The 115,343-nt window shown below is 71.1% G+C and carries 101 protein-coding genes, 1 tRNA gene and 1 pseudogene (2 of these 103 running past the window's edge); 18 read left to right on the top strand and 85 right to left on the bottom strand.

What is annotated here, in order from left to right; all coding sequences use genetic code 11:
- Positions 1-1,527, bottom strand: the 5' portion of a protein-coding gene (gene uvrA / locus ACZOOI_RS22065) for an excinuclease ABC subunit UvrA (protein ID WP_465277441.1). The gene continues 1,320 nt to the left of window position 1, outside the view; 1,527 of the gene's 2,847 nt are visible here — the first part of the coding sequence; it begins with the start codon at positions 1,525-1,527; the stop codon falls past the left edge of the window.
- Positions 1,528-1,882: 355 nt separating this feature from the next.
- Between uvrA and ACZOOI_RS22060 the strand changes: the two genes are divergently transcribed.
- Together ACZOOI_RS22060 and ACZOOI_RS22055 are read left to right on the top strand one after the other, a co-directional pair.
- A complete protein-coding gene (locus ACZOOI_RS22060; RefSeq protein WP_465277440.1) occupies positions 1,883-2,617 on the top strand; it encodes a maleylpyruvate isomerase family mycothiol-dependent enzyme in 735 nt (244 codons plus the stop codon).
- Between the two features lie 70 nt (positions 2,618-2,687).
- On the top strand, positions 2,688-3,344 hold the full coding sequence (locus tag ACZOOI_RS22055) for an MBL fold metallo-hydrolase (protein ID WP_396005690.1): 657 nt from the start codon (positions 2,688-2,690) through the stop codon (positions 3,342-3,344).
- Positions 3,345-3,375: 31 nt separating this feature from the next.
- Here ACZOOI_RS22055 and ACZOOI_RS22050 read toward each other — a convergent pair whose 3' ends face one another.
- Complete coding sequence (locus ACZOOI_RS22050; protein WP_465277439.1) at positions 3,376-3,933, bottom strand: CGNR zinc finger domain-containing protein; 558 nt, start codon at positions 3,931-3,933, stop codon at positions 3,376-3,378.
- Between the two features lie 125 nt (positions 3,934-4,058).
- Here ACZOOI_RS22050 and ACZOOI_RS22045 point away from each other — a divergent pair, with 125 nt between their 5' ends.
- Entirely contained in the window at positions 4,059-4,220 is a 162-nt protein-coding gene (locus ACZOOI_RS22045; RefSeq protein WP_465277438.1) for a hypothetical protein, read from the top strand.
- On the opposite strand, the gene ACZOOI_RS22040 is transcribed toward ACZOOI_RS22045, so the two are convergent.
- The 13 genes from ACZOOI_RS22040 to rpsA all read right to left on the bottom strand — a co-directional run bounded on the left by ACZOOI_RS22040 (position 4,217) and on the right by rpsA (position 20,289).
- Positions 4,217-5,206: a TerC family protein gene (locus ACZOOI_RS22040; protein ID WP_396005688.1), complete on the bottom strand. Its 990-nt coding sequence runs from the start codon at positions 5,204-5,206 to the stop codon at positions 4,217-4,219. The two genes, ACZOOI_RS22045 and ACZOOI_RS22040, sit on opposite strands and share 4 nt — an antisense overlap.
- Before the next feature lie 176 nt (positions 5,207-5,382).
- Complete coding sequence (locus tag ACZOOI_RS22035; RefSeq protein ID WP_465277437.1) at positions 5,383-6,039, bottom strand: 3'-5' exonuclease; 657 nt, start codon at positions 6,037-6,039, stop codon at positions 5,383-5,385.
- Between the two features lie 382 nt (positions 6,040-6,421).
- Positions 6,422-8,176 carry a TerD family protein gene (locus ACZOOI_RS22030; protein ID WP_465277436.1) on the bottom strand — a complete coding sequence of 585 codons (1,755 nt, stop codon included), beginning with the start codon at positions 8,174-8,176 and terminating at the stop codon, positions 6,422-6,424.
- Positions 8,177-8,280: 104 nt separating this feature from the next.
- Complete coding sequence (locus ACZOOI_RS22025) at positions 8,281-8,853, bottom strand: TerD family protein (RefSeq protein WP_391582564.1); 573 nt, start codon at positions 8,851-8,853, stop codon at positions 8,281-8,283.
- A gap of 213 nt (positions 8,854-9,066) precedes the next feature.
- Complete coding sequence (gene uvrB, locus ACZOOI_RS22020; RefSeq protein ID WP_391582565.1) at positions 9,067-11,145, bottom strand: excinuclease ABC subunit UvrB; 2,079 nt, start codon at positions 11,143-11,145, stop codon at positions 9,067-9,069.
- A 219-nt stretch (positions 11,146-11,364) separates the two neighbouring features.
- Entirely contained in the window at positions 11,365-11,964 is a 600-nt protein-coding gene (coaE, locus tag ACZOOI_RS22015) for a dephospho-CoA kinase (protein ID WP_465277435.1), read from the bottom strand.
- 185 nt (positions 11,965-12,149) lie between these two features.
- Entirely contained in the window at positions 12,150-12,905 is a 756-nt protein-coding gene (locus ACZOOI_RS22010; protein ID WP_465277434.1) for a decaprenylphospho-beta-D-erythro-pentofuranosid-2-ulose 2-reductase, read from the bottom strand.
- A 48-nt stretch (positions 12,906-12,953) separates the two neighbouring features.
- Positions 12,954-14,339, bottom strand: coding sequence for an FAD-binding protein (locus ACZOOI_RS22005; protein ID WP_465277433.1), 1,386 nt, complete (start codon positions 14,337-14,339; stop codon positions 12,954-12,956).
- On the bottom strand, positions 14,332-15,306 hold the full coding sequence (locus ACZOOI_RS22000) for a decaprenyl-phosphate phosphoribosyltransferase (protein WP_465277432.1): 975 nt from the start codon (positions 15,304-15,306) through the stop codon (positions 14,332-14,334). The genes ACZOOI_RS22005 and ACZOOI_RS22000 overlap by 8 nt, the downstream gene beginning before the upstream one ends.
- A 3-nt stretch (positions 15,307-15,309) precedes the next feature.
- On the bottom strand, positions 15,310-15,873 hold the full coding sequence (locus ACZOOI_RS21995) for a phosphatase PAP2 family protein (protein ID WP_391582570.1): 564 nt from the start codon (positions 15,871-15,873) through the stop codon (positions 15,310-15,312).
- 376 nt (positions 15,874-16,249) lie between these two features.
- Positions 16,250-17,299: a TolB-like translocation protein gene (locus ACZOOI_RS21990; protein ID WP_465277431.1), complete on the bottom strand. Its 1,050-nt coding sequence runs from the start codon at positions 17,297-17,299 to the stop codon at positions 16,250-16,252.
- Entirely contained in the window at positions 17,289-18,569 is a 1,281-nt protein-coding gene (locus ACZOOI_RS21985) for an MFS transporter (RefSeq protein WP_465277430.1), read from the bottom strand. The genes ACZOOI_RS21990 and ACZOOI_RS21985 overlap by 11 nt, the downstream gene beginning before the upstream one ends.
- Positions 18,570-18,801: 232 nt before the next feature.
- Positions 18,802-20,289, bottom strand: a complete 1,488-nt coding sequence (rpsA, locus tag ACZOOI_RS21980; RefSeq protein WP_391582573.1) for a 30S ribosomal protein S1 — start codon at positions 20,287-20,289, stop codon at positions 18,802-18,804.
- 279 nt (positions 20,290-20,568) lie between these two features.
- On the opposite strand from rpsA, the gene ACZOOI_RS21975 reads away from it, so the two are divergent.
- Positions 20,569-21,435 (top strand): class I SAM-dependent methyltransferase, encoded by an 867-nt coding sequence (locus ACZOOI_RS21975; protein ID WP_465277429.1) that lies wholly within the window; start codon positions 20,569-20,571, stop codon positions 21,433-21,435.
- Between the two features lie 3 nt (positions 21,436-21,438).
- Here ACZOOI_RS21975 and pgfA read toward each other — a convergent pair whose 3' ends face one another.
- From pgfA to polA, 4 genes are all read right to left on the bottom strand, one after another.
- Positions 21,439-22,467, bottom strand: a complete 1,029-nt coding sequence (gene pgfA, locus ACZOOI_RS21970) for a cell envelope lipid trafficking protein PgfA (RefSeq protein ID WP_465277428.1) — start codon at positions 22,465-22,467, stop codon at positions 21,439-21,441.
- A gap of 69 nt (positions 22,468-22,536) precedes the next feature.
- Complete coding sequence (locus ACZOOI_RS21965) at positions 22,537-22,674, bottom strand: hypothetical protein (RefSeq protein WP_465277427.1); 138 nt, start codon at positions 22,672-22,674, stop codon at positions 22,537-22,539.
- Between the two features lie 126 nt (positions 22,675-22,800).
- Positions 22,801-24,003 carry a lytic transglycosylase domain-containing protein gene (locus ACZOOI_RS21960; RefSeq protein WP_465277426.1) on the bottom strand — a complete coding sequence of 401 codons (1,203 nt, stop codon included), beginning with the start codon at positions 24,001-24,003 and terminating at the stop codon, positions 22,801-22,803.
- A 119-nt stretch (positions 24,004-24,122) separates the two neighbouring features.
- Positions 24,123-26,861: a DNA polymerase I gene (gene polA, locus ACZOOI_RS21955; protein WP_465277425.1), complete on the bottom strand. Its 2,739-nt coding sequence runs from the start codon at positions 26,859-26,861 to the stop codon at positions 24,123-24,125.
- A 55-nt stretch (positions 26,862-26,916) separates the two neighbouring features.
- Between polA and ACZOOI_RS21950 the strand changes: the two genes are divergently transcribed.
- The gene (locus tag ACZOOI_RS21950) at positions 26,917-27,345 is read left to right on the top strand and encodes a hotdog fold thioesterase (protein ID WP_391582579.1); all 429 of its coding nucleotides are present in this window, start codon (positions 26,917-26,919) and stop codon (positions 27,343-27,345) included.
- 58 nt (positions 27,346-27,403) lie between these two features.
- On the opposite strand, the gene ACZOOI_RS21945 is transcribed toward ACZOOI_RS21950, so the two are convergent.
- The 6 genes from ACZOOI_RS21945 to ACZOOI_RS21920 form a co-directional block, all read right to left on the bottom strand.
- A complete protein-coding gene (locus tag ACZOOI_RS21945; protein ID WP_391583063.1) occupies positions 27,404-28,108 on the bottom strand; it encodes an ABC transporter ATP-binding protein in 705 nt (234 codons plus the stop codon).
- A gap of 77 nt (positions 28,109-28,185) precedes the next feature.
- Positions 28,186-29,106, bottom strand: a complete 921-nt coding sequence (locus ACZOOI_RS21940) for an ABC transporter ATP-binding protein (RefSeq protein ID WP_465277424.1) — start codon at positions 29,104-29,106, stop codon at positions 28,186-28,188.
- Complete coding sequence (locus ACZOOI_RS21935) at positions 29,103-30,524, bottom strand: branched-chain amino acid ABC transporter permease (protein ID WP_465277423.1); 1,422 nt, start codon at positions 30,522-30,524, stop codon at positions 29,103-29,105. Before ACZOOI_RS21935 ends, ACZOOI_RS21940 begins: the two co-directional genes overlap by 4 nt.
- Complete coding sequence (locus tag ACZOOI_RS21930; RefSeq protein ID WP_465277422.1) at positions 30,521-31,402, bottom strand: branched-chain amino acid ABC transporter permease; 882 nt, start codon at positions 31,400-31,402, stop codon at positions 30,521-30,523. The genes ACZOOI_RS21935 and ACZOOI_RS21930 overlap by 4 nt, the downstream gene beginning before the upstream one ends.
- Positions 31,403-31,545: 143 nt before the next feature.
- Positions 31,546-32,835 carry a branched-chain amino acid ABC transporter substrate-binding protein gene (locus ACZOOI_RS21925; protein WP_465277421.1) on the bottom strand — a complete coding sequence of 430 codons (1,290 nt, stop codon included), beginning with the start codon at positions 32,833-32,835 and terminating at the stop codon, positions 31,546-31,548.
- 213 nt (positions 32,836-33,048) lie between these two features.
- Positions 33,049-33,669: an ANTAR domain-containing response regulator gene (locus tag ACZOOI_RS21920; RefSeq protein ID WP_391582584.1), complete on the bottom strand. Its 621-nt coding sequence runs from the start codon at positions 33,667-33,669 to the stop codon at positions 33,049-33,051.
- Between the two features lie 112 nt (positions 33,670-33,781).
- Between ACZOOI_RS21920 and ACZOOI_RS21915 the strand changes: the two genes are divergently transcribed.
- Together ACZOOI_RS21915 and ACZOOI_RS21910 are read left to right on the top strand one after the other, a co-directional pair.
- Positions 33,782-33,859 (top strand) — tRNA-Leu (locus ACZOOI_RS21915).
- A 69-nt stretch (positions 33,860-33,928) separates the two neighbouring features.
- Positions 33,929-34,693 (top strand): helix-turn-helix domain-containing protein, encoded by a 765-nt coding sequence (locus tag ACZOOI_RS21910; protein ID WP_465277420.1) that lies wholly within the window; start codon positions 33,929-33,931, stop codon positions 34,691-34,693.
- A 51-nt stretch (positions 34,694-34,744) separates the two neighbouring features.
- Here ACZOOI_RS21910 and pyk read toward each other — a convergent pair whose 3' ends face one another.
- From pyk to ACZOOI_RS21810, 20 genes are all read right to left on the bottom strand, one after another.
- Entirely contained in the window at positions 34,745-36,169 is a 1,425-nt protein-coding gene (gene pyk, locus ACZOOI_RS21905) for a pyruvate kinase (RefSeq protein ID WP_391583064.1), read from the bottom strand.
- A 158-nt stretch (positions 36,170-36,327) separates the two neighbouring features.
- The gene (locus ACZOOI_RS21900; protein WP_391582586.1) at positions 36,328-37,788 is read right to left on the bottom strand and encodes a glutamate synthase subunit beta; all 1,461 of its coding nucleotides are present in this window, start codon (positions 37,786-37,788) and stop codon (positions 36,328-36,330) included.
- Positions 37,781-42,331 (bottom strand): glutamate synthase large subunit, encoded by a 4,551-nt coding sequence (gltB, locus tag ACZOOI_RS21895; protein ID WP_465281253.1) that lies wholly within the window; start codon positions 42,329-42,331, stop codon positions 37,781-37,783. The genes ACZOOI_RS21900 and gltB overlap by 8 nt, the downstream gene beginning before the upstream one ends.
- Positions 42,332-42,644: 313 nt before the next feature.
- Positions 42,645-43,394 (bottom strand): VIT1/CCC1 transporter family protein, encoded by a 750-nt coding sequence (locus ACZOOI_RS21890; RefSeq protein ID WP_391582587.1) that lies wholly within the window; start codon positions 43,392-43,394, stop codon positions 42,645-42,647.
- Between the two features lie 147 nt (positions 43,395-43,541).
- Positions 43,542-44,618, bottom strand: coding sequence for a prolipoprotein diacylglyceryl transferase (lgt, locus tag ACZOOI_RS21885; protein ID WP_465277419.1), 1,077 nt, complete (start codon positions 44,616-44,618; stop codon positions 43,542-43,544).
- A 114-nt stretch (positions 44,619-44,732) separates the two neighbouring features.
- Positions 44,733-45,545, bottom strand: a complete 813-nt coding sequence (locus ACZOOI_RS21880; protein WP_465277418.1) for a DsbA family protein — start codon at positions 45,543-45,545, stop codon at positions 44,733-44,735.
- On the bottom strand, positions 45,542-46,189 hold the full coding sequence (locus tag ACZOOI_RS21875; RefSeq protein ID WP_465277417.1) for a MauE/DoxX family redox-associated membrane protein: 648 nt from the start codon (positions 46,187-46,189) through the stop codon (positions 45,542-45,544). The genes ACZOOI_RS21880 and ACZOOI_RS21875 overlap by 4 nt, the downstream gene beginning before the upstream one ends.
- Before the next feature lie 117 nt (positions 46,190-46,306).
- Positions 46,307-47,119 carry a DsbA family protein gene (locus ACZOOI_RS21870; protein ID WP_465277416.1) on the bottom strand — a complete coding sequence of 271 codons (813 nt, stop codon included), beginning with the start codon at positions 47,117-47,119 and terminating at the stop codon, positions 46,307-46,309.
- Between the two features lie 150 nt (positions 47,120-47,269).
- A complete protein-coding gene (gene trpA, locus ACZOOI_RS21865) occupies positions 47,270-48,085 on the bottom strand; it encodes a tryptophan synthase subunit alpha (protein WP_465277415.1) in 816 nt (271 codons plus the stop codon).
- On the bottom strand, positions 48,082-49,302 hold the full coding sequence (gene trpB, locus ACZOOI_RS21860) for a tryptophan synthase subunit beta (RefSeq protein WP_465277414.1): 1,221 nt from the start codon (positions 49,300-49,302) through the stop codon (positions 48,082-48,084). Before trpB ends, trpA begins: the two co-directional genes overlap by 4 nt.
- A 56-nt stretch (positions 49,303-49,358) precedes the next feature.
- Positions 49,359-49,508 carry a tryptophan biosynthesis modulator TrpM gene (trpM, locus tag ACZOOI_RS21855; RefSeq protein WP_391582594.1) on the bottom strand — a complete coding sequence of 50 codons (150 nt, stop codon included), beginning with the start codon at positions 49,506-49,508 and terminating at the stop codon, positions 49,359-49,361.
- Positions 49,509-49,521: 13 nt separating this feature from the next.
- Positions 49,522-50,331, bottom strand: coding sequence for an indole-3-glycerol phosphate synthase TrpC (gene trpC / locus ACZOOI_RS21850; protein ID WP_395778767.1), 810 nt, complete (start codon positions 50,329-50,331; stop codon positions 49,522-49,524).
- Between the two features lie 177 nt (positions 50,332-50,508).
- Complete coding sequence (locus ACZOOI_RS21845; protein WP_465277413.1) at positions 50,509-50,940, bottom strand: DUF2752 domain-containing protein; 432 nt, start codon at positions 50,938-50,940, stop codon at positions 50,509-50,511.
- A gap of 28 nt (positions 50,941-50,968) precedes the next feature.
- Positions 50,969-51,370 (bottom strand): CD225/dispanin family protein, encoded by a 402-nt coding sequence (locus tag ACZOOI_RS21840; RefSeq protein ID WP_465277412.1) that lies wholly within the window; start codon positions 51,368-51,370, stop codon positions 50,969-50,971.
- A gap of 152 nt (positions 51,371-51,522) precedes the next feature.
- Positions 51,523-51,732 (bottom strand): HGxxPAAW family protein, encoded by a 210-nt coding sequence (locus tag ACZOOI_RS21835; RefSeq protein ID WP_020552884.1) that lies wholly within the window; start codon positions 51,730-51,732, stop codon positions 51,523-51,525.
- Positions 51,733-51,846: 114 nt separating this feature from the next.
- Positions 51,847-52,602: a TIGR02234 family membrane protein gene (locus tag ACZOOI_RS21830; RefSeq protein WP_465277411.1), complete on the bottom strand. Its 756-nt coding sequence runs from the start codon at positions 52,600-52,602 to the stop codon at positions 51,847-51,849.
- 53 nt (positions 52,603-52,655) lie between these two features.
- The gene (locus tag ACZOOI_RS21825) at positions 52,656-54,209 is read right to left on the bottom strand and encodes an anthranilate synthase component I (RefSeq protein ID WP_465277410.1); all 1,554 of its coding nucleotides are present in this window, start codon (positions 54,207-54,209) and stop codon (positions 52,656-52,658) included.
- 70 nt (positions 54,210-54,279) lie between these two features.
- Complete coding sequence (hisI, locus tag ACZOOI_RS21820; RefSeq protein ID WP_396005659.1) at positions 54,280-54,657, bottom strand: phosphoribosyl-AMP cyclohydrolase; 378 nt, start codon at positions 54,655-54,657, stop codon at positions 54,280-54,282.
- Between the two features lie 43 nt (positions 54,658-54,700).
- Entirely contained in the window at positions 54,701-55,351 is a 651-nt protein-coding gene (locus ACZOOI_RS21815) for a TIGR03085 family metal-binding protein (RefSeq protein ID WP_465277409.1), read from the bottom strand.
- 77 nt (positions 55,352-55,428) lie between these two features.
- Entirely contained in the window at positions 55,429-56,586 is a 1,158-nt protein-coding gene (locus ACZOOI_RS21810) for an alpha/beta hydrolase (protein ID WP_465277408.1), read from the bottom strand.
- Positions 56,587-56,888: 302 nt separating this feature from the next.
- Here ACZOOI_RS21810 and ACZOOI_RS21805 point away from each other — a divergent pair, with 302 nt between their 5' ends.
- Positions 56,889-58,706, top strand: a complete 1,818-nt coding sequence (locus ACZOOI_RS21805; protein ID WP_465277407.1) for an ABC transporter ATP-binding protein — start codon at positions 56,889-56,891, stop codon at positions 58,704-58,706.
- A complete protein-coding gene (locus ACZOOI_RS21800) occupies positions 58,703-60,556 on the top strand; it encodes an ABC transporter ATP-binding protein (RefSeq protein WP_465277406.1) in 1,854 nt (617 codons plus the stop codon). The genes ACZOOI_RS21805 and ACZOOI_RS21800 overlap by 4 nt, the downstream gene beginning before the upstream one ends.
- A gap of 99 nt (positions 60,557-60,655) precedes the next feature.
- Here the strand turns inward: ACZOOI_RS21800 and ACZOOI_RS21795 are convergent, their stop codons facing one another.
- From ACZOOI_RS21795 to hisD, 12 genes are all read right to left on the bottom strand, one after another.
- A complete protein-coding gene (locus ACZOOI_RS21795; RefSeq protein ID WP_465277405.1) occupies positions 60,656-61,543 on the bottom strand; it encodes a septum formation family protein in 888 nt (295 codons plus the stop codon).
- Positions 61,544-61,579: 36 nt separating this feature from the next.
- On the bottom strand, positions 61,580-62,458 hold the full coding sequence (locus ACZOOI_RS21790) for a septum formation family protein (protein ID WP_391582607.1): 879 nt from the start codon (positions 62,456-62,458) through the stop codon (positions 61,580-61,582).
- 63 nt (positions 62,459-62,521) lie between these two features.
- A complete protein-coding gene (locus ACZOOI_RS21785; protein ID WP_465277404.1) occupies positions 62,522-63,805 on the bottom strand; it encodes an MFS transporter in 1,284 nt (427 codons plus the stop codon).
- A gap of 110 nt (positions 63,806-63,915) precedes the next feature.
- Positions 63,916-64,482 (bottom strand): helix-turn-helix domain-containing protein, encoded by a 567-nt coding sequence (locus ACZOOI_RS21780; RefSeq protein ID WP_465277403.1) that lies wholly within the window; start codon positions 64,480-64,482, stop codon positions 63,916-63,918.
- Positions 64,483-64,612: 130 nt separating this feature from the next.
- Entirely contained in the window at positions 64,613-65,374 is a 762-nt protein-coding gene (hisF, locus tag ACZOOI_RS21775) for an imidazole glycerol phosphate synthase subunit HisF (protein ID WP_465277402.1), read from the bottom strand.
- On the bottom strand, positions 65,371-65,784 hold the full coding sequence (locus ACZOOI_RS21770; protein ID WP_465277401.1) for a RidA family protein: 414 nt from the start codon (positions 65,782-65,784) through the stop codon (positions 65,371-65,373). The genes hisF and ACZOOI_RS21770 overlap by 4 nt, the downstream gene beginning before the upstream one ends.
- Entirely contained in the window at positions 65,781-66,515 is a 735-nt protein-coding gene (priA, locus tag ACZOOI_RS21765) for a bifunctional 1-(5-phosphoribosyl)-5-((5-phosphoribosylamino)methylideneamino)imidazole-4-carboxamide isomerase/phosphoribosylanthranilate isomerase PriA (protein ID WP_391582612.1), read from the bottom strand. The genes ACZOOI_RS21770 and priA overlap by 4 nt, the downstream gene beginning before the upstream one ends.
- A 98-nt stretch (positions 66,516-66,613) precedes the next feature.
- Positions 66,614-67,252: an imidazole glycerol phosphate synthase subunit HisH gene (hisH, locus tag ACZOOI_RS21760; protein ID WP_391582613.1), complete on the bottom strand. Its 639-nt coding sequence runs from the start codon at positions 67,250-67,252 to the stop codon at positions 66,614-66,616.
- Positions 67,253-67,256: 4 nt separating this feature from the next.
- The gene (locus tag ACZOOI_RS21755; RefSeq protein WP_170222315.1) at positions 67,257-67,412 is read right to left on the bottom strand and encodes a hypothetical protein; all 156 of its coding nucleotides are present in this window, start codon (positions 67,410-67,412) and stop codon (positions 67,257-67,259) included.
- Entirely contained in the window at positions 67,409-68,005 is a 597-nt protein-coding gene (hisB, locus tag ACZOOI_RS21750) for an imidazoleglycerol-phosphate dehydratase HisB (RefSeq protein ID WP_465277400.1), read from the bottom strand. The genes ACZOOI_RS21755 and hisB overlap by 4 nt, the downstream gene beginning before the upstream one ends.
- A gap of 21 nt (positions 68,006-68,026) precedes the next feature.
- Positions 68,027-69,124, bottom strand: a complete 1,098-nt coding sequence (locus ACZOOI_RS21745; RefSeq protein WP_465277399.1) for a histidinol-phosphate transaminase — start codon at positions 69,122-69,124, stop codon at positions 68,027-68,029.
- Entirely contained in the window at positions 69,121-70,476 is a 1,356-nt protein-coding gene (hisD, locus tag ACZOOI_RS21740) for a histidinol dehydrogenase (protein ID WP_465277398.1), read from the bottom strand. The genes ACZOOI_RS21745 and hisD overlap by 4 nt, the downstream gene beginning before the upstream one ends.
- Positions 70,477-70,584: 108 nt before the next feature.
- Between hisD and ACZOOI_RS21735 the strand changes: the two genes are divergently transcribed.
- The 3 genes from ACZOOI_RS21735 to ybaK are packed head-to-tail and all read left to right on the top strand — an operon-like array spanning position 70,585 to position 73,322.
- Entirely contained in the window at positions 70,585-72,075 is a 1,491-nt protein-coding gene (locus tag ACZOOI_RS21735) for an oxidoreductase (RefSeq protein ID WP_465277397.1), read from the top strand.
- Positions 72,076-72,114: 39 nt separating this feature from the next.
- On the top strand, positions 72,115-72,801 hold the full coding sequence (locus tag ACZOOI_RS21730) for an LON peptidase substrate-binding domain-containing protein (protein WP_465277396.1): 687 nt from the start codon (positions 72,115-72,117) through the stop codon (positions 72,799-72,801).
- 23 nt (positions 72,802-72,824) lie between these two features.
- On the top strand, positions 72,825-73,322 hold the full coding sequence (ybaK, locus tag ACZOOI_RS21725; protein ID WP_465277395.1) for a Cys-tRNA(Pro) deacylase: 498 nt from the start codon (positions 72,825-72,827) through the stop codon (positions 73,320-73,322).
- Positions 73,323-73,766: 444 nt separating this feature from the next.
- Here ybaK and ACZOOI_RS21720 read toward each other — a convergent pair whose 3' ends face one another.
- The 4 genes from ACZOOI_RS21720 to ACZOOI_RS21705 all read right to left on the bottom strand — a co-directional run bounded on the left by ACZOOI_RS21720 (position 73,767) and on the right by ACZOOI_RS21705 (position 77,243).
- On the bottom strand, positions 73,767-74,456 hold the full coding sequence (locus ACZOOI_RS21720) for a hypothetical protein (protein WP_465277394.1): 690 nt from the start codon (positions 74,454-74,456) through the stop codon (positions 73,767-73,769).
- Positions 74,457-74,663: 207 nt separating this feature from the next.
- Positions 74,664-75,467, bottom strand: coding sequence for an ABC transporter permease (locus tag ACZOOI_RS21715; RefSeq protein WP_465277393.1), 804 nt, complete (start codon positions 75,465-75,467; stop codon positions 74,664-74,666).
- 13 nt (positions 75,468-75,480) lie between these two features.
- Entirely contained in the window at positions 75,481-76,509 is a 1,029-nt protein-coding gene (locus ACZOOI_RS21710) for an ABC transporter ATP-binding protein (protein WP_465277392.1), read from the bottom strand.
- A gap of 95 nt (positions 76,510-76,604) precedes the next feature.
- On the bottom strand, positions 76,605-77,243 hold the full coding sequence (locus ACZOOI_RS21705; protein ID WP_465277391.1) for a hypothetical protein: 639 nt from the start codon (positions 77,241-77,243) through the stop codon (positions 76,605-76,607).
- 153 nt (positions 77,244-77,396) lie between these two features.
- Here ACZOOI_RS21705 and ACZOOI_RS21700 point away from each other — a divergent pair, with 153 nt between their 5' ends.
- Positions 77,397-78,647 (top strand): mechanosensitive ion channel family protein, encoded by a 1,251-nt coding sequence (locus ACZOOI_RS21700; protein WP_465277390.1) that lies wholly within the window; start codon positions 77,397-77,399, stop codon positions 78,645-78,647.
- Here ACZOOI_RS21700 and ACZOOI_RS21695 read toward each other — a convergent pair.
- From ACZOOI_RS21695 to ACZOOI_RS21675, 5 genes and pseudogenes are all read right to left on the bottom strand, one after another.
- Complete coding sequence (locus ACZOOI_RS21695; RefSeq protein ID WP_396005634.1) at positions 78,551-79,150, bottom strand: dienelactone hydrolase family protein; 600 nt, start codon at positions 79,148-79,150, stop codon at positions 78,551-78,553. The genes ACZOOI_RS21700 and ACZOOI_RS21695 overlap by 97 nt on opposite strands.
- A gap of 92 nt (positions 79,151-79,242) precedes the next feature.
- Entirely contained in the window at positions 79,243-80,832 is a 1,590-nt protein-coding gene (locus ACZOOI_RS21690; RefSeq protein WP_465277389.1) for a Na+/H+ antiporter, read from the bottom strand.
- An 84-nt stretch (positions 80,833-80,916) separates the two neighbouring features.
- On the bottom strand, positions 80,917-81,861 hold the full coding sequence (locus tag ACZOOI_RS21685) for an RluA family pseudouridine synthase (protein WP_465277388.1): 945 nt from the start codon (positions 81,859-81,861) through the stop codon (positions 80,917-80,919).
- 197 nt (positions 81,862-82,058) lie between these two features.
- A pseudogene (gene lspA, locus ACZOOI_RS21680) lies at positions 82,059-82,664 on the bottom strand (signal peptidase II); the annotation flags it as partial.
- A 43-nt stretch (positions 82,665-82,707) separates the two neighbouring features.
- Positions 82,708-83,157, bottom strand: coding sequence for a TraR/DksA family transcriptional regulator (locus ACZOOI_RS21675; protein WP_391582626.1), 450 nt, complete (start codon positions 83,155-83,157; stop codon positions 82,708-82,710).
- Between the two features lie 644 nt (positions 83,158-83,801).
- On the opposite strand from ACZOOI_RS21675, the gene ileS reads away from it, so the two are divergent.
- Complete coding sequence (gene ileS, locus ACZOOI_RS21670) at positions 83,802-86,951, top strand: isoleucine--tRNA ligase (protein ID WP_465277387.1); 3,150 nt, start codon at positions 83,802-83,804, stop codon at positions 86,949-86,951.
- Between the two features lie 148 nt (positions 86,952-87,099).
- Here ileS and ACZOOI_RS21665 read toward each other — a convergent pair whose 3' ends face one another.
- From ACZOOI_RS21665 to mraZ, 17 genes are all read right to left on the bottom strand, one after another.
- Positions 87,100-88,362, bottom strand: coding sequence for a DivIVA domain-containing protein (locus ACZOOI_RS21665; protein ID WP_391582628.1), 1,263 nt, complete (start codon positions 88,360-88,362; stop codon positions 87,100-87,102).
- 45 nt (positions 88,363-88,407) lie between these two features.
- Positions 88,408-88,692 (bottom strand): YggT family protein, encoded by a 285-nt coding sequence (locus ACZOOI_RS21660; RefSeq protein WP_020552920.1) that lies wholly within the window; start codon positions 88,690-88,692, stop codon positions 88,408-88,410.
- A gap of 65 nt (positions 88,693-88,757) precedes the next feature.
- Positions 88,758-89,402 (bottom strand): cell division protein SepF, encoded by a 645-nt coding sequence (locus tag ACZOOI_RS21655; protein WP_026218733.1) that lies wholly within the window; start codon positions 89,400-89,402, stop codon positions 88,758-88,760.
- A 73-nt stretch (positions 89,403-89,475) separates the two neighbouring features.
- On the bottom strand, positions 89,476-90,201 hold the full coding sequence (locus ACZOOI_RS21650; protein WP_465277386.1) for a YggS family pyridoxal phosphate-dependent enzyme: 726 nt from the start codon (positions 90,199-90,201) through the stop codon (positions 89,476-89,478).
- A gap of 43 nt (positions 90,202-90,244) precedes the next feature.
- Positions 90,245-90,976: a peptidoglycan editing factor PgeF gene (gene pgeF / locus ACZOOI_RS21645; RefSeq protein ID WP_465277385.1), complete on the bottom strand. Its 732-nt coding sequence runs from the start codon at positions 90,974-90,976 to the stop codon at positions 90,245-90,247.
- Between the two features lie 65 nt (positions 90,977-91,041).
- Positions 91,042-92,217, bottom strand: a complete 1,176-nt coding sequence (gene ftsZ, locus ACZOOI_RS21640; protein WP_465277384.1) for a cell division protein FtsZ — start codon at positions 92,215-92,217, stop codon at positions 91,042-91,044.
- 290 nt (positions 92,218-92,507) lie between these two features.
- The gene (locus ACZOOI_RS21635) at positions 92,508-93,332 is read right to left on the bottom strand and encodes a cell division protein FtsQ/DivIB (protein ID WP_465277383.1); all 825 of its coding nucleotides are present in this window, start codon (positions 93,330-93,332) and stop codon (positions 92,508-92,510) included.
- Positions 93,333-93,353: 21 nt separating this feature from the next.
- On the bottom strand, positions 93,354-94,448 hold the full coding sequence (murG, locus tag ACZOOI_RS21630) for an undecaprenyldiphospho-muramoylpentapeptide beta-N-acetylglucosaminyltransferase (protein WP_465277382.1): 1,095 nt from the start codon (positions 94,446-94,448) through the stop codon (positions 93,354-93,356).
- A 5-nt stretch (positions 94,449-94,453) separates the two neighbouring features.
- Positions 94,454-95,773, bottom strand: coding sequence for a putative lipid II flippase FtsW (ftsW, locus tag ACZOOI_RS21625; protein WP_465277381.1), 1,320 nt, complete (start codon positions 95,771-95,773; stop codon positions 94,454-94,456).
- Positions 95,774-95,784: 11 nt separating this feature from the next.
- On the bottom strand, positions 95,785-97,284 hold the full coding sequence (gene murD / locus ACZOOI_RS21620) for a UDP-N-acetylmuramoyl-L-alanine--D-glutamate ligase (protein WP_465277380.1): 1,500 nt from the start codon (positions 97,282-97,284) through the stop codon (positions 95,785-95,787).
- Positions 97,285-97,290: 6 nt separating this feature from the next.
- Positions 97,291-98,349: a phospho-N-acetylmuramoyl-pentapeptide-transferase gene (mraY, locus tag ACZOOI_RS21615; protein WP_355537423.1), complete on the bottom strand. Its 1,059-nt coding sequence runs from the start codon at positions 98,347-98,349 to the stop codon at positions 97,291-97,293.
- Positions 98,346-99,767: a UDP-N-acetylmuramoyl-tripeptide--D-alanyl-D-alanine ligase gene (locus tag ACZOOI_RS21610; protein WP_465277379.1), complete on the bottom strand. Its 1,422-nt coding sequence runs from the start codon at positions 99,765-99,767 to the stop codon at positions 98,346-98,348. Before ACZOOI_RS21610 ends, mraY begins: the two co-directional genes overlap by 4 nt.
- Entirely contained in the window at positions 99,764-101,437 is a 1,674-nt protein-coding gene (locus tag ACZOOI_RS21605; RefSeq protein WP_465277378.1) for a UDP-N-acetylmuramoyl-L-alanyl-D-glutamate--2,6-diaminopimelate ligase, read from the bottom strand. The genes ACZOOI_RS21610 and ACZOOI_RS21605 overlap by 4 nt, the downstream gene beginning before the upstream one ends.
- A gap of 96 nt (positions 101,438-101,533) precedes the next feature.
- Entirely contained in the window at positions 101,534-103,297 is a 1,764-nt protein-coding gene (locus ACZOOI_RS21600; RefSeq protein ID WP_465277377.1) for a peptidoglycan D,D-transpeptidase FtsI family protein, read from the bottom strand.
- 1,596 nt (positions 103,298-104,893) lie between these two features.
- Entirely contained in the window at positions 104,894-105,469 is a 576-nt protein-coding gene (gene ftsL, locus ACZOOI_RS21595) for a cell division protein FtsL (protein WP_465277376.1), read from the bottom strand.
- A gap of 28 nt (positions 105,470-105,497) precedes the next feature.
- Positions 105,498-106,451 carry a 16S rRNA (cytosine(1402)-N(4))-methyltransferase RsmH gene (rsmH, locus tag ACZOOI_RS21590; RefSeq protein ID WP_396005614.1) on the bottom strand — a complete coding sequence of 318 codons (954 nt, stop codon included), beginning with the start codon at positions 106,449-106,451 and terminating at the stop codon, positions 105,498-105,500.
- Positions 106,452-106,750: 299 nt separating this feature from the next.
- Positions 106,751-107,191 carry a division/cell wall cluster transcriptional repressor MraZ gene (gene mraZ / locus ACZOOI_RS21585; protein WP_465277375.1) on the bottom strand — a complete coding sequence of 147 codons (441 nt, stop codon included), beginning with the start codon at positions 107,189-107,191 and terminating at the stop codon, positions 106,751-106,753.
- Positions 107,192-107,541: 350 nt separating this feature from the next.
- Here mraZ and ACZOOI_RS21580 point away from each other — a divergent pair, with 350 nt between their 5' ends.
- The 4 genes from ACZOOI_RS21580 to ACZOOI_RS21565 all read left to right on the top strand — a co-directional run bounded on the left by ACZOOI_RS21580 (position 107,542) and on the right by ACZOOI_RS21565 (position 113,330).
- Positions 107,542-108,066 (top strand): beta-class carbonic anhydrase, encoded by a 525-nt coding sequence (locus tag ACZOOI_RS21580; protein WP_465277374.1) that lies wholly within the window; start codon positions 107,542-107,544, stop codon positions 108,064-108,066.
- Positions 108,067-108,314: 248 nt separating this feature from the next.
- A complete protein-coding gene (locus ACZOOI_RS21575) occupies positions 108,315-109,496 on the top strand; it encodes an AAA family ATPase (RefSeq protein ID WP_465277373.1) in 1,182 nt (393 codons plus the stop codon).
- A 1-nt stretch (position 109,497) separates the two neighbouring features.
- The gene (locus ACZOOI_RS21570) at positions 109,498-110,901 is read left to right on the top strand and encodes a DUF58 domain-containing protein (protein ID WP_465277372.1); all 1,404 of its coding nucleotides are present in this window, start codon (positions 109,498-109,500) and stop codon (positions 110,899-110,901) included.
- Positions 110,898-113,330 carry a transglutaminase TgpA family protein gene (locus tag ACZOOI_RS21565; RefSeq protein WP_465277371.1) on the top strand — a complete coding sequence of 811 codons (2,433 nt, stop codon included), beginning with the start codon at positions 110,898-110,900 and terminating at the stop codon, positions 113,328-113,330. Before ACZOOI_RS21570 ends, ACZOOI_RS21565 begins: the two co-directional genes overlap by 4 nt.
- Before the next feature lie 192 nt (positions 113,331-113,522).
- On the opposite strand, the gene ACZOOI_RS21560 is transcribed toward ACZOOI_RS21565, so the two are convergent.
- Positions 113,523-113,915, bottom strand: a complete 393-nt coding sequence (locus ACZOOI_RS21560; protein WP_026218737.1) for a DUF3040 domain-containing protein — start codon at positions 113,913-113,915, stop codon at positions 113,523-113,525.
- Between the two features lie 281 nt (positions 113,916-114,196).
- Positions 114,197-115,343 carry the 3' portion of a DNA polymerase IV gene (gene dinB, locus ACZOOI_RS21555; protein ID WP_465277370.1) on the bottom strand. Its footprint extends 62 nt past the window's final position, so 1,147 of the gene's 1,209 nt are visible here — the last part of the coding sequence; its start codon lies off the right edge, out of view — the gene reads right to left on this strand; it ends in the stop codon at positions 114,197-114,199.

Raw genomic sequence — 115,343 nt, 5'->3', positions numbered from 1 at the left:
GCCGGAGCCGATCTGGGTGGCCAGCCGGATGCGCTGCGCCTCGCCGCCGGACAGGGTGCCCGCGGCGCGGCTGAGCGAGAGGTAGTCCAGGCCGACGTCGACCAGGAACTTCAGTCGCTCGTTGACCTCCTTGAGCACCCGCTCGGCGATCTTCTTCTCCCGCGCCACCAGCTTGATCCGGCCGAGGAACTCGGCGCAGTCGCTGATCGACATCGACGCGACGTCGGCGATCGACTTGTCCGCGATGGTCACCGCGAGCACGATCGGCTTGAGCCGGGCGCCGTGGCACGTGGGACACGGCACCTCGCGCATGTAGCCCTCGAAGCGCTCGCGACTGGTGTCGGTCTCCGCCTCGGAGTGCCGGCGCACGATGTACGGCAGCGCGCCCTCGAAGGAGGTGTAGTACGAGCGCTCGCGCCCGTAGCGGTTCCTGTACTTGACGTGGATCTGCGTCTTGTGGCCGTTGAGCAGCGCCTTCCTGGCCCGCTGCGGCAGACCGTCCCAGGCGATGTCGGTACGGAAGCCCATCTCGTCCGCGAGCGCGGAGACGAGCCGGCCGAAGTACTCCGAGGCGTGTCCGCTCGACCACGGCGCGAGTGCGCCCTCGTCCAGCGACTTCTGCCCGTCGGGCACGACCAGCTCCGGGTCGACCTCCATCCGGGTGCCGATGCCGGTGCAGTCGGGGCACGCGCCGAACGGCGAGTTGAAGGAGAACGAGCGCGGTTCCAGCTCCTCGAACGACAGGTCGTCGTAGGGGCAGTAGAGGTGCTCGGAGAACATCCGCTCGCGGTTGGCGTCGTCCTCGGGCAGGTCGACGAAGTCCAGGATCACCATGCCGGAGCCGAGCGAGAGCGCGGTCTCCACCGAGTCGGTCAGTCGGCGCTTGGCCGAGGCCTTGACGGTCAGGCGGTCGATGACCACCTCGATGGTGTGCTTCTCCTGCTTCTTGAGCTTGGGCGGGTCGGTGAGCTGGATCACCGCGCCGTCCACCCGGGCCCGGCTGTAGCCCTTGGACTGGAGTTCGGCGAACAGGTCGACGAACTCGCCCTTGCGCTCGCGCACGATCGGCGAGAGCACCTGGAAGCGGGTGCCCTCCTCCAGCTCCAGCACCCGGTCGACCACCTGCTGCGGGCTCTGCCGGGCGATCGGGCGGGCGCACTGCGGACAGTGCGGGTGGCCGATCCGGGCGTAGAGCAGGCGCAGGTAGTCGTAGACCTCGGTGATCGTGCCGACCGTGGAGCGCGGGTTGCGGTTCGTCGACTTCTGGTCGATCGAGACCGCGGGCGACAGGCCCTCGATGAAGTCGACGTCGGGCTTGTCCATCTGCCCGAGGAACTGGCGCGCGTAGGACGACAGCGACTCGACGTAGCGGCGCTGTCCCTCCGCGAAGATCGTGTCGAAGGCAAGCGAGGACTTGCCGGAACCGGACAGGCCGGTGAAGACGATGAGCGCGTCGCGCGGTAGGTCGAGGGAGACGTCCTTGAGGTTGTGCTCGCGCGCGCCACGGACGATGAGACGGTCGGCCACTTGAGAATCGAAACCCTTCGACGACATGCCGCTGCGGCTGAATGATGTCGAGCTGATCGGTACGCGTCGACAGTGCGGATCGAGGCAGTGCCGGCCGGGACGATGCCGGTCGGATTCGTGCCTCGCGCCATCGTAAGCAGCCCACGGCAGGTTTTTGTTCCCCTTTGAGCCGCCAGGCTATCGCACATTCATTCGAACAAAACTTCTCCGGGTCTCTCTTCACTCGATCGTGTGAAGCTTCGGCCCCGGCACTCCGGTCGGCCCGCGCCACTAAGGTGAAACCCCAAGACCTCGCCGCACCGGGACCCGTCTCGTCCCACGAATCGGCGGCGGGGGCGATCCGGGGGAGGTATGCGTGACCACGGACGGGTTCGACCCCGCCGCACTGCTCGCGGAGATCAACGACGCGACCGCGCAGGTATTGGCGACCGCGGAACGGCTGACGCCCGAGCACCTGGCCGGTCCGTCGTTGCTGCCCGGGTGGAGCAGGGGCCATGTGCTGACCCACCTCGCGCGCAACGCGGACGCCCTGACCAACCTGCTGAACTGGGCCCGCACCGGAGTCCCGACCCCGATGTACCCGCCGGGGGACGCCCGCGACCGGGCCATCGAGGAGGGCGCCGGTCGGCCGCTCCAGGAGCAGCTCACCGACCTGTACGACGCGTCCGGCCGGTTCGCCCAGGCCTTCACCGCGATGACGCCGACCGCGTGGGGCGCCAAGGTCACCGCGCGCAACGCGGGCGAGATCGCCGCCACGACGCTGCCCGGCAGACGACTGCGCGAGCTGTACATCCACCACGTCGACCTGGATGCGGGCTGGACACCGGCGCATTGGCCGACCGAGTACACCGAGCGCGAGCTGAACGAGGTCGCCGCCTCCTTCCGCGGCCGGCCGGACTGCCCGCCGCTGCTGCTGCGCGACGACATCACCCACCGCGAGCAGTTGATCGGCCCGGAGGGCGTGGCTCCCGCCGCGGTCGTCTCCGGTCGCCGTCAGTCGCTGCTCGCGTGGCTGATCGGCCGCACCAACGGCGACGGCCTGATCGTCGAGCCGTTCGGCCGCCTGCCACCGTTGCCCGCGTGGATGTAGCGGGTGGATGTGGCCGCCGCCGGCGCCGGTCGGTAGCCGGGAGGGGCCGCGGACGGGGAGGATGGCTCGTATGACGTATCACGGATCCGTGAAGGTCGGCGGCGCCCCGGCCGTGCGCGAGCTGGCCAATCTGATGATCAGCAAGGTGGCGGTCGGGCCCTACGACAACGACGCCTACCTGCTCCGCTGTCGGGCCACCGATCAACAGTTGCTGATCGACGCGGCCAACGACGCGGGCACGCTGATCACCCTGGTGGGCGACGGCGGCCTCGCGAAGGTGGTCACCACCCATCGACACCAGGACCACTGGCAGGCGCTCGCCGAGGTGGTCGCGCACACCGGCGCGACCACCCTGGCCGGGCGCGCCGACGCCGAGGCCATCCCGGTGCCCACCGACGTCCTCGTGGACGACGGCGACACGATCGCCTTCGGCGCGATCGAACTGCGGGCCATCCACCTGGTGGGCCACACCGAGGGCAGCATCGCGCTGCTGTACGACGACCCCAAGGGCCACCCGCACCTGTTCACCGGCGACTGCCTGTTCCCCGGCGGGGTGGGCAACACCTTCGGCGACCCGGCCGCCTTCGATCGGCTGATCGACGACGTCGAACACAAGCTCTTCGACCCGCTCCCGGACGAGACCTGGGTCTACCCGGGCCACGGCAACGACACGACCCTGGGCGCCGAGCGCCCCGCCCTGGCCGAGTGGCGCGAACGCCGCTGGTGATCCGAGCCCGCCGAGTGTCGGTCCGGCCCGCTCAGGCCCGACCGGCGCTCGGTGCGGCCGCCCTGCGGCGGGCCCGGTGCGCGGCCACGTTGGCGCGGTTGGCGCACGCGTCCGAGCAGTAGCGTTTGCGGCCGTTGCGGGAGGTGTCCGCGAACGCCCGGTCGCAACCGGCCGCCGCGCACACGCCGGACCGGCCCACACCGTAGTCGGCCACCAGGTTGGCCAGCCCCATCGCCGTGTTGATCCGCATGCGCTGCACGAACGGCACCCCCGAAGGCGCGTGGTGCAGGTGCAGCCCGTAGCCGTGATCCACCAGCCGCGGCCGCACCTCGACCCGCGCCAGCAGGCCGTTGACGTGCGCGACGGCCTCCTCCAGGTCGGTGATCACGAAGAACGCGCGCAACTCGCCGGCCCACTCCAGCAGGGGTTCGAGCGCCCCCTGGTCCAGGTCCTCGACCAGGAACGAGAACGCTCGCAGCACATCCCGCGCGGACTCCAGGTCCGGCGCCGAGCCGTCCGCGCCCGTCCACGCGTTGACCATCGCCACGGCAGCGCCGACGCCGTCACTACGGTAACCGTTGACTTCCATTGAACCCTTACCTAGGCTGCGAGGTATGTAAGGAGCTACACCAGAACACTCATTACCCTAGCCAATTTGGGGGCAACGCGATGGCTTCCCGGTGCGATGCCTGCGGCCGGATCGAGGATCCGCGGATGACCGTACTGTCCCGGCACTCCACATCCCAGGGCGAAATCGTCTACACCCGCTGCCTGTGCGGCAGCGTCGGCGTGCGACTGCGGCCCGGCACGACACAGCGGCCCCCGCACGAGGTGCTCCTCGCCCAGGGGCCGCCGGCCGTACCGTATCCGGGTTAGACGCTCGCGTCCCGGTCCGCCTTGGCGGCCTCCTCGGCCGCCGCGATCTCGTCCTTCTTCGTCTTGCGCAGGCTCAGCACCGTGGTCACCGCCAGGGTCACCACGATCACGCCGAGCGAGAGCGGAATGCCGATCTCCGGCACGTGCACACCCTGACCGTGCAGCGCCTCGAAGATCAGCTTGACGCCGATGAAGCCGAGGATCACCGACAGGCCGTACGACAGGTAGACGAGCTTCTTGAGCAGCCCGCCGATCAGGAAGTACAGCTGGCGCAGCCCCATCAACGCGAACGCGTTCGCGGTGAAGACGATGTACGGCTCCTTGGTGAGGCCGAAGATCGCCGGGATCGAGTCCAGCGCGAACAGCACGTCGGTGGTGCCGACGGCGATCATCACGATCAGCATCGGGGTGACGAAACGCTTGCCGTTCTCCTTCACCACGAGCTTCATGTCGCGGTAGCCGTCGGTGGTCGGCAACACCTTCTCGACCTTGCGCAGGAGGGCGTTCTCCTCGAACTCCTCCTCCTCGTCCGACCGGGCCTCCTTGATCAGCTTCCACGCGGTCCAGATCAGGAACGCGCCGAAGATGAAGAAGACCCACGAGAACGCGGCCACGACCGCGGCGCCCGCGGCGATGAAGATGCCGCGCAGCACCAGCGCGAGCAGCACGCCGACCAGCAGCACCCGCTGCTGGTACTGCGGCGGGACCGCGAACTTGCCCATGATCAGTACGAACACGAACAGGTTGTCGACGCTCAGCGACTTCTCGGTGATGAAGCCGGCGAAGAACTCGCCGGCGGGTGCCGACCCGGAGAAGACCCACAGGCCGATTCCGAACAGGACGGCGAGACCGACCCAGAAGATGCCCCAGAGGGACGCCTCCTTGAGGGTGACCTCGTGCGGTTTGCGATTGAGGAACAGATCGACTGCCACCAGCGCCAACAGCACGACGATGGTCAGGATCCAGGCAACGGGTGAAACGTCCACTGCGCCTCCGGCAGACGTGGGGGGTCGCGTCAACGCCGGAGGGGGGATGTACCCCTCCGATTGCCTCCAGGATGCCAGAAGGTAAAGGAAACACCAAGCGATCCTTTACCAAACCCTGGTGACAGGTCGTCAGAAGACCTGCGCGCATCCGCCCGCTCGGAGCACTCGGGTGCCCGTCAGCGCACCGGGGCGAACCCCCGGCGCGGCTTGAGTACGGGGGCGGCGGCCCGCTCCGGGGCCCGGGCGGGCGGCACCGGCAGCCCCAGACTGCGAGTCCCCAGGCCGGCCAGCAGCAGCGGCAGCAGGCGCGCGGTCACCCGGGCATCGGCCAGCGCCGCGTGCGCGTCGGGGAAGGTCAGCCCGAAGTGCGCACAACACGTCCCGAGCTTGTGGTCGGCCAGCGGCAGCCCGGACGCCTTCGCCAGCTTCATCGTGCACAGCGCGGGCAACGTCGGCGGCGCCAGGCCGGCCGCGACGAACTCGGCCTCCAGGAAACGCTGCTCGAAGGACGCGTTGTGGGCGACCACCACGGCGCCCGCGAGCAGTCCGGCCAACTCGACGGCGATCTGCGCGAATCGGGGCGCGCCCAGCACGTCGGCGGCGGTGATCCGATGCACGTGGCTCGCGCCCACCGAGCGGCCCGGATCCAGCAGCGTGGTCCATTCGCGCAGCACCTCGCCGGTGCCGCGGATGCGCACCACGCCCACCTCCACGATCCGATCCCCGCGGGCCGGCGAGAACCCCGTGGTCTCCAGGTCTACGACCGCGAATTCGGTCCGAGCGACCTCGGCGGGCACCCCGAGCATGCGCACGGGATCGGCATAGGCGAACAAGGCGACATCCCTCTCCCCCGGCCGCCTCGGTCACGACCGACGGGGCGAGAGTCTATGACCCCCGCCCCGCCACTTTCCCCGCATTGCCACGAACTGCCCGCTTCGAGCGACTCCCCACCCCGGCCCGGCCGGCGTTCGAGGCCACCGGGCCGGAGGCCGATGCCCCACCGAACCCCGGCACCATCACCCCGCCGAGCCAACCCACTTCGACCCGGCCGGCGTTCGAGGCCACCCGGCCGGAGGCCGACGCCCCACCGAACCCCGGCACCATCACCCCGCCAAGCCAACCCACTTCGACCCGGCCGGAGGCCAAACGAGTCACCCGGTCAAGCCCCGGCACTCGGCCGGCCCGAATCACTCCGGCCCGGCCGGAGGCCGGTGCTCAGCGCCCGTTCGTGCCGGCGACCCAGGACAACAACTGCCGTGTGGCCTCCGCGCCGCCCGAGGGCAGGTCCGCCGTGTACACCCAGGGCAGCCCGATCCACGGGTCCATGATGTGGTCCTCCGGAATCGCGGTGAGCCGCAACAACGACCGCCACAACGGATCCAGCAGCGGCCCGAACGACTCGGCGTCGCCCCGCGAACCCACCACGATCACGTGCACCCCGACCCTTGGCCCCTCCTCGACGATGTGCCGCAACTGCGCCGCACTGCGATCGTCGAAGCCGAACGGGAAGTCGTGCACGAGCAACAACTGTCGGGCCAGATCCAGGTCGCTCGGCAGCGAGTCCACCGCGTCGTTGGCCACCGCCATCCGCACCAGCTCGATCCGGTCCAGGATCCGCCCGAGCAGCGCGGACACGTCGGCCGCGTCGGTGGCCACCGGCCCCACCAGCAGCCCGGACGACGCCAGCGGCTGCAACGGCGCGGCAGCCGTGCCCTTGCCCGCCGGGTCGATCACGTGCACCTTGAACTCGCCCACCGGGAACGCCGCGAACATCCGCGCGGTCAGCGACACCGCGAGCTCGTCGGCCCGCTCCGCGCCGTTGCCCCGCTCGCCCTCCAGGCCGGTCGCACCGGTGTCGATCCACAACCCGCGATCCATCGGCAGCCGCAACACCATCGGCACGCGCAGCTCCGGCCGCTCCGGCAGATGCAGGTCGCCGAGCCGAATCGCCGGCGCCCCGTCCTCGGGAGCCTGCCAACCGGCCCACGACGTGCTGTCCCAACGCGCCATCACCGGCGGCAGGTTCGGCTCCAGCTGCTCGACCTCGCCGACCAACTGTGTGGTGTCCCTGTCGAGTACGGCCTTGGCCTGCTCGGCCAGCGCCCGGTGCCGATCACGCGCGGTGTCCTGCGCGGCGAGCCCCGCGGGCGAGAAGCGCGCGGCGGGGTCGTTCAGGACGCCTTCCAGCTCCTTGTCCAACCGACCGTCGGCGTACTCGATCGCCGATCGGTAGGCGGCGGCCGATCGCGCCGCGTCCTCGAACACGCCCCAGACCTGTTCGTACAGCTTCTCCACCTCGCGCCGCGCGGCCCGCTGCGCGGCCTCGCGCTCGACGTCCGGCGGAGCCGCGGCCCACGCCATGCCGCCGCTCTGGTCCACCCGCGGCGGGGTGCCCGGCTCGCGCGGTTCGGTGGGCGCGTTCGCGGCGCTGAACGGCGCGGCGGCGGGTCCGCCCAGCGCGGTACGCGCCCGGTCCACCACTCGCGCCCGGTTCTGCACGCCGACGTCCTTGAGCAGCGCCTCCAGGCCGGCCTCGTAGCCCTGCCCGACGGCGCGCACCTTCCAGGCGCCCTGGCGTCGATACAGCTCGACGGTCTGCAGCGCGCGCTCGTTGCCCAGATCGGTGATCCGGAACGTGGCCAGGTCCTCGCCGCCGGCCCGCACGGTGACCACCGGCGCCGCGACCACGCCGAACCGGTCCACGCCGCCGCCCTCCAGCGACGCGCCGACCAGCACCCGCTCGATCTCGGCGGGCAGCCTGCCCAGCTCGAAGGTCGCACCGGCCTGCCGGATGGTCACCCCGACGGTGTCGACACCGCCACGCTGGATCACGTCGTCGTCGCCGCGGACCCGATCGTCGGCGCCCACCAGGGTCACCACCAGCTCGACCGGGCATTGTGCCGCGATCTCGACCTCCACCCGGGTGTCGGGCAGTGCCAGGTTCTGACCCCGTACCAGTTCGGTGCTCACGTGCGTTCGTCCCCTCCCCGCCCCGCCGGGACGGACCCCGCGCGAGCGGGCCGGGAGGCGTGGTCCGCCCGTCCCGGCCCGCTCACCATGTTTGGTTGTGCGTCCTACAGGTGCGCCATCAGAGCCGGGAGCAGGTCGCGCAGGGTCTGCCCGTGCGCGGGCTCGCCGATCGCGGCCATCTTCCAGGCGGTGCCGTGCCGGTAGAGCTTGGCCATGATCTGGCCGGTGTAGTTGCCACCGCCGGAGAGCGTGTAGCGCGCCAGCTCGGTGTTCGTGGTCTCGTCCACGATCCGGCAGAACGCGTTCTCGATCTCCTGGAAGGTCTGCCCCTGGAACGAGCTGACCGTGAAGATGATCTGGTCCACGTGCACCGGCACGCGGGACAGGTCCACGAGGATCGACTCGTCGTCGCCGTCACCGTGCCCGGTCAGGTTGTCGCCAGTGTGGCGAACGGACCCGTCCTTGCTGGTGAGCTGGCCGAAGTAGCAGACGTCGACCGGCTGGTTCTCGGCGAAGAGCACACACGACGCGTCGAGGTCGACCTCCTTCTCCCGGCTGCCGAACAGGCCGCGGCGCTTGATGGCGTCCCATCCCAGGCCCATCCGGACCATGGTCAGCTCGCCACCACCCGGCTTGTCGAGTGAAATCCTCTGGCCCTTGGACATGTTGACGGCCACTGGTGACGTCTCCCCTCACAGATTTGGTCACGCGGCTCGCGAACGCCGCCCCGTGGTCGGGGCGGGCCCACACTGGCCGCAGAGTAGTCCTCGGGAGTCGCCGGTGTCCCGGCGAGCCCCCTCGGTGACATTCAGGATCACGAACCTACCGGTCAAGACGTACGGACTTCGCAGGCCGTTCCCTCATGTCCGTGATCCGTCCCGGACATCGTGCTACGCGATGCCCGCGGCCTTCATCCCGCGAAGCTCCTTCTTCAGCTCCCCGACCTCGTCGCGCAACCGCGCGGCCAGTTCGAATTGCAGTTCGGAGGCCGCGGCGTGCATCTGCTCGGTCATCACCCGGATCATGTCCGCGAGATCGGCCGCGGGCAGATTGTCCGTCGCCGCCTTCTTGCCCAGCGAGGGCACCGGCGCCTTCTGCCGACCCTTGTTGCCGGCCAGCAGATCGGCGGTGTCCGCGTCCTCGCGCGAGATCGAGTCCAGGATGTCCACGATCTTCTTGCGCAGCGGCTGCGGGTCGATGCCGCGCTCGGTGTTGTACGCGATCTGCTTGGCCCGGCGACGGTTGGTCTCGTCGATCGCCTTGGCCATCGACGGGGTGATCTTGTCCGCGTACATGTGCACCTGGCCGGACACGTTGCGCGCCGCACGGCCGATGGTCTGGATCAGCGACGTGCCCGAGCGCAGGAAGCCCTCCTTGTCCGCGTCCAGGATGGACACGAGCGAGACCTCGGGCAGGTCCAGGCCCTCGCGCAGCAGGTTGATGCCGACCAGCACGTCGTACTCGCCCAGCCGCAGCTCGCGCAGCAGCTCGACCCGGCGCAGCGTGTCGATGTCGCTGTGCAGGTAGCGCACCCGCACACCCTGCTCCAGGAAATAGTCCGTGAGGTCCTCGGACATCTTCTTGGTGAGCGTGGTGACCAGGACCCGCTCGTCCTTCTCGGCCCGGGTGCGGATCTCGTGCAGCAGGTCGTCGATCTGGCCCTCGGTCGGCTTGACCACGACCTCGGGGTCGATCAGGCCGGTCGGGCGGATGATCTGCTCGACCACCGCGTCCGCCTTGGCCAGCTCGTACTTGCCGGGGGTCGCGGACAGATACACCGTCTGGCCGACCCGCTCCAGGAACTCCTCCCACTTGAGCGGGCGGTTGTCCATCGCGGACGGCAGCCGGAAGCCGTGCTCGACCAGCGTGCGCTTGCGCGACGCGTCGCCCTCGTACATCGCGCCGATCTGCGGCACGGTCACGTGCGACTCGTCCAGTACCAGCAGGAAGTCCTCGGGGAAGTAGTCGAGGAGCGTGTTCGGCGCGGTGCCGGCCTCGCGGCCGTCCATGTGCCGCGAGTAGTTCTCGATGCCGGAGCAGGTGCCGATCTGGCGGAGCATCTCGATGTCGTACGTGGTCCGCATCCGCAGCCGCTGGGACTCCAGCACCTTGCCCTGCTTGTCCATCCGGGCGAGCGTCTCCTCCAGCTCCCGCTCGATCCCGGCGACCGCACGCTCCATGCGCTCGGGGCCGGCCACGTAGTGGGTGGCGGGGAAGACGTACAGCTCGTCGTCCTCGCTGACCACCTCGCCGGTGAGCGGGTGCAGCGTCATCAGCGACTCGATCTCGTCGCCGAACATCTCGATCCGCACGGCCAGCTCTTCGTACACCGGGAAGATCTCGATCGTGTCGCCGCGCACCCGGAAGGTGCCGCGGGTGAACGCGACGTCGTTGCGGGTGTACTGGTTGCCGACGAAGCGGCGCAGCAGCGCGTCGCGCTCGATCTCCTCGCCGACTCGCAGCCGGACCATCCGGTCGACGTACTCCTGCGGGGTGCCGAGGCCGTAGATGCAGGACACGGACGCGACCACGACCACGTCGCGGCGGGTCAGCAGCGAGTTGGTGGTCGAGTGCCGCAGCCGCTCGACCTCCTCGTTGATCGAGGAGTCCTTCTCGATGTAGGTGTCCGTGGTCGGGACGTACGCCTCGGGCTGGTAGTAGTCGTAGTACGAGACGAAGTACTCGACGGCGTTGTTGGGCAGCAGCTCACGAAACTCGTTGGCGAGCTGGGCCGCGAGGGTCTTGTTGGGCGCCATGACGAGGGTCGGCCGCTGGAGCCGCTCGATCATCCACGCGGTCGTCGCCGACTTCCCGGTGCCGGTCGCACCGAGCAACACCACATTCTTGTCGCCCGCATTGACGCGCTGTTCGAGAAGATCGATCGCCTGCGGCTGGTCACCGGACGGCCGATAGGGACTGACGACCTCGAAGGGCGCCACTTTGCGTTCGAGATCGGTAATGGGTCGCACGAGATACACGTTACGGGTCCGGACCGACAAGCGGCGTGGAAGCCGCTTGTCGGTCCGAGGTCGTAACGTGCCGGCGGCCGTCGAGCGCAGCCACGTCGCAAGGCCGCGGGGCCCGATCGGGCCGCCCCGCCGCCGGAAAACCCGCAGCCTCCGCACCCAAGGCAACGGGTGGAGCGGGTGGGTACACCAACCAAAGCCCACCAAAACGCGACCGCAGCCTCAGTCGCCCGTCAACCGCTCCCACAAAGCCAAAATCTGCGGCTCCAGCGCCGAAAGCGGCCCGTCGTTGTCGATCACCACATCCGCGATCGCCAACCGCTCGGCCCGAGTCGCCTGCGCACCCATGCGGGCGAGCGCGTCGGCCTCCGGCATGCCCCGCAGGCGGACCAGCCGGTCGAGCTGGGTCTGCGGGGAGGCGTCCACGACCACGACCAGGTCGTACAGCTTCGCCAGATCGTTCTCGGCCAGCAGCGGCACGTCGTTGACCAGCACCGCATCGTCGCCGGCCGCCGCCGTCAGCTCCGCGGCCCGGGCCCCGACCAGGGGGTGCACGATCGCGTTGAGCGCGGCCAACCGCTCCGGTGACCCGAAGACGATCCGGCCCAGGCCCGGTCGGTCCAGCGAGCCGTCCGGCAGCAGCACCGATTCGCCGAATTCCGCCACCACCGCCGCCAGCCCGGGCGTGCCCGGAGCCACTACCTCGCGGGCGATCCGGTCCGAGTCGATCACCACCGCGCCCAGCTCGGCGAGCCGCCGCGCCACCTCGCTCTTGCCCGCGCCGATGCCGCCGGTGAGCCCGACGTTGCCCCTGCTGCCCATGCCGCGCCCCTCGTACGTCTTCGGGTGGACCAGAACCGGGCCACGGTAGGCCAGGCGACCCCAGGGTAGAAGGGGCCGCCTCCCGCACACACGCGAGCCCGCCCCGCACACACGCGAGCCCGCCCCGGACACACCGGGACGGGCTCGGCCGCGACGAACCGCGGGTCGGGGGTACGGACCGCGGGTCAGATGTTCAGCTTGCGGAAGATCGGCCGCGGCACGTGCCGCAGCGCGGACATCACGAAGCGGAACTGGCCCGGGACCCAGACCACCGACGACTTGCGGCGCAGGCCCTTGACGATCGCCTCGGCGACCACCTCCGGCGTGGTGGCCAGCGGCGCGTCCGGCAGGCCCTCGGTCATCTTGGTCCGCACGAAGCCGGGCCGCACGACCATCACGTGTACGCCGGTGCCGTGCAGCTTGTCGCCCAGGCCCTGGGCGAACGCGTCCAGGCCGGCCTTGGTGGATCCGTAGATGAAGTTCGACTTGCGGGCCCGCTCGCCGGCCACCGACGAGATCACCGCGAGCGCGCCGTGGCCCTGCCGGGACAACGCGTTGGCCGCGGCCAGCCCGGCCGAGACGCCGCCCACGTAGTTGACCTGCGCGACGCGCGCGGCGGCGGCCGGGGACTTCTCGTCCGCGTCCTGGTCGCCCAGCACGCCGAAGGCGAGCAGCACGACGTCGATGTCACCGGCGGCGAAGACCTCGTCGATGGTCTTCTCGTGGTCGTCGGTCTCGGCCGCGTCGAAGCCGACCACCTCGACCGTCGCACCGAGGTCGCGCAGCTGTTCGGCGGCCGTGTCCAGCGCGGCGGAGGGGCGGCCGGCGAGCACGACCCGCCGAACCCGCTCGGCGACCATCGCGCGAGCCGTGGTCAGCGCGATCTCGGAGGTGCCGCCGAGAACGAGCAGGGACTGCGGTGCGCCCAGGGCGTCTTTCACGGTGTGTCCTTCACAAGTGGTTCACGAGAAGACGAAAGGGGGGGTGGGTCAGAGCCCGAGTCGGCGGGCCTGATCGGAGACGAAGATCCCGTCCGGGTCGACCTTGGCCCGCACCTCGCGGAACCGCTCCAGGCGCGGGTACATCCGGGCCAGGTCGGCCGGGTCCATCCGCGAGTCCTTGGCGAGGTAGAACCGGCCCTCGTTGGTCAGCACGATCTCGTCGAGCTGCTTGAGCAGCCGGGCCAGGCCGGGCGTGTTGGTCGGGAAGTCGAGGGTCAGCGTCCACCCCGGCTTGGGGAAGGACAGGAAGCCCTCGTTGCCGGGTCCGAAGCGCTTGAGCACCGTGAGCGAGGAGGGCGCGCCGTGCGCACTGATCGTCTCGACCGCCTTGACCAGCCCGTCCTCGCGCCCGAACGGCACCACGAACTGGTACTGGAGGAAGCCGGTCCGCCCGTAGACGCGGTTCCATTCCTGGACCAGGTCCAGTGGGTGGAAGAACCCGGTGATCGACTGCAGTTGGCCGACCTTGTGCTTGGGCGCCTTGCGGTACCACAGCTCGTTGAACAGGCCCATGGTGAGCTTGTTCGGCAGCCGACCCGGCACCAGGTCCGGGACGGTCAGCAGCGAGCCGGTGCGAAATCGCAGCGGGTCCCGGCGCTTCTTCGCGGGCAGGTCGTCGAGCGCGGCGAACTCGCCGCAGGTGAGCACGCAGCGGCCGAGGTTGGCGCCCTTGGCCAGGCAGTCCAGCCACGCGACGGTGTAGGTGTACTTCTCGTCCGTCTCGGCCATCAGCGCCATGGCCTCGTCGAGGTTTTTCGTCCGGTCGGTGTCCACCGACGCGAGCGAGGTCTCGATGGGCGTCATCCGGATGGTCGCGGACAGGATCAGGCCGGTCAGGCCCATGCCGCCGGCGGTGGCCCAGAACAGCTCCGGGTCGCCCTCGGGGGTGATCGTGCGCTCGGTGCCGTCGGCCATCAACATGTCGATGGACGACACGTGGTTGCAGAAGCTGCCGTCCGCGTGGTGGTTCTTCCCGTGCACGTCCGCGCCGATCGCGCCGCCCACGGTGACCTGCCGGGTGCCCGGGGTGACCGGCACGAAGAAGCCGAACGGCACGAACAGTTCGATCAGCCGGTCCAGACTCACCCCGGCCTCGCAGGTGACCAGACCGCGCTCCAGATCCACCGCGAGGATGCGGTCGAGGCCGGTCATGTCCAGGACGGTGCCGCCGGCGTTCTGTGCGGGGTCGCCGTACGAGCGGCCCAGGCCGCGGGCGATCACCCCGCGCGAGGTGCGTTGCCCCAGGGCGGTCGCTACCTGGTCGCGGGTGGTGGGGCGCACGACGTCGGCGAAGGAGGGGGCGGTGCGTCCCCAACCGTTCAGGCTTACCCGCCGAGCGGTGGGGCGTGCGTCGGCCGACGGGCCGTCAGACATGGAAAACTCCCAGAACAAAGGTGAGAAGCCAGGCGAAGCCAAGGCCGACGAGGACCTTGTCCTTGAGAAGAACGTCCTCGGGGGATCCCGCGGTTCCGGCGTCGACGTAGACGGCGTAGCGCAGGAACGCGAATCCGAACGGGATCAGCGACAACTGGTGCCAGGCCAGCGTGGAATCGCCCTCGGGGATCTGGAATGCCCACAGGGAGTAGGTGAGCAGCGTCACCGAGACCGCCATCTGCCACACGAAGCGCAGGTAGGTGATCGAGTAATTGGCCAGCGAGGCGCGCGTCTTGGCCGCCTCCTCGCCCATCAGGACCATCTCCGAGTAGCGCTTGCCCGCGACCATGAACAACGATCCGAAGCCCGCCGTCAGCAGGAACCAGCGCGACAGCGGCAGTTCGGACGCGGTACCGCCGGCCATCGCCCGGAACAGGAAGCCCGAGGCGACCATGGCCAGGTCCAGCACCACCACGTGCTTGAACGAGAAGCAGTACGCGACGTTGAGCACCACGTACAGGCCCAGCACGAGCGCGGTCCCGGGGTTGCAGAGCAACACGCCGAGGACGACCGCGGCGATGCCCAGGATCGGCCCCAGCACCCACGCCAGCTTGACCGGCACCACGCCGGAGGCGATCGGGCGGTTGCGCTTGGTGGGGTGCTCGCGGTCGGCCTCGACGTCGAACGCGTCGTTGACGTAGTAGATCGCCGAAGCCGCCAGGCAGAACAGCATGAACATGATCGCGGTGTGGCCGAGGACGTAGCCCTCGTCCAACCGCCCGGCCGCGAGCGGCGCGGCGAACACGAGCACGTTCTTGACCCACTGCTTGGGCCGGGCCAACTTCAGCAGGCCACCCGCGAGTCCACCGCGCGGAGGCCGCGTCGGTGCCTCGACCGCGGACGAGGTCGCGGTGACGACCGCGGCCTCCCGCGCATCGAGCGGCGATTCGATTTCGGATGTACTCAAGACTCAGAACCCTTTCGGACGCTGTGCGCGACGGGCCCAGGCTCGACCCAAGCCGCCGGCGGCGAGACCCATGGTCGCGCCGGCGGCCACGTCGGACGGATAGTGGACGCCCACGACGAGCCGCGAGAAACACGTCGCAGCGGCGGCCGTACCCGTGACCGCGGTGGGCAACAGGCCATGGAACGCCACGGCGGCGGCGGCGGAGGACACCGAGTGCGAGGACGGGAAGCTGTGTCGGCCCGCGGTGCGCACCGTCGGCTCCAGGCCCGGTATGGCAGGCCGCGGACGGCGCACGACGCGCTTGACCACCATGCTGGCCGCGTGCGCGCCGGCGACCGTGGCGGTGGCACGCAGCCACTCGTGCCGACGATCGCGGTCCACGGCCGCGCCGACCAGGCCGGCCGCGAGCCACACACCCGCGTGCTCGCCGGCGAACGACAGCGCCTTGCTCGTGCGCTGGACGACCGGATGACCGGTGCGTCCGCGTACTCCGCGGTACAGGGCGACGTCGGACGCGCCGACCGTCTTGACTACCTGCCCGGTGGCGAACGCCCCACCAAAGGCCATCGATACCCTCATTCCTGCTGCACGTCGAATGGGCGCCCTGCCCCGAAGTCCGGGGGCCTGCGTGCTTCGGCGGTCGTCCCGACCGCCACACGGGCCACTTCCATACGAGCCCGGCGCATGGCACCAATGAGTCAGGGTACGCGAACCGAGCATGGGCCCTTCGCCGAGCCGGCCCGGCGACCACCGCCCCCGACGCGCGGTGACCGCGCTCGCGCGATACCTCTTCGTTCCTGGTCAGACGTTGTCAAACGGGTGGCAGCGCCCGTGCGCCGGGCGGCCTTTCGTGACGGAACTGTGGCAGACCCGCAGCCTGCGCGATGCCGGGCCGATGCACAAGCGCGTCCTGGGAGCGGACTCGGCACCCACGCGGGGGCGGTCAGCGCAGCGGCGCCGGGGAGAACCCGCCCGCCACGATGCGCGCCGGCGCGCCGCTCCCGTCGGCCGGAACCGACCACACGTCGGTGGCCGCGCCCGCCCCGGTCGCCAGCGCGTAGCCGACCGTGCGCTCGTCCAGCCAGACCGCCTGGTCGTCCACGCTGCGGGTCTCCGCGAGCGGGGTCTCGCGCATCGTCGCCAGGTCGAGCACGTGCAGGCGCCACGGGTTGCGGGTGCTCTGCGAGACCTTCTTCTTGAACACCAGGCGGGTGCCGTCCGGGGACAACGAGGGGCACTCGACGTTCTCCCGCAGCACCGTCATGGTGCGGGAGCGCAGGTCGCCGCGGACCAGGTAGGTGCGGCCGGAGGTGTTGGTGGACAGCGTGGCGTAGAACGTGTTGTCGTCGGCGGTGAAGGTGACGCCCCAGAAGTTGCGATCGGGCGACTTGAGTTCCTTGCCGTCCCGGGTGGTGGTGAAGTCCTCCAGGTTCGCCGCCATGACACCGGTGTGCGTGTCCAGGATCGAGGTCCGGGTGGAGAACGTCATCGACGCGTACGAGTCGCCGTAGACGAACACCGTCCACGAGGCCATCCGCCCCGAGGCCGACACGCGCGCCCGGTTGGGCGTGCCCGCCAATTCGACCCGGCGCACCTGGCGCAGGTTCGCGTCCAGGACCAGCGCCACGTTGGTCCGGGTGATCCCGCCCTCGGTGGCCAGGCACACCGCGGTGCCGCCGGCCGCGTGGACCCGATCACAGGAGCGCTCGCCCACCGTGCGCGGCCCACCGGGATCGTCGGCCGCGACGGTGGCCAGCCGGCCGTACCCCGAGCCCGACTCGGTGCTGCGGAACAGCAGTCGCGGCGCCCCGACCAGGGTCAGCGGCGGCCCGCCCGGCGCGGTGCCCGAGCCGCCGTGCAGCCGGTCGTCCTCGCGCTTGACCGCGTAGACCGTGTATGCGATCGCGATCCCCGCGAGCAGGATCACAACCAGCCCGAAGATCAGGATCCGCGCCCTGGTCAGGGCCGGTTTCACCGGTGCGTCAACGGACATCGGGCACCTCCTCGACCCGGCGTGCCGCGCGCATCCGGCCGCCCGCGAGGGCGAGCGCGGAGCCGAGCAGGGCCACCGCGAGTGCGATGGCCAGGATCCGGATCGCGCCGGCCGGACCCCACCCGGTCCACAGCGCGCCGAAGATCATCGAGGAGGCGAACCGACCCGCGGCCTGCCCGGTCTGCACGACCGCCAGCCCGCCCGCCCGGCCCGACGCCGGTACCCGCGCACCGACCGCCGCCGAGAGCACGCCGTCGGTGGCCGCGTAGAACACCCCGTGCAGCGCGAGCACCGAGATCAGCAATCCGACCCCGCCGAGCGGACCGCCCAGCAGCAGGTACGCCGCGAGCAGCACGCCGTGCCCGGCCAGGAACACCCGCCGCCGGCCCACCCGGTCGGCGAGCCTGCCCAGCGGCAGCGCGAGCACCAGGTAGACCCCGGCGGTGCCCAGCGGGAGCAGCGGGAACCAGTGCGGCTCGATCTCCAGTCGGTGCTGGAGCAGCAGGTAGACGAAGGCGTCGCTGACCGTGACCAGACCGAGCACGGCCGCGACCGCGCACAACCGGCGATAGGGCCGATCCCGCAGCAGCCGCAGCCCGTCCCGCCATCCGGGCCGCTGCTCGATCGGATCGCGGTGGTCGCGTACGAACAGCACCAGCATCGCGACACCGACCAGGCCGACGCAGAAGCTCACCACGAACACCGCGTCGTAGGCGGTGCCCACCGCGGCCAGGATGGCGAACGCCACGAGCGGCCCGGTGAACGCGCCGACGGTGTCCAGCGCACGGTGCACGCCGAAGGCACGCCCCTGCGCCTGCGGGCTGCCGGAGAGCGAGATGAGCGCGTCCCGGGGTGCGGTGCGCAGCCCCTTGCCCGCCCGGTCGGCCGCCAGCACCGCGCCGATGCCCGGCACCGAGGCACCGACGAGCGGCAGTCCGAGCTTGGCGACCGCGGACATCCCGTAGCCGGCCACGGCAACCTGCTTGCGCGCGGCGAACCGGTCGGCGAGGTGCCCGCCGACCAGCCGCAGGAAGACCGTGACGCCGGAGTACAGGCCGTCCAGGAAGCCGAATTGCAGCATGGTCAGGCCGAGTCCGGTGACCAGGTAGACCGGCATCACGGCGGTGACCATCTCCGAGGAGACGTCGGTGACCAGGCTGACCATGCCGAGCGCGATCACGTTGCCGGTGACCACCGCGCCGGCTCCCGACGCGGGCCGCTCGCAAGCCGCCTCGCTCGTCGCTTCCGGACGACCCGACGAGAGGTACACCCCCGCACCCTCCCCCGGCTGCCGTGTAACCGCCCCCCGACCCCGGGGCCCGTCTTCGATCCCCGCCGAGTACCACGACGCGGGATCGAGAACAGACCCTAGTCCCGTTCGCGCGCTCGCACCGGGAAAGCCGAAAGGCCCCACCTCCCCGAAGGGAAGTGGGGCCTTTCCATCCGCCGGTATCGCTACCGGCGGATCACATCGAGCACTGCTTCGGCGGGGCCGACCGAGGTCAGCTCTGGCCGCCGGCCAGCTTCTCGCGGAGCGCGGCGAGCGCCTCGTCGGAAGCCAGGGCGCCACCGGTGGTGTCGGCCTCGACCTCGTCGTCACCGCCCGAGGAGTACGCGCCCGCGGCTTCGCCGGCCACGGCCTCCGCCTCGGCCTCGCGAGCCTTGACGACCTGCTGCTGGTGCGACTCGAAGCGCGCCTGGGCGTCGGCGTACTGCTTCTCCCACTCCTCGCGCTGCTTGTCGAAGCCCTCGAGCCAGTCGTTGGTCTCCGGGTCGAAGCCCTCGGGGTAGATGTAGTTGCCCGAGTCGTCGTACGTCGCGGCCATGCCGTAGAGGGTCGGGTCGAACTCGGCCGTGGCCGGGTCCGCGCCGAACGCCTCGTTGGCCTGCTTCAGCGAGAGGCTGATGCGGCGACGCTCGAGGTCGATGTCGATGACCTTGACGAAGATCTCGTCGCCGACCTGGACGACCTGCTCCGGGATCTCCACGTGGCGCTCGGCCAGCTCGGAGATGTGCACCAGACCCTCGATGCCCTCGTCCACGCGGACGAACGCACCGAACGGAACGAGCTTGGTGACCTTGCCGGGAACGACCTGACCGATCTGGTGCGTCCGGGCGAACTGCTGCCACGGGTCTTCCTGGGTCGCCTTCAGCGACAGGGAGACGCGCTCGCGGTCCATGTCCACGTCGAGGACCTCGACGGTGACTTCCTGGCCGACCTCGACAACCTCGGACGGGTGGTCGATGTGCTTCCAGGACAGCTCGGAGACGTGCACGAGACCGTCGACGCCGCCGAGGTCCACGAACGCACCGAAGTTGACGATCGAGGACACGACGCCCGTGCGGACCTGACCCTTCTGCAGGGTCGTGAGGAAGGTCTGACGCACCTCGGACTGGGTCTGCTCGAGCCAGGCACGGCGGGACAGGACCACGTTGTTGCGGTTCTTGTCCAGCTCGATGATCTTGGCTTCGAGCTCCTTGCCCACGTACGGCTGGAGGTCACGCACACGACGCATCTCGACCAGCGAGGCCGGGAGGAAGCCGCGGAGGCCGATGTCCAGGATGAGACCACCCTTGACGACCTCGATGACGGTACCGGTGACGATGCCGTCTTCTTCCTTGATCTTCTCGATGGTGCCCCAAGCGCGCTCGTACTGAGCCCGCTTCTTCGAGAGGATCAGGCGGCCTTCCTTGTCCTCCTTCTGGAGAACCAAGGCCTCGATGTGGTCACCGACAGTGACAACCTCGTGGGGGTCCACGTCGTGCTTGATGGAAAGCTCGCGGGACGGGATGACGCCTTCGGTCTTGTAACCGATGTCGAGCAGGACCTCGTCCCGGTCGACCTTGACGATCACGCCATCCACGATGTCGCCGTCGTTGAAGTACTTGATCGTCTCATCGATCGCTGCGAGGAAGTCTTCCTCGGAGCCGATGTCGTTGACCGCCACCTGCGGGGTGGTGCTGGGCGTGGCCTCGGTGCTGCTCGTCATGTGGGTAAGGGCTCCGGGTACGGACAGAAGTCGTTTTCAAACACGCTTGTGGACCCGGTTTCGCCCCCGACGCCCGCGACCATGCAAGAGGATGGCGTGGGATCGACAAAGGTGAGCGCGACCTGCTCCGTCTGAGTTCACGCAGGCCCGCGGCGCAACTTGCAGCATACGGGGCCGACCGGGTGCGGTCAACGCGCACGGGATGCATGGGGTCAACCGGGACGTCCCGAAGGGAGTACCCTACGCGCGTCCGTGCCCGCCCGCAGTGTCTGGAGCCCTGTGAACCGCCCCACTTCCCACGACCCGCATGCGTCCCTCGCGGCGCGGTACGTCGACCCGGACGAACCCGACGACGGCGACGACGCGGTGCGGCGCAAGGTAAGCCTGGTGGAGAGCGTGCGGGCGGGCCGGCAGTGGTGGGACGCGAACGCCGACGAGTACCAGGTCGAGCACGGCGACTTCCTCGGCGACGCGCGCTTCACGTGGTGTCCCGAGGGGCTGGACGAGGACCGCGCCCAGCTGCTGGGCCCGGTCGAGGGGCGCACCGTCCTGGAGGTCGGCGCGGGTGCGGCGCAGTGTTCGCGCCGGCTGCTCGCGCGCGGCGCCTTCCCGATCGCGCTGGACCTGTCCCTGCGTCAGCTCCAGCACTCGCGGCGGCTGGACGCCGAGCACGGCACCCGGGTGCCGGTGGTGCAGGCCGACGCGGCGCGACTGCCGTTCGCCGACGCGAGCTTCGACCTGGCGTTCTCCGCGTACGGGGCGCTGCCGTTCAGCCCGGACGGCGCGGGCATCATGCGCGAGGTGTTCCGGGTGTTGCGGCCGGGCGGGCGCTGGGTCTTCTCGATCACCCACCCCGTGCGCTGGGCCTTCCCCGACGAGCCGGGGCCCGAGGGGCTGACCGCGGTGACCTCGTACTTCGACACGACGCCGTACGTGGAGCAGGACCACACCGGACGGGCGACCTACGTCGAGCAGCACCGCACGCTGGGCGACCGGGTACGCGAGGTGGTCGGCGCGGGCTTTCGCCTCACCGACCTCGTGGAACCGGAATGGCCGCAGGACCTGGACTCGATCTGGGGCGGCTGGAGCCCGCTGCGCGGCCGGCTGTTGCCGGGCACGGCGATCTTCGTGTGCGACAAGGGCTGATCGCTAACGGGTGCCCTCGCCGGCCACCGGCGTGGCCGCGGCCGCTTCGGTCTCGGTGGTGTCCTCGGTCGGCCTGGCGGGGGACGGCTTCGGGCGGGATTTGTGGTCGGCGATGAATTGCAGGGCCACGGCGAGCAGGAAGAGGACGACGCCGAGCACCAGCAGCGCCAGGGGGATGGTGTCGTGGATGGCGCGGAGCTTTTCGCTGTGGCTCTTGGCGTCGGCGATCAGTTTCTCGGACCATGCCGGGCGGGGGACGAAGGTGCCCTCGAAGACCTTGGTGACCACCGGCTCGGCGTTCGGGTCGTCGGCGGGCGGGGAGGTGCGCAGTTCCTCCTTGCGGGTCTCCTCCAGGTACACCGGGATGCCGGTGACCGGCTCGACCCACATCTTGCGGGTCGCGGTGTACCAGAGCTGCATGCCCTCCTTCTCGATCGCGACCGGGTCCAGGCCGCCCGGGAGCTGCTTGGGCATCGGGATCTTCATCCACGGCACCTGCTGCTCGAAGCGGTAGGTCTGCAGCCCGCCGCGCTTCTCGGTGCCCTTGTACGAGATCACGTTCGCGCTGTGCGCCTGTGAGTCGTAGTAGTTGTAGTCGCGCTTGCCGGTGAAGAACGGCCACTTGTAGGCGAGCCCGGTGTGCGCGGCGGGGGCGCCGTCGACCGATTCGCCGCAGCAGTTCCGGGGAATCTGGCCGGCCGCCTGGAACGCGTAGCGCTCGGGGAGTTGGGCGACCACCTTGCCGGTGCTGTCCAGGACGGCCAGGTTCAGGTCCCACACCACCGTGCCGTCCTCGGCCGCCTTCGCGTCCGGTCGGATCGTCTGGATCGCGGTGACCTTGGCCTTGCCCGGGCCCTCGGGCGCGCCCAGGAGGGTGGCGTTGTTCGCGTCCAGCACCAGGACCCGGTAGGCGTCCTCGCCGGCCAGTGCCTTGGCGACCAGTTTCGGGAAGACGAACTCGCGCAGCAGCGGCGCCATGGCCACGCAGAACACCGCCGCGACCAGCAGGATCAAACCGGACTTACGACGCATCGAGGTGGACCCCTTGACGATGGAACCGGGTACGGATTCGCGCCGCCGCTCGGGAACGCCGCATCCGGGTCAGGGGTGCGCGGGCGGGCTGGTGACCTGGAGCGGCTTGTGCACCGGGGCGGGATCACCCACGGCGCACGCGTTCAGCGCGAACGCGGCTCCCACCGCCAGGAGCGCCCCGACCACGACCGCTGCGAAGGAACGCATGTGGCGGTCCCACCTTCCTGCTGCTGCCTCGGCCGTCGCACCGGACGGTCGACGATGGGGCACGGTAGCAAATAACGAGAACAGGTTCCCGTTTCCTGCCCGGTGGATTCCGACCACCGGGTATGGCTACCGCGCGGGAGCGGTTTGCGACGTCGTGGCCGACGCGTTCGCCGAATCCCCCGGGTCGGGTGTCCCGGCCGACGTCGAGGGCGCCACCGAACCGGACGCGCTCACCGACCGGCTCGTCGCCGGGCTGCTCGCCGGCTTGTTCGGCGTCGGCTTGGTGGTGGTCTGCTTCGGCGTCGGGGTCTGCTTCGCCGTGGGCTGCCGCGCGTCCGGGACGGACCGCGCGCCGGTCGCGTAGTACGTCATCCAGGACATCACGTTGCGCACGTATTCGGTCGAATGGTTGTACGAGAGGATCGCCGCGTTCAGTCCCGCGCCGGTGGACAGGTCCCGGTTGCCCGCGCACAGGTAGCGGCCCGCGGTCAAGGTCGCGTCGAAGACGTTCTGCGGGTTGATCCGGCCGTCCCGGTTGCCGTCCATGCCCCAGCTCTTCCACGTGGACGGGATGAACTGCATCGGGCCCACCGCGCGGTCGAACTCGGTGTCGAAGTCGTAGCGACCGCCGTCGGTGTCGGTGATCCGCGCCCACGGGCCGCCGTCCAGCCGCGGCCCCAGGATCGGGGTGACCGCCGTGCCGTCCACGGTCACGTTGCCGCCGTACGCGTGCTCCGACTCGACCCGGCCGATGCCCGCGAGCAGCGTCCACGGCAGCTTGCAGCCCGGGTCCATCCGGGCCAGGTTGGAGGCGGCCTGCTGATAGGCCAGCAGCACCGTCTGCGGGATGCCGCCGGTGCCGGTCGCGGTGGTGCCCCGGGTGCCCGCCGACGCGGTCGGCGTCCCGGAAGCGGGAGCGGTGGCCGGCGCGGACGTGGTCGGCGCCCCCGGCAACGCGGCCGGCACGACCGGCGGCGGCAGTTCGAAGTGGCTCGGCCCGCCGCCGTTCGCCGACGTGCCGTCGGCCGGCGCCGGATCGGACAACCGCGGCAGGTCCGACGTGGGCACCCGGTGCGCGGTGACCATGGTGAACGGGGACTGCACCGCCGCACCGCAGGCCAGCACCACCAGGATCGCCGCCGCACTGCCCAGCCACGGATTCAGGATCCGTCTGCGCCGCTCCGGCGCCTGTGCCGCGCCTGCCGTCGCCTCGGGCCCGGGCTTCGGCACGGGAGCGGCGGCGGATATCGACTCCGCCGCCGACTCGACCGCGACCTCGTCCGGCGTGCCCGGCTTCTGCGGATCGGGCCCCGACTCGGCCTCTTCCACGAAGCTCCCCCCTCTGTGCGCAAGTTCGACTCTGCCGGCCGGCGTCGTACACCGGTGACCCGTGCGAACCTATGCCGGCTTCGGCCGGCTCTCCACCCCCACGGCGCACCGGTTCACGATCAGTGACCCGCGTCCTCCCAGTTCGGCCCGAAACCGACCGAGACGTCCAGCGGAGTGCGCAGCGGATACGCGCCGGCCATCTCCCGACGCACCAGCGCCTCCAACCGCTCCCGCTCGCCCGGCGCCACCTCCAGGACCAGTTCGTCGTGGACCTGGAGCAGTATCCGCGAGGCCAGCTTCTCCTCCCGCATGGCCCGATCCACCTTGAGCATCGCGACCTTGACGATGTCCGCCGCCGAACCCTGGATCGGCGCGTTCAGCGCCATCCGCTCGGCCATCTCGCGGCGCTGCCGGTTGTCGCTGGTCAGATCCGGCAGGTAGCGCCGGCGGCCGAACACGGTCTCGGTGTAGCCGGTCTGCCGGGCCTCCTCGACCACCTTGTGCAGGTAGTCCCGCACCCCGCCGAAACGCTCGAAGTAGGTCTCCATCAGGCCGCGCGCCTCGGCCGGTTCGATGTCCAACTGCTGGGACAGGCCGAACGCGGAGAGCCCGTACGCCAATCCGTACGACATCGCCTTGATCTTGCTGCGCAGCGCGTGGTCCACCGCCTCCGGGGCCACCGAGAACACCTGCGCGGCCATCGTCGAGTGCAGGTCCTCGCCCGAGGTGAACGCCTCGATCAGCGCCGCGTCCTGGGACAGGTGGGCCATGATCCGCAGCTCGATCTGGCTGTAGTCCGCGGTCAACAGCCCCTCGAAGCCCGCCCCGACCACGAATGAGCGCCGGATCAGCCGCCCCTCCTCGGTCCGGATCGGAATGTTCTGCAGGTTCGGGTCCTGCGAGGACAACCGGCCCGTGGCCGCCACCGTCTGGTTGAACGTGGTGTGGATGCGCGCGTCGTCCGCGACCGTCTTGATCAGACCCTCGACCGTGGTGCGCAGCCGGGTCTGATCGCGGTGCCGCAGCAGGATCACCGGGAGTTCGTTGTCGGTCTGGGCGGCCAGCCAGGTCAACGCGTCCGCGTCGGTGGTGAAGCCGGTCTTGATCTTCTTCGTCTTGGGCAGGCCCAGCTCGTTGAACAGGATCTCCTGCAACTGCTTGGGCGAACCCAGGTTGAACTCGTGGCCCACCGCCGCATGCGCCTCTTCGGTCGCCTGCTTCACCGCCGCCGCGAACTGCTCCTGGAGCGACTCCAGGTAGGGCAGATCGGCCGCGATGCCGAACTGCTCCATCTGCGCGAGCACCGGCAGCAGCGGCAACTCCATGTCCTGGAGCAGTTCCAGGCCACCCTTGGCGGCCAGTTCGACGTCCAACGCCGCGGCCAGGTCCACCACGGCCCGCGCGGCCAGCATCAGCGCCGCACCCGGCTCCGCGTCCTCCTGATCCGACATGTCCAGCGCGAGCTGCCCATCCCCCGAGCCGCTCTGATCCAGCTTCAACTCACGGCCCAGGAACCGCTCGACCAGCGTCTCCAGGGCGAACGAGCGCTGACCGGGCAACACCAGATACGCGCCCAGCGCGGTGTCGCTGGTCACCCCCCACAGCGCCCAGCCGTGCGCGGCCAACGCCAGGATCGGACCCTTCGCGTCGTGCACCGCCTTGGTCCGCTGCGGATCCGCCAACCAGGCCGCCAACGCCGCGTCGTCGTTCTCGTCCATGCCCAGCGGGTCCATGAACGCCGCCGCGCCGTCCGCCGCGGCGAACGCCAGGCCCTTGACCTCGCCGGTCCCGCGCCCCCACGAACCCTCCACCGCGAGCCCGGTCCGCCCCGCACCCGCCGCGTGCTCCTCCAGCCACGCGGTCAGCCCGCCCGGCTCGACCACCGTGGTGTCCAGCTCGAAACCCGGCTCCGCCTCGATCACCTCGGGCACCAGACCCGGATCCACCGCCCACAGCCGATCGCGGAAGTTGGTGTTGCGGAACTCCAGCGTGTCCAGCACCACCTCGATCGCCGCCCGGTCGAACGGCTTGCGCTCCAGATCGGCGGGCGTCACCTCCAGCTCCACCTCGCGCACCAGCTCGGTCAGCCGCCGGTTCAGCTTGACGTTGTCCAGGTGGTCGCGCAGGTTCTGCCCGGCCTTGCCCTTGACCTCGTCCGCACGCTCCATCAGATCGGCGAACGAACCGAACTCGCGAATCCACTTCGCGGCCGTCTTCTCGCCCACCCCCGGGATACCCGGCAGGTTGTCGCTCGGGTCGCCGCGCAGCGCCGCGAAGTCGGGATACTGCGCCGGGGTCAACCCGTACTTCTCCTCGACCGCCTCCGGGGTGAACCGGTGCAGCTTGCTCACACCCATCATCGGATACAGCACCGTGACGTCCGGCGTGACCAACTGCAACGCGTCCCGGTCACCGGTGAGGATCAACACCTCGAAGCCCTCGGCCGCGGCCCGGGTCGCCAGCGTGGCGATCACGTCGTCCGCCTCGAAGCCCGCCACCCGCAAGGTGGGCACGCCCATCGCGTGCAGCTCCTCGACGATCAGCTCGACCTGGCCCTTGAACTCCTCCGGAGTCTCCGACCGGTTCGCCTTGTAGTCCGGGAACTCCTCGGTGCGAAACGACTGCCGGGACACGTCGAACGCCACGCCCAGATGGGTCGGCGCCTCGTCGCGCAGCACGTTCACCAGCATCGACGTGAACCCGTAGACCGCCTGGGTCGGCTGGCCCGTCGCGGTACTCATCGACGCTTCCTTGAGCGCATAGAACGCCCGGTATGCCAACGAATGCCCGTCGAGGAGCAGAAGTCGCGGCCGGGAACCGGCGGGAACGGAGGTCTGGGGGGTCTGAGTCGCTGCCACGACCGCGATCCTAGGCTGTCAGGCCGACACAACCATGTACCCGGAGGAGCACCCCATGCCCGACCAGACCCCGCAGCCCAACCTCGACGAGGTCCTGGCGTTCATGAACATCGGCACCCGGGAAACCCTCTCCGACCGCATGGGCATCGAATTCGTCGAAGCCTCCGCCCAGCGGCTGGTCGCCACCATGCCGGTCAAGGGCAACACCCAGCCCTACGGCCTGCTGCACGGCGGCGCGTCCTGCGTCCTGGCCGAGACCCTCGGCTCGGTGGGCTCCGCGCTGCACGCCGGCAAGGACGCGATCACCCTGGGCATCGAGATCAACGCCACCCACCACCGCTCGGCCAAGTCCGGCCTGGTCACCGGCGTGGCAACCCCCGTGCACCTGGGCCGGTCGCTGGCCACCTACGAGATCGTGATCACCGACGAGGACGACAAGCGGGTCTGCACCGCACGACTGAGCTGCATGATCAAGCGCGCCTGACCCCGCACGCGACACCGCGCGGCGAAGGGGCCGACCCCCTCCGCCGCGCGGCACCGGGCTACGCGCCCTCGCCCAGATACGCCTCGCGCACCTTCGGATCCGACAACAGCTGATCGGCCGGGCCGGACAACACCACCGAACCGGTCTCCAGCGCATAGCCGCGGTGGGCCAGGCGCAACGCCTGCGCCGCGTTCTGCTCGACCAGCAACACCGTGGTGCCCTGCTCGTTGATCTCCCGGATGATGTCGAAGATCTGCGCCACGATCAGCGGCGCCAGACCCATCGACGGCTCGTCCAGGAGCAGCAGCTTCGGCTGCCCCATCAACGCCCGCCCGATCGCCAGCATCTGCTGCTCGCCACCCGACAGCGTGCCCGCAAGCTGGGTACGCCGCTCGGCCAACCGCGGGAACAACTCGAACACCCGATCCAGCTCGGCCCTGGGCACCGACTTGAACCGGTAGGCACCCATGTTCAGGTTCTCCGTGACGGTCATCGCCGGGAACACCCGACGACCCTCCGGAGAGTGCCCGATGCCCAACCCCACCACATGGTGGGCGGGCACCCCGTCGATCCGCTCGCCCCGCCAGCGCACCTCGCCCTCGCGCGGCGTGAGCAACCCCGAGATGGTGCGCAGCGTCGTGGTCTTGCCCGCGCCGTTGGCACCGAGCAGAGCCACGATCTCGCCCTCGTTCACCTCGATGTGCACGCCCTTCAACGCCTGGATGGCGCCGTAGAACACGTGCAGATCGTCCAGCTCCAGCATCTTCTTCCGCGGCGTCGTCGCGGTCGCGGTCGGCTTGGTCAGCCCGACCGCATCCGCGCCCTCGGACTCGGCGGCGCTCATCGCTGCTCCTCCCCGTCCCGCTGCGCGGGGACCGTACCGTCCGACCCGTTCGCCGCCTCGGCGTCCGAGGCCGCGACCATCTCGGCGGCCATCTCGGCCCCCAGATAGGCCGCGACGACCTCGGGGTTGCGCTGCACCTCGGCCGGCGAGCCGGACGCGATCACCTTGCCGAAGTTGAGCACCGTGACCCGGTCCGCAACCGACATCACCAGCCGCATGTCGTGCTCGATCAGCAGCACGCTGATGCCCAGCTCGCGGTTGATCCGGCGGATCAACACCTCCAGGTCGAGCTTCTCGGTCGGGTTGGTGCCCGCCGCCGGCTCGTCCAGGAGCAGCACCTGCGGATCGGTGGCCAGCGCGCGGGCGATCTCCAGACTGCGCTGCTGGCCGTACGACAGCGACGCGGCCAACTCGTTGAGCATCCCGTCCAGGCCCACGAAGTGCAGCAGCTCCAGCGCCCGCTGGTCGCTCTCGCGATCCTCGCGACGCGCGTTCGGCAGGCCCAGCATGATCGACACCGGCCCGGCCTTCTGCCGGGTCTCCGCCGCGATCTTCACGTTCTCCAGCGCGGTGAGCGCGCCGAACAGGCGAATGTTCTGGAACGTACGGGCCACGCCCAGCCGGTTCACCAGGTGCGGCTTGCGGCCCTTGAGCGAATGCTCGCCACCCGCCCGGTCGCGCAGCACGATGCTGCCTTCCTGCGGGACGTACATCCCGGTCAACGAGTTGAACAACGACGTCTTGCCCGCACCGTTGGGGCCGATCACCGCGAGGATCTCGCCTCGGTGCAGGTCCAACGCCACGTCGGACAGACCCACCAGGCCGCCGAAGCGCAGCGTGACCCCGCGCACCCGCATGACCTGGTCCTCGGGGTCCACCCGCGGCCGGTCGTCCGCCTTCGTCGTGGTGATGCTCACGTCATCCTCCCGCCGGCCGGCTCCGACATCGCATCCGCGTCGCCGAGACCCGCCTTGGCCATGCTCAACTCGCGCTTGCGCCGAACCGAGGGAATCAGGCCCTGCGGGCGGTAGATCATCATGATGATCAACAACGCGCCCAGGTACATGAATCGGTCGTTCGGGTTGACCCAGTCCTTCATGTACTGCGGCAGCCAGGCCAGGAACGCCGTCCCGATGATGACGCCCCACAGCGAACCCATGCCGCCGAAGATGACGTACGCCACCACCAGCACCGAGAACAGCAGCAGGAAGCTCTCCGGGCTGATGAACCGGGCCTTGCTCGCGTACGCCACACCGGCGATGCCGGACGTGGACGCGCCGATCGCGAACGCCATCAACTTGAACTTCACCGTCGGCACACCGGTGGCCGACGCGGCCACCTCGTCCTCGCGGATCGCGGTCCAGGCCCGACCGACCCGGGAGTGCTCCAACCGCAGGAACGCGATGATCAGGACCGTCGCGATGCCGATCAGCAGGTACCAGTAGGGCACCGGATCCAGTTCCCAGTCGTAGTCGATCGGACCGACGTGCACCCCGAAGTTCGAGATGCCCTGGACCCCGCGCGGACCGTTGGTGAACCCGTCCGCGTTCTTGGCGATCAGGTAGATGATCTCGTGGAAGCCCAGCGTCACGATCGCCAGGTAGTCACCGCGCAGCCGCAGCGTCGGCGCGCCGAGCAACAGCCCGGCCAGCAGACACGTGGCCACCGCGACCGGGATCACCAGGAACGCGTTCAGCGTGAACGGCGGATCCACCGGCATGGCGCCGGTCCAGTACGCCGTGCTGTACGCGCCGATCGCGAAGAACGCGATGAAGCCCAGGTCCAACAGACCCGCCCAGCCGATCACCACGTTCAGACCGATCGCGAGCAGGACGTAGATCGCCACCTCGTTGACCAGAACCTGGTTCCAGAAGGTGGACAGCATGTTCGGCAGCAGGATCAGCAGGCCGATCACCACGACCGAGAAGCCGATCCGGACCCAGACGATCCGACGCAGATTCGCCGAGGTCGCCCGGGTCTGCGCGATCAGCCCCTTCACCGGACCGGTCACCGGCGCGTGGAAACGCTCCAGCGGGCCCACGCTCGTCGCCAGGTGACGGTTGTACAGCGGCTTGGCGAACTCCAGGACCGCCCACAACACCACCGCACCGAGGATCCACCACACCAGGCGCATCGACCCGAGGGTCTTGTCCAGCGAGAAGAACACGTCCTCGCGGCTGCCCTGCGGACCGCTCATCACGTCCAGCAACACGGCCGCGGCGACGGTCCCGACCAGTCGGCCGAACATCGGCTGCTGATACCAGCGCTTGCGCCGCAGCTTGGCCAGCGCCGACCCGGTCGGCGCGAGATCGCGTTCCTTCGTCGTCGTGGTCACGCCGACCTCCCCAAGCGCTCGCCCAGGATGCCGGTCGGCCGGAACATCAGCACCAGGACCAGCACCGCGAAGGCACTGACGTACCGCCACGACTCACCGAAGATGGGCGACGAGAAGCTCTCGACGATGCCGAGCAGCATGCCGCCCATCATCGCGCCGCGAATGTTGCCGACCCCGCCGACCACGGCCGCCGCGAACGCGGTGATGCCGGGCAGGAAGCCCATCGTGAACGACAGCTGCAGATGCAGGCCGAACAGGAAGCCGGCGATACCGCCCATGAACCCGCCGATGATGAACGTCCGCGAGATCACCTTGTCGATGTCCACACCCATCAGGCCCGCCGTCTCGGCGTCCTGCGCCACCGCCCGGATACCCGAGCCCAGCTTGGTGCGGTTCACCAGGTAGTCCAGGCCGACCATCATCAGCACGGCCGCACAAACGATGAGCAGCTGCAGGATGGTGACCTGGGTGCCGAAGACCGAGAAGACCTTCTTGTTCTCGAACACCGTCGGCAGTGCGCGCGAGTCGCGACCGAACAACTTCCCTGCCAGGTTCTGCAGGAAGTAGGACGCCCCGATCGCGCTGATCAGGAACGCGAGGCGAGGCGCGTTCCTGCGTCTGAGTGGTCTGTACGCGACCTTTTCCAGCGTAAAGGCCGTGGCCGCGCCGGCGGTACCGGAAACGGCCAGACCGGCCGCGACCAACAACACCGACATGAACGTCGTCGGATTGCTGCTCGGGTCGATCCAGGTCAAGGCGAGCAACGCCGAATAGGCGCCCACCATGAAGACTTCGCTGTGTGCGAAGTTGATGAGTTGCAGAACGCCATAGACCAGGGTGTAGCCGATGGCGATCACCGCGTACAACGCACCGAGCATGATCCCTGGAATAAGGTAATCCAGGATTTCATCAGGTTGCATAAGGAAAGCTTCCTCAAGAAAACCGGACGGGCCCGGGTCTTCCCGAAAACTCCGGGAAGACCCGGGCCCGATCGTCAGGTAGCGCTGCCCCGATCGACGGGTCAGCCGCCCACGAGCTGGTCGATGTCGCCCATGTAGCCGATCTTGCCGCCCTTCACCTGGTAGATGAAGGTGGTCGCGCCGTCGAATTCACCGTTCGACTTGAACTTGAAGGTCTTGGTCAGACCCTTGTACGACGCACCCTTGAGCTTGGTGAGCATCGCCTCGCGGGTGATCTTCTCCGCGCCGAACGACTTCATCTGGTCGATCACCAGGTTGGCGATGTCGAACGACTCCGCCGAGTAGGTGCTCGGGTTCGTGTTGAAGCGCTTCTTGTAGTCCTCGGTGAACTGCTTCGTGGCCGCCTCGACGTTCGCGTCGGCGCACGGGCAGGTCAGGAACCAGTCGTTCGCGGCGTCCCCGGCGAGCGAGACGAACTGCGCGTCGTTGGTGCCGTCACCGGAGAACTTGGGACCGGTGAACCCGGCCTCCTTGAGCTTCTTCGCGAACGGCGCGCCGTCCTGGTAGTAGCCCGCGTAGATCATGGCGTCCGCGCCGGAGTTCTTGATCTTCGTGGAGATCGGACCGTAGTCCGGGGTCGCCTTCGGCACGCTGTCCGAGACGACCTGGACGCCGGCCTTGGCCAGCTCGTCCTTGGCGACCTTCGACAGACCCACGCCGTACTCGGTCTTGTCGTCGACGACGAAGACCTTCTTGACCTGAAGCTTCTTCGACAGGTACTTCGCCATCCCGCCGCCCTGCGCGTTGTCGTTCGGCGCGCCGCGCAGGAACGCGGTGAAATTGTTCTCCGCGTTCGTCAGGGAAGGGTTGGTCGCCGACGGAGACACCGTGGCGAGCTTCGCCTTGGCGTAGTTCGGCGACGCGGCCTTGGTCGGGCCGGAGAAGGCGGGGCCGACAACGGCAACAACGTTGTTGTCGTCGATCAGCTTCTGCGCCGCGGAGACCGATTTGGTCTCCGACGCCTCGTCGTCCGAGGTCTTGAACTTGAGCGTGAAGGGAAGATCGCCCTTCGCGTTGGCCTGCTCGACGGCAAGCCGAGCGCCGTTCTCTTCGTTGATGCCAAGCTGGGCATTCTCCCCCGAGAGCCCCGCTTGGAAACCTATCGTCCAGGTCGGCTTGTTACCGCCGCCGCTGTTGCCGGGAGCGGTGCTGCCACCGTCCTTCTTCTTGTCGTCGTCATCGTCACTGCCGCACGCGGAAAGCACGAGTGCCGCTGCCGCGATGGGCAGCGCGATTTTGATCACGCGTCGCTTGAGCACAGCAAACCCCAACCCCTTGTAGAAAAAGTTCGGAGCCCGCATCGGGGCGCCTTCACAAACCGCGATGAACATGCGGTGCCCGGAATGTAGTCCGGCCGGAAGGGCAGCGGCAGTCCGCCGACTGAGATGTGATGCGCCCGTAACCAGATGTAATCCAAAAGAAACAGTGAACGAATTGTTACGGTCCAAAGTGATCAAATATGATCATCGGGTGCCGGAAAAACAACGAACCCGTCCGGTTTGCCAGCAACCGGACGGGTTCGTTGGGGTATGGGTACGGCTGGGTCAGTCGGCGACGTCGCCTCCGGACACCACGACCTCGGCCACGGTGCGCATCGACATCCGGCGATCCATCGAGGCCTTCTGGATCCAGCGGAACGCCTCGGGCTCGGACATTCCGTACTTCTCCTGGAGCACGCTCTTGGCCCGGTCCACCAGCTTGCGCGTCTCCAGCCGCTGGGTGAGGTCGCCGACCTCACGCTCCAGGGCGGCCAATTCGGTGTACCGCGAGACGGCCATCTCGATCGCCGGGACGAGATCGCCCTTGGTGAACGGCTTGACCAGATACGCCATCGCACCGGCGTCCCGGGCCCGCTCGACCAGCTCGCGCTGGGAGAAGGCGGTCAGCATCAACACCGGCGCCAGCCGCGCCTGGGCAATCTGCTCGGCAGCCGAAATGCCGTCCAGTATCGGCATCTTCACGTCGAGGATGACCAGGTCAGGCCGACACTCGTGGACCAACTCCACGGCGCGCTGCCCGTCCCCGGCCTCCCCGACGACGTGATACCCCTCTTCCTCCAACATCTCTTTCAGATCGAGCCGGATCAGCGCCTCGTCCTCGGCAATGACGACACGGGCGCGGCGGCTGTCCTGCGATGCGGCGGGCGGCTGCGTGGCGGCGGTCACGTCGCTCCTCGATCAGGGAAATGGTGCGGACACGAGGGTACCGAGACACGGTATGGTGTTCGTCGTGCAGGTGTTGGGTCTCACGCAAACAGGCGAAGTGCCCAGCTCAGCCGCCCCGGTAGCCCAATTGGCATGAGGCAATGGATTCAAAACCCATACAGTGTCGGTTCGAGTCCGACCCGGGGCACCAACTAGTCCGATCGAGTGAGTCGGATTCGAACACCTGAATCAGTAGATGCCTGCGGCGCATCGTGGATCCATGCATGATCCTGATCTTCGCCGCCAGGCAATCACCCTGCTGCAAGCAGGCATCTCCAACGCCGATGTGGCTCGCAGACTGCGCATCCCTCCAGGGACCGTGGGCTCGTGGCTACACGAGGAACGTTTCCGTCGCGGTGACCTCCCCGGACGACGCCGCGCCCTCTGTTTCCGTTGCCTGGGGCTGGACGTCGATCGGGAGGCATACGCCTACCTGCTCGGCCTCTATCTCGGCGACGGACATATCGTGGCACACCCCCGCGCGTACAGTCTGAGCATCTCCTGCGCCAATGCGTGGCCGGGACTGATGCGAGGATGCGCCGATGCCATCACACGCGTCCTCCCAGGCTCCGCGTCGAACTTCGTGCCCCGCCAAGGGTGTACGGACGTCAAGCGCTATTCACAACACTGGCCATGTCTGTTTCCCCAGCACGGGCCCGGCCGTAAGCACGAGCGGTCGATCGTCCTCGAATCCTGGCAACAGGACATTGTCCGGGCCGAGCCCTGGGCCCTCGTACGTGGGCTGATCCACTCCGACGGTTGTCGGATCACGAACTGGACCACCCGGATGGTCGCGGGTGAGCGCAGGCGCTACGAATACCCGCGCTACCTGTTCACCAACGAGTCCATGGACATCATGCGGATCCTCACGACCACGCTGGACGAACTCGGTGTGGAGTGGAAATTCGCCCGCCGCAACAATCTCTCCGTCGCCCGCCGGGCCTCCGTCGCTCTCATGGACCAGCACATCGGCCCCAAATACTGACGGCCCGCCGCCCTCGAAAGGGTGGCGGGCCGTCGGTGTCGCGGCCGAGTGTCACTCGGTCGGCAGATCCCCTATGTGGTGCAGGCGGATCAGGTTGGTGGAGCCGGGGACACCGGGCGGGGAGCCGGCCGTGATCACGACCAGGTCGCCCTTCTTGCAGCGGCCGATGGCCAGGAGCGCCGCGTCGACCTGACGAACCATCTCGTCGGTGTGGCTGCACAGCGGACCGAGGAAGGTCTCCAGGCCCCACGTGAGCGCCAGGCGGCTGCGCACGGCGGGTTCGGGGGTGAAGGCCAGCATCGGGATCATCGAGCGGTACCGGGACAGCCGGCGGCCCGTGTCACCGCTCTGGGTGAACGCGACCAGGTATTTGGCGTCCAGGCGCTCGGCGATCTCGATCGCGGCCTTCGCGATCACCCCGCCCTGCGTGCGCGGGCCGGCGATGCTGCGGATCTCCTCCCGCATCGCGGTGGAGTCCTCCGCCGCGACCACGATCCGTGCCATGGTCTTGACGGTCTCGATCGGGTACTTGCCGACCGAGGTCTCGCCCGACAACATGACCGCGTCCGCGCCGTCCAGGACGGCGTTGGCGACGTCGGACGCCTCCGCCCGGGTGGGGCGCGAGGCGCTGATCATCGAGTCGAGCATCTGGGTGGCGACGATGACGGGCTTGGCGTTGGCCCGGGCCAGTGTGATCGCGCGCTTCTGCACGATCGGCACGGCCTCCAGCGGCATCTCGACGCCCAGGTCGCCGCGGGCGACCATGATGGCGTCGAAGGCGTGGACGATCTCCTCGAGGTTGTCCACCGCCTGCGGCTTCTCGATCTTCGCGATCACCGGGAGTCGGACGCCGACCTCGTCCATGATCTTGTGGACGTCCTCGATGTCCTTCGCGGCGCGCACGAAGGACAGCGCGATCATGTCGGCGCCGAGGGCGAGGCCCCACTTGAGGTCCTCGATGTCCTTCTCGGACAGTGCGGGGACGCTCACGGCCACGCCGGGGAGGTTGAGCCCCTTGTGGTCGGAGACCATCCCGCCCTCGATGACGATCGTGTGCACGCGCGGGCCCTCGACGTCGACGACCTCCAGGGTGACCCGGCCGTCGTCGATGAGGATCCGCTCGCCCTTGGTGACGTCGGCGGTCAGCCCCTTGTAGGTGGTGCCGACCTCGTGCTTGTCGCCGGGGACGTCCTCGGTCGTGATCGTGAACTCGTCGCCGCGCTCCAGGAGCACGGGGCCTTCGGCGAAGGTCTCCAGGCGGATCTTGGGGCCTTGGAGGTCGACGAGGATGCCGACGCTGCGACCGGATTCGTCGGATGCCCGACGGACGCGGTGATAACGCTCCTCGTGCTCGGCGTAGGCGCCGTGGCTGAGGTTGAAGCGGGCTACATCCATGCCTGCGTCGACCAGCGTGCGGATCTGTTCATACGAATTGGTGGCAGGACCCAGGGTGCAGACAATTTTGGCTCGACGCATGGTCACAGAGCCTAGTTCCTACCGCCGGGTAAGCCGTACCCGCGTCCGGTATATGGCGCTTTTCCAGCATGCGGAAAGGGCGCCGCAACGGCGGCGCCCTTTCCCGTTCACGCGACTTTCGTCACATATTCAATCCGGTCCCGTGCGAGCACGGCGGGTCACACGGTGAGCGGTCGATCGGTGGGCCGGATCGGCGACGGCAGGTTGGTGCCGCCGGTCAACCAGGCGTCCACCGCGGCCGCGCACGAGCGGCCCTCGGCGATCGCCCAGACGATCAGGGACTGTCCGCGTCCGGCGTCGCCGGCCACGAACACGCCGTCCACGTTGGTCGCGAACGCCTCGTCCCGGGCCACGTTGCCGCGCTCGTCCAGGGCCAGTCCGAGCTGTTCGACCAGGCCGTTGGAGCGGTCGGTCCCGGTGAAGCCCATCGCCAGGAACACGAAGTCCGCCGGGATCTCCCGCTCGGTGCCGGGCACCGGCACGAAGCGGCCGTTCTCGAACACCACCTCGACCAGCTTGAGCGCCTTGACCCGGCCGTCCTCGCCGCCCACGAATTCCTGGGTGTTGACCGCGTACACGCGCTCGCCGCCCTCTTCGTGCGCGCTGGCCACCCGGTAGGTCATCGGGTAGGTCGGCCACGGCTGTGCGGCGGGCCGCTCCTCGGTGGGCCGGGGCATGATCTCCAGTTGGGTGACCGAGGCGGCGCCCTGGCGGTGTGCGGTGCCCAGGCAGTCCGCGCCGGTGTCGCCGCCGCCGATGATCACCACGTGCTTCCCGGCCACGTCGATCGGCGAGGCGACCAGGTCGCCCTCCTGCACCTTGTTGGCGAACGGCAGGTATTCCATCGCCTGGTGGATGCCGCCGAACTCGCGCCCGGGGATCGGCAGGTCGCGCGCGGCGGTGGCGCCGGCGGCGATCACCACCGAGTCGTAGCGCCGGCGCAGCTTGGCCGCGTCCAGGTCGGTGCCGATCTGCATGCCGGTATAGAACTTGGTGCCTTCCGCGCGCATCTGTTCGATGCGCCGGTTGATGTGCCGCTTCTCCATCTTGAATTCGGGGATGCCGTAGCGCAGCAGTCCGCCGATCCGGTCCGCCCGCTCGTACACGGCGACCGTGTGGCCGGCCCGGGTGAGTTGCTGGGCGACGGCGAGGCCGGCCGGGCCGGAGCCGATCACCGCGACGGTCTTGCCGGAGAGCCGGTCGGGCGGTTGGGGGGCGACGTTGTTGTCGTCCCAGGCCCGGTCGATGATCGAGACTTCGACGTTCTTGATGGTGACCGGCGGCTGGTTGATGCCGAGCACGCAGGCGGCCTCACAGGGCGCGGGGCACAGTCGGCCGGTGAACTCCGGGAAGTTGTTGGTCGCGTGCAGTCGTTCGCTCGCGGTCTGCCAGTCGTCGCGCCAGACCAGGTCGTTCCACTCGGGGATGATGTTCCCCAGCGGGCAGCCGTTGTGGCAGAACGGGATGCCGCAGTCCATGCAGCGGCCGGCCTGTTCGGTGATGATCGGGAGCAGGGTGCGCTCCTCGTACACCTCCTTCCAGTCCCGGATGCGCACGTCGACGGGGCGACGCTTGCCGAGCTCTTGGGGCGTGGTCAAAAAGCCCTTCGGGTCAGCCATGAACCGCCTCCATCATCTTCTGGACGATCTCGGTCTCGGTGAGACCGGCTCGCTCGGCGGCGTCCTTGGCGGCGAGCACTGCCTTGTAGTCCCTGGGCAGGATCTTGGTGAAGCGCCGGGAGGCGGCGTCCCAGTCGGAGAGCAGGGCCTCGGCGACGGCCGAGCCGGTCTCCTCGTGGTGCCGGCGCACAACGTCGTGCAGTTCGGCGCTGTCCGCGGCGTCGAGTTCCTCGACGCCGACGAGTTCGGTGTTGATGTTGTCCGGGTCGGCGTCGAGCAGGTAGGCGACGCCCCCGGACATGCCGGCGGCGAAGTTGCGGCCGGTACGACCGAGCACCACGGCCCGGCCGCCGGTCATGTACTCGCAGCCGTGGTCGCCGACGCCCTCGACGACGGCGGTGGCGCCGGAGTTGCGCACGCAGAAGCGTTCGCCGACGACGCCGCGCAGGTAGATCTCGCCGCTGGTGGCGCCGTAGCCGATCACGTTGCCGGCGATGATGTTGTCCTCGGCGGCGAAGGGCGCGGTGCGGTGCGGGCGCACGGTGATCCGGCCGCCGGACAGGCCCTTGCCGACGTAGTCGTTGCCGTCGCCTTCGAGCCGCAGGGTGATGCCCTTGGGCACGAATGCTCCGAAGGATTGGCCGGCGGAGCCGGTCAGGGTGATGTCGATGGTGTCGTCGGGCAGGCCCGCGCCGCGGTAGCGCTTGGTGACCTCGTGGCCGAGCATCGTGCCGACGGTGCGGTTGGTGTTTTGCACCGGGAGGTTGATGACGACCTTCTCACCGTTTTCCAGCGCGTCGGCGCTGAGTTGGATGAGCTGGTTGTCGAGCGCCTTGGCCAGCCCGTGGTCCTGCGGGCTGGTGTGGTGCAGGGCCGCGCCTTCGGCGAGGGCGGGCACGTGGAACAGCGGCGCGAGGTCGAGACCTTCGGCCTTCCAGTGCTCGATCGCGGCGCTGGTGTCCAGGAGTTCGGCGTGGCCGACGGCTTCTTCCAGGGTGCGGAAGCCGAGTTCGGCGAGCAGTTCGCGGACTTCCTCGGCGATGAATTCGAAGAAGTTGACCACGTGGTCGGCCTGACCGTTGTACCGCTCGCGCAGCACGGGGTTTTGCGTGGCAACGCCCACGGGGCAGGTGTCGAGGTGGCAGACCCGCATCATCACGCAGCCGGAGACCACTAGCGGCGCGGTGGCGAAGCCGTATTCCTCGGCGCCGAGCAGGGCCGCGACCAGGACGTCGCGGCCGGTCTTGAGCTGGCCGTCGGTCTGCACCACGATGCGGTCGCGCAGGCCGTTGAGCAGCAGTGTCTGCTGGGTCTCGGCGAGGCCGAGTTCCCAGGGGCCGCCCGCGTGCTTGAGCGAGGTGAGCGGCGAGGCGCCGGTGCCGCCGTCGTGGCCGGAGATGAGCACCACGTCGGCGTGTGCCTTGGATACGCCGGCGGCGACCGTGCCGACGCCGACCTCGGCGACCAGCTTCACGTGCACCCGAGCCGCCGGGTTGGCGTTCTTGAGGTCGTGGATGAGCTGGGCGAGGTCCTCGATCGAGTAGATGTCGTGGTGCGGCGGCGGCGAGATGAGGCCGACGCCGGGGGTGGAGTGCCGGGTGCGGGCGACCCAGGGGTAGACCTTGTGGCCGGGCAGTTGGCCGCCCTCGCCGGGCTTGGCGCCCTGGGCCATCTTGATCTGGATGTCGTCCGCGTTGACCAGGTATTCGCTGGTGACGCCGAATCGGCCGGAGGCGACCTGCTTGATCGCCGAGCGCCGCTCGGGGTCGTACAGCCGCTCGGGGTCCTCGCCGCCTTCGCCGGTGTTGGACTTGCCGCCGAGCCGGTTCATCGCGATGGCCAGCGTCTGGTGCGCCTCCATCGAGATGGAGCCGTAGGACATCGCGCCGGTGGAGAAGCGCTTGACGATCTCGGAGACCGGTTCGACCTCGTCGATCGGGATCGCGGTGCGGGCGCCGGTCTTGAACGCGAACAGGCCGCGCAGGGTCATCAGCCGCTTGGACTGCTCGTCCACGCGCGCGGTGTACTTCTTGAAGATGTCGTAGCGGCGGGTCCGGGTGGAGTGCTGGAGCCGGAAGACCGTCTCGGGGTCGAACAGGTGCGGTTCGCCTTCGCGGCGCCACTGGTACTCGCCGCCGATCTCCAGTCGGCGGTGCGAGGGGGCGATGCCGGTGGGCGGGTAGGCCTTGGCGTGCCGGCGGGCGACCTCCTCGGCGACGATGTCCAGGCCGATGCCGCCGAGCTTGCTGGTGGTGCCGGTGAAGTATTCGGCGACGAAGTCCTCGGCGAGGCCGACGGCTTCGAAGACCTGGGCGCCGCGGTAGGAGGCGACGGTGGAGATGCCCATCTTGGACATCACCTTGAGCACGCCCTTGCCCAGTGCCTTGATCAGGTTGCGGATGGCCTGTTCGGGGGCGACGTCGGTGAGGAAGACGCCCTCGCGGACCAGGTCCTCGACGGATTCCATCGCGAGGTAGGGGTTGACCGCGGCGGCGCCGTAGCCGATCAGGAGCGCGATGTGGTGCACCTCGCGCACGTCGCCGGCCTCGACGATCAGGCCGACCTGGGTGCGGGTCTTGGTCCGGATCAGGTGGTGGTGCACGGCGGAGGTGAGCAGCAGCGAGGGGATCGGCGCGTGCTCGGCGTCCGAATGGCGGTCGGACAGGACCACGATGCGGGCACCGTCGGCGATCGCGCCGGTGGTCTCGGTGCGGATCTCCTCGAGTCGCTTGGCCAGCGCGGCGCCGCCGCCGTCGACCGGGTAGAGCCCGGAGATGGTGACGGCCTTCAGGCCCGGCTGGTCGCCGTCGAGGTTGATGTGGATCAGCTTGGCGAGCTCGTCGTTGTCCAGCACCGGGAAGGGCAGGACGACGTTGCGGCAGTCGGCGGGCTGGGCGTCGAGCAGGTTGCCCTCGGGGCCGACGAAGCTGCCGAGCGAGGTGACCAGTTCTTCCCGGATCGCGTCCAGCGGCGGGTTGGTGACCTGCGCGAAGAGCTGGACGAAGTAGTCGAAGAGCAGCCGGGGCTTGGCGGAGAGTGCGGCGATCGGGCTGTCGGTGCCCATCGAGCCGAGCGGTTCGCCGCCGGCCCGGGCCATCGGCGCCAGGATGACGCGCAGCTCTTCCTCGGTGTAGCCGAAGGTCTGCTGGCGGCGCGAGACGGAGGCGTGCGTGTGCACGACGTGCTCGCGCTCGGGCAGGTCCTCCAGGTTGATCAGGCCGCCGTGCAGCCATTCCTGGTAGGGGTGCTCGGCGGCGAGCGCGGTCTTGATCTCGTCGTCCTCGACGATCCGCCGGGCATGGGTGTCCACGAGGAACATCCGGCCGGGCTGGAGCCGGCCCTTGCGCACGATCGTGGCGGGGTCGATGTCCAGGACGCCGACCTCGGAGGAGAGCACAACCAGGCCGTCGTCGGTGACCCAGTAGCGCGAGGGCCGCAGGCCGTTGCGGTCCAGGACCGCGCCGATCAGGGTGCCGTCGGTGAAGGTGACGCAGGCCGGTCCGTCCCACGGCTCCATCACGGTGGCGTGGAACTTGTAGAAGGCGCGCCGGGCGGCGTCCATCGTGGCGTGGTTCTCCCACGCCTCGGGGATCATCATCAGCACGGCGTGCGGCAGCGGCCGGCCGCCCAGGTGGAGCAGTTCCAGGACCTCGTCGAAGGACGCCGAGTCGGACGCGTCGGGCGTGCAGATCGGGTACAGCCGGCTCAGGTCGCCGGGGATCAGGTCGGTGGCGAGCATCGACTCGCGCGCGGCCATCCAGTTGCGGTTGCCCTTGACGGTGTTGATCTCGCCGTTGTGCGCGATGAAGCGGTACGGGTGGGCGAGCGGCCAGGCCGGGAAGGTGTTGGTGGAGAACCGCGAGTGCACGAGGCCGATCGCGGATGCCAGGCGCCGGTCGGACAGGTCCGGGAAGAACGGCTCCAGTTGCCCGGTGGTGAGCATGCCCTTGTAGACGAGGGTGCGCGCGGACAGCGAGGCGAAGTAGACCTCGACCTCGCGTTCGGCGCGCTTGCGCAGCGCGAAGGCGAGCCGGTCGAGGGCGATCCCGGTGAGGGTGTCGTCGACGCCGGCGACGAACAGTTGCGCGAAGCGCGGCATCGTCTCGGCGGCCATCGAGCCGACCAGGCCGGGCGTGGTGGGCACGTCGCGCCAGCCGAGCACCCGCAGGTTCTCCTCGGCGGCGATCCGCTCGATGGAGGACTTGGCGCGGCCGGCGTGCACGTCGTCGTCGGGCAGGAAGGCGATGCCGACGGCGTAGCCGCCCGCGGCGGGCAGCTCGAAGCGGACGCTCTCGCGCAGAAAGGTGTCCGGGACCTGGATCAGGATGCCCGCGCCGTCGCCGGTGTCGGGCTCGGCGCCGGTGGCGCCTCGGTGCTCCATGTTCCGCAGGACGGTCAGGGCCTGGTCGACGATGTCGTGGCTGGGCTCGCCGGTGAGCGTGGCCACGAATCCGACACCGCAGGCGTCGTGCTCGTTACGGGGGTCGTACAACCCCTGTGCCGCGGGAAGCGCGGAGAAGAGGGGGCCCGGAGTTGCGGGCATGGCAGGAGGCATGGGCGCTCCCGTCGTCGTCGTGGCGTGTGGTGCGCAACAGGGACGACGTTGGCCCTCTGCGATTTCGTGCAGGTTACACGATCAATACGGGTATCCGGAACCCGGGACAAACCCGTCTCACCATGCGGTCGCCAGGGTGGACCGGTGGCTCGCGGACGCTGCGCCGCGCCGGTCCCCTTGGCATATCAGCTGCCTCATTCCCGACCATCCCGGCACCGAAACGGGGTGTCCGACCCGTGGGAATCGATCGTTTCCGGGTGGGGGTCGCGGTGCTACAGCCGTGTTACGTATGCCTCACCCGTCACACCTGTCGGCCGATCAGCAGGCCGAGCAGGTAGGTCAGCCCGCCCGCGGCGGCGCCGAGGACCAACTGGCGGGTGCCGCCGAACCACCACGGTCGCGCGGTCACCCGCGAGACCACGGCGCCGGCACCGAACAGGCCGAGCGCGGTCAGCACCAGGGCGGGCGCCAGCGTGCCGGCGCCGAGCAAGTAGGGCAGCAGCGGGAGCAGCGCGCCGATCGCGAAGAAGGCGAACGAGGAGCCGGCGGCGAGCCACGGCGAGGGCAGGTCGTGCGGGTCGACGCCGAGTTCCTCGCGGGCGTGGATCTCCAGGGCCAGTTCGGGGTCGCGGGAGAGTTGGCGGGCCACCTCGACGGCGAGGTCCTCGTCCAGGCCGCGGGCGATGTAGAGCTCGGCGAGTTCGCGCTGCTCGGCCTCGGGGCTGCGGCACAGTTCGCGGCGCTCCACCTCGACCTCGGCGCGGGCCAGCTCGGCCTGCGAGGCGACCGAGGTGTACTCCCCCGCCGCCATCGAGAAGGCGCCGCCGGCCAGTCCGGCCAGTCCGGTGACCACGACGGTCCTGGGGGTGGCGTCGCTGCCGACGATGCCGGCGATCAGCGCGAAGTTGGAGACCAGTCCGTCCATCGCGCCGAACACGGCCGGGCGCAGCCAACCGCCGCCGATGTCGCGATGGGTGTGGTCGATGCCGTCCCGGTGCCCGAGCGTCGGGCCTGCGTCGGGGACCTCGGCGGCTGTGTCGGTGGTCTTCAAGGTCGTTCGGCCCTCTCGTCACGCTGGGACCTGGACGCTACCGTTTCGGCCCGAACCGCCGCCGGCCAGGAAAGCCTGTCCGAACCCGAAGAGGCCGCCCCGAACCCGCGGCGTGGCGGGTTCGGGGCGGCCTCCGGTGTGCCGGGGTCAGCCCTTGTCGGCGGGCTTGCGCAGGATCGAGGGGGTGCGCTCGGCGTCGGCGACCGCATCGGCGTCGGCGTCCTTGTCGGGCCCGTCCGCATCGCGGCGCGCATCCGCGGTCGCGGGCTCGGTCGCATCCGCGTCGGCGTCCGTCGCGCTCTTCGCGTCCTCCAAGTCCCACATCGGCTTGGCGTCCTTCGCGTCCTTCGCGTCCGCCCCCGCGGCCGACTCGTCGGCGTCCTCCGACTCGAAGTCGCGGCCGCGCAGCGCGGCCGGGTCCTCGCGGCCGGGGTGCTTGCGTGCCGAGATCCAGATGTAGGCGATCGCGCCGGCGAACACGAGGATCGCGGTCCAGTTGTTCAGCCGCATGCCCAGCACGTGTTCGGCGTCGTCGACGCGCATGTACTCGATCCAGAACCGGCCCACCGTGTAGCCCGCGACGTAGAGCGCGAAGGCCCGGCCGTGGCCCAGCTTGAATCGGCGGTCGGCCCAGATCACCAGCGCCGCGACGCCGACACACCACAGCGACTCGTACAGGAACGTCGGGTGGAAGGTGCCGGCCTGACCGGGGTCGATCACGTTGTGGTCGCCGTCGATCTTCACCGCCCAGGGCACGTCGCTCTCGCGGCCGTAGAGCTCCTGGTTGAACCAGTTGCCCCAGCGGCCCACGGCCTGGGCGAGCACGATGCCCGGGGCGAGCGCGTCGGCCAGCGCGGGCAGCGGGATGCCCCGGCGCCGGCAGCCGATCCAGGCGCCCACCCCGCCGAGCGCGATCGCGCCCCAGATGCTGAGGCCGCCCTTCCAGACGGCGAACGCCTGCATGGGGTCGCCGCCGTCGCCGAAGTACGGCCCCGGCGTGGTGATGACGTGGTAGAGGCGGCCTCCGACGAGGCCGAAGGGCACCATCCACACGGCGATGTCGCCGACCGTGCCGGCGCGACCGCCTCGGGCGACCCAGCGTCGCTCGCCGAGCCAGATCGCGAGGACGACACCGAGGATGATGCACAGCGCGTAGCCGCGCAGCGGGATCGGACCGAGGTCGATCCGGCCGCGGGAGGGGCTGGGAATGAATGCGAGGTCCATGGCGGGTACGACGCTACCGGGTGCGGAGGCGAACGTGTGCCGGCGGGCACATGCGAACGGGCGCGGCACCGGGGAAACGGTGCCGCGCCCGTGCGTCGGCGAAACGGAGGGTGACTACTTGATCGCAGCCAGGATCTGCGCGCGCACCTCGTCGGGGGTGGCCAGGCCGCGACCCTTGACGATCAGGTCGATGGTCTTGCCGTTGATGCCCGCGGTCGGCGTGCCGGTGACCGGGGTGTCGCCGATCTTGGCGTTCTGGAACGCGTCCTCGACCTTGTCGACCCAGCCGGCCACGCTCAGGTCGTTGACGCAGGCGTCGAAGGTGGGCGTGCGCAGGCCGTCCACCTTGCCCGCGAGGTCGAGCAGGTAGGACCGACTGGCGAACTTGTCGTCCAGCTCGTTCGGCTGGTTGGCGAAGAGCGTGTCGTGGTAAGGGGCGAACTTGCCCGCGTTCTGCGCGCAGCCGGCGGCGTTGGCCGCGTACTTGGAGCCGTTGCCGCCGAGCTTGCCGTCCAGGAACGAGGCGATGTGGTAGTCGATCTTGATGGTGCCGGCGTCGGCCATCTGCCGCAGGGTGGGGCCGAGTGCCTTCTCCACCTCATGGCAGATCGGGCAGCGGAAGTCCTCGTACATGATCAACGAGGGGGCGTTCGGGTTGCTGCCGACGGAGATGCCCAGACCGTCCGCGGACAGGTTCGCGGGGGCGCTGAACGGCTTGGCGAGCGCGTCCTTCCAGGGGCCCTTCTTCTTGTTGGTCTTGGACATGCCGACGACCACGCCGATGATGGCGACCACCGCGAGGACGGCCACCACCGCACCGGCGATGACCAGTACGCGCCGGCGCTTGTCGAGCGCCTGCTGACGGGCGCGCTCCTGGGCCATCCGCTCGCGTGCGGTGCGCTTGCCTTCGGAATTCTTCGAGCTCACGTGATCTCAGGGCCTTTCAGTTCCCGGTTTCCGGGGTTCCGGTTCGCGTCCCCGCGGTACTCGTCCGCGTCCGTGTCCCGCTCGTCCTCGTCGTCCGCGTCGTCGTCCCGGTGGCGGTCGTACGGCGGTTCCTCGGGGAACAGCCAGGCGTCCGCGGACAGACGGGTGCGCGGGAAGACGATCAGCCAGATCGCGAGCAGCATGAAGCCGCAGTCCCGCAGGATCTCCTCGAGGTACGCGGTCTTGTCCGGTTCGACCGGCCCACCGCCGCCGAAGCAGCCGCAGTCGATCGCCAGACCGCGCGCCCAGGCCTGGGCGATGCCCGCGATGAACACGAGCAGGAGCAGCGCGGACAAGGACGCGACCAGGCGGGTGCCGATCCCGACCACCAGGAGCAGGGCCAGGCCCAGTTCCAGGTAGGGCAGGGCGTAGCCGACCGGCTCGACGAGGTCGTCGGGCAGTACGTCGTAGCCCCGGACCGCGTATGCGGCCTGGTCGGGGTCGAGCGCCTTCTCCCAGCCCGCGTACGCCCAGACGAAGGCCAGGCCCAGTCGGGCGGCGAGGCCGATCCAGGGGGCGACCCTGCGCAGGCTCGCGAGCGGGCCGGCCGGTGCGGTGCCGTTGGGGGTGGCCGTCGCGGTCACCGCTCGGCCACCGGCTCGATCGTCTTGCCTTCCAAGGTCTGACCTCCGTCACGACGGGTGAGGCGCGGGGACCCCGGTCCGGTGGTCCCCCGCACCCCGGACCGGCACATGTCCTGTCTAACCGGCCGAAGGCGCCTTAGGTTCCTGTCCGAGTGCCGCCTTACCACTCCCGGGGTTCTCCAGGCGCTGGTCGAGCAGTTCACGAAGGTTGTCGGGCGAACGCATGGCCGAGTTCCCGCCGTCGAGAATTTTTCCGTCCACCGCGACGGCGGGCGTGGCGGAGACGCCGGAGCTTTCGAACGCGCTCTCGGCGGCGGCCACCCACGCGGCGTTGGCGTCGGTGTTCACGCATGCGTCGAACGCCTCACCGCGCAGGCCGGGGACCTGCCCGGCCAGGTCGAGCAGCCGGGCGGCGGTGTAGCCGTCCTCGGACTCCTCGGGCTGGTTCTCGAACAGCACCGCGTGGTAGGCGGCGAACTTGCCCGCGTCCACCGAGCAGCGTGCGGCGTTCGCCGCCTTGACCGAGCCGGTGCCGCCGAGCTTGCCGTCCAGGAAGGAGGCGATGTGGTAGTCGACCCTGATCTTTCCGGCCTCCGCGTAGTCGGCCAGGAGCGGGCCGAAGCCGGTCTCGAAGCGCTTGCAGAACGGGCAGCGGAAGTCCTCGAACACGGTGACGGTGACCGGCGCCGAGGGGTTGCCGACCCGGATGGTGCCGTCGGTCTGCACGGCGGCGGGCAGCGTGGCCGGGTCGACCTCGCGGATGGCCTCCTTGGCCGCGCTCGACCCCTTGCCGTTGCCGGAGTCGTCGTCCTTGTCGTCGTGGCCGACGGTGAAGACCACGCCCAGGACGGCGGCCAGCACCGCGACCACGAGCACGCCGACGACGGCCAGGATGACGGGTGTTCGGTTGGTCCCGGGTTTGCTGCTCAACGCTGGTTCCTCCGATGTGGATGCGGATGGGGATGGGTGCGGGATGACGCGGACATGGCAACGGCCGCCGCGGGAGTGCTGCGGCGGCCGCTGATGAGCCGATGTACCTTTCGGCGCGTTTTTACACGGACCGGTGGCTTTCCGGGGGCGTCAGCGCTTGCGGACACCCTCGGCGAGCTCCGCGGCCAGGGCGCGGACGGCGTCCAGGCCGGCCTGTTCGTTCGGCGCGTCCAGCAGGGCGCGCACGAACGCGGAGCCGACGATGACGCCGTCGGCGTAGGCCGCGACCTCGGCCGCCTGGGCGGCGGTGGAGACGCCCAGGCCGACGCAGATCGGCAGGTCGGTGGTCTTGCGGGCGCGCGCGACCAGGTCGCCGGCGAGCGAACTCACCGAGGCCCGGGCCCCGGTGACGCCCATGACCGACGCGGCGTAGACGAAACCGCCGCAGTGGCGGGTGGTGTAGGCGATGCGCTCGTCGGAGGAGGACAGGGCGACCAGGAAGATCCGGTCCAGGTGGTGCCGGTCGGTGGCGGCGATCCACTCGTGTGCCTCGTCCGGGATCAGGTCGGGGGTGATCACCCCGCTGCCGCCGGCCGCGGCCAGTTCGCTCGCGAACCGCTCGACGCCGTAGCGCTCGATCGGGTTCCAGTACGACATGACCAGCGTCGCGGCGCCGGTCTCGGCGACGGCGCGCACGTTGTCGAGCACGTGGTGGGTGTTGGTGCCGTGGGCGAGTGCGTGCTCGACGGCGCGCTGGATGACGGGGCCGTCCATCTGCGGGTCGCTGTAGGGCAGGCCGACCTCGATGATGTCGCAGCCGCCCTCGACCATCGCCCGCATCGCGGCGGCGGAGCCCTCGGCGGAGGGGTAGCCCGCCGGGAGGTAGCCGACCAGCGCGGCGCGGTTCTCGGCGCGGGCCGCGGCCAGCACCTCGGTCAGCCTGGTGGTGGTGCCGGTGCCGGTCACGACTGCTCCGCTTCCGCGTCGAGGAGATCGAAGTACTCGGCGGCGGTGTGCATGTCCTTGTCACCGCGCCCGGAGAGGTTCACCAGGATGGTCGCGTCCGGTCCGAGTTCGCGCCCGACCTCGATCGCGCCGGCCAGGGCGTGCGCCGATTCGATCGCCGGGATGATGCCCTCGGTGCGGCACAGCAGCCGGAACGCCTCCATCGCGGGGGCGTCGTCGATCGGCCGGTAGATCGCCCGGCCGGTCTGGTGCAGCCACGCGTGCTCGGGGCCGACCGCCGGGTAGTCCAGGCCGGCCGAGATCGAGTGCGATTCCCGGGTCTGCCCGTACTCGTCCTGGAGCAGGTAGGTGCGTGCGCCGTGCAGGACGCCGATCGAGCCGCCGGTGATCGAGGCGGCGTGCCGCCCGGTCTCCACGCCGTCGCCGCCCGCCTCGAAGCCGTACAGCCGCACGTCCTCGTCCGGGATGAACGCGTGGAAGGCGCCGATCGCGTTGGAGCCGCCGCCCACGCACGCGCAGACCGCGTCCGGCAGCCTGCCGGTCAGGTCGAGCACCTGCTGCCGGGCCTCCACCGAGATGACCTTGACGAAGTCGCGGACCATCGCCGGGAAGGGGTGTGCGCCGGCCGCGGTGCCGAGCAGGTAGTGGGTGTTGTCGACGTTGGCGACCCAGTCGCGCAGCGCCTCGTTGATCGCGTCCTTGAGGGTGCGCGAGCCGATCGCCACCGGGATCACCTCGGCGCCGAGCACCCGCATCCGGGCCACGTTCAGCGCCTGGCGCTGGGTGTCGAGTTCGCCCATGTAGATGACGCAGTCGAGGCCGAGCAGCGCGCACGCGGTCGCGGTGGCCACGCCGTGCTGGCCGGCGCCGGTCTCGGCGATCACCCGGGTCTTGCCCATGCGCTTGGTCAGGATGGCCTGGCCGAGCACGTTGTTGATCTTGTGCGAGCCGGTGTGGTTGAGATCCTCGCGCTTGAGGATGATCCGCGCGCCGCCGGCGTGCTCGGCGAAGCGGGGCGCCTCGGTGATGATGCTCGGGCGCCCGGCGTAGTCGCGCAGCAGGCCGGTGAACTCTGCCTGGAACTCCGGGTCGTCCTTGGCCTTCTCGTAGGCGGAGGTCAGTTCGTCGAGTGCGGCGATCAGCGCCTCGGGCAGGAAACGCCCGCCGAATACGCCGAAGTGGCCGGAGGGGTCCGGCAGTTGGGCTTTGCTGGACATGCGAGGTCCTTGTCGGTGTGGCATGCCGTGCGGACGGCACGTTGCTGACAGGTGGGTCAGGAAACGTGTCCGCGCCATCGGCTGCCCGGCACCTGGCCGGGCTCGCAGCCGATCACGTAGCGCACCCGGCGTCCACGGGCCCGACGGGCGGGCGCGCGGCAGCCTCGGGGCTTGCAGCCCCTGGCCAGTCGCGGGTCCATGCTCATGCCGCTCGCGTCCTCAGCCGCGTCCGTGCCGGATCGCCGGGTGGGCGCCCGCGGCGACCAGGTCGGCGACCGAGCTGCGCGGGTCGCGACCGGTAACCAGGGACTCGCCCACCAGGACGGCGTCGGCGCCGTTGTTGGCGTAGGCGATCAGGTCGTGCGGACCGCGCACGCCGGACTCGGCGATGCGCACGCACGAGTCCGGGATCAGCGGGGCGATCCGGGCGAAGTTGTTGCGGTCCACTTCCAGGGTCTTGAGGTTGCGCGCGTTGACGCCGATCACGGTGGCGCCGGCGTCGAGCGCGCGGGCGGTCTCCTCCTCGTCGTGGACCTCCACGATCGTGGTGAGACCGATCGAGCGGGACCGCTCGATCAGCGAGATCAGCGCGTTCTGCTCCAGGGCGGCGACGATCAGCAGGGCCACGTCCGCGCCGTGTGCGCGGGCCTCCCACAGCTGGTAGCTCGTCACCATGAAGTCCTTGCGCAGGACCGGGATGTCGACCGCGGCGCGAACGGCGTCGAGGTCGTCGAGCGAGCCGCCGAATCGGCGCTGCTCGGTGAGCACGCTGATCACCGAGGCGCCGCCGGACTCGTAGTCGGCGGCCAGACCGGCCGGGTCGGCGATCGCGGCGAGCGCGCCCTTGGAGGGGCTGGAGCGCTTGACCTCGGCGATGACGGCGATGCCGTCGCCGCGCAGGATGCTCTCCGCGTCGCGGGGCGCCGGCGCCTGGGCCGCGAGTTCCTTGATTTCGTCAAGGGAAACGCGGGCCTGTCGTTCGGCGAGGTCGGCGTTGACACCGTCGATGATCTCGTCGAGAACCGTCACGCCCTACATCCCCTCGTTTGTCCGGAGAACCTGCTCCCCCGGCTCTCCGATGGTATAGGCCGATTCGAACAGACCCGTCCACGCCGCACCGCCGAAGAGGTGGGGGCAGCATACGGCGTCGCACGGTGGGTTCGTGCGCACGGTCCGGCCGGCGGAATCACCGGCCGTCACTGTGCGTCAGGGCGCGAGCGGCGCGCCGAACGGCAGGTCCCGGACCACCCAGAAGAGCACCACGACCGCGAGCAGGCCCCACAGCGCGCGGGGATCGGCCAGCCCCCGGCGCGGCTCGCCGCGCGCGGTACGCACCGCCCAGCACAGCCACAACAGGCCGATCAGCGGGAACAGCGCGACCGCCAGCGCGTTGTAGCCCAGCGCGGCGGACAGGTCGAGATGGGTGAGCGCGTGCACACACCGCAACCCGCCGCAGCCGGGGCAGGCCAGGCCGGTGACCACCAGGTACGGGCACGGGGGATAGTGGCCGCTCTCGCGCGGATCGACCAGTCCCACATAGGCGGTCGCGGCGGTGAGCAGGGCCAGGCTCGCGGCGGGCAGACCGAGGTTGCGCAGCCGGAAGCCGGTGCCGGGCGCGGGGCGGGCCGGGGTGGTCATCGGCCCATTGTGCCGTCGGGGCCCACCGTCAGAGGTCACCCAGCGTGTCTTTCCAGCCGAGAAGGAAGACGCCGACCATCCAGGTGGTCCAGAAGATCACGCCGAGCAGGACCGTGCCGATGGTCCAGTTGCGGGCCCGCAACGAGGCGAGTCGGGCGCCGGCCACGTCGCCGCGGTGCCAACGATCGTTGACACTGGTCGCCGCGAGCAGCGCGGGCACACCCGCGAGGAAGCAACAGAAGACGGTCGCCACGACCGCCCACGCGAGGTAGTTCTCCGGTGGGCCGGGCGGCGGACCGGCGGGCGGCGGCGTGGTCGGCGGCCCGTACGGCATGGCGTGCCCGAACGGCCGGGCCGGCGCGTTCCACTCCCGCGTCCGATCCGAACGCTCCTCACCGCCACCGGGAACCCCCGGGTAGCCGTAGGCCACATTCCCCCCTCGGCGTAGCGCCGCAACGGCACGCCCACCCTAGAACAGCACCGAGCCCACCGCCGCAAACGCCGACCGGGCAAACCCCACCGGCCCGGCCGAGGCTCGAGGCCGAATCGGCCGGGCCGGGCGCTCGAGGCCGAAGCCGGACGTCAGCGACGCGCGGGTGCCGCGCCCAGACCACCCATCCGCATGCCCGCACCGGCGATGCAGCCCACCAGGACCACGGCCGCGCCGGCCCAGAACAACATCACGTTGGCCGCGATCATCGCGACGCCGGAGATCGTGCAGCCGATCAGCGCCAGTATGGTCACGGTCCAGGCGGCGGGGGTGCTGCCGTGGTTTCCGGCTTGCGACGACATCGCTTACTCCTTCGGCTTCACATTTCACACGCGTGGGCGCGGTTGCCGTGACGCCGTTCGGGGCGCCGCGATGACAACCGCGCGATTCTTATTGTCACCCGTCGGGAGCAGTGCTCAGCGCGTGGGGTCCTCGCCCCGGTCCAACGCGTTCCACAGGTCGGCGTTGGTGGCCGGGCCGCGCCTGGCGGCGACCGCCTTGCCCGCCGGGGCCTCGTAGCGGTTGGACATCCCGGGCCAGCGCCGGCCCCGAAGCACCACGAGCAGGCCCGCGAGCAGGATCAGCACGCCGCCCACGGCCGCGAACCACGGCCAGATCGTGTGGCTCACGTCCACCGCGCGGACCCCCTCGACGGCCGCCTTGCCCGCCGCCTCGGAGTTCACCGCCGACGTGTCGCCCGCGCCCCGCACGGCCAGCACCGTGACGCCGATCCCGGCCAGGGTCACCAGGGCACCGATCGCGGTCCGGCCGATCGTCCGGGTGGCGAGCACCGCGAGGGCGCCCGCGAGCCCGAGCAGGGCCAACGCGGAGGTCGCCTTGTTGATCGCGTTGCCGCTCGCATGCACCGCGATCCGCGAGCCGTGCACCGGTGCGGTGCCCTCGGCCCAGGTGCGGCCGGCCACCGAGAGCACCAGGGCCGCGCCGACCAGGGCGAGCAGGACCGTGACGGTCAACTCGCGCCGGGCGGCCCTGCGCTCGCGCAAAGCCCGGTCCTCGACCGACCCCGCCTCGTCCGACCCCGCCTCGACGGATTGTGCCTCGCCCGGCTCCGCCGCCCGCCCCGCGGCAGCACCCGCCGGTTCGCCGGCCGCTCGGTCGTGCGTCTCGGTGCCGGCACCCGCTGCGCCGGCCTCGGTCCTCGCGTCGCTCATGTCACCAGCATGACCCACGCTTCGCGGCGGCCCGACCCGGGGTTCGCGCGGGTCTACCCGGTCCGGACGTCGTGCGCCGGTTCGAGCGTCGCCGCGATGGCCACCGCGCGCAGCACCGCGGCCGCCTTGTTGCGGCATTCGACGTCCTCGGCCTCGGGCGAGGAGTCGGCGACCACGCCCGCCCCGGCCTGGACGTAGGCCACGCCGTCGCGGATCAGCGCGGTACGGATCGCGATCGCGGTGTCCAGGTCGCCGGCGAAGTCGACGTAGCCCACACAACCGCCGTACAGGCCGCGCCGGGTGGGCTCGAAGTTCTCGATGATCTCCATCGCCCGCGGTTTGGGCGCGCCGGACAGGGTGCCCGCCGGGAAGCACGCGGCGAACACGTCCAACGCGGTGCGGCCCGGGGCCAACTCGCCCACCACGGTGGACACGATGTGCATCACGTGGCTGTACCGCTCGACCGACATGAAGTCGATCACCTCGACCGTGCCGGGCGCGCAGACCCGGCCCAGGTCGTTGCGGCCCAGGTCGACGAGCATCAGGTGCTCGGCGCGTTCCTTGGGGTCGGCGAGCAACTCCTCGGCCAGGTCGGCGTCCTCGGCAGGGGTGGCGCCGCGCGGACGGGTGCCCGCGATCGGGTGCAGCATCGCGCGCCCGTCCTCGACCTTGACCAGCGCCTCGGGGCTGGAGCCGACCACGTCGAAGCCGCCCTCGGCGCCGCCGTCCGGACCGGGCAGCCGGAACAGGTACATGTACGGGCTGGGGTTGGTCGCGCGCAGGATCCGGTACACGTCCAGGGCGCCGGCCTCGGTGGGCATCTCGAAGCGCTGGGACAGCACGATCTGGAACGCCTCGCCGGCCCGGATCTCCTCCTTGGCCGCCTCCACCGCCTTGCGATAGGCGGTCGAACCCCACGGGCCGACCGCCTCGGCGACCGCGCCGCGCTCGAACGCCGCCGCGGCCAGGCCGGTCGGCCGGGCCAGGTCGGCGGTCATCGCGTCCAGCCGGGCCACCGCCGCGTGATAGGCGTCGTCGACGCCGGACTCGCGGTTGTCGTGGTTGATCGCGTTGGCGATCAGCAGCACGCTGCCGTCCACGTGGTCGAGCACCGCCAGGTCGGTGGCCAGGAACATCATCAACTCGGGCACGTGCAGGTCGTCCACGGCCGACTCCGGCAGCCGCTCCAGCCGGCGCACCACGTCGTAGCCGAGGTAGCCGACCATCCCGCCGGTCAGCGGCGGCAGTTCCAGGCCCGGAACGCCGTGCGGGGTGTGCAACGCGGCCACGGTGGCCCGGAGTACCTCCAGCGGATCGCCGTCCACCGGCACGCCCACCGGCGGGGTGCCCAGCCAGCGGGCCCGCCCGGCCGCCTCGGTGAGCACCGCCGCGCTGCGCACGCCCACGAACGAATAGCGCGACCACGAACGGCCGTTCTCGGCGGATTCGAGCAGGAACGTGCCGGGCCGCTCGGCGGCGAGCTTGCGGTACAGGCCCACGGGGGTGTCGCCGTCGGCCAGGAAGCGCCGGGTGACGGGGATGACCCGCCGGTCGCGCGCGAGCGTCCGGAAGGTGTCGAGGTCGGGGATGACGGTTCCGGTGGTCATGGCGTGCGCAATCTCCCGGGGCGGCGAGGTCGGGCGGAGCCGGGGCCACGCGGGCCCGCTCCGGCGGCGGTCAGTCGGAGACGAGCAGGACGTCCGCGTCGAAGCAGGTGCGGTCGCCGGTGTGGCACGCGGCGCCGGTCTGCTCGACCCGCACGAGCACGGCGTCGCCGTCGCAGTCGAGCGCGACCGAGCGGACCTTCTGCACGTGGCCGGAGGTGTCGCCCTTGACCCAGTACTCCTGCCGGCTGCGGCTCCAGTAGGTGCATCGGCCGGTGGTCAGCGTGCGGTGCAGCGCCTCGTCGTCCATCCAGCCGACCATCAGCACCTCGCCGGTGTCGGCGGCCTGCGCCACGGCGGCGATCAGGCCGTCGGGGTCGCGCTTGAGGCGCGCGGCGATGGTCGGGTCGAGGTCGGAGGGCCGCGCGGGCGGGTGGGGGGCGCCGGTCATGCGCGCATTGTCGCAGACCGACGCGGGCCGCCCGGTCGGGTGTTCACAGGCCGGTACGGGCCGTACGCAGGGTCTCGATCGCGGCCGCTTCGCCCTCGATCTCGACCCGGGCCTGGTCCTTGCGGCCGAACAGGTACAGGAGCAGCTCGCCGGGGTGTCCGCTCAGCGTCACCACGGGCGTGCCCTTGTGCACGGTCTGCGCGGGTTGCCCGGTCGCGGTGTCGGTGCGGCGCAGCGCCACGCCCACCGGGACGCCGCGCAGCGCCATCCGTGCGGCGCCCCTGGCCCGCTTCCACAGGATCTCGGTGAGTTGGGGGTCCAGTTCGCGTGGTTCGGCGCCGCCGGGTTGGGCCCGGCGTACGTCCTCCAGGTGGATGAAGTACTCCATCGTGTTGGCCGCCGCGTCCACGCCGGGGATGCCGAACACGGACAACTTCGGCGGGCCGTCCGCGACCTGTCGCACGCTCTGCTCGTACGGCTTGGCCGCCTGCCGCAGCCGGACCTTCTCGGTGTAGCCCGCGAGCGGCGCGAGCATGATGCCCGGCGCCGAGTCGGGGCGGTGCTCGCGGACCACCAGGTGGGCCGCGAGGTCGCGGGTGGTCCAGCCCGCGCACAGGGTCGGTGCGTCCGGGCCCAGGACGCGCAGCAGTTCGGCGAGTGCGGCGCGTTCGGTGCGAGCGTGGGATGTCGGCATGTGCCGATCCTTCGGCCCGCACCGGGCGCGGTCAAGGCAACCGGGGCACGATCCGGTCGATCGTGCCGGCGCGGGTGTCAGGGCGAGGCGGCCACCGGGGCGGAATCCTTGGGCTGATCGCTCTTCTGCTGCGCGCTCAGCCAGCGCAGCGCGTCCGGCAGCACCGCCTGCCAGGTCTTGAAGTTGTGTCCGCCGGTGGGCAGCACCAGCGTGTCCACCTTCAGCGGCGGTTTGGCCAACCGCTGGAACTCCCTGGTCTCGGGCAGGTTGGGCTCGCCGCTCTCGCTGCTGGTGAGCAGCAGGCTGACCGGCGGCATCGGCATGTTCTTCAGCCGCCACATCAGGTCGTTCTGGTTGCGGTACGCCTTGCTGCCGCCGTACAGGTCGCCGGTGTCGCCGTCCATCGGCGCGCCGTAGTCGGCGGACAGTGCGACGCCCGCGCCGATCCGGTCCGAGTTGAGCATGGCCAGCTTGGCGGCGCAGTAGCCGCCGGTGGAGTCGCCGAGCATGGCCCAGCCGCGCGCTCCGGGCGCGACCCGGTAGGCCTGGCTGATCGCCTCGGGCAGGTCCTGGCTGAAGAACATGCCCACCTGCGGTCCGCCGGGCACGTCGGTGCACTCGGTGTCGCGGTTGGCGCCGGCGCTCGGTCGCATCATCACGTAGATGGTGGGCTGGACCCGGCCCGCGGCTATCTCGTTCGCGGCGAACTTGGGCAGTTCCAGGCGGGTGACCAGGTTGCGCTCGTTGCCGGGGTAGCCGGTGAGCACGACCACGACCGGGAAGCGCCGGTCCTTGTACTGGGCCTGGAAGTACTGCGGCGGCAGGTACACCAGCGCCGGCGAGCCCATGCCGCTGCGCCGGCCGGCCACGTCGACCTGCATGATCTGTCCCGCGGCCTGCGGGTTCTTGCCCTGCGGGACGTCGATCGTCTCGGTCCCGTTCTCCTTGACCAGTTTGGGCACGTCACCGGGACCGGCGGCGCCGAAGTTCACGACGGGCTTGCCGGTGTGCCCGAGCAGGTCGTCCCAGGTCGTGTAGAAGACGAAGTAGCGGTTGCCGATCACCGCCACGGTGGCCATCAGCAGCACCTGCGTGCTCAACAGGATGCCGATCCGTCCCAGGATCGGCAGCACTCCCTGGCGGGACAACTTGGGCCAGAAGAACACGGCGGCGGCGGCTGCCGCGAACGCGACGACGCCGAGCAGGATTATCAGTTTGAGGCTGGTGAGGCCCACAGCGGCGTCCTCGGTCTGTCGATCATGGTCAGGGCACGCCCTAAAGACGCGGCCGGCCCGGGGTTCGGTTGCGTGTGCGGGGCGCACTCCGGCCCGTCCGGCGGGAGCGCCCGAAACAGGGTGACATGCGGGAAAGATCCGCTCCAAGCCGAGGCGCGCCGGTCGATCCGGATGCGATCGAGGGTCCGGACGGGAATCGGGACCGTCGCAGGCGCCTTGTACTTTCATTGGACAACCATCTGTGGACAACCCTGTCGGACAGCCCCGTTCGCGGCGGCCGGATTCCCGTGAAAGTGAGCCCCGTGGCGGACAAGGTCGTGCTGCGACAAGGACTGCGCGTACTCGGCGTGGCGATCCGCGAGGAACCCAGGATCTTCGCCGCCGCGGTGGGCGCGAGCGCGGTGTACGGCGTGATGACCGTCGGCTCGGCGCTGGTGCTCGGCCGGGTCACCGACGACGTGATCATCCCGGCCTTCCGGGACGGTCGGACCACGGCCGGCGCGCTGGTCGGAGCGTTCGCGGCGGTGTTCGGGATCGCGCTGCTCAAGGCGTTCGGGGTGATCGGCCGCCGGTTGTGGGCGGGCGTGATGCAGTACCGCCTGCAGGCCACCTACCGGCGCCGGGTCACCCGGCAATACCTGCGTCTGCCGCTCGCGTGGCACCACCGCCACCCCACCGGGACGCTGCTGTCCAACGCGAACGCCGACGTCGAGGCGGCCTGGAACCCGGTCGCGCCGCTGCCGATGGCCACCGGTGTGATGGTGATGTTGTTCGTCGCGGCGATCTCGATGGTGCTCACCGACTGGGCGCTCGCGCTGGTCGGCTTCGTGATCTTCCCGGCGATCGCCGTGCTCAACGTGATCTACCAGCGCAAGCAGGGACCGCTGGCGATGCGTGCGCAGGAGTTGCGTGCCGACGTCGCCGAGATCGCGCACGAGAGCTTCGACGGTGCGCTGGTGGTCAAGACGCTGGGCCGGGAGACCGAGGAGACCACCCGTTTCGCCGCCGCCTCGCGCGAGTTGGCCGACGCGAACATCGCGGTGGGCCGGGTCCGGGCCCTGTTCGACCCGATGCTGGAGGCGCTGCCGAGCTTCGGTGTGCTGCTGGTGCTGGTGGTCGGCACGGTGCGGGTCTCGCACGGGAACCTGGCTCCCGGCGATCTGGTGCAGGTGGCCTACCTGTTCACCCTGTTGGCCTTCCCGGTCCGGGCGATCGGCTGGCTGCTGGGCGACATGCCGCGCTCGGTGGTCGGCTTCGACCGGGTCAAGGGGGTGCTGGACGCGGAGGGCGAGCACGCCTACGGCGCGATCGAGGGCGGCGACTCCGCGGCCGGTCCGGCCCGTCTGGAGGCCCGCGCGGTGCGCTTCGGCTACACCGACGACACCGACGTGCTGCACGACGTGGCCTTCGAGGTCGAGCCCGGGCGCACCATCGCGATCGTCGGGCCGACCGGCTCCGGCAAGTCCACGCTGGTGTCGCTGCTGGTGCGCCTGGTCGATCCGCTCGACGGCGGGGTCCTGCTGGACGGCACCGACCTGCGCGACTATCGGCGCGGCGGGGTCGCGGCCACCGCCGCGCTGGTCCCGCAGCAGGCGTTCCTGTTCGACGACAGCGTGCGCGACAACATCACCCTGGGTCTGGACCTGGACGACGCGGCGGTGCACGAGGCGTTGCGGATCGCCCAGGCCGACTTCGTGACCGCGCTGCCCGAGGGCCTGGACACCCAGGTGGGCGAGCGCGGGACCACGCTCTCCGGTGGGCAGCGCCAGCGGATCGCGCTGGCCCGGGCGCTGGTGCGCCGGCCGCGCCTGCTGGTCCTGGACGACGCGACCTCGGCCGTGGACCCGCGGGTGGAGGCGGCCATCCTGCACGGGCTGCGCGACGCGGGCCCGGCGACCGTGGTCGTGGTCGCCTACCGCAAGGCCACCATCGCGCTCGCCGACGAGGTGGTCTACGTCGAGGGCGGCCGGGTGCTCGATCGCGGCCCGCACCACGAGTTGCTGGACCGCTCGGTGGGCTACCGCCGACTGGTCAACGCCTACGAGCGGGCCGCGCGCGAGGGCGTGGACGAGGACATCGACATCGACGTCAGCGGGGCCGAGGAGGCCACGGCTTCATGAGTATCGCCACCGTTGCGCGCAAGACGCCCGAACCGGACCAAAAACCCGGGTCGCGCATCGGCGCCGACCCCGACTCCACCGGCCCCGCCGAGTCCGGCCTCGCCGTGCTGCGCCGCGGCCTGCGGATGACCCCGGAGTTCACCGAGGGCCTGATCGTCACGCTGCTGCTCGCCGTGGTCGGCACGGCCGGGCGGATCGTGGTGCCGCTGGCCGTGCAGCAGACCATCGACCGCGGGCTGCGCGCCGACGCCGGTCCCGACCTGACCGTGGTGCGCACGATGGCCGCGGTCGCGGCGCTCGCGGTGGTGGTCACGGCGGTGTCCGCGTACGCGATGAACGTGCGCCTGTACCGCACCAGCGAGCGCGGCCTGTCCACCCTGCGGGTGGCCGCGTTCCGGCACATCCACGACCTGTCCACGCTGCACCAGCAGTCCGAGAAGCGCGGCTCGCTGGTCTCGCGGGTGACCGGCGACGTGGACACGATCAGCCGGTTCATCCAGTTCGGCGGTCTGCTGCTGATCGTCAGCGTCGGGCAGATCGCGCTGGTAACGGTGCTGATGTTCGTCTACTCGTGGCAGCTCACGCTGTTGGTGTGGGTGTGCTTCGCGCCGCTGTACTTCTTCATGCGCGCGGTGCAAAAGCGCATCGCCGCGGCCTACTCGCACGTACGGGTGGCCATGGGCCGGATGCTCGGCGCCATCGCGGAGCCGGTCGTGGGCGCCGCGATCGTGCGTGCGCACGGCATCGAGGAGCGCACCGCGCATCGCATCGACGAGTCGGTGAACGCGCACCGGGACGCACAGACCCGCGCCCAGTTGTTCGTCGCGCTGACCTTCCCGATGGGCGAGTTCGTGGTCGGCCTGGCCAACGGGCTCGTGGTCGTGGTGGGCGTGTGGCTGGGCATCGACGGGCAGCTCAGCGTCGGCGAGCTGGTCGCCTTCCTGTTCCTGGTCACGCTGTTCGTGGGCCCGGTACAGATGGGCGTGGAGATCCTCAACGAGGCGCAGAACGCGCTCGCGGGCTGGCGTCGGGTGTTGGAGGTGCTGGACGCGGAGCCGGACATCGCCGACCCGGGCGAGGCGGGCGAGGTGCTCCCGCGCGGCCCGGTCGAGGTCGCGTTCGACCACGTCTCGTACGGCTATCCGGGCGGGCCGCGGATCCTGCACGACGTGGACGTGACGCTCGCGCCCAGGACCCGGGTCGCGGTGGTCGGCGAGACCGGTTCGGGCAAGACCACGTTCGCCAAGCTGCTGACCCGGCTGGTCGATCCGGACGAGGGCCGGGTGCTCCTGGACGGCGTCGAACTGCCCCGGGTGCGCTTCTCGTCGTTGCGTGCCCGGGTGGTGATGGTGCCGCAGGAGGGCTTCCTGTTCGACGCCACGCTGCGCGAGAACGTGCGGTACGGCCGGCCGGACGCGGACGACGCGGCCATTCGCACCGCGTTCACCGATCTGGGCTTGGCCGACTGGCTGGCCGGGCTGGCCGCGGGCCTGGACACTCCGGTGGGTCAGCGCGGCGAGTCGTTGTCGGCGGGCGAGCGGCAGTTGGTCGCGCTGGTGCGGGCCTACATAGCCGACCCCGACCTGCTGGTCCTGGACGAGGCGACGTCGGCCGTCGACCCGGCCACCGAGGTGCGGATCGGGCGGGCCCTGGACGGGCTGACCCGGGGCCGCACCGCGGTGTTCATCGCGCACCGGATGTCCACCGCCGAATCGGCCGACGAGGTGCTCGTGTTCGACGCCGGGAAGCTGGTCGAGCGCGGCCCGCACGCCCGCCTGGTCGCGGCCGGCGGGATCTATGCGCGGCTGCATGCCTCGTGGATGGCGCAGCAGAAGACGGCACCTCGCTGAACCGGCTCACGGCCGGTTGTCCTCGAACGCCGGACGGGCCGATTTCGGCCCGTCCGGCGTTTCCCGTCCGGCGTTCGAGGACGTTTCCCGCACCGATCGCTATTTCAGCGGTGCCGTCAGCTTCTTGGTCTCGTCCGTGTAGGAGACCAGGCACTGGACCTCGCGGTCGCCGCCGCTCCAGCCGGATTCCTTCGGATAGATGTACAACCAGGTCAGCTCGTCGGCCTGCGGTTGCCGGGCGATCACCGGCTCGGCGATCGGCTTGCACACCGCGGACGCCTTCGTGTCCATCTCCGCGTCGCCGGGCCAGGTGCCGTCCGGCAGCGCGACGTTCTTGACGTGCTGGCCGTCGTGCGGGCTCGTGCACGCGACCTTGTTCACGTCCGTGCTGCCCGTGACGAATGCGATGCAGTCGCCCGGGCTGAGCGGGACCTTCTTGACCGCGACGCTGCCGTTCGAGTTGGTGGCCACCGGAGTTCCGGGAGGCTCCGTGCTCGGCGGCTCGCTGGAGGGCGGCTCCGGCGAGTCGGTGGTCGGCTGCGGACCGGTCGGCGGTGCACTGGTGGTGGACCTGGCCGTGGTGTCCGCCGGGCCCGCCTTGTCGTCCTTCTTGTCGTCCCCGCCCAGGCTCAGCACCAGGGCGATCACGCCGCCGGCGATGACCAGGGCGACGACCACCACGATCAGGACCACACGTCCGCTGCCCCGGCCGCCGGACGGACCGCCGGGGCCGCCCGAGCCGTAGGGCGGAGGGCCGCCGTAGGGGGGACCGCCACCGTAGGGGGGACCACCACCGTACGGCGGGCCGCCGCCTCCGTACGGCGGGCCGCCGATCGTCGGGCCGTCGTAGGGCGGGTTCGCCGGGGGTGACCCCGCGGGTGGTGGGCCCGCGGGCCCGCCGGGATAGCCACCAGCTCCTCCGCCGTACCCTCCCCCGCCGTAGCCGCCGCCTTGATTGCCGCCGGGATATCCGCCGGGAGTGCTCATCAGATCGATCCCTCCCCCAAGGGCCGAGCGCCCGGGTCAGCGCAGTGGCTTGGTGAGTGTCTGCCCCGACTTGTACTTCGCGATGCAGGTCACCTTGCGGCGGCCGATGTCCCACCCCGGCTGCTTGGGGTAGGTGTAGGTGAAGGTGAACTGCGAGGCGTCGGACCGGCCGCCGACCGCCGTGTTCATCGCCGGGGTGCACTTCGACTCGGTCTGATCCGTGATCGAGGCCTCACCCGGGTAGGTGCTGCCGCTCAGCTCGAAGGTCATGATGACCTCGCCGTTGTGCGTGCTGGTGCAGGACTTCTTGTCGATGGTGCCCGAGGTGGTGTCCAGGGTGACGCAGTCGCCCTTGGACAGGTCCACGTACTGCACCTCGGAGGGCAGGTCCGGGTCCGCCGTGCCGGACGCGGTGGTCCGGGGCGTGGTCGGGCGCGAGGTGGTCGGGCGCGTGGTGGGCGGCGCACTCGCACTCGCGCTGCTCGACGGCGAGGAACTCGCCGAGCCGGTCGCGCTGTTCGTGGGAGAGGCGGTCTTGTCCTTCTTGTCGTCGCCGCCCAGCACCACCACCAGCGTGGCGATGATGCCGCCGACCACGACGATCGCGGCGATCACCACGGCGATCAGCGGGCCCTTGCCGGAGCCGCCCTGGTTGGGCCCCGGCGGCATGCCGCCGCCGTAGCCTCCACCGCCGTAGTTGCCGGGATACTGCGGTCCGCCGCCGGCCCCCGGGTATTGCGGGGAGCCACCGTACGGGCTCTGCGGCGGCGGATACTGCCCACCGCCCTGCGGATACTGTTGGCCGCCCTGCGGGTACTGCTGCCCCGGGTACGGCTGATTGCTCGGATAACCCTGGCCTGGCTGCTGCCCATAGCCGGGGTAGCCACCCTGTCCGGGTGATGGCGGCGTCGTCATGTGCCTAGCCTGCCTGATCGGGTGAAGCCACCGCTCGACCGGGCCCAACTACTTGACTCCGGGTCAGATGATCGTTGTGGGACCGGAATCCTTCCGTGACCCGATTTCACCTCCGCCGGCCGGGGGCTGCCGGCGAAACGGTCTGCTCACCACGGCCACGAGCACCCCCAGGAGCATCGCGCCGGCGCCCCCGGCGAACACCGTCGAGGGTCCGTGGGCCGAGGCGACGAGGCCGCCGACGGGGTACAACAGCGGGATCAGGCCGACCCCGACCAGCATCTGGATCGCGGTGACCCGGCCCAGCGCACCGGGTGCGCAGGCGGCCTGCACAAGGGCGTTCCCGGAGCCGCCGACCACGCCGGTGGCGATGCCCAGCACCGCCGCGCAGGCCACCCCGACCCCGATCCCGGACGCGTAGCCCAGACCGACCAGGCTCGTGGCCATCACGAGCATGCCCACCGGCAGCAGGAGTCCGGGACGCGGCACCCGGCCCGCAACCGTCAGTCCCAGGGCGCCGATTGCCGCGCCGACCCCCCACGCGCCCAGCACCAGGCCCATCCCGCCCGGCCCCCAGCCCGTGTCGTCGGCGAGCAGCACGATGCCGATGTTCATCGGGAGGGCGAAGCCCGCCTCCATCAGCGCGGTGACCACCAGGAGCGACCGCAACACCGGGTGCCGAGCCACGTAGCGCAATCCCTCCCACAGGCCCGACTCGGGCTCCTCGACGCCCGTTTCGGCCTCCGGGAGGGGCCCCGGGCGAAGTCGCCACAGCAGCACGAGGGAGAGCGCGAACAGTGCCGCATCGAGCAGGAAGGCCGACTCGGCGTCGCCCCACGCCAGCACCGCACCGCCGATCGGCGCGGACACCACGGTGGCCACCCGCTGGGACACCGAGCGCATCCCCTGCACCCGGACCAGTTGGGTACGCGTGGTCAGCCGCACCGGCAATGCGCCGACGGCGGGCATGAACAACGCGTCCACGGCGCCGAACACCAGCGCGATCGCCACCAGCAGCCAGACCGCCGGACTGCTCGCCGCGACCGCGAGCGCGGCGACCAGCATCACCACGCAGCGCACCAGGTCGCTGCCGATCACCACCCGGCGCGGTCCGTACCGGTCCACGATCGCGCCGCCCGGCAACATCAGCAGGGCCCGGGGCAGCGACCCGGCGGCCAGCACCAGGCCGGCCTGCGTGGCGTCGCCGCTGCGCACCGCGGTCCACGACAGCGCGAGGAACCAGATCTGATCACCGATCAGGGACGCGGTGTAGGCGCCGAGCCAGGCCAGTACGCGCGGGTCGCGATGGGCGAGCCGCGGCGGCGCGGCGGCGGTGCTCGTGACGGCCATGGTGGTCCCCGTTCCGATGACGTGATCCGCGTGTGCCGCGCGTGCTGCGCGGCGTGCAGGCGAACCGTGCGGTCGTTGCTGCGCGGGAGGTGCCGGCGGCTCCGGGTCCCTCACAGGCGGTACGGGAAGCCGCGGTAGTAGATCTCCACGTGCTCGGCGCCGGGGCTCTCCCGATTCCGGTAGCCGTCCACGAGTTTCTCGATGGCGCCCGCCAGTTCGCGCAGTTCGACGGCGGTCAGCCGGAGCGTGGGTGCGCCGCTGAAGGCAGCGCCCGACCACTCCGCACCCCAGGACTCCATCTCGTCCAGGAAGCGCCGGTAGCGGTCCTCGGACTGCGAACCCAGCACCCGCGCGATGCTCGCGGAGAGGTCCCGACCGACCCGGTCCTCGGCGAAGTCGCCCAACGAGAAGGTGAGGTCCTCGACCACCTTCCACCAGCGCTCGCGCCCGTCCTCGGCGTGCTCGGGGTCCTCGACCACGAAGCCGTGTCCGGCCAGCGTGCGCACGTGGTAGCTGACCAGCGCCGGCGTCGCGTCGACCCGCTTGGCCAGCATCGACGCGGTGGCCGGACCGCCGGCGTGCAGCATCCGCAACACGGTGATTCGCAGCGGGTGGGTGAACACCTTGAGCGTCTGTACGTCCCTGATCATCCGGCGCGCCGGCGGCTGCTCGCTCATGACCTCAGCCTAGATCCGAAAATATGCTTTCGCAATAAGTCTTTCGCAAGAATCCCTTCGCATCTGTCCACGAAAAAGCCGACCGCGGGTGCGGTCGGCTTCCTCGGGGCGGGCGCCCGGGCGCGGGCGCTCAGCGGATCGGCTGCCCCGCCGCCCGCAACACGTCCTTGACCTGCGGAATCCGCAGCATGCCGAAGTGGAACACGCTGGCCGCGAGCACCGCGTCCGCACCCGCCTCCACCGCCGGCACGAAGTGCTCCGGTGCGCCCGCGCCGCCGGAGGCGATCACCGGGATGCCCACCTCGGCCCGGACCAGGCGGATCAGCTCCAGGTCGTAGCCGTCCTTGGTGCCGTCCGCGTCCATCGAGTTGAGCAGGATCTCGCCCGCACCCAGCTCGGCCGCCCTCGCGGCCCACTCGACCGCGTCGATGCCGGTGCCGGTGCGCCCACCGTGCGTGGTCACCTCGAAGCCCGGGGTGCCGTCCCGGCGGCGCCGCGCGTCCACCGAGAGCACCAGCACCTGCGATCCGAACCGGTCCGCGATCTCGGCGATCAGCTCGGGGCGCTGGATGGCCGCGGTGTTCACGCCCACCTTGTCCGCGCCCGCGCGCAGCAGCTTGTCCACGTCCTCGACCGCGCGCACCCCGCCGCCGACGGTGAGCGGGATGAACACCTGCTCGGCGGTGCGCCGCACCACGTCGTAGGTGGTCTCGCGGTTGCCCGAGGACGCGGTGATGTCGAGGAAGACCAGTTCGTCCGCGCCCTCGGCGTCGTACACCCGGGCCATCTCGACCGGGTCGCCCGCGTCCCGCAGGTTCTGGAAGTTGACGCCCTTGACCACCCGGCCGGCGTCCACGTCCAGACAGGGGATCACCCGTACGGCCAGGGTCACGAGGTCCTCCCCCGGTACGCGTCCACCTCGACCTCGACCAGCATCCGCGAGTCGATCAGCCCGGCCACCACGACCATCGTCGCGGCGGGCGGGGATTCGGCGAACAGCTCGCCGTGCGCGCGGCCCACGTCGTCCGCGTCGCGGGCGTGCGTGATGAACATCCGGGTGCGCACCACGTCCGCCGGGCCCAGCCCGAAGTGCTCCAGCGCGTCCAGCGCGATCCGGAACGCCGCGAGTGTCTGGTGGTGCGGGTCGCCCTCGTGCGCGAGGTTGCCCTCGACGATCGCGGTACAGCCCGACACGTGTACGTATTCGCCGACCGCGACAGCGCGCGAGTAGCCGAAGGACTCCTCCCGCCGCCCGCCCGACGAATATCGCTCGATGTTGCCCGAGTTGTCGCTTCCCGTCACCGGGACACCGCCTCCAACGCCTCTTCGAGGGTGAACGCCTGGGCGTACAGCGCCTTGCCGACGATCGAGCCTTCCACACCCAGCGGCACCAGTTCGGCGATGGCACGCAGATCCGCCAGCGAGGAGACCCCGCCCGAGGCCACCACCGGGCGGTCCGTGGCCGCGCACACGTCCCGCAGCAGCTGCAGGTTCGGGCCGGTCAGGGTGCCGTCCTTGTTCACGTCGGTGACCACGTAGCGCGCGCAGCCGTCCGCGTCCAGGCGGGCCAGCGTCTCGAACAGCTCGCCGCCCTCGCGGGTCCAGCCGCGCCCGGCCAGCGTGGTGCCGCGCACGTCCAGACCGACCGCGATCCGGTCCCCGTACCGGGCGATCGCCGAGCGCACCCAGTCCGGCGACTCCAACGCGGCGGTGCCCAGGTTGACCCGCCGGCAGCCGGTGGACAGCGCCGCCTCCAGCGAGGCGTCGTCGCGGATGCCGCCGGACAGCTCGACCCGGACGTCGAGCCGGCCGACCACGTCGGCGAGCAGTTCGCGGTTGCTGCCCTTGCCGAACGCGGCGTCCAGGTCGACCAGGTGGATCCACTCGGCGCCGGCGCTCTGCCAGGCCAGCGCGGCGGCCAACGGGTCGCCGTAGGAGGTCTCCGACCCGGCCTCGCCCTTGACCAGGCGGACGGCCTGGCCGTCGGCGACGTCGACGGCGGGCAGCAGTTCGAGGCGGTGGGTCTGCGTCATGGCGGTTGCGATCCTCAACTGTTCGTAACGGACGGTGCGTTCACGGGCGCGACGGAACGCGGCGGGTGGGGCCGGGAGGCGGGACCGCCCGGGCGCGGCTACAGGGTCGCGAGCCAGTTGCGCAGCAGTTGCGCGCCGGCCTCGCCGGACTTCTCCGGGTGGAACTGGGTGGCACTGAGTGCGCCGTTCTCGACGGCGGCCACGAACGGCGTGCCGTGCGTGCTCCAGGTGACGTCCGGCGGGATGTGCGGGCCGTCCTGGACCACCGGCATCTCCCACGTGCGCACCGCGTACGAGTGCACGAAGTAGTACCGCGTGTCGGCGTCGGCGCCCTCGAACAGCACGCTGGTCGCCGGTGCCTCGACGGTGTTCCAGCCCATGTGCGGCACCACCGGCGCGGCCAGCCGCTCGACCGTGCCGGGCCACTGCGCGCAGCCCTCGGTGGCCACGCCGTGCTCGACGCCGCGCGCGAACAGGATCTGCATCCCGACGCAGATGCCCAGCACCGGCCGGCCGCCGGCGAGCCGCTTGTCCACGATGGTGTCGCCGCGGACCGCCTTGAGGCCCTCCATGCACGCGGCGAACGCCCCGACGCCGGGCACCAGGAGTCCGTCGGCGTTCAGCGCGGCCTTGTGGTCGGCGCTGATCTCCACGTCGGCGCCGGCGTGCGCGAGCGCCCGCTCGGCCGAACGCACGTTCCCGAAGCCGTAGTCGAGGACGATGACCTTCTTGGGCACGTGCCTATCCGATCTTCAGGACGCCGGCCGCGATCGAGAAGAACGCGCCGACGGCGAGCAGGGCGATCACACTCTTGGGCAGTCCCTGCTTGACGAACGAGATGCACCCGCCGACCAGGAAGAGCCCGAACACGATCAGGACCATCGCCCCGGTGCTCACAGCGCGCCCTTGGTGGAGGGGATCACGCCGGCCCGGCGCGGGTCGAGCACGCACGCGTCGGACAGCGCCCGGGCCAGCGCCTTGAACTGGGCCTCGACGATGTGGTGCGCGTTGCGCCCGTAGGGCACGTGCACGTGCAGGCAGATCTGCGCCTGGGCGACGAACGACTCCAGGATGTGCCGGGTCATCGTGGTGTCGTAGTCCGGACCGATCATCGGCGCGATACCGGCCGGCTCCGAGTGCACCAGGTAGGGCCGACCGGACAGGTCGACAGTGACCTGCGCGAGCGCCTCGTCCAGCGGCACGGACGCGTCCGCGAACCGGCGGATGCCCTTCTTGTCGCCGAGCGCCTGGCGAAACGCGGCGCCGAGCGCGAGCGCGGTGTCCTCGATCGTGTGGTGCGCGTCGATGTGCAGGTCGCCGCGGGTCTTGACGGTCAGGTCGAACAGGCCGTGCTTGCCGAGCTGGTCGAGCATGTGGTCGAAGAAGCCGACGCCGGTCGCGACGTCGACCCTCCCCGAGCCGTCCAGGTCGATCCCGACCTCGACGGAGGTTTCCTTCGTCGCGCGTTCGACGCGACCGGTTCTTGCCATGACGGTGATTCCGACTTTCTCTCAGTCCTTCAGGACGTGACGCATCGCGTCCAGGAAGGCCGTGTTCTCGGCGTCCGTGCCGGCGGTCACGCGCAGCATGCCGGGGACCCCGTTGTCGCGGACCAGGACCCCGTGTTCGAGGATCCTCGCCCAGACCGCGTGCGGATCCTCGAACCGGCCGAACTGGACGAAGTTGGCGTCCGAGTCGGTCACCTCGCAGCCCAGCGCACGCAGTTCGGCGACCAGCCGGTCGCGCTGCCCCTTGAGCTCGCGGACGTAGCCGAGCAGGGTGTCCTCGAACTCCAGACAGGCCAGCGCGGTGGCCTGGTTGACCGCCGAGAGGTGGTACGGCAGGCGCACCAGCTGGACCGCGTCCACCACGGCCGCGTCCGCCGCCAGGTAGCCCAGCCGCAGCCCGGCCGCGCCGAACGCCTTGGACATCGTGCGGGTGATCACCAGGTGCGGCCGGCCGACGAGCAGCGGCAGCAGCGAGTCGGTGTGCGCGAACTCGACGTACGCCTCGTCCACGACCACCAGCGACGGCCGGGCGGCCTGCGCGGCGTCGTAGACCCGCTCGACCACCTCGCGGGCCAGCGCGGTGCCGGTCGGGTTGTTCGGCGAGCACAAAAAGACCACGTTGGGCCGGTGCTCGGCGATCCGCGCCAGCGCCTCGTCCACGTCGATCCGGTAGTCCCCGTCCCGCATGCCGGAGATCCACCCGGTGCCGGTGCCGCGCGCGATCAGCGCGTGCATCGAATAGGACGGGTCGAAGCCCAGCGCGGTGCGCCCCGGACCGCCGAACGCCTGGAGCAGCTGCTGGAGCACCTCGTTGGAGCCGTTGGCCGCCCACACCCGGTCCGCGGTCAACGGGTGGCCGCCGGTCCGGGACAGGTATCCGGCGAGCGCGGTGCGCAGCTCGACCGCGTCCCGGTCCGGGTAGCGGTTCAGGTCGCGCGCGGCGACGGCGACCCGCTCGGCGATCCGGGCCACCAGGGCGTCCGGGAGCGGATACGGGTTCTCGTTCGTGTTCAGCCGGACCGGGACGTCCAACTGCGGTGCGCCGTACGGCGACTGACCACGCAGTTCGTCCCGGATCGGCAGGCTGTCCAGGTCGGTCATCGGCCCTCCTCCCAGGCGGCGAGACCGGCCAGCTCGCCCGTCCCGAACCGGGCCCGCACCGCCTCGCCGTGCGCGGGCAGGTCCTCCGCGTCGGCGAGCACGCTCACGTGCTCGGCGACGTCGGCCAGCGCCGCGCGCGAGTAGTCCACGACATGGATGCCGCGCAGGAAGGACTGCACGGACAGGCCCGAGGAGTGGCATGCGCAACCGCCGGTGGGCAGCACGTGGTTGGACCCGGCGCAGTAGTCGCCGAGCGAGACCGGCGCGAACGCGCCGACGAAGATCGCGCCCGCGTTGTGCACGCGCGCGGCGACCCCGGCCGCATCCGCGGTCTGGATCTCCAGGTGCTCGGCGCCGTACGCGTCCACCACCCGCAGGCCGTCGTCCACCGAGTCGACCAGCACGATGCCGGACTGCCGGCCGGCCAGCGCCTCGGTGACCCGCTCGCGGTGCCGGGTGGCGTCCACCCGACTCTTGAGCTCCTCGACCACCGCGTCGGCCAGCGCCTCGGAGTCGGTGACCAGGATCGACGCGGCCAGCGTGTCGTGCTCGGCCTGGCTGATCAGGTCGGCCGCGACGTGCCCGGCGTCCGCGCCGGCGTCGGCGAGCACGGCGATCTCGGTCGGGCCGGCCTCGGCGTCGATCCCGATCCGGCCCTTGAGCAGCCGCTTGGCGGCGGCGACGTAGATGTTGCCGGGACCGGTGACCAGGCGCACCGGCGCACACGAGCCCGCGCCGTACGCGAACATCGCGACCGCCTGGGCGCCGCCGACCGCGTACACCTCGTCCACCCCGAGCAGCGCGCACGCGGCCAGGATGGTCGGGTGCGGCAGCCCGCCGAAGTCGGCCTGCGGCGGCGAGGCGATCGCCATCGAGGCGACGCCGGCCTCCTGGGCGGGGACCACGTTCATGATCACCGAGGACGGGTAGACGGCCTTGCCGCCCGGTACGTACAGCCCGACCCGCTCGACCGGGACCCACCGCTCGGTGACCGTGCCACCGGGCACGACCTGCACGGTGACGTCGCGCCTGCGCTGCTCGCGGTGCACGAGCCGGGCCCGGTGGATGGACTCCTCCAGGGCCGCGCGCACCTTGGGCGCGAGGGTGTCCAGCGCCGCGGCGATCGCCTCGGTGGGCACCCGGATGTCGGTCAGCCGCACACCGTCGAAGCGCTCGGTGATCTCGATCAGCGCCTCGACGCCGCGATGACGCACGTCCTCGCAGATCGGGCGGACCTTCTCCAGGGCCGCCTCGACGTCGAGTTCGGCTCGGGGCAACACGTCGCGCAGTGCGGCGGGGCTGTCCAGGACAGCCCGCGAGGCGGGACCGCGCAGGTCGATACGGGAGATCACCTGCCCCAGTGTAGAGACGGCCCGGACGAAGCCGTCCCTGTGTGTCGGACAGTGAGACACGCGATCATGGGCGGGACGCAGCAGCCTTCCAGTGTCGGGGGACCACGGATGAGCACACCGCCGGGGCATCTGACCGCGACCGAGATACGCGTGTGGCAGGCGTATCGGCGGGGCGAACGACTGGACCTGGGCACGGGCGTGCCCGCGGACGACGATCCGCGGCTGGGCGCGGCCTGGGGGCCGGACCGCACGGTCCGGGCCCAGGTGCTCGCGCAGGTGCTGCTCCAGCCACCGGAGGCCGAACCCGGGCACAGCACCGCGCTGCGGATCACCGGGGCCCGGATCGTGGGCACGCTGGAGTTGGGCGGCGCGCGCCTGGACGTCTACTTCTCGATGACCGGCTGCCGCTTCGAGGACCCGATCGTGCTGAACACGGCCTCCACCCGGACGATCAACCTGCGCGACTGCGTGCTCGCCGCGCTGCACGGACGCAACATGCGGGTGGACGGCGACCTGGTGTTGCGGCACTGCGAGGTGGCGGGCGGCGTGCGGATCCTGGACTCGCGGGTGGACAACGACCTGCGGATGGACGGCTGCGTGATCGGGCCGGACCCGCGCGGCGGGGCGTTGCACGCCAACGGTCTCCAGGTGGGCGCGGACGCGTCGCTGGACAACACCGTCTTCGCCGGGCAGGTGAGCCTGTACGGCGGCCGATTCGGCGGGCGGGTGACCCTGTACGGCTCGACGGTGGAGCGCCCGGGGCAGTTGGCCATGGATCTCGGGCGGATCACGATCGAGCACTCGCTGCACCTGAGCGTGGGATTCACCGCGACCGGCTCGATCCGGATGAACGACGCCCGCGTGGGCGGCGGCATCGTGCTCAGCCGGGCACTGGTGTGTGCGAACCCGGGCGAGCAGCTGACCATGTGGCGAGTGGTCGCGGACGGCCTGCACATGGCGCTGTCCCGGCCCCCGCGCGGGCAAATCGTGCTGGCCAACGCGACCATCGGCACGTTGACCGACGCGCGGGACACCTGGCCCGCGCCCGGTGACCTGGTGCTGGCCGGGACCCGGTACACGGTGCTGCGCTCCGAGGAGGCGGTGAGCGTGCACCGGCGGATCGACTGGGTCGAGCGCGGCACCCCGGAGTACACCCCGCAGCCCTACGACCAACTCGCCGGCGCCTATCGCGCGGCCGGCGAGGACGAGCACGCCCGCTCCGTGCTGCTCGCCAAGCAGCGGCGCCGGCGCGCCGGGCTGGGCCCGGCGGGTCGGCTGTGGGGCCACGTGCAGGACGCGGCGATCGGCTACGGCTACCGCCCGGCGCGGGCCCTGGGGTGGTTGATCGCGCTGATCGCGGTCGGCACGGCGGTGTTCGCGGCCGACCCGCCCGCACCGCTGAAGGCAGGCGAGGCGCCGCACTGGAATCCGTTCTGGTACACCCTCGACCTGTTGCTGCCGGTGGTGACGCTCGGTCAGGACGGCGCGTGGAAGCCGACCGGGGTGGGCCAGTGGCTCGCCTACACGCTGATCCTGCTCGGCTGGGTGCTCGCCGGTGCCGCCGCCGCGGGCGCCGGTCGGGTGCTCAACCGCGCTTGAGATCAATGGTCGACGCGGCCCGGCGGTCAGGCCCTACTCTTGGTCACCGTGACCGACCGGCTTCCGCTCTTCCCGCTCAACTCGGTGCTCTACCCGGGTCTGGTGCTGCCCCTGCACATCTTCGAGGAGCGATACCGCACGCTGGTCCGGGACCTGGAGGTGCTGCCCCAGGCGGAGCAACGGTTCGGCGTGGTCGCGCTGCGCACCGGGCGCGAGGTCGGCGACATCCAGGGCGATCCGCTGGAGATCCTGCATCCGGTGGGCTGCACCGCCGAGATCGCCACGATCAAGACCCACGAGGACGGCCGCTACGACCTGGTGGCCACCGGGGCGACCCGGTTCCGGCTGGTGTCCGTGGACGACTCGGGTCCCTACCTGTACGCCGAGGTGGAATACCTGGAGGACCCGCCCGGCGAGCGGGCCGACGTGCTCGGCCTGGCCGCGACCCGGGCGTTCGCCGAGTATCAGCGCCGGTTGCTCTCGGCCCAGCAGCGCACCCCGATGAGCCTGCCCGAGCTGCCCGACGACCCGGTGGTGCTGTCCTATCTGGTGGCCGCCGCGGTGGTGCTGGACCCGCACGACAAGCAGCGGCTCCTGGAGGCCGAGGACGCCACCGTGCGGCTGAGCGCGGAGGTCGAGCTGCTGCGTCGGGAGGCGGCGCTGCTGGACCATCTGCCGTCGCTGCCCGCCGTCGAACTGCTGCGGCAGAGCATCGAACCCAACTGACCAGCGATCGAGGGGCCGCCGAGATGGCGAAGAGCAAGGCCAAGGGTGGGCAGGGCACGCCGGCGACGGTCGCGCTGACCCGCGCGGGGATCACGTACACGGTGCACGCGTACACCCACGACCCGGACGCGGCGTCCTACGGCGAGGAGGCCGCCGCGGTGCTCGGCGTCCCGGCCGAGCGGGTGTTCAAGACGCTGCTGGCGGACGTGGACGGCACGCTGACGGTCGCGGTGGTCCCGGTGGCGGGCCGACTCGACCTGAAGGCCCTCGCGGCGGCGGTCGGCGGCAAACGCGCGGCAATGGCCGACCCCGCGGCGGCCGAACGGGCCACCGGCTACGTCCTGGGCGGAATCAGCCCCCTGGGCCAAAAGCGCCGGCACCCCACGGTCGTCGACGAATCCGCCCACACCCACCCGACGATCTACATCTCCGCCGGCCGCCGCGGCCTCGAAATCGAACTGACCCCCACCGACCTGATCCACCAAACCCAAGCAACCACAGCACCCCTCAGCCGCCCCTGACCCCACCGGCACTCAAGGCGACCCAGCCGAAACCCATCAGCCCGTGCGGCGCTTGAGCACACCCAGCCGGTGCGGCGCTTGAGCACACCCAGCCCCGCCGGCGCTTGAGGCGAACCCAGCCCGACCGACACCCGAGGTCAGCCGAAACCCCTCAGCCCGGCCGGCGCTTGAGGCCACTCAGCCCGCGCGGCGCTTGAGCACACCCAGCCCCGCCGGCGCTTGAGGCGAACCAGCCCGACCGACACCCGAGGTCAGCCGAAACCCCTCAGCCCGGCCGGCGCTTGAGGCCACTCAGCCCGTGCGGCGCTTGAGCACACTCAGCCCGGCCGGCGCTTGAGGCCAACCAGCCCCGCCGGCGCTTGAGGCGAACCAGCCCGTGCGGCGCCTGAGCACACTCAGCCCGGCCGGCGCTTGAGGCCAACCAGCCCCGCCGAACCGAGCGCATCAACCCTCCCCCCGCCCCCGCTTCGTCAAATCGACCGGCGGCGAAGCCGACTGCTGCGCCCACGGCAACTCTTGCCCCGGCTGCCACCCATACGGCCCCGCCGTCGACTCCTTGTCCGCCGGGGCGAACCCCGCGGACAGGCCGAGGAAGATCACCATCGACGCGATCGGCCACAACAACAGCACGCCCTTGGCCTTGAGATCGAGCGGCTGGTCGAACCGCTTGCCCAGCCCGATCCGCTTCACCTGCTCCATGATCCCGTCCGGGCCCAACCGCACGCCGATCTTGAACGCCAGGTACGACCCGGCCAGCCCGCCGACCGTCAGCGCGAGCGCCGTCGCCACACCCTGGCGGCGAAAGCGCCAGAACGCCGGAGGCGCAAGCACGATGCCCGCAACCACACCGCATACCGCGAACCAGCCGTCCAGCGCGATCGAGGTCTCGGTCTCGGGCGAGGTCTGGAAGACCCCCTCCTTCGTCGCGAGCAGCGGTACGCGCGGCGTCACCTGCTCCCAGACCACGCCCACGATCGCGCCCACGACCAGGCACGCCGCGACCACGATGGCAAAGGCCACCACGTCGGTGCGGTAGCGCTGCCACAGCGTGGGAGGCGCATCGGGCCCGGGCGCGAAGCCCACATGCGCGCCCTCGGGCGACGGGTAGGGGTCGATATCCCCGGCAGACGTCATCTGGTCAGCGTCCCATGTGCGAATCGAGCCGGCGGCGTGACCCCGCGCGGCGGTGTGTCCGGTGGTCGAGGCAAGACTTCCGGTCGTCCAGGCAAGACTTCGGTCGTCGAAGCAAGACTTCCGGTCGTCGAGGCAAGACATCCAGTGGTCGAGGCAAGGCAGGGGTCCGAGACAAGGGTCCGAGAAGGTGCGACACAAGCCGTGCGACTACGCCCGGGTGCTGCGCCGGAACGACCACGTGGCCAGCGAGAGCATCACCACGCCGACCCCCGCACAGACCGCGAGGTTGCCCCCCACCGCCGCCCAGTCGGGATCGCCGTAGCTTGCGATGAACGCGTCCACCCCGTACGAGGACGGCAGCAGGTCGCGGGCGAGCACGATCGCCTCGGGCATCCGGTCCTCGGGCAGCACGCCGAGCAACAGGGCGGCCGACATGCCCAGTTGCCCCAGCAGGGTGGCCAGTTCGGGGCGCGGCGCGAGCAGGCCGAAGACCGCGCCGATGCCCGCCAGGGCCGCGCCGGACAGCGGCACGACCAGGAGCAGCACCCACAGGTTGGCCAGCGGCAGTTGGAACATCAGCGCGCCGATCACGGCCGTGGCGACCGTGCCGGGCAGGGTGAAGGACGCGTACGCGGCGGCCATGCCCAGCACCACCGCGGCCGGGCGGACCGGCAGCGTCAGGTAGTAGTCGAGCGCGTTGGCCGCCCGCAGGTTGCCGAAGTGCTGGGCGAGCAGGTTCAGCGCGACGAAGGCGACCACGAGCACGCTGGAGCCGGCCACCACCGCCTCGCGCGCGCTGTCGCTGCCGGTGTCCACCACGCCGCGCATCAGGATCATGATCCCGACCGACTGGAACACCGCGACGAACAGCAGCGGGACCCGGGAGACCCGCACCCGGGAGAGTTGCGCGCGGTACACGGTCAGCAGCCCGGCGCCCAGCGATGTGGCCGGCGCGGGTACCACCGCCTCGACCGGGCGCGCCGGCGCGGACTCGATGCTCACTGCACTCACTGGGTCGACACCCTCATCCCTTGACCAGTCCCTGGTGGCGCCCGCCGAGCGCGAGGTAGACGTCCTCCAGGCTCGGCGTGGACAGCGTGAAGTCGTCGAGCGCCTCGAACGCGGGCCCGGAGGTGACGCCGGCGAGCAGTTCGCGGGCCACTCCCGGTTCCATCCGGGTGCTCCAGCGCCGGCCGGTGCGCACCGCGGTCTGCGCGAGCATGCTCACCGCCGGGTCGTCCATCGGCGGGTCGGCCCGCCAGACCAGGTCCAGCCGGACCTCGTCGCCGACCATGGCCTTGAGGCCACCGGGCGTGTCGCATGCGATCACCCGGCCCTCGTCGAGCACGGCGACCCGGTCCAACACGGTCTCCGCCTCGATCACGTTGTGCGTCACCAGGAGCACGGTGGCGCCCTGCTCGGCCCGCCGGCGATCCACCGCGGCCCACACCGCGCGGCGGGCGACCGGGTCCATGCCGGTGGTCGGCTCGTCCAGGACCAGCACCGGGCGGGCGCCGACCAGTGCGGTGGCCAAGCAGGCGAGCCGGCGCTGACCGCCGGAGAGCTTCTTGAGCGGTCGGTCCGCGATCGCGCCCAGTTCGAGTTCGTCGAGCACCGCGTCCCGCTCGGCCCGGGCCCGGGCGGCGTCCAACGCACGCAGCCGGGCGGTGGTCTCGATCGCCAGCGCGACGGTCAACTCGTCCAGCGCGCCGGATTCCTGCCCGAGGTAGGAGACCAGGCGGGCGGCGATCTCGGGCCGGCGCACCAGGTCGTGGCCGAGCAGGTCGATCGTGCCGGTGTCCGGCCGGAGCAGGCCGGTGAGTTGGCGGACCAGGGTGGACTTGCCCGCACCGTTGGGACCGAGCAGGCCGAAGATCTCGCCTCGGCGCACGTCCAGGTCGATCGCGTCGTTCGCGGTCACCACATGCCGATCCCGCCGACGCCCGGTGCGATACGTCCTGGTCAGTCCGCGCACCGTGAAGCACGGATCGGCCACCGTGGGCTCGCCGGGGATGGTCACGCTCCGCTCGTCCGTTCCGGGCAGCTTGTACATCCGACCCCGCGCGTCGTCCTGAAGGTGGTGGAGATGGCGTGCGACCCGCGCCTCGCGCCAAGTGGCCGAGTGGGGTGACACACGACGGGACGACTCTACGCGGTCGCGTCGCCCGGCCGGCCGCCCGCCTCCTCGGCGAGCAGGACCCGGGCCCGCTGCCACTGCTCGCGTGGGATCACCGCACGCCAGTCGATCGCCGCGAACGCGGCCTCGCGCTCCGGGTCCAACCGCCGGGTGGCCCGGGCGGCGGCCACCTTGAGCAGGGCGAGCGGCCGGGTCGGCAGGCCCACCCGGGCACTCTCCCGCTTGAGATTGGGCCACCACACGGTCGCCGCGTCGGTCAACTCGTTCTCCGCCGCACCCAGTCGGTGGAACGCGGCGAGCCGGCCGATCGCACGCGCGATCACCCACTGCACCAGTGCCGCGAGGCCGAAGAGCACGAGCAGCACGACGCCCGCCGGCGGGAACAGCAAGAGCAGCGGCACGCCCGTCACGAGCAGCAGGTACTTGAGCAGGAAGACGAACTCCAACCGGCCCAGCACCACCTTGCCCACCAGATAGCGGATCAGCAGGGCGGCCTGGCGTGGGGTCAACCGGGTGTCCACGTCCGGGTCGAAGGCGGTCGCGCCCTGGTTGGCGGAACGTTCCGCCGCCGCCCGGGACGCGCTGCGGAACCGCTGTCCGCGGCGCACCGCGCCGAATCCGGCCTTGCCGATCCTGGTCCACTTGGACATCGCGCGTCCTCCGTACCGTTCGCTGCCTGACCCGCACGTTAGCGCCCCGCGCGGGCTGCGGTGCGCGGCCGGCGCGGACCGGACGCGCGGGTGGGCTCGTCCCGCTCGGGTACGGTTACGGTTTGACCACAAGCCCCCTAGGAGGCTCTCGACGTGGATGTGTGGCACATACTTCGCCCGTTGATCGTGCTCGTCTCGGTGATCGCCTTCACGGGTCTGGTGACCTGGGGAATGGCTCGCCTGGCCCGCGAAGTACAGACCCGCAAGCCGCTGACAGGACCCCTCTGGTCGATGATGCGGCGCGGACGCGCCTCGATCGTGGCCACGCTCGGCGCATCGGTCCTGTTGCTCGCCGAACCGGCCGCCGGCCTGCCCGAACGCAGCCGCGGGATGATTCGGCACGTCCTGGTGCTCGCGGTGATCGCCGCCTGCGCGTGGCTGATCGTGCACGCGGTCACCCTGCTGGTGAACACCTCGTTCGAGCGTTACGCGGCGAACGCGACGGACACCGGCCGGGTACGCCGGATCCAGACCCAGATCGCGCTGATCCGCCGGACCGCGGTGGCCATCGTCGGAATCATCACCTTCGCCGCGATGATCATGACCTTCCCGGGCATGAAGACCATCGGCACCAGCCTGTTGGCGTCCGCCGGTCTGCTCGGCGTGGTGGCCGGTCTGGCCGCGCAGAGCGCGCTGGCCAACCTGTTCGCGGGCCTGCAGATCGCGTTCAGCGACATGGTCCGGATCGGCGACTCGGTCGTGGTCAACCAGGAGATGGGCACGATCGAGGAGATCACCCTGACCTACCTGGTGGTCAACACGTGGGACCAGCGCCGGATCGTGATGCCGGTCTCCTACTTCACCTCCCGGCCGTTCGAGAACTGGTCGCGCACCGACACCCGGATGACCGGCACCGTCTTCCTGCACCTGGACCACTCGGCGCCGGTCGGCGAGCTGCGCGACGAACTGCACCGCATCCTCAAGGACACCGGCCTGTGGGACGGCCAGGGCTGGAGCCTGTACGTCACCGACACCACCCCGACCACGATCCTGGTCCGGGCCGTGGTGACCGCGCGCGACTCCGACGACCTGTGGACGCTGCGCTGCGAGGTGCGCGAGAAGCTGCTCGACTACCTGCGCTGCGAACACCCGTACGCCCTGCCCCGGATCGCCACCGCGCCCGCGCCGCTGGGCAACGAGGCGGTGGGTCCGTACAGCGGCAACGGACGCTTCGCCAAGGCGCGCCCGGTTCCGCAGGTGCCCGTGCAGACCGGTCCGCGCAAGTACGTGGACCTGGCCAAGAAGCCTCAGTCGTTGGCCTCCGCGGCGGCCGCGGCCGAGTCGATCTCGCTGAGGAAGTCCGAGGCGATCGCCCAGGCCCGCGAGGCGGCCTCGCGGTCGTAGTCCGGCAGGTCCGGGTCGGTGAACAGGTGACCGGCGCCGTGGTAGCGGTGGATCTCCACGTCCGCCCCGGCCCGGCGCATCCCCAGGTACCACGTGCCGAGCCAGTCCTCGGTCTCGAACGGGTCCGGCTCGGCCACGTGCAACTGCACCGGCACCTCGGTCGCGGCGTCCTCGCGCAGGTCGGAGGTGCCGTGGAACATCAGCAGCCCGGCCGCGGCGGGGTCCGCGAACGCGGCGTTCTGGGCGATCGAGGCGCCGAGCGAGAAGCCCGCGTAGACCAGGCCCGGGCCGAGCCCGGCGGCGACCTTCACGGCGCGCCGGATCAGCTCGTCCGCGCCGATCTCGTCCTTGATCTCCATGCCCTCCTCGATCGACTCGGTGCCGCGCCCGTCGTACAGGTCGGGCACGGTCACCTCGTGCCCGTCCGCGCGCAGCCGCTCCGCCGCGGCGTGAACGGCGGGGCGCAGCCCGTAGGCGGAGTGGAAGAGCACGATGCGGGCCACGTGGGGGTCCTTCCGAGGACGGGATGCGACAGGGGATCGGACGGCCGAAGGATCGGACAAAGGATCAACGGTACCGTCCGCCGCCGCCCGGTTCAGCGCATGCTGCGCAGGTCCAGGCGGCGCAGGACCCGGTCGGCGGCGGCCGGGTCCACGCCGCGCCGCCCCCGGGCCGCGATCACCTCGCGGCGCGCGGCGGCGGTCATCTCCGCCTCGATCTCGTGCAGCAGCTTGATCCGCCGGGAGCGCTCGACGACCTTGTCGCCCAACTCCTCGGGCATGCCCTCCGGCTTCAGCTCGGCGAGCAGCGCCTTCTGCCGGGCCCGCAGCCGCTGCACCATCTCGTCCGGGAGATCGCGCTCCTCGTCCAACTCGCGCAGCCGGTGCAGCGCCGCCTTGGTCGCGGTGGCCGCGATCCGACGCTCCTCGCGGCTCTCCACGTCGTCCGCCTCGGAGACCCCGAGCCGGCGCACCAGCCAGGGCAGGCTGACCCCCTGGAGCAGCAGGGTCACCACGATCACGCAGAACGCGATCGCGATCAGCCGCTGCCGCTCGGGAAACGCCTCGTCGGCGTCGGTGGTCAGCGGCAGCGCCAGGGCGAGTGCGATGGTGACCACACCGCGCATCCCGGCCCACCACACCACGACGGTCTCGCGCGGGTCCGGGGTCTGCGTCTCGCCGGCGGTCGGCAGCCGGTTGTGCAATCGGCGGGCCAGCGCGGCGACCGGGAACAGCCACAGGCCGCGGACCACGATCAACACCAGGACCACCGCGCCGGCCTCCCAGAACAGCCGGACCCGGTCGCCGTGCAGGTCGTGGAAGATCTCCCACATCTCCAGACCGATCACCCCGAACGCGACGCCGGTGACCACCAGGTCCACGACCTCCCAGAACGAGCGCCCGGTGAGCCGGCCGACCACGTTGTCCGCGTCCTCGGCGACCGAGCCCAGGTAGAAGGCGGTGGTCAGCACCGCGAGCACGCCGGAGCCGTGCAGTTCGTCGGCGACCACGTAGGCCAGGAAGGGCACCAGCAGGGTGAGCAGGGTCTGCAGGGTGGGCTCGTCCAACCGGCCGAGCAGGAGCCGACCGGCCAGGCCGACCGCGAAGCCGATCCCGACCCCGACCGCGGCGGACAGCGCGAATATGCCCACCGCCCGGGCCGGCGAGAACGTCCCGCTGACCGCGGCCGCGACCGCGACCTGATAGAGCACGAGCGAGGTGACGTCGTTGAAGAGCCCCTCGCCCTCCAGGATCGACACCAGTCGCCGGGGCAGCCGCAGCGTCCCGGCCACCGCCGTGGCCGCGACCGGGTCCGGCGGCGCGACCAGCGCGCCCAGCGCGACCGCACCCGCGAGCGGCAGTCCGGGCACCATCGCGTTCGCCACCGCCGCCACCGCGGCCGTGGTGACCAGCACGAGCGCGACCGCGAGCAGCAGGATCGGCCGGGCGTTGGCGGCGAACTCGCGCCAGCTCGAACGTTGCGCCGCCGCGTACAAAAGCGGTGGCAACAGCAGCGGCAGCAGCAGGTCGGGGTCGATCCGCAGGGTCGGCACGAACGGCAACCACCCGAGCAGCACGCCGTACAGCGTCAGCAGCACCGGAAACGGCAGCCGCAACCGACTCGCCAGCGGCACGACCACGACCGTGCCGAACATCAACAGGAACAGCAGCGTGAGCTGACCCACTCCGCCCCCAGACCGATCGACCGCGATTCGATCTTGGAGCGTTCCCCGAATCTCCGCCGAATCACCGATCGGCGGAGATCGGTCTCACCTGTCGGTGACCCGCTCCAGGGTGGCGGTCAGGTCGGCCGGGTAGCCACTCTCGTACTGCACCCACGTGCCGTCGCCGGGGTGCTCGAAGGCCAGGCTCACCGCGTGCAGCCACTGCCGCTCCAGGCCCAGCCGCTTGGACAGCGTCGGGTCCGCGCCGTAGGTCAGGTCGCCCACGCACGGGTGCCGCAGGGCCGCCATGTGCACCCGGATCTGGTGGGTGCGCCCGGTCTCCAGCTTGATCGACAGCAGGCTCGCGGCGCGGAACGCCTCGATCGTGTCGTAGTGCGTGACGCTGGGCTTGCCGCCCATCACCACGGCCCACTTGTAGTCGTGGGTGGGGTGCCGGTCGATCGGCGCGTCGATGGTGCCGGTGTGCGGGTCCGGGTGGCCCTGGACCAGCGCGTGGTAGCGCTTGTCCACGGTGCGGTCCCGGAACTGCTGCTTGAGCAGCGTGTAGGCGCGCTCGGACTTGGCCACCACCATCAGCCCGGAGGTGCCCACGTCCAGGCGGTGCACCACGCCCTGGCGCTCGGCCGCGCCGGAGGTGGAGATGCGGTAGCCGGCCGCCGCGAGGCCGCCGACCACGGTGGTGCCGGTCCAGCCCGGGCTGGGATGCGCGGCGACGCCGACCGGCTTGTCGATCACCACGATGTGGTCGTCGTCGTGCACGATCCGCATGCCGGGCACGGGTTCGGCGACGAGTTGCACGGGCCTGGGCGCCCCCGGCATCTCGACCTCGATCCAGGCCCCACCGTTCACGCGGTCGGACTTCCCGGCCGCCCGGCCGTCGAGCTGCACCTTCCCGCCGGCGGCCAGCTCGGCCGCCTTGGTGCGCGAGAAGCCGAACATCCGCGAGAGCGCGGCATCGACCCGCTCGCCTTCGAGGCCATCGGGAACGGGAAGAGTACGGATTTCGGGCGAGCCGGGATTGACAGTCACGAGATACGAGTATGCCCGGCATCCGGGCCGGACTCGACGGCGTGGTCTTCGGCGGCCTGCTCCGCGGCCGGCGCGGGCTCGGTCCGGACCGGCTCGACGACGGCCTTGGTGGCACCGGCCGGCGCGGGCGAGGAGGCCCGGTCGCCCACCTTCGCGTCGTCGGCCGCGTTCTCGTCCTCGGCCGCCTCGTCGCCGTCGTCGCCCTCGCGGGTGCCGTCCGGCTGCAGGCCCAGGAAGGACAGCAGCACGATCAGACAACCACCGATCACGATGGCCGAGTCGGCCAGGTTGAAGATCGCGAAGTGCTTGGGCGCGATGAAGTCCACCACGTGGCCCTCGAACACGCTGGGCGCCCGGAAGATCCGGTCGGTGAGGTTGCCGAACGCGCCACCGAGCAGCAGGCCGAGCGCGATCGCCCAGGGCAGGCTGTTCAGCTTGCGCGCGAGCCGCAGGATCACCACGACCACGGCACCGGCGATCACGGTCAGCACGATGGTCAGTCCCTGACCCATGCCGAACGCGGCGCCCGCGTTGCGGGTGGCCCGGAACTGGAGCCAGTCGCCGAGGATGTCGATCGGCGCGTGGTACTCGAGTTTCGCCACCACGATCAGCTTGCTGATCAGGTCCAGGGCGTAGGCGAAGGCCGCGACGCCGAGCAGGACGGCGATGTATCGACGGGTGCGCGAACCGGCGGGCGCGGTCGGCTCCTCGCCGCCCGCCCCGCTCTCGGTTGCCTCGGTGTCCGGCTCCCCAGCGGGGGCCTGCGACTCCGCCTCGTCCCGTCGTTCCGCTCCGGTGCCGATGGCTCGCTCCAGTCCTTCGACGCGCCGCCGGCCGCCTCGACGGTTACCGGCGTTCCTCGCGCTGCTTGCAGGTCACACACAGGGTCGCACGCGGGAACGCCTGCAGGCGCGCCTTGCCGATGGCCGAACCACACGACTCGCAGGCCCCGTACGTGCCGTCGGCGAGACGACGCAGCGCCTTCTCCGACTGGAGCAGCATGCCACGCGCGTTGTTGGTCAGGGACATCTCGTGCTCACGCTCGAAGTTCTTGGTCCCGGTGTCCGCCTGATCGTCGCCCGCGCCCTCCCCCGAATCGCGCAGCAGATCGGCGATGCCGTTCTCGGAGACGGCGATCTCGGCCCGCAACTCGTGCGCGGTCTCGATCAGCCCCTCCCGCACCTCGCGCAATTCCGCGTCGTCCCACGGATCCTCACCCGGCCGGACGATGTAGACCGCCGGCGCATGGAACCCGTCGGGCGGCGTGGCCAGCGTCGTCGCGGTCGCGGCAGTCACGTGTGCAGGTGCCTTCACGGTGCGTCCCGTTCCTCCCCGTACCGAGGCTCGTGGCGGCGTCGTCGCGGTCGCACGTCGCGTCCGCCCGCCACTGGCCTTCTCTGTATCCGTCATGGTCACGGCCCCCTTGTTTCGCTTAGGGATGGGTCGCCCCGGACAACCGGACGCGCCGTCCCGTCACTGATTGCGCCGGGGCGGCGACGTAAATCGGTTGTGCCCAGACGCAACCACGCTTATCCCTCTTCTACGTGTCCCGTTCGTTACCGGTTCCCGAGCGGATCGTTATGCACTTGGCGGCGGACCGACTCGGCGGCGCACCGACCCGTTCGGGTCGTACAATCCGCAGAGCGAGACGGTGTCGATGGGGACGAGTAGCGACGCACGCAGCCATCAGCGATCCGGGGACGGTGTGAGCCCGGAGGTGTGCGCGCCGTGAAGATCACCCCGGAGCTGCCGGAGGAAAGGTCGATGCCATCCCGGATCGGCCCGTAGAACCGGCCCTCGCGCAAACGAGTGGGTTGTGCCCGCCCCGGCACGGTTGCCGTACCGGGCGGCGCGGCCAAGAAGGGTGGTACCGCGGGGCCGGCACACGGCGGTCTCGTCCCTTCGGTAGGCACGCATCACAGCCCGCGGAAGGAAGCCACATGTACCGCCCGGTACCGGCGCAGGTCGACCTGCCCGCCATGGAGCACGAGGTCCTCGCGTTCTGGCGGGACAACGACATCTTCGAGCGCTCCCTCGAACGCAATGCCGACGGCCCGCGCTGGGTCTTCTACGAGGGCCCACCGACCGCCAACGGCATGCCGGGCGCGCACCACATCGAAGCCCGCGTGTTCAAGGACGTGTTTCCGCGCTACCGCACCATGCGCGGGTACAACGTGCCGCGCAAGGCCGGGTGGGACTGCCACGGCCTGCCGGTCGAACTGGCCGTCGAGAAGCAGCTCGGCTTCGCCGGCAAGTCGGACATCGAGCGGTACGGGATCGCCGAGTTCAACGCCAAATGCCGCGAGTCGGTGATGACCCACGTGGGCGCCTTCGAGGACCTGACCACCCGGATGGGCTACTGGGTCGATCTGTCCAAGGCGTACCGGACGATGGACCCCGAGTACGTCGAGTCGGTGTGGTGGTCGCTCAAGCAGATCTTCGACAAGGGGCTGCTGACCCAGGACTACCGGGTCGCGCCGTGGTGTCCGCGCTGCGGCACCGGGCTGTCCGACCACGAACTCGCCCAGGGCTACGAGACGGTCGTCGACCCCTCGGTCTACGTGCGCTTCCCGCTCACCTCCGGGCCGCTGGCCGGGCAGGCCGCGCTGCTGGTGTGGACCACCACGCCGTGGACGCTGGTCTCCAACACCGCCGCCGCGGTGCACCCGGACGTGACCTACGTGGTGGCCACCGACGGCCGAGAGCGCCTGGTGGTCGCCGAGCCGCTGCTGGGCAAGGCGCTCGGCGAGGGCTGGGTGGCCACCGGCGAGCGGTTCACCGGCCGGGAGATGGAACGCTGGGCCTACCGGCGCCCGTTCGACCTGCTGCCGCTGGAGGACGCGAACTTCGTCGTGCTCGCGGACTACGTCACCACCGAGGACGGCTCGGGTGTCGTGCACCAGGCGCCCGCCTTCGGTGAGGACGACCTCAAGACCTGCCGGGCGTACGGCCTGCCGGTGGTCAACCCGGTCCGCCCGGACGGCACCTTCGAGCCGGAGCTGGCGCTGGTGGGCGGGCAGTTCTTCAAGAAGGCCGACGAGGCGCTGGTCGCGGACCTGCGCGAGCGCGGGCTGCTGTTCCGGCATCTGGAGTACGAGCACAGCTATCCGCACTGCTGGCGCTGCCACACCGCGCTGCTCTACTACGCGCAGCCGTCCTGGTACATCCGCACCACCGCGGTCAAGGACGCGCTGCTGCGCGAGAACGAGCGGACCAACTGGCACCCGGAGACGGTCAAGTGGGGCCGCTACGGCGACTGGCTGAACAACAACATCGACTGGGCGCTGTCCCGGAACCGCTACTGGGGCACGCCGCTGCCGATCTGGCGCTGCGACGAGAATCACCTCACCTGCGTCGGCTCGCTGGGCGAATTGTCCGAGCTGACCGGACGCGACCTGTCCGGGCTGGACCCGCATCGGCCGTTCATCGACGAGGTGGTCTTCGACTGCCCGGCCAAGGCCGGCGACGGCACGGCGTGCGGCGGGCGGGCCACCCGGGTGCCCGAGGTGATCGACGCCTGGTACGACTCGGGTTCGATGCCGTTCGCCCAGTTCGGCTACCCGTACCGCAACCGCGAGCTGTTCGAGCAGTCCTATCCGGCGCAGTTCATCTCCGAGGCGATCGACCAGACCCGCGGCTGGTTCTACACGCTGATGGCGATCGGCACGCTGGTCTTCGACAAGTCGTCCTACGAGAACGTGGTGTGCCTGGGGCACATCCTGGCCGAGGACGGCCGGAAGATGTCCAAGCACCTGGGCAACACCCTGGAGCCGATCCCGCTGATGGACCGGCACGGCGCGGACGCGGTGCGCTGGTTCATGGCCGCGGGCGGCTCGCCCTGGTCGGCCCGCCGGGTCGGGCACGGCACCATCCAGGAGGTGGTCCGCAAGACCCTGCTGACCTACTGGAACACGGTCAGCTTCCAGGCCCTGTACGCGCGCACCGGCGGCTGGACGCCGAGCGCGAGCGACCCGGCCCCGGCCGAGCGCCCGCTGCTCGACCGGTGGTTGTTGTCCGAGCTGAACACCCTCGTGGGCGACGTGGACGCGGCCCTGGAGGCCTACGACACGCAGCGCGCGGGCAAGGCGCTCACCGCGTTCGTGGACGACCTGTCGAACTGGTACGTGCGCCGGTCCCGGCGGCGGTTCTGGAACGCGGAGCCGGCCGCCCTGGCCACGCTGCACGAGGCGCTGGAGACGGTCACCCGGTTGATGGCACCGCTGGTGCCGTTCATCACCGAGCGGGTCTGGCAGGACGTGGTCCGCCCGGTCACCGCCGACGCGCCCGAGTCGGTGCACATGGCCGCGTGGCCGACGGCGGATCCGGCGCTGGTGCACCCGGAGTTGGGCCGGCAGATGACGCTGGTGCGGCGCCTGGTGGAGTTGGGCCGGGCCACCCGCGCCGACTCCGGGGTCAAGACCCGGCAGCCGCTGGGCCGTGCGCTGATCGGCGCGGCGGGCTGGGACGAGCTGTCCGGGGAACTGCGCGAGCAGATCGCCGAGGAGCTCAACGTGGTCTCCGTCGCGGCGCTGTCCGAGGCGGGTGGCGACCTGGTCGAGTACAGCGCGAAGGGCAACTTCCGGGCGCTGGGCAAGCGGTTCGCCAAGCGCACCCCGATCGTGGCCGCGGCGATCGCCGCCGCCGACGCATCGGCGCTGTCCGCGGCGCTGCGCGAGTCGGGCACCGCGGTGGTCGTGGTCGAGGGCGAGGAGGTCGAGGTGGCGGCCGAGGAGGTCATCGTCACCGAGACCCCGCGCGAGGGCTGGACGGTGGCCGGCCAGGACGGCGCCACCGTCGCGCTCGATCTGACCATCACACCCGAACTGCGGCTCGCGGGCCTGGCTCGCGACGTGGTCCGGCTGATCCAGGAGGCGCGCAAGAACAGCGGCCTGGAGGTGTCCGACCGGATCCTGGTGTGGTGGGCCGCGGACGAGTCGGAGGAGACCACCTCGGCGCTGCTCGCGCACGGCGTGCAGGTCGCCGACGAGGTGCTGGCGACGCAGTTCACCCAGGGCGCGCCGGAGGACGAGGAGTTGTTCGAGCACGGCGACCCGGCGCTCGGCCTGCGGTTCTGGCTGCGCAAGGTGTGAATCGGCGGGCGGGACGGTTTCGGCCGTCCCGCCCGACTCCCCCGATTCGTCCCGAACCACTCCGAATTGCCGGGAAACCCGAGAAGCGCCCGTCCCCCCGGAGGGGGCGGGCGCTTCTCGGATGTGCCGACCGACGCTCAGTGGCCGGTCAGTTGTCGGGGTCCTCGTCGATCAGGAACCCGCGCATCGGCGAGGGCTGCTGCATCTGCTGCGGCTGCGGCGCCTGCGGACGCACCGGCGACATCTGCTGCGTCATCGCCGGGCTCATCTGCTGCCCGATCGACGGCGTCATCGCGGGCGACATCGACGACGGCTGCGACATCGACTGCGACATCGGTACCGGCGCGGACGACATGGCCGGCGGCAACGAGGCCGTGGCCGGCGTACGCGGCGGCGCGAGCGAGTCGTCGGCCTGCGACTCCAACTGGCGCAGCTGGCTCTCCAGGTACGACTTCAGGCGCGTGCGGTACTCCCGCTCGAACGCACGCAGGTCGTCGACCTTGCGCTCGAGCGTGGCGCGGGCACTTTCGAGCGAGCCCATCGCGACGCGGTGCTTCTCCTGCGCGTCCCGCTCGAGGGCGTCCGCCTTGGAGCGCGCGTCGCGCTCCATGCCCTCGGCGCGGGTGCGCGCCTCGCCCACTATCTTGTTCGCCTCGGAGCGGGCCTCGGCGATCGCCTGGTCCGCCGTCTGCTGCGCCAGCGCGAGCACCCGAGCGGCGCTGTCGCCACCGGGGTTGCCCATCTGCTGCTGCGGTCCGCCCGGACCGAGCTGCGGCGGGCCGCCCTGCAACTGGTGCTGCTGAAGCTGTTGTTGGTGCTGCGGCGGGCCCTGGAGCTGGTGCTGACCGCTCATGCCGGGGTTGCCCATTCCGGGGCCGCCCTGCATCTGGTGCTGACCGCCTTGCAGCTGGTGCTGCTGCTGACCGGGCAGCTGGTGCTGACCGCTCATGCCGGGGCCACCCTGCAGCTGGTGCTGCGGCGGGCCCTGGAGCTGGTGCTGACCGCTCATGCCCGGACCAAGCTGCTGCGGTCCCCCCATGGGGTGCTGCTGCGGTCCACCGGGACCGAGCTGCTGCGGGCCGCCCTGCATCTGGTGCTGGCCGCCCTGCATCCCCTGCGGCCCGCCCATCTGGGGCGGCGGAGGAACCGGGGTCGGCCCGGATATGGCTGCCGGGACGGGTGCGTCGGGGCGTTCGCGCTCCTTGCGCTGCTGAGCCTGCTGCTGACTCTGCGCGGCGGCACGGGTCGCCGCCGCGAGTTTCGCTCGCAGGTCCTCATTTTCCCGGAGAAGTCGGGTCAGTTCGCCCTCGACCTCATCGAGGAACGCATCGACCTCGTCCTCGTCATAGCCCTCACGGAGACGGACGGTCGTGAACTGCTTGTTACGCACGTCTTCGGGGGTCAACGGCATCTCTTCACCTCAGCGTGATCGTCGGCATCGGACAGACGGTACCGCTTACAGCCTGCCCACGACGGAGATCAGGATGTAGACGATGATCATCAGTACGAAGAAGGACAGGTCGAGTGCTACACCCCCGAGGCGCAGCGGAGGAATGAACCTGCGCAGCAACTTCAACGGTGGATCGGTGATGGAGTACGTGGCCTCCAGCAATACCACCATGGCCCCGCGCGGCTCGTACGACCGCGCGAACTGGAACACGTAGTCCATCACCAAGCGGAAGAACAACACGATCAAAAAGCAGTAGAGCACGATGCGGATGATCTCCAGCGCGATGCTCATTTACCTGCCCCCTCGTGTGCCGTCCCTCTGGTCAGGACCGCACCTAGCCTCAGTTTTCGCACACCTCAGCTCTGATTGAAGAACCCGCCCTCGGCGATGCGGGCCTTGTCCTCGGCTGTCACATCGACGTTAGCAGGCGACAGGAGGAAGACTTTTTGGGTGACCCGCTCGATGCTGCCGTGCAGGCCGAACACGAGACCCGCGGCGAAGTCCACCAGGCGCTTGGCGTCGGTGTCCTCCATTTCCGTCAGGTTCATGATCACGGGCGTGCTCTCGCGAAAGTGCTCGCCGATCGTGCGGGCTTCGTTGTAGGTACGCGGGTGCAGCGTCGTGATGCGGTAGGGCTCACGTTCGCTGACGACTTTGTGTACGGTCACCGGTGTGCTGCTCTCGGGACGGCGTTCGGGCATGGCGGACACTGTTGCGCGGTGTTCTTCAAGGCGGCCTTCGTCGCGAAGGGCCCCCGCTTCGCGAAGGGCAGTAGCTCCACGAACGAGATCCTCGCGACGTTCCCGCGATTCCCCACGCGGCTCGCGTACTTCACGTGGCTCCTCACGACGCTCGTCCCGCCGCTCCTCGCGACGATCGGTGCGCTCGACCCGGTCGCGGCCGTCCTGGCCGATGTCGTCCTCATCGTAATCGTCATACTCGTAGACATCGTCCTCCACGAGGCCGAGGTAGACCGCCATCTTGCGCATTGCGCCGGCCATGTTCCGCTTCCTCCGGTCTCACGGTGGATCGGCTGAGGTCACCGTGGGTCGTGCGATCCACTTCACGGCGACGCTACCGGAGGGAAGGCCGGACTCCGAGCACCGCAGTACCGATGCGTACATGTGTCGCCCCGGCCTCGATGGCCGCTTCGAGGTCGTTGCTCATCCCCGCGGAAACCATGTTTGCAGTCGGATGGGCTTCGCGCAGGCGGGTTGCGATTTCTCGCAACCCGGCGAAAGCCCGAGCGGGTTCGACGCCGAGCGGGGCCACCGCCATCACGCCGCCGAGGATCAGGTTCGGCGCACCGGCCACCACGTCCGCAAGTTCGGCCAGGTCGGCCGCGGACACCCCGCCGCGGGTCGGGTCTTCGTCCAGGCTGACCTGCAACAGCGCGGTGATCGTGCGCTGTTGCCGCTCGGCCGCGGCGGACAGCGAACGGGCGAGCCTGACCCGGTCGAGCGAGTGCACCACATCGGCGTAACGCGCCACCGATTTGGCCTTGTTGGTCTGCAGTTGGCCGACGTAGTGCCAGGTGAGGTCGAGGTCCTCGGTGGCCTTCGCCTTGGGCGCGGCCTCCTGGTCGCGGTTCTCGCCGACGTCGCGGACGCCGAGTCCGGCGAGCAGTCGCACGTCGCTCGCCGGGTGCGTCTTGGTCACCACCACGAGGGTGACGTCCGCGCGCGGGCGGCCGGCGCTCGCGCACGCGGCGGCGATCCGGCCCTCGACGGCGGCCAGGTTGGCGGCGAGTTCGGCACCTCGACGGGCGCCCTCTGCGGTCGGCTGAGCGTGCGTTTCCATCCGTCCATCGTCGCCGACGGGGACCGGACACGCCCGGGCGGGGTCAGCCCTCGGCGAGCCACACGTAGCCGGCGATCCGACCCGTGCTCCGGTCCCGGCGATAGGAGAAATGGTCGCTCGACTCGCGCGTGCAGATGTGCGATTTCTCACCCGACACAACCCCCTGCGCGGCGAGTTGCGCCCACACGCCGGCCGGGATATCGAGCCCTGGAGTGCCCTCACGGGTGCGTGCGCGGGCCGCCGGGACAACTGCGGACACTTCCTCGCACATCGCCTCGGGAACCTCGTAGCAGGCGCCACAGACGGCCGGCCCGGTCCGGGCCACGATCCGGGCCGGATCGGCGCCGAGTTTGCACATCGCCTGCACGGCGGCCGGCACGACCCCCGCGGCCAGGCCCGGCCGGCCCGCGTGCGCGGCGGCCACCACGCCGGCCTGCGGATCGGCGAGCAGCACCGGAGTGCAGTCGGCGACCAGAACCGCGAGCGCCAGCCCCGCGGTCGCGGTGACCAGGGCATCGGTGGCGGGCAACGGCTCGGCGGACGCGGCGTCGACGACGGTGACCGTGTTGCCGTGCACCTGGTTCATCCACACCACCCGTTCGGGTGACAGGCCCAGCGCCCGGGCGGTGCGTGCGCGGTTCGCGGCGACCACGCGCGGGTCGTCGCCCACGTGGTCGCCGAGGTTCAACTCGTCATACGGCGCGGCGCCCGTGCCGCCCCACCGGTCGGTGAAGGCGAAACGGGCGCCGCCGGAAGCGGCCCTTCGCGTGAACACGTCGGGCCCACCCCTTGTGTCGATTTGCTGCGATGTCGTGCCGTTCGCGGGTGTTGCCGCGAATGCTACGACTTCATGAACGGCGGGATGTCGAGATCCAGGTCGTCCTTGATCGGCTCCGGCACCAACGGCGCACGCGGGCTCGGAGTGGTCGGCGCCGGGTAGCTGGTCGGCGGCGGGGTGGGCTCGTGCAGCACACCCGGACCCTGGTTCTGGGTCGGCCGCCCCACCGGCTCCGGCCGCGAGGCCGCGGTCGTGGTCGCGGGCTTGCCCAACTCGCTCTTGGACGGCGGCTGGCCGCCGTCGAAGCCGGCCGCGATCACGGTGACCCGCACCTCGTCGCCGAGCGCGTCGTCGATGACCGCGCCGAAGATGATGTTCGCCTCGGGGTGCGCGGCCTCGCTGACCAGCTGCGCGGCCTCGTTGATCTCGAACAGGCCGAGGTCGGAGCCGCCGGAGATGGAGAGCAGCACGCCGCGGGCGCCGTCGATGGACGCCTCCAGGAGCGGGCTGGAGATGGCCATCTCGGCCGCCGCCACCGCCCGGTCGTCGCCGCGCGCCGAACCGATTCCCATCAGCGCCGAACCGGCCTCGGACATCACCGACTTGACGTCGGCGAAGTCCAGGTTGATCAGGCCGGGCGTGGTGATCAGATCGGTGATGCCCTGCACACCGGACAGCAACACCTGGTCGGCCGAGCGGAACGCGTCCAGGACGCTGACCTGCCGGTCGGAGATGGAGAGCAGCCGGTCGTTGGGGATGACGATCAGGGTGTCGACCTCGTCGCGCAGCTGCGCGATGCCGTCCTCGGCCTGGTTCGCGCGGCGCCGTCCCTCGAAGGTGAACGGGCGCGTGACCACGCCGATGGTGAGCGCGCCGAGCGAGCGGGCGATGTTGGCCACCACGGGGGCGCCACCGGTACCGGTGCCGCCGCCCTCGCCCGCCGTGACGAAGACCATGTCGGCCCCCTTGAGGACCTCCTCGATCTCCTCGCGGTGGTCTTCGGCGGCCTTGCGGCCGACGTCGGGGTTCGCGCCGGCGCCGAGGCCGCGGGTCAATTCCCGGCCGACGTCGAGCTTGACGTCGGCATCGCTCATGAGGAGGGCTTGGGCGTCGGTGTTGATCGCGATGAACTCGACGCCCTTGAGACCGACCTCGATCATCCGGTTGATGGCGTTGACACCGCCACCGCCGATACCGACCACCTTGATGACTGCGAGGTAGTTCTGGGGTGCTGCCACGTCGAAGGCCTCTCGCCTCGAGTTCCGGTCGGCGTGCCGTGGTTCCGGCATGCCGACATTTGCCGACTTGGGGAGGTCGGGACGCGATTTCCGCGAGCCACCAAAACCCTCACCCTCAGGTATAGAGTTACACCGATTCGCATCGAACGCCGCCGATGCGAACGGTGCGGATTACTGCTTTGTCAACCTGGGGCTAGGCCGACACTAGGTCCCCATCGGACACGGTTCAACGAACACGCCGAACCTGTCCCTATTGTTTTATCGCAGTGGCGGGGTGCTTCCGCTCCCTGTCACGGCGTGGTCGGGGTCGAAACCGCCGCGGCGGGTGCGACCGGTGGTAACGACTGGGCGGGCGCCGGCGGCGCGACCGAGGGGACCGGCTGGGTTCGGGTCACCGGCGCGTCGGGCGCGCTGACGTCGTAGAACTTCGCCGGTCGCGGCAACAGCGCCGCGAGTACGAGTGCCTTGCGGTCGGACGCCTCCGCCCCACCCCACAACACGGTCTCGCCCTTGTCGAGCACGAGCACGATGTCGTCGCGCGTTCGTGCGGTGATGTCCCGTACACGTTGGGCGACCGGCGGTGGCAATGCCGCCACCACCTGAACCACCCCCCGTAGCGTTTCCCGACTCACCGTGTCGGCGTCGGCCTTGACGACCGGCACGCCCGCCGGTGCGGCGTCCACCGTACCGAACCGTACGCCGTCCTTGTCGATCTCCGCGTAGCGGCCCGCGTCCGGCACGACCAGCGCGGTCACCCGTTCGCGCACCGAGATCCGCACGGTGTGCGGCCAATCCCGCTCGACCCGGACCGAGGCCACCCGCGGGATCGCGGCCACCCGGGCCCGGATCGCGTCGAGGTCGATCCCGGCCAACGGCTCACCGACGGGGACCGCCGCGACCCGGGCGACCTGATCCCGGGGCAGCGTGGCCAACCCGCCGACGGCCACCGTGCGGGTGTCCAGGAGCGGCGAGTGGTAGACGATCCCCCATCCGGTCACCGCGAGCAGCACGAGGAGCACCAGGACCAGGAGCGGGCGCAGGTTGGTCCAGCGTCGCCGCGGACCGCGCCCGGCCTTCGCCGGACGCCCCGGCGCGCGCTCCTTCGTCTTGGGCAAGAACGCTCCCTGGGCCTGCGCCTATTGGGGCAACCGCGCGGCGGCGATCGCCTCGTGGACCATCCGGACCAGTTCCTCGTCGGCGTCGCGCCGACCGAACTCGGCCGCCGCCTTGCCCATGTCGTGCAGCTTGCGTGCGTCGGTGAGCACCGGCAGCACGGACGAGCGGATCCAGTCCGGGGTCAGGTCGGCGTCGTCGACCAGCAGGCCGCCACCCGCCTTGACCACGGGCTGCGCGTTCAGCCGTTGCTCGCCGTTGCCGATCGGCAGCGGGACGTAGGCCGCGGGCAGGCCGACCGCGGCCAACTCGGCGCAGGTCATCGCGCCCGCCCGGCACAGCACCATGTCGGCCGCCGCGTAGGCCAGGTCCATCCGGTCGAGGTAGGGCACCACGACGTAGGCCGGACCGCCGGGCGGCGAGCTGATCGTGAGTTCGTTGTTGGGCCCGGCCGCGTGCAGCACCTGGACACCCTCGGCGAGCAGCTGCTGGGCGGTGGCGGCGAGGGTCTCGTTCAGCCGCCGGGCGCCCTGCGAGCCGCCGAACACCAGCAGGGTGGGCCGCATCGGGTCCAGGCCGAACGTCGCGCGGGCCTCGTCGCGCAGCGCGTTGCGGTCCAGGGTGGCGATCGCCCGGCGCAGCGGGATGCCGATGTAGCGCGCCCCGCGCAGCTTGCTGTCCGGCGTGCTCACCGCGACGAATCGGGTGTAGCGGGCGCCGATCTTGTTGGCCAGGCCCGGTCGGGCGTTGGCCTCGTGCACCACCGTGGGCACACCCTGGCGCTTGGCCGCGAGGTAGCCCGGCAGCGCGACGTAGCCGCCGAAGCCGACCAGGCAGGACGCGTTGGTCCGCTCCAGCACGGCCGCGGCCTCGCGGATGGTGCCGCGCAGTCGACCGGGGACGGTCATCAGTTCGGGCGTGGGCTTGCGCGGCAACGGCACGGCCGGGATCAACGCGAGTTCGTAACCGCGAGCGGGAACGAGCTTGGTCTCCAGGCCCTTGGCCGTGCCGAGCGCCGTGATGCCCACATTGGGGTTCTGGCGGCGCAGCGCGTCCGCCAATGCCAGAGCGGGCTCGATGTGCCCGGCGGTTCCTCCGCCGGCAAGGACGACATGCACCTGATTCACCCATCCCTGCGCGGCAGGATCCGCGCGAACGCTCGACGAACCGCCCCGGGCCCGCGCGCGGCGAGCGCCGCCTCGGCCTTTGGTTCACCTCGGGCGAAGGACAACAGCATGCCCACGGCGAACATGGTCGGAAGCAGGGCGGAACCTCCGTAGGACACCAATGGCAACGGCACTCCGGCGATCGGCAGCAGGCCGAGCACCGCCCCGACGTTGATCATGACCTGGGCCATGATCCACGCGGTCGCGCCACCCGCGGCGAGCCGTACGAACTGGTCTTTCGTGCGACTCGCGACGCGGATACCTGCATAGCCTAGGGCCGCGAAGAGGGTGAGTACGGACAGCGTCCCCACGAGACCCAATTCCTCGCCGATGACGGCGAAGATGAAGTCTGTGTGCGCCTCGGGCAAAGTGCCCCATTTGCCATAGCTCGTCCCGATTCCGCTGCCGAACCAGCCGCCGGTGGCGAGCGAGTAGATGCCCTGGGCGGCCTGGAGCGTGCTGCCGTTGGGGTCGGAGAACGGGTCGAGGAATCCGGCGAACCGGGCGGCCCGGTGCGGCTTGAGCACGATCAGCACGGTGGCCAGCACGGAGACCACGGCGATCGCCATGGCGAACAGCCGGCCCGGCGCACCGGCGATCCACAACAGCGCGAGCACCAGCACGGTGATGATCATCGCGGTGCCCATGTCGCCGCCGAGCAGCACCAGGAACAGGATCACCAGCGCACCGGGCAGCAGCGGGACGAACATGTGCCGCCATTGGCCGAGCAGCCGGCGCTTGCGGGTGAGCACGTCGGCCCCCCACAACACCAGGCCCAGCTTGGCGAACTCGGAGGGCTGGATCTGGAACGAGCCGAAACCGATCCAGTTCCGGTTGCCGTTCACCTCGATGCCCAGCCCGGGCACCAGGACCAGGCACAGCGCACCGACGCAGCCGATCAGGAACGGATAGGCCAGCCGGCGATACCAGCGCAGCGGCAGACGTGACGCGATCCACATCAGCGGGAAGCCCATCGCGACCGCGATCAGCTGCTTGGTGAAGATCTCGTCGAAGGAGCCGTAGATCGTCCGGGAGGTGATCTGCGACGCGGACAGCACCATCACCAGGCCCAGCACGGTGAGCAGCAGACCCGAGCCGAGCAGCAGGTAGTAGGCGGTGAGCGGGCTGTCCAGCGCCCGGCGCAGTTCACGGCGCGCCGACCCGGCCGGACGCGACGCGCCGGGGCGCGGTTTGGGCAACCGCGAACCGCCCCACGGCCGCCGCTTGTCGGCGGTGGGCGTGGGGCGTGCCTCGCGAGTCTGCGGACCGGCGGCCATCGCTCGCCCGGTCAGCCGGCCGCTGTGTCGAGTCCGCGGACCGCGTCGGCGAAGGCGTCGCCGCGCTTTCCGTAGTTGGCGTACATGTCCATCGACGCGCACGCGGGCGCGAGCAGCACGGTGTCCCCGGGCCGCGCCAGCGCCGCCGCCTCGCCCACGACCAGTTCCATGGCCCCAGTGTCGGTCGCGGCGACCTCGACCACGGGGACATCGGGGGCGTGTCGCGCGAGCGCGTCCCTGATCACCGCGCGGTCGGCGCCCATCAGCACCACCGCGCGCAGCCGGTTCTTCGCGCCGGAGACCAGGTCGTCGAACGAGGCGCCCTTGGCCAGGCCGCCCGCGATCCACACGATGTCCCGGTAGGCGGCCAGCGAGGCCGCCGCGGCATGCCCGTTGGTGGCCTTGGAGTCGTCCACGTAGTCGACGCCGGCCACGGTGGCCACGTGCGCGATCCGGTGCGCGTCCGGCCGGAACGCGCGCAGCCCGTCGCGCACCGCCACCGGCGGCACGCCGTAGGCCCGGGCCAGGGCGGCGGCGGCCAGCGCGTTCGCCACGTTGTGCGGCGCCGGCGGGTTCACGTCGCCCACCGTGGCGAGTTCGGCCGCCGTGCTGTGCCGATCGGGCACGAACGCCCGGTCGGCGAGCAGGTCGTCGACCACGCCGAAGTTCGACAGCCCCGGCGGGCCGAGTCCGAAGCCGACCGCGCGGCACCCCTCCTCGACCTCGGCCTCGTGCACGAGCTGCTCGGTCTGCGGGTCGGCCAGGTTGTACACGCAGGCGATCTGGCAACCACCGTAGATCCGGCCCTTGTCCGCCGCGTACGCCTCCGGCGAGCCGTGCCAGTCCAGGTGGTCCGGCGCGATGTTGAGCACCGCCGCGGCCAGCATCCGCGGCGCGCCGGCGTCGTCCTTGGGGCTTTCCTCCCAGGTCGGCAGCCAGTGCAGTTGGAAGCTGGACAGCTCCAACGCGAGCACGTCGTAGGCGGGTTCGCCGTCCCCGTCGCGGGCGAGCACCGCGTCCACCACGGGCGTGCCCACGTTGCCGGCCGCCGCGACCCGCTTGCCGGACGCCTCCAGGATCGAGGCGAGCATGCGCACGGTCGTGGTCTTGCCGTTGGTGCCGGTGATCGCCAGCCACGGCGCGGGGTTCTCCCGCGGACGCAGCCGCCACGCCAGCTCCACGTCGCCCCACACCGGCACGCCGGCCGCGCGCGCGGCGGCGAACAGCGGCTTGGTGGGCATGAGTCCGGGTGAGGCGATCAGCACGTCCACCCGCGCCGGCAGGCTCTCGTCGTCACCCAGGCGCACGTCGATGCCCAGTGCGCGCAACTCCTCGGCGCGCCGCCGGGCGTTGTCGTCGTCAAAACCGTCGATCGCCACGACGCGTGCGCCCAGGCCGTGCAGCGCCCGGGCCGCGGACGCGCCGGTGACCCCGGTGCCCGCGACACAGAACGACAACTCGGCCCACGGCGCACCGTGATGGGTGAAGGTGCTCAGGTCTTTCGTACTCACGTCTCTTTACGTTCCCGTAACCCAGCCCGCGTAGAAGATGCCGATCCCGAGAATGGCGCACAGGCCGGCGATGATCCAGAACCGAACCACGATGAGTACTTCGGTCCACCCCTTGAGTTCGAAATGGTGCTGGAGCGGCGCCATTTTGAACACCCGTTTGCCGGTCATCTTGAAGTAGCCCACCTGGATGATCACCGACAGCGAGATGATCAGGAACAGGCCGCCGATGAGCGCGGACAACAACTCGGTGCGGGTGAGGATGGCCAGCCCGGCGAGCGCGCCGCCGAGCGCGAGCGAACCGGTGTCGCCCATGAAGATCTTGGCCGGCGACGTGTTCCACCACAGGAAGCCGAAACACGAACCCATCATCGCCGCGGACACGATCGCCAGATCCAGCGGATCGCGCACGTCGTAGCAGCCCACGCCGGGCGCGTTCAGGCAGGACTGGCCGTACTGCCAGACCCCGATGAAGGTGTACGCGCCGAAGACGATCACCGAGGCGCCGGTCGCGAGACCGTCCAGGCCGTCGGTGAGGTTGACGCCGTTGGAGTGCCCGGCGATCAGGATGTAGGCCCAGATCACGAAGAACACCGGCGTCAGGTCCAGCGCGGTGTCCTGCACGAAGGACAGGTGTGTCGACGCCGGCGTGAACCCGCGCGCGTCCTTGAACTGGATCGCCAGCAGTGCGAACGAGATGCCCACGAAGGACTGTCCGGCCAACTTGGCCTTGGCCCGCAGACCCAGGCTGCGCTGCTTGACGATCTTGATGAAGTCGTCGACAAAGCCGACCAGGCCCAGGCCCGCCATCAGATACAGCACCAGCAGCGCGGACGCGCTCGGTGTCTCCAACGTGATCGCCTTGGCCCCGCCGTAACCCGCCAGCGCCGCCAGGATGATCACCGCGCCGCCCATGGTGGGCGTACCGCGCTTGCTGTGGTGTCCGGCCGGACCGTCGTCCCGGATCAGCTGGCCGTAGCCACGCTTGACCAGGATCCGGATCGCGAGCGGCGTACCGATCAGCGACAGCACCAGGGCGATGCCGCCGGCGATGAGGATGGCCCTCACCCGTGCACCTCCGCGTTGCTCACGTCGTCCCCGGCGGCGTCCGCCAACAGCGCGTCCGCGAGCCGTTCCAGGGCCACCCCTCGGGACGCCTTCACCAGTACGACGTCGCCCGGGGCCAGTTCGCCCCGGAGTAGTTCGACGGCCGCCTCTACGTCGGGCACCAGCACCGACTCCTCACCCCACGAACCCTCGTTCTTCGCGCCCATGTCGATCCAGGCGGCCTCCCTGCCGCCCACGGCCACCAGCCGGTGGATGTTCAGGCGTACCGCGAGCCGCCCGATCGCATCGTGCTCGGTCAGCGACGCCTCGCCCAACTCCCGCATCGCGCCCAGCACGGCGAACGTACGATTGCCGCCCGCCATCGCGACGAGGGCCTTGAGCGCGGCTCGCATCGACTCGGGGTTGGCGTTGTACGCGTCGTTCACGACGGTCACCCCGTCGCCCCTGCGGGTCACTTCCATCCGCCAGCGGGAGATCGTACCGGCAGCGCCGAGGGCCGCCGCGATGTCCTCGACGGTCATGCCCACTTCGCGTGCCACGGCGGCACACGCCAAAGCGTTCGCCACGTGGTGCTCACCGTACAGGCGCAAGATCACCGGCGCACTGCCCTCCGGCACGCACAGCGTGAAGGAGGCCCGGCCCTGCTCGTCGAGTGTCACGTTCTCGGCCCGTACGTCCGCCTTGGCACTCTCGCCGAAGGTGACCACGCGGGCCTTGGTGCGCTCGGCCATCGCCCGCACGAACGGGTCGTCCTGGTTGAGCACGGCCACGCCGTCGGCCGGCAGCGCCTCGACGAGTTCGCCCTTGGCCCGGGCGATGCCCTCGCGACCGCCGAACTCGCCCATGTGCGCGGAGCCGACGTTGAGGACCAGGCCGATCCGCGGCGGGGCGATCTCGCACAGGTAGGCGATGTCGCCGACGTGGCGCGCGCCCATCTCGGCGACCAGGTACCGGGTTTCCTCGGTCACGCCGAGGACGGTCATCGGCAGGCCGATGTCGGTGTTGAAGTTGCCGCTCGGGGCGATCGTCGGGCCGGCGTGGGCGAGCACCTGGCCGAGCAGGTCCTTGGTGCTCGTCTTGCCGGAGGACCCGGTCAGCGCGATCACCGTGGTGTCGGGATGCCGGTCGGTGATCGAGCGGGCGAGCCGGCCGAGCGCCCGGACCACGTCCTCGACGAGGATCGCCGGGGTTCCGGTGTCGCGCTCGGCGAGGACCGCGACGGCGCCCGCCTCGATCGCGGCGCGCGCGTAGTCGTGCCCGTCGACATGCTCGCCGCGCACGGCCACGAACAGCGTGCCGGGGCCGACCTTGCGGGAGTCCACGACCATCTCGGCGGTGATGCGCGCGTGCGGATCCGCGCCGCCCGAAAGCCGCCCTCCGAGAGCGGTGGCAATCTCGGCAAGAGTGGTGGAAATCACTGGTTCGTCTCCTCGGCACGCGAAGTGCCGGTCGCCGGGACGCCTGGGGTCGGGGTCTCGGACGTCGGGGTGTGCGTTGATGGTGCGGGAGTCACGATCCTCGCATCGTCGGACTGCTTCGGGGACGCGGGGCCGCCGTGCATGGTTCTGGCCACCGCGCGGCGCAGCTCGACCCGGTCGTCGAAGGGGTGTTTGACCCCGTTCGCGAACTCCTGGCCCTGCTCGTGTCCCTTGCCCGCGACCACGACCGTGTCGCCCGGCCCGGCCTGCCGCACCGCGAGCAGGACGGCCGCGGCCCGGTCCGGCTCGACCACCACGGTGCCGTGCGGGTCGGCGAGTCCCGGAATGCCGGCGAGCATCTCGTCCAGGATCGCCGAGGGGTCCTCCGAACGCGGGTTGTCGCTGGTGAGCACGACGCGGTCGGCGAGTCGGGCGGCGGCGGCGGCCATCAGCGGGCGCTTGGCCCGGTCCCGGTCGCCGCCCGCGCCGAGCACGATGGTCAGCGCCCCGGCGGTCACCGGGCGCAGCGCCGCGAGCAGCGTCTGCACCGCGTCCGGGGTGTGTGCGAAGTCGACCAGGGCCAGGAACGACTGGCCCGCGTCCACCCGCTCCATCCGTCCGGGCACGCCCGGGGTGCGGCCCACGCCCTCGACCGCGTCCGCGAGCGAGACGCCGCCCGCAGTCAGTGCGACGATCGCCAGCAGCGCGTTGGACACGTTGAACGGGCCGGCCAACCGCACGCTCGCGTCGGCCTTGTGCCCGTCCGGGCCCACCACGGTGAAGCGGCTGCCGTCCGGGCCGAGATCGACGTTCTCGGCCCGCCAGTCGGCGTCCGCGGCGCCCGCCGCCGACACGGTCAGCACCGGCACGCTCGCCATCTTCGCGAGCCGACGCCCGTAGGCGTCGTCCACGTCGATCACGCCGATCCGCGAGCGGCGCGGGGTGAACAGTTCGGCCTTGGTCTCGAAGTACTCCTCCATGGACGCGTGGAAGTCCAGGTGGTCCTGGGACAGGTTGGTGAACAGCGCGACGTCGTACACGGTGCCGTCGACCCGGCCCAGCGCGAGCGCGTGGCTGGAGACCTCCATCACCACGGCGGTGACGTCGTTCTCCAGCATCGACGCGAGCAGCGCCTGTACGTCGGTGGCCTCGGGGGTGGTGCGCACGCTGGGCACCACCTCCTCGCCGATCCGGGTCTCGACCGTGCCGATCACCCCGGTCGTGCCGCCGGCGGCGCGCAACCCGCCGTCGAGCAGGTAGGCGGTGGTGGTCTTGCCGTTGGTGCCGGTGACGCCGAACATCACCAGGTGCTCGGCGGGCCGCCCGTAGACCCAGGCCGCGATCTCACCCAGTCGGCCGCGCGGATCGGCCACCACCAGGGTCGGCAGGCCGCTGTCGGCGGCCAGTTCGGCGCCCGCCGGGTCGGTCAGCAGGGCCACCGCGCCCGCCGCCGCGGCCTGTCCGGCGAACGCGGCACCGTGGAAGTTCTCACCGGGCAACCCGGCGTACAGATCCCCCGGGCGCACGGCCCGCGAGTCGTGGGTGACGCCCGTCAGCGTCGCCTCCGGGTCGCTCGGGGCCCCGGTGAGGGGGACGGAGACGAACCCGGCCAGGCCGGTCAGCGGTTGGGGGCGCACCTCGGCTGGGCGGCGCAGATCACGGTTGGGCACGGCGGGCAGGCTACCGCGCTTTGGGCCGTCGGCTCGTCCTCGGCCCGGTGCCGCGACCGGCGCCGACGGGACGGGCGCTGTCGGTCGCGGCATCGCTCACCACTCGATCGGCAGGTCCTGCGCCGCGGTGCCGCTCGGGGCGATCCGGCGGCTCTGCAGGGCGAACGTCATCACCTGCTGGAACACCGGTGCGCACAGGCTGCCGCCACCGCCGTCGATGCCCGGCGCCTGGAGCGTGACGGACACCACGACCTGCGGATCGTCCGCCGGGGCGAAGCCGATGAACGACGTCGTGTAGCCGTTGTAGCGACCGGTCTTGGGATCGACCCGGTTCGCGGTGCCGGTCTTGCCCGCGACCCGGTAGCCGGGGATCCGGCCGTTCTTGCCGGTGCCGCCCTCGTCGGCGACCACCGTCTCCAGCATGTCGCTCACCTGGCGGGCGGTCTCCGGGCTGACCACCACGGTGGACTTGGGTGCGGCGGCGGGCTTGAACTTCCCGTCCGGGCCGGTGCTGCCCTTGACCAGGCTCGGTTCGATCCGCACGCCGCCGTTGGCGATGGTCTGGAACACCGAGGTGGCCTGGACCGAGTTCACCGACAGGCCCTGGCCGAACGGGATCGTGTACTGCTGGGAGCCGTTCCACTTCTGCGGCTGGGCCAGGATGCCGGGGGTCTCGCCGGGGAACTTCAGCCCGGAGGGCTGTCCGACGCCGAACCGGGTGAGGTAGTCGTGCAGCTTGGCGTTGGCCTCGGCGCGGTCGGGCGAGAGTTGCTCCGAGGCCAGGATCGTGCCGATGTTGCTGGACTTGGCCAGCACGCCGGCCAGCGTGAGCTGCTGGGTGGGGTGGTCGTGCTCGTCCTTGAACAGCTGGTCGGCCCGGGCGAGTCGGTTCGGCACGGTCACGTGCGTGCCCGGGGTGGCCCGGCCCTCCTGGATCACCGCCGCCATGGTCATCACCTTGCCGGTGCTGCCCGGCTCGTAGGCCTCCTCGACGGCCCGGTTGCCGAGGTTGTGCACGTCGCCGGGGCCGATGTGGTTGGGGTCGTAGCCGGGGGCGGTGGCCATCGCCAGGATCTGGCCGGTGCGCACGTCCTGGACCACCACCGTGCCCGACTCGGATTTGGTCTCGGTGACCTTCGCGGCGATCAACTGCTCGGCGTACCACTGGAGGTCGCGCGAGACGGTCAACTGCACGTCGGCTCCGGGCACCGCCTCCTTGCCGGTGAGGTCGGAGGTGGGCACTCGGCGGCCGTAGACCATCTCCTGGGTGGTCCGGCCGTCCTTGCCCGCCAGTTGGCCGTCCAGGGTCATCTCCAGGCCGCCGCCGCCGTGTCCGGTGGCGTTGACGAAGCCGACCAGGTTCGCACCGACCGGTCCGGCCGGGTAGACCCGCTTGCTGTGCTTGGTCGAGTAGATGCCGACCAGGTCGTTGCGGCGTACCTTGCCCAGGTCCTTCTGCACCTGGTGGATGTGGTTCCACACCGCCGGCTCGACCTGGGCGGCGAGCACCACGTAGCGCGACTTGGGGGTGCGCAGCTTCTCCTCGATGGCGACCGGGTCGCCGTTCACGAGCGGGGCCAGCGCCACCGCGGTGGCGTGCGGGTCGTACTTCTGCACCTGGGTGGGGTCGGCGGTGACGTCGTACGCGTCCACCGACTTGGCCAGGCTCACCCCGAAGGCGTCGGTGAGCGAGCCGCGTTCGGCCGGGACGTTGACGGTCTGGGTGCGCTTGGCGGCGGCCTGCGCGGCGTACGCGGGCGCGTCCAGGGCCTGCAACTGGAGCAGCCGGCCGGCGAACAGGGTCAGCACCACGCCGAGCGCGATCAGCCCGATCCGCAGCCGCTTGCGTGGATCGCCCATCCGCGCGCCGGCCCGCGGCCGGCGGGCGGGCCGAGGCCCTCCGGCCGGGTGCGCGTCGCGGGTGCGACCGGGCCGGGCCGTCCCCGGACGCGGTCGGGCCGGGCGCACCGGCCGAGCGCCGGCGTGGTCGGCCCGAGCGGCGTCCCGGGCGCCGCGCGCGGAACCGTCGCCGGCGACCGGGCGCGGCCGCCGCGGCCGCTCCGGCCGGCCGGGCGGTTCGGCTCCCCGCGCATCGGGTCGTGGACGCGGGCGCGGCCCGGGACGCGCGCCCGCAGCCGCACCGCCCTCGACCGGTGCCTGCGTCGACCTCGGCCGCGGCCGACGCGCGGCCGCACGCTCGTCGCGAGACCGCTCACCCGCACCCGCCCGCCGCCCGGCCCCGGCCGAACCCGCACCGGCATCACCCGCGCCCGACCGACTCGACCGCTCACCGGCCGCCGCCGCACCGCCGCGCAGGCGCGCCGGACGCCCACCGGACGCCGCGTCACCGACGCCGGCCGAACGCTCGCCGGAGGAGGCGGCACCCGCCCGCAGCCGGGACCAGAGCCCACCCGAGGCGCCGGCAGCGGAACGCGGCCGACCGGGCCGCCCACCGGACGCCGAGCCACCCGCACCGGAACGCGCCGAACGCTCGCCGGACCCCGCATCACCGCCACGCGGCCGGCCCGCCCGCTCGCCGGACGCCGCGTCACCCGCACCCGGGCGACCCCACCGCCCACCGGACGCGCCCGTACCGGAACGCGACCGGGCCGGGCCCGCGCCGCCGGACCCGGCATCGCCCGTCCGGGGCCGGGCCGGACGTCCGGCCCCGTCGCCGCGCGCCGCGGCCGGACCTTCGCCGGATGTGGCCTCGCCCGTCCGTGGGCGAGCCGCCCCGGGCACGTCGGGCCGGGTGCCCCGACGCGCCGGAGGTGCCTCCTCGCCGGCGGGTCGGCGCGGGCGGTCCGGACGCGGGGTGCGCGCACCCGACTCGGCCCGCTCCCCGCCGGCCGCCCGGGGGCGGCCCGCGCGCGGCTCGGCCCGCTCCCCCGTGCTCGCGCGCGGGCGCCGCCCGTCCGCCGCACCCGAGCCGTCGGCCGGACGCGGGCGGGACCGACGGTCCGAGGACGCGGCCGGGTCGGCGCCACGCTCCCGGCGGGCCCGCCCGGCCGAACGCGGCTCGTCGGGATCACGCGGATCACGGGGGTCACGGCGTCCGTCGGTCACGCGAGGTCCCTTCACCTGAACTGGGCAGCACCCGGATTCGGCGGCATGCCGCACCGGGCGGCGCATACGTACAACGAGCGAACGGCCGAGCGGCGCCGATGCGATCGCCCCCGCCCCGCCCCGAACCGCGGATCCGCCCGTTCGGCGGCGCCGTCGGGGCCGATCCGACGGGCGACACCGCCCGAGCCCGCACCTTCGGCGCCGGCGACGACGCCCGACGCGGCCCGAAGGACCGCGCCGCGCAGCCGGTCGTCTGGCACGCCGAGCCGCGACGGCGGATGTCGTGGCCCGGGTGGTCGGGATCGGGCAGCCGGGCCCCGGTGCCGGCCGACCCGCCGAGCCGAGTGGATCGGCCGCCGGGGTGGGCGAACCGATCGGCGGCGAACACCGTCAACGGGTCGCTTCCGGCGGCGTGGCGCCGGCCGGCGCGGTGGAAGCCGGCGGGGCCGGGGTCGCCGAGGCAGCGTTGTCGGGCGTGCCGGGGTCGGCCGGAGCCGCCGGGGCAGGACCGGCCGGAGCCGGTGCGCCCGGACCGCCACCGGCCGCGGGCGGTGCCGCGGATGCGGGCGGCACGGGGGTCGTGGGCGTCTCGGGCACCAGCGGCGGCTTGGACGTGGCCGGTTTCGGGACGCCGAGCACGCGCCCGGTCGCCGGGTCGATGAACACCGGGCTGCCGCCCGGGACCATGCCCAGTTCCTGGGCGCGTCGCGCGAGTTCGCCCGGCGCGGCCTTGGCGTCCAGTTCGCGCTGGAGCGCCTCGCGGTCGTCGGTGAGCTGGTCCTGCCGCTTTTGCAACCGGCCGAGTTCGAACGAGCCCTGGTTGAGCGCGGTGTTGAGCAGCAGCAGGGACAGCAGGCCACCGCCGAGCAGGGCGACCACGAGCACCACGAACGGGGTCCGCGTCGAACCCTTGGCCTGGTGCGCGACCAGCCGGATGCGGGTCATCGTCCTTGCCGCGCCGCTCATCCCCGGCTCCCCCGTCCGCCGCGTCGATTCACAGGTCTTCCCGCACCCGCTCCGCCGCTCGCAGCCGTACCGAGGCCGCGCGCGGGTTGTCCGCGTTCTCCTGCTCGCTCGCCTTCTCCGAGCCGCGGGTGAGCAGCTTGAGCCGGGGCTGCAGGTCCTCCGGGACCACCGGCAGGTCCGGCGGCGCCTTGCTCTCGGCGCCGGCCGCGAGCACGCGCTTGGTCATCCGGTCCTCCAGCGAGTGGTAGGACATCACCACGATCCGCCCGTGCAGCGCCAGCGCCCGGACCGCCGCGGGCAACGCGCGCTCGAGCACCGCGAGTTCGCCGTTGACCTCGATGCGCAGCGCCTGGAAGGTGCGCTTGGACGGATTGCCGCCGGTGCGTCGCGTGGCGGCCGGGATCGCGGTGCGCACGATGTCGACCAGGCGCGCGCTGTTGGTGAACGGCTCCTTCTCCCGCTCGCGCACGATCGCGTCGGCGACCCGTCGGGCGAACCGCTCCTCGCCGAAGTCGCGCAGGATCCGGGCCAGGTCGCCCGCGGTGTAGCTGTTGAGGATGTCGGCCGCGGTGATGCCCACCGTCGGATCCATCCGCATGTCCAGCGGCGCGTCCTGCGCGTAGGCGAAGCCGCGGTCGGCCCGGTCCAGTTGCAACGAGGAGACACCCAGGTCGAACAGGATGCCGTCGATCCGCTCGATCCCGAGCCGCGCCAGCACCTGCGGCAGTTCGTCGTAGACCGCGTGCACCAGCGTCGCGCGCTCGCCGAAGCCGGCCAGTCGGGCGCCGGAGCGCTCCAGTGCCTCCGGGTCGCGGTCCAGGCCGATCAGCCGTGCCTCGGGGAAGGCCGTCAGCAGGGCTTCGCTGTGCCCGCCCATGCCGAGCGTCGCGTCCACCACGACCGCTCCGGGCGCGCGCAGCGCGGGGGCGAGCAGCTCGACGCACCGTTCCAGCAGGACCGGAATGTGGGCGGGCGCCGTCACGGCCCCTCCACCATCGTCGCGTTCACTCCGGGCCCTTCGTCGTGCGGAAACCCGCAGTCTAGGCCGTGTCCGGCGGATCTCGGTGGATCGGGGAGCCGGCCCCGGAGGCCGCGTCGCGAGGTGCCGGGAGAACATGCAGTCAGGTCCCCGCCCGCTCGTCTGGGGAAGTGACCTCTGGCACCGGGGAAGGAGTGCCAGAAAGCTCGGAGCGGGTGGAGGCCTCGCCGCACGTGCGTCACGGTCGAGATCGCGTTCGTCAGGGATGCGGGGAGAAGGCGGCATCGAGCGTCGCGCCTCGGTCACAGCAGGCCGGGCAGCACCTCCTCGGACAGCTCGGCAAAGGACTGTTCCTGTTCCGCGAGGTAGTCGTGCCAGGTCTGCGCCGCCCACAGCTCGACCCGGGTGTTGGTCCCGATCACGACGCAGTCGCGGCTGTCCCGGTCGAGCCCGGCGTAGTCCCGCAGCGGTTGCGGCACCAGCACCCGCCCCTGCTTGTCCGGCACCGCGTCGGATGCGCCCGCGTAGAAGACGCGCATGTAATCCCGGGCGGCCTTCGAGGTCACCGGCGCCTTACCCAACTGCTCGGCGATCCGGGTGAATTCCGCGATGGGCCACACATAGAGGCAGCGTTCCTGCCCCTTTGTGATCACTAGGCCCTCCGCCAACTCGTCCCGGAACCGAGCCGGCAGGATCAGCCGGCCTTTTTCGTCCAACCGGGGCTCGTATGTGCCCAGGAACACCGAGCACCTCCGGCCGCCACGTGGAGCTTCGCAGCTCCATTTCCCGCCACTCTACTCCACCAAACCCCACGGTCAACCCTTTTCGGGCGCGTCACTCTGTGCACAGCATCGACAAAAGCCCAGGTCAGAAGGGGTGCATCCGAAGAACCACCCGATTGCGCGCCCCCCGCACGCCACTCCCCCGCCTCGGGCGCGGGTTTCCACCTCCACACCATTGGGATCCCGGTACGAATCTCCCATTCGGGGATTAGCACCCATAGACCCGAAAATGGTGACGAGCCATCCCTTTCTTCGAGAGTGTGACTCCCCCCACGGGGCGAAACGCGGCGCGGGTCGCTAACGTCCTGACCATGGTCGATCGTCTTGTCGCCGCCAACCGGCACTACGCGGAGAAGTACCGCGACCCCGGCATGTCCGCGATGCCGGTCCGGCATACCGCAGTCGTCACGTGCATGGACGCCCGCCTGGACGTGCACGCGATGCTCGGGCTCGAGCTGGGTGACACGCACGTGATCCGCAACGCGGGCGGCGTGGTCACCGACGACGTGGTGCGTTCGCTGACGATCAGTCAGCGCCACCTGGGCACCACGCAGGTCGTGCTGATCCACCACACCCAGTGCGGCATGCTCACGGTGACCGAGGATTTCCGCCGCGAACTGGAGGCCGCCACCGGCCTGCGCCCGCAGTGGGCGGTCGAGGCGTTCGTCGATCTCGACGGCGACGTGCGTCAGTCGATGAACCGCGTGCGCAGGTCCCCGTTCCTGTTGCACAACGACACGGTGCGCGGATTCGTATACGACGTCACCACCGGCCTGTTGCGCGAGGTTTTCCCCCTCCCGGACGTGCAACCGGAAGACGCCCCCGAGCAGTCCTAGGGTCCGTCGCCCCGATCTTGCCGACCCGTTTTCCGGGTCGGCACCGCACCATCGAGGAGACCGACCCGTCTCGGCCGAGCCATTTTCTGCCGACCGGACCGTCCCCACGGCGCGTCGACTACCCTCCGGAGTCGCATCGTGCGTCGTCCGGGCCGTCCAACGGGGTGACGGCAGCGCACGCTACCGGGAGAATCGGCCTGTGGCCCTGACCCAGGGCGTGCACAACGCGGTTCCAGGGAGGGGCACGGGTGTCGACGTTCAACGATCAGGCCGGTCTGGGGGATCTGACGGTCACCACCGATCGGATCCGCGGGGCCATGGAGACCGTGATCGAGGGCAAGCCCGAGGTCGTCCGCCTCGCCTTGACCGTATTGCTGGCCGAGGGCCACCTGCTCGTCGAGGACGTTCCGGGAGTCGGCAAGACGATGCTGGCCAAGGCGCTCGCGCGCTCGGTCGACTGCCGGATGCGCCGGGTGCAGTTCACCCCGGACCTGCTTCCCTCGGACATCACCGGAGTCAGCGTCTTCGACCAGGAGAAGCGCGAGTTCGAATTCAAGCCCGGCGCGATCTTCGCGAACATCGTGGTCGGCGACGAGATCAACCGGGCCTCGCCGAAGACCCAGTCCGCGCTGCTGGAGTGCATGGCCGAGCGTCAGGTCACCGTCGACGGCACCACCTACGAGCTACAGGCGCCGTTCATGGTGATCGCGACGCAGAACCCGGTGGAGATGGAGGGAACGTATCCTCTCCCCGAGGCGCAGCGGGACCGGTTCATGGCCCGGGTCTCGATGGGCTACCCCGCCGCGGACGCCGAGCTGCGGATGATCGGCGGCCACAGCGCGGGCTCGCCGCTGACCGACCTGACCCCGGTCGCCGACGCCGCGGACCTGGTCCGACTCGCGGACGCCGTACGCCGGGTGCACGTGTCCCCGGCCGTCGCGCGCTACGCGGTCGACCTGGTCAACGCCACCCGCCGCTCCCCCGAACTGCGCCTGGGCGCCTCGCCGCGGGCGACCCTGCACCTGGTCCGCGCCTCCCGCGCGGCGGCGGCGCTGGACAACCGCGACTACGTGCTCCCGGACGACCTGCAGACGCTGGCCGTCGCGGTGCTCGCACACCGGCTGCTGCCGACCGCCGACGCGCAGATGGCCCGGCGCACCCCGGAACAGATCGTCACCGACATCGTCCGCCAGGTCCCGGTCCCCGGCTCCCCGACCGGCCAGGTCCCGCCGGCCCAGGGTCGGGTCGGCGCACCGCAGACCGTGCAGACCCCGCCCGCGCCGCCCGCCCACATGCCGTACCCCGGCGGCGTCCCGCAGCACAACGGCGGCCGGCCCTACCCGACCCAGGCACCCACCGCGCACCAGGGCTACGCGCCGGTGCCATCCGACGGCCGCCTCGGCGGCACGGGCTCCGGGGCGGCGCGCTGACGTGCGTACCGCCCTGTCCGGCCTGACGACGCGGGGGCGGTCCTTCCTCGCGGCGGGGGTCGCCGCGAGCATCTGCGCGGTGATCCTGGGCCAACGCGACCTGTTGCGGGTCGGTTTCCTGCTCACCGCGCTGCCCCTGGTGTCGGTGCTGATCGTCGCCCGCACCCGGCACCTGGTCACCAGCGCCCGGGCGCTGGAGCCGCCCCGGGTGGCGGCCGGTCACGAGTCGCAGGTACGGCTGCGCGTGGACAACGTCTCGCGCATCCCCACCGGCCTGCTGATGCTGGAGGACCACGTGCCGTACGTGCTCGGCTCGCGGCCCCGGTTCGTGCTCGACCGGATCGAGCCGCACGGCAGCCGGCACGTGTCCTACCGGGTCCGCTCGGACCTGCGCGGGCGCTTCCCGGTCGGGCCGCTGCGGCTGCGGATGGCCGATCCGTTCGGGATGTGCGAGCTGACCCGGTCCTTCGCCGCGCGGGACACCCTGGTGGTCACCCCGGCGGTGCAGCCGCTGCCCGCGGTGGACCTGGGCGGCGAGTGGACCGGATACGGCGACAGCCACGCCCGCAACGTGTCCGCGTCCGGCGAGGAGGACGTGGTCCCGCGCGAGTACCGACACGGCGACGACGTGCGCCGGGTGCACTGGCGCTCCACGGCCCGCCGCGGCGAACTCATGGTGCGCCGCGAGGAGCAGGCATGGCAGAACCGGGCCACCGTACTGATCGACACCCGCGAGGGTGCGCACGTGGGCGACGGGCCGGCGTCGTCCTTCGAGTGGGTCGTCTCGGCCGCCGCCTCGGTGGGCGTACACCTGTGCCGCCGCGGCTACACCACCCGGCTGCTCGACTCCGAGGGCGACGCACTGGCCGGTGACCTGGAGGGGATCCGGGCCGCGCCCGGCGACCTGGAGGGATTCCTGCTGGACGCGTTGGCCGTGGTGGAGACCGTGCCGGTGGCCGCGCTCGACCAGGCCGAACCCGCGCTGCGCGACCCGAACGGCGGCGGCCTGACCGTCGCCGTGCTCGGTGCGCTGACCGAGGACGACGTGAAGCGGCTGGGCCGGGCCCGGCACCGCTCCGGCCGCGGGGTCGCGGTCGTGCTGGACGTGAGCACGTGGGGCCGGGTGCCCGGCGCGCTGGCGCACGACAGCGCGGTGGGCCTGCTGCGTCAGGCCGGCTGGCGGGTGTTGTCCGCCCGGGCCGGATCGCGGTTGTCCGAACTGTGGCGCTCGGCCGGCCGGGTGGGCGACCCCGCCGCCGCGGGTTCGGTGTCCTTCGCCGGCACCTCGCGCGCGAGTGCTCCCGCCGCACCCGCGGCGAACACCGCCTCCTCGACCCCGCCGCCGCGCCCGCGCTCGGCACCCACGGTCGGGGGCGGCACCGTCGATGGAGGGGGAAGGTCATGACCGGTCGGCTGCGCCTGGCCCTGGTCGCGGGACTCGCGACCGCGCTGACGTCGTCCTCGCTGCTCCCGCTGGTCGACGCGGGCGGCTGGATCGCCCAGGGCCTGGGCGCGATCCTGCTGGTCGCCCTGGTCGGCGAGGGCGCCCGACGCATCCGGGTACCGCGCCCGATCGTGGGCCTGTGCCAACTCGCCGCCCTGGTGCCCTACCTGCTGCTGGTCTGCGTACCGGACGCCAGCGGCCCGGTCCCCACGCCGAGCAGCATCGACGCGTTCGTGAACCTGCTGCGGGTGGGCGGGCAGGACATCCGCGAGTTCACCACCCCCGCACCCGCCTCACCCGGGATCGTCGCGATCCTGCTGTTGGTGATGGGCGGCATGGCCGTACTCGTGGACATGATCGCGGTCACCTACGCCCAGGCCGCCCCGGCGGGCCTGCCGCTGCTCGCGCTCTACAGCGTGCCCGCGGCGCTGTCCCGGTCCGGCCTGGGCTGGGCGATCTTCCTGATCGCGGCGCTGGCCTACGTGCTGCTGCTGCTCGCGGAGGGCCGGGAGCGGCTGCTGCGCTGGGGTCGCCCGCTGACCCCGCCGGTGCCGCCCGGTTACCCGCCGGTGCGCCAGTACCGCCCACCCGCACGCGGCGGCGGCCGGATCGGCCTGACCGCACTCGCGGTGGCCGTGGCGGTCCCGGCGCTGATCCCGCTCAGTGCCAACCGACTGATCGACAAGAACGACAACGGTCCGAAGTCGCACCGGCTGACCACGATCAACCCCGTGGTCAAGCTCTCCGACGAGCTGAACCGGGCGGAGAACGTCGAGTTGATGCGCTACCGCACCAACGCGGCCACGCCGGGCTCGATCTACCTGCGGATCTCCTCGCTGGACCGGTTCGACGGCCGCACCTGGCAACCCTCGGAGCGGCAACTGACCGACGTGCCGCGCGAGTTTCCCAAGCCCGCGGGACTGGACGCGGCGGTGCGCACCACCGAGGTGACCACCCGGATCGAGGCCAACAACGGCTACCGGCAGGGTTCGCTGCCGATGCCCTACCCGGCCTCGCAGGTCCAGGTGAAGGGCAATTGGCGGTTCGAACCCGAGGGACGGCTGCTGCTCGGCGACAACAAGCAGGACACCCGCAGCCTGGGCTGGACGGTGACCAGCCTCGACGTCGAGCCGACCCCGGCCCAGCTCAAGGCCGCCGCGCCGCCGCCGCCCTCGCTCGCGCCGTACGTGTCGCTGCCGCTGCCGACCGACATGGTGAACCGGATCCGCCAGCAGGCACTGCGGATCGGCGGGAACGGCACCTCCTACGACCGGGCCCGCAACCTGGAGGAGTGGTTCGCCCGGTCCAACCAGTTCCGCTACGACACCAAGGTCCCGCAGGGCAACGGCGCCTCCGCCCTGGAGAACTTCCTGGAGCAGAAGGTCGGCTACTGCGAGCAGTTCTCGTCGGCGATGGCGGTGATGGCCCGCACGCTGGGCATCCCGGCCCGGGTCGCGGTCGGCTTCATCCCCGGCACCCTGCAGACCGACCTGACCTACAAGGTCAGCAGCCACGACGCACACGCGTGGCCGGAGCTGTACTTCTCCGGAGCGGGCTGGATCCGGTTCGAGCCGACCCCCTCACGGGGCAACTCGCCCTCCTACGCGCAGCAGGACATCGCACCGGTCGCGCCGTCCGCGTCGGCGGGCAGCGCGGGCGAACTGCCCACGAAGCAGCCGCAGACCGCACCGAGCGCGGCACCCTCGGTCTCCGCGAGCACCGCACCGGTCACCGCCGGCGGCTCCTCGGACGGGCCCTGGCTCTCCGGTCGGGCGCTGCTGATCGGCTCCGGGATCGCGCTGTTCGTGCTGCTCGCGGCGGCACCGATGGTGACCCGGGGCCGGGTCAGGGCCCGCCGCCTCGCCGCGCTGACCCGAAACGTGGCGGCGGATGGCGCGGACGAACCCGGTGACCGGGCCGGGCCGGTGCTCGGCGGCTGGACCGAGGTCCTGGACACCGCCCGCGACCTGGGGCATCCGGCGCCGGACGCGGAGACCCCGCGGCAGGCGACCGAACGGCTGCTGCGGGTGCTCTCCGAACGGCCCGGAACAGCGGACGGCGACGCCGCGGCCCCGGAGCCTGCCGCCCTGCTCGCGGCCCGCGAGGCACTGCCGCGCATCGCACTGGCCACCGAGCGGTTGTTGTACGCCGAGACCCCGCCGACCCGGGAACCGGGCCTGGGCGAGGACGTACGGGCGGTGCGCAAGGGTCTGCTCGCCCAGGCCGGGCGCGGCCGGCGCCTGCGCGCCACGCTGCTCCCGTCGTCGCTGCGCCGCCGGGGCCGACCGAGCCCGGCCGAGCGCCGATACGCGTTCGTCGAGCGATTGCGACCGCGCCGGCGGCGGAGCGACGGCCCCGGGCCCACCGCGAAGCCGGTCGACATCGGTTGAGCGCGACGGCGCGAAACGCCGAAACGCCGGTGGCGGTGACTCCCGAGATCCTCGGAAGTCACCGCCACCGGCGTTCGTACGTACACCGGGTCGACTCACCCGGCCGGGTCGAACATGTCGTGCCCGGGATCCGCCCCTGTCGGCCGGGCGGCGGGGTCTCCCCCGCCGTGTCGTCCGGATCACCCCGAAGGGTCAGCCGCCGTTTTCCTCGCGCCGACGGCGCCAGCGGTCCTCGATGCGGTTCATCACCTTGGCCTTGCGCCGGCGCGGTGCGCGCCCGGGAGCGCCGCCGCCTTCGCCCGCGTTGGCCGTCGCGGGTCCCCGGCGCCAGCCGGTGACCGCGAGGAGCGCCCCACCGAGCATCGCCAGAAAGCCGATGACGCTCACCCAGATCTGTTGGACCATCATGCCGGTCATCAACAGGACGATGCCGAGCAGGAATCCGAGGATTGCCTGAACGGTGCGTCGCCGAGTGTGCCGGCGCATGCCGGCTGCTTCGAGCGCTGTCGCGAATTTGGGATCTTCGGCGTAGAGCGCTCGCTCCATCTGCTCAAGCATGCGCTGCTCGTGCTCTGAGAGCGGCACGGCGTCCTCCTTCGTCGGCCGCGACGCGACCTTGCGGCCCTTTCAGGATAGGCAGGTAATCGCTGTCGTGAAAGCCACCCTCGGCACGGGCTCGAAGCCTGCTCCAAGATGATGGGTCACCACGTCGATTCCCGCCCCTGTCGACACTCCTGCCCTGTCCGGCACACGCTCATGTCCTCCGGGTCAGGGCTTCGATGATATGCGGCCGGAGCGGGTTCGCGCTGAGGGGCGGGGCCGCGCGGGTCACGGCCGTGGGCCGGCCGCGGTCCGCGGGCTCGCACTCAGCGCCCGGAACGCCCGCGCGACCGGGGCCCGGGGGTGAGCAGCGTGGCCGAGGTCAGCGCCGCGTCGCCGAACCGACCGCGCACCGCGTCGGCCGCGCGTTCCGCCTCGCGCCGGCCCAGAACCCGTTCCCCGAGCGCCAGTTGGCGCGGGTAGGCGCCGCCGACCAGGCCCTCCACCCGGATGCCCACCAGCCGCAGTCGGGCCCGTTCCAGGCCCAGCGCGCCGTGCAGCAGGCAGGCCACGCCGTAGATCTCGTGGCCCACATCGGTGGCCTCGCGCAGGGTCCTGGCCCGGGTGAGGGTGCTGAAGTCGGCGAATCGGATCTTGATCGTGACGGTCCGCCCGGCCGCCTTCGCCCGCCGCAGCCGGGTCGCGGTGCGGTGAGCGAGGTCGAGCAGGGTGCGGCGGATCACATCCGGGTCGTCCACATCGGTGGGGAAAGTCTCCTCGGCACCGATACTGCGTTCGGGTTCCCAGGGGATCACCGGACGCCGGTCCCGACCCCACGCGAGTTCGTGCAGCCCGCGACCCGCGGCCGGGCCGAGCGCGCGGCTCAGCGTCTCGACCGAGGTGTGGGCGACATCGCCGATGGTGGCCAGGCCCAGATCGCTCAGCAGCGCACCGGTGCGTTCGCCGACACCCCACAGGCGGTCCACCGGGAGCGGGTGCAGGAAGTCCACCACCTCCTCGGGACGGATCACGCGCAGCCCGTCCGGTTTGGCCAGCGCGCCGGCCAGCTTGGCGGTGAACTTGTTGTCGGCGATCCCGACCGAGCAGGTGATGCCCTGCTCGTCGAGGATCCGGGCGCGGATGTTCTCGCCGACCGTCTCCGGCGGGCCGAGTCGGCGGGTGACGCCCGCCAGGTCCAGGAACGCCTCGTCCAGGGACAGCGGCTCCACCCGCGGGGTGATCGAGCGGAGCACCTCCATCACGCCGCCGGAGACCAGCCCGTAGTCGTCGTGGTCGGGCGAGAGGAACACCGCGTGCGGGGCGAGCCGGCGGGCCCGGGAGGTGGCCTGGCCGGCGTGTACGCCCAGCGCGCGCACGTCGTAGGTGGCGGAGAGCACCACCCCGCGCGGGCCGTGGCCGGCCACCACCAGGGGGGTGTTCCGCAGTGCGGGATTGCGGCGGATCTCGACGGAC

It is taken from the genome of Embleya sp. L77, assembly GCF_055557415.1.
This window is presented reverse-complemented; position numbering and strand designations above follow the sequence as displayed.

Coding starts and splice junctions, on each gene's coding strand:
- ACZOOI_RS21665 (WP_391582628.1), bottom strand. CDS start 88,362: ATGCCGTTGACCCCCGAAGACGTGCGTAACAAGCAGTTCACGACCGTC.
- trpM (WP_391582594.1), bottom strand. CDS start 49,508: ATGAGCATGGACCCGCGACTGGCCAGGGGCTGCAAGCCCCGAGGCTGC.
- ACZOOI_RS21965 (WP_465277427.1), bottom strand. CDS start 22,674: ATGCGTTCCTTCGCAGCGGTCGTGGTCGGGGCGCTCCTGGCGGTGGGA.
- ileS (WP_465277387.1), top strand. CDS start 83,802: ATGTACCGCCCGGTACCGGCGCAGGTCGACCTGCCCGCCATGGAGCAC.
- ACZOOI_RS21705 (WP_465277391.1), bottom strand. CDS start 77,243: ATGTCCAAGTGGACCAGGATCGGCAAGGCCGGATTCGGCGCGGTGCGC.
- ACZOOI_RS21780 (WP_465277403.1), bottom strand. CDS start 64,482: ATGAGCGAGCAGCCGCCGGCGCGCCGGATGATCAGGGACGTACAGACG.
- ACZOOI_RS21930 (WP_465277422.1), bottom strand. CDS start 31,402: ATGCTCGGTGCGTTGTACGCGGTGATCGCCATCGGCTACACCCTGGTC.
- ACZOOI_RS21795 (WP_465277405.1), bottom strand. CDS start 61,543: ATGAGCACTCCCGGCGGATATCCCGGCGGCAATCAAGGCGGCGGCTAC.
- ACZOOI_RS22005 (WP_465277433.1), bottom strand. CDS start 14,339: ATGTCTGACGGCCCGTCGGCCGACGCACGCCCCACCGCTCGGCGGGTA.
- ybaK (WP_465277395.1), top strand. CDS start 72,825: ATGGCGAAGAGCAAGGCCAAGGGTGGGCAGGGCACGCCGGCGACGGTC.
- ACZOOI_RS21580 (WP_465277374.1), top strand. CDS start 107,542: ATGGTCGATCGTCTTGTCGCCGCCAACCGGCACTACGCGGAGAAGTAC.
- ACZOOI_RS21785 (WP_465277404.1), bottom strand. CDS start 63,805: ATGGCCGTCACGAGCACCGCCGCCGCGCCGCCGCGGCTCGCCCATCGC.
- ACZOOI_RS22050 (WP_465277439.1), bottom strand. CDS start 3,933: ATGGAAGTCAACGGTTACCGTAGTGACGGCGTCGGCGCTGCCGTGGCG.
- ACZOOI_RS21900 (WP_391582586.1), bottom strand. CDS start 37,788: ATGGCTGACCCGAAGGGCTTTTTGACCACGCCCCAAGAGCTCGGCAAG.
- pgfA (WP_465277428.1), bottom strand. CDS start 22,467: ATGCGTCGTAAGTCCGGTTTGATCCTGCTGGTCGCGGCGGTGTTCTGC.
- ACZOOI_RS21565 (WP_465277371.1), top strand. CDS start 110,898: ATGACCGGTCGGCTGCGCCTGGCCCTGGTCGCGGGACTCGCGACCGCG.
- hisI (WP_396005659.1), bottom strand. CDS start 54,657: ATGACCGGCGCCCCCCACCCGCCCGCGCGGCCCTCCGACCTCGACCCG.
- ACZOOI_RS21650 (WP_465277386.1), bottom strand. CDS start 90,201: ATGGAAACGCACGCTCAGCCGACCGCAGAGGGCGCCCGTCGAGGTGCC.
- coaE (WP_465277435.1), bottom strand. CDS start 11,964: ATGGGCAGCAGGGGCAACGTCGGGCTCACCGGCGGCATCGGCGCGGGC.
- ACZOOI_RS21830 (WP_465277411.1), bottom strand. CDS start 52,602: ATGAGCGACGCGAGGACCGAGGCCGGCGCAGCGGGTGCCGGCACCGAG.
- ACZOOI_RS21660 (WP_020552920.1), bottom strand. CDS start 88,692: ATGAGCATCGCGCTGGAGATCATCCGCATCGTGCTCTACTGCTTTTTG.
- ACZOOI_RS21910 (WP_465277420.1), top strand. CDS start 33,929: ATGCATGATCCTGATCTTCGCCGCCAGGCAATCACCCTGCTGCAAGCA.
- ACZOOI_RS21720 (WP_465277394.1), bottom strand. CDS start 74,456: ATGACGTCTGCCGGGGATATCGACCCCTACCCGTCGCCCGAGGGCGCG.
- ACZOOI_RS21600 (WP_465277377.1), bottom strand. CDS start 103,297: ATGGGCGATCCACGCAAGCGGCTGCGGATCGGGCTGATCGCGCTCGGC.
- pyk (WP_391583064.1), bottom strand. CDS start 36,169: ATGCGTCGAGCCAAAATTGTCTGCACCCTGGGTCCTGCCACCAATTCG.
- ACZOOI_RS22045 (WP_465277438.1), top strand. CDS start 4,059: ATGACCGTACTGTCCCGGCACTCCACATCCCAGGGCGAAATCGTCTAC.
- ACZOOI_RS21710 (WP_465277392.1), bottom strand. CDS start 76,509: ATGTACAAGCTGCCCGGAACGGACGAGCGGAGCGTGACCATCCCCGGC.
- ACZOOI_RS22055 (WP_396005690.1), top strand. CDS start 2,688: ATGACGTATCACGGATCCGTGAAGGTCGGCGGCGCCCCGGCCGTGCGC.
- ACZOOI_RS21655 (WP_026218733.1), bottom strand. CDS start 89,402: ATGGCCGGCGCAATGCGCAAGATGGCGGTCTACCTCGGCCTCGTGGAG.
- ACZOOI_RS21790 (WP_391582607.1), bottom strand. CDS start 62,458: ATGACGACGCCGCCATCACCCGGACAGGGTGGCTACCCCGGCTATGGG.
- trpB (WP_465277414.1), bottom strand. CDS start 49,302: ATGTCCAGCAAAGCCCAACTGCCGGACCCCTCCGGCCACTTCGGCGTA.
- ACZOOI_RS21800 (WP_465277406.1), top strand. CDS start 58,703: ATGAGTATCGCCACCGTTGCGCGCAAGACGCCCGAACCGGACCAAAAA.
- lgt (WP_465277419.1), bottom strand. CDS start 44,618: ATGGACCTCGCATTCATTCCCAGCCCCTCCCGCGGCCGGATCGACCTC.
- ACZOOI_RS21745 (WP_465277399.1), bottom strand. CDS start 69,124: ATGACCGACCTGGACAGCCTGCCGATCCGGGACGAACTGCGTGGTCAG.
- ACZOOI_RS21835 (WP_020552884.1), bottom strand. CDS start 51,732: ATGTCGTCGCAAGCCGGAAACCACGGCAGCACCCCCGCCGCCTGGACC.
- ACZOOI_RS21950 (WP_391582579.1), top strand. CDS start 26,917: ATGCCCGACCAGACCCCGCAGCCCAACCTCGACGAGGTCCTGGCGTTC.
- rpsA (WP_391582573.1), bottom strand. CDS start 20,289: ATGACGAGCAGCACCGAGGCCACGCCCAGCACCACCCCGCAGGTGGCG.
- priA (WP_391582612.1), bottom strand. CDS start 66,515: ATGACGCAGACCCACCGCCTCGAACTGCTGCCCGCCGTCGACGTCGCC.
- ftsW (WP_465277381.1), bottom strand. CDS start 95,773: ATGGCCGCCGGTCCGCAGACTCGCGAGGCACGCCCCACGCCCACCGCC.
- ACZOOI_RS21925 (WP_465277421.1), bottom strand. CDS start 32,835: ATGTTCATCGCGGTTTGTGAAGGCGCCCCGATGCGGGCTCCGAACTTT.
- ACZOOI_RS21995 (WP_391582570.1), bottom strand. CDS start 15,873: ATGGCCTTTGGTGGGGCGTTCGCCACCGGGCAGGTAGTCAAGACGGTC.
- ACZOOI_RS21825 (WP_465277410.1), bottom strand. CDS start 54,209: ATGACCACCGGAACCGTCATCCCCGACCTCGACACCTTCCGGACGCTC.
- ACZOOI_RS21990 (WP_465277431.1), bottom strand. CDS start 17,299: ATGTCCGTTGACGCACCGGTGAAACCGGCCCTGACCAGGGCGCGGATC.
- hisB (WP_465277400.1), bottom strand. CDS start 68,005: ATGGCAAGAACCGGTCGCGTCGAACGCGCGACGAAGGAAACCTCCGTC.
- ACZOOI_RS21945 (WP_391583063.1), bottom strand. CDS start 28,108: ATGCTGGAGCTGGACGATCTGCACGTGTTCTACGGCGCCATCCAGGCG.
- ACZOOI_RS21845 (WP_465277413.1), bottom strand. CDS start 50,940: ATGACCACCCCGGCCCGCCCCGCGCCCGGCACCGGCTTCCGGCTGCGC.
- gltB (WP_465281253.1), bottom strand. CDS start 42,331: ATGCCCGCAACTCCGGGCCCCCTCTTCTCCGCGCTTCCCGCGGCACAG.
- ACZOOI_RS21815 (WP_465277409.1), bottom strand. CDS start 55,351: ATGCCGACATCCCACGCTCGCACCGAACGCGCCGCACTCGCCGAACTG.
- ACZOOI_RS21735 (WP_465277397.1), top strand. CDS start 70,585: ATGAGCACACCGCCGGGGCATCTGACCGCGACCGAGATACGCGTGTGG.
- ftsL (WP_465277376.1), bottom strand. CDS start 105,469: ATGAGCGGCGCGGCAAGGACGATGACCCGCATCCGGCTGGTCGCGCAC.